At 74.1% G+C, this 112,145-nt stretch carries 100 protein-coding genes, 2 tRNA genes and 4 pseudogenes (2 of these 106 cut by a window edge); 57 read left to right on the top strand and 49 right to left on the bottom strand.

Translation table 11 applies throughout. The features are described from left to right. The 8 genes from V1L54_RS03640 to V1L54_RS03605 form a co-directional block, all read left to right on the top strand. A protein-coding gene (locus tag V1L54_RS03640) for an SUKH-4 family immunity protein (protein WP_330116361.1) crosses the window boundary here: on the top strand, positions 1–1,639 show its 3' portion. The gene continues 413 nt to the left of window position 1, outside the view; only the last 1,639 of its 2,052 coding nucleotides appear in the window; its start codon lies beyond the left edge, outside the window; it ends in the stop codon at positions 1,637–1,639. A 168-nt stretch (positions 1,640–1,807) separates the two neighbouring features. Next, complete coding sequence (locus V1L54_RS03635) at positions 1,808–2,773, top strand: coiled-coil domain-containing protein (RefSeq protein ID WP_330116360.1); 966 nt, start codon at positions 1,808–1,810, stop codon at positions 2,771–2,773. Between the two features lie 185 nt (positions 2,774–2,958). Further along, on the top strand, positions 2,959–4,425 hold the full coding sequence (glmU, locus tag V1L54_RS03630) for a bifunctional UDP-N-acetylglucosamine diphosphorylase/glucosamine-1-phosphate N-acetyltransferase GlmU (RefSeq protein WP_330116359.1): 1,467 nt from the start codon (positions 2,959–2,961) through the stop codon (positions 4,423–4,425). Between the two features lie 102 nt (positions 4,426–4,527). After that, entirely contained in the window at positions 4,528–5,505 is a 978-nt protein-coding gene (locus tag V1L54_RS03625) for a ribose-phosphate diphosphokinase (RefSeq protein ID WP_330116358.1), read from the top strand. 251 nt (positions 5,506–5,756) lie between these two features. Next, a complete protein-coding gene (locus V1L54_RS03620) occupies positions 5,757–6,344 on the top strand; it encodes a 50S ribosomal protein L25/general stress protein Ctc (RefSeq protein ID WP_330116357.1) in 588 nt (195 codons plus the stop codon). Positions 6,345–6,448: 104 nt separating this feature from the next. Continuing rightward, positions 6,449–7,039, top strand: coding sequence for an aminoacyl-tRNA hydrolase (gene pth, locus V1L54_RS03615; protein WP_330116356.1), 591 nt, complete (start codon positions 6,449–6,451; stop codon positions 7,037–7,039). 89 nt (positions 7,040–7,128) lie between these two features. Continuing rightward, complete coding sequence (locus tag V1L54_RS03610) at positions 7,129–7,671, top strand: hypothetical protein (RefSeq protein WP_330116355.1); 543 nt, start codon at positions 7,129–7,131, stop codon at positions 7,669–7,671. 236 nt (positions 7,672–7,907) lie between these two features. Further along, a complete protein-coding gene (locus tag V1L54_RS03605; protein ID WP_330116354.1) occupies positions 7,908–8,702 on the top strand; it encodes an LAVTG motif-containing sortase-dependent surface protein in 795 nt (264 codons plus the stop codon). Positions 8,703–8,815: 113 nt separating this feature from the next. Here the strand turns inward: V1L54_RS03605 and ppc are convergent, their stop codons facing one another. Beyond that, complete coding sequence (gene ppc / locus V1L54_RS03600; protein WP_443076461.1) at positions 8,816–11,671, bottom strand: phosphoenolpyruvate carboxylase; 2,856 nt, start codon at positions 11,669–11,671, stop codon at positions 8,816–8,818. Positions 11,672–11,884: 213 nt separating this feature from the next. Here ppc and V1L54_RS03595 point away from each other — a divergent pair, with 213 nt between their 5' ends. Further along, positions 11,885–12,886: an acyl-CoA desaturase gene (locus V1L54_RS03595; RefSeq protein WP_330116353.1), complete on the top strand. Its 1,002-nt coding sequence runs from the start codon at positions 11,885–11,887 to the stop codon at positions 12,884–12,886. A gap of 79 nt (positions 12,887–12,965) precedes the next feature. Beyond that, the gene (locus tag V1L54_RS03590) at positions 12,966–13,568 is read left to right on the top strand and encodes a TetR family transcriptional regulator (RefSeq protein ID WP_443076470.1); all 603 of its coding nucleotides are present in this window, start codon (positions 12,966–12,968) and stop codon (positions 13,566–13,568) included. Between the two features lie 378 nt (positions 13,569–13,946). On the opposite strand, the gene V1L54_RS03585 is transcribed toward V1L54_RS03590, so the two are convergent. Continuing rightward, positions 13,947–14,873, bottom strand: a complete 927-nt coding sequence (locus V1L54_RS03585; protein WP_330116351.1) for a methyltransferase domain-containing protein — start codon at positions 14,871–14,873, stop codon at positions 13,947–13,949. Positions 14,874–14,945: 72 nt separating this feature from the next. Here V1L54_RS03585 and V1L54_RS03580 point away from each other — a divergent pair, with 72 nt between their 5' ends. Further along, complete coding sequence (locus V1L54_RS03580) at positions 14,946–15,443, top strand: MarR family winged helix-turn-helix transcriptional regulator (RefSeq protein ID WP_330116350.1); 498 nt, start codon at positions 14,946–14,948, stop codon at positions 15,441–15,443. 49 nt (positions 15,444–15,492) lie between these two features. On the opposite strand, the gene V1L54_RS03575 is transcribed toward V1L54_RS03580, so the two are convergent. The 4 genes from V1L54_RS03575 to galT all read right to left on the bottom strand — a co-directional run bounded on the left by V1L54_RS03575 (position 15,493) and on the right by galT (position 19,908). Continuing rightward, entirely contained in the window at positions 15,493–16,233 is a 741-nt protein-coding gene (locus V1L54_RS03575) for a LuxR C-terminal-related transcriptional regulator (protein WP_330116349.1), read from the bottom strand. 314 nt (positions 16,234–16,547) lie between these two features. After that, positions 16,548–17,774: a galactokinase gene (galK, locus tag V1L54_RS03570; RefSeq protein ID WP_330116348.1), complete on the bottom strand. Its 1,227-nt coding sequence runs from the start codon at positions 17,772–17,774 to the stop codon at positions 16,548–16,550. Then, positions 17,771–18,796 carry a UDP-glucose 4-epimerase GalE gene (gene galE, locus V1L54_RS03565; protein WP_330116347.1) on the bottom strand — a complete coding sequence of 342 codons (1,026 nt, stop codon included), beginning with the start codon at positions 18,794–18,796 and terminating at the stop codon, positions 17,771–17,773. Before galE ends, galK begins: the two co-directional genes overlap by 4 nt. Further along, a complete protein-coding gene (gene galT, locus V1L54_RS03560) occupies positions 18,793–19,908 on the bottom strand; it encodes a galactose-1-phosphate uridylyltransferase (RefSeq protein WP_330116346.1) in 1,116 nt (371 codons plus the stop codon). Before galT ends, galE begins: the two co-directional genes overlap by 4 nt. A gap of 115 nt (positions 19,909–20,023) precedes the next feature. Between galT and V1L54_RS03555 the strand changes: the two genes are divergently transcribed. Next, a complete protein-coding gene (locus V1L54_RS03555) occupies positions 20,024–21,691 on the top strand; it encodes a sodium:solute symporter family protein (RefSeq protein WP_330116345.1) in 1,668 nt (555 codons plus the stop codon). Positions 21,692–21,808: 117 nt separating this feature from the next. Further along, positions 21,809–22,144, top strand: a complete 336-nt coding sequence (locus V1L54_RS03550) for a hypothetical protein (RefSeq protein WP_330116453.1) — start codon at positions 21,809–21,811, stop codon at positions 22,142–22,144. A gap of 49 nt (positions 22,145–22,193) precedes the next feature. Here V1L54_RS03550 and V1L54_RS03545 read toward each other — a convergent pair whose 3' ends face one another. The 5 genes from V1L54_RS03545 to V1L54_RS03525 form a co-directional block, all read right to left on the bottom strand. Continuing rightward, positions 22,194–22,934 (bottom strand): response regulator transcription factor, encoded by a 741-nt coding sequence (locus V1L54_RS03545; protein WP_330116344.1) that lies wholly within the window; start codon positions 22,932–22,934, stop codon positions 22,194–22,196. 188 nt (positions 22,935–23,122) lie between these two features. Next, positions 23,123–24,421: an outer membrane protein assembly factor BamB family protein gene (locus V1L54_RS03540; protein WP_330116343.1), complete on the bottom strand. Its 1,299-nt coding sequence runs from the start codon at positions 24,419–24,421 to the stop codon at positions 23,123–23,125. A 432-nt stretch (positions 24,422–24,853) separates the two neighbouring features. Next, positions 24,854–26,809 (bottom strand): outer membrane protein assembly factor BamB family protein, encoded by a 1,956-nt coding sequence (locus V1L54_RS03535; protein WP_330116342.1) that lies wholly within the window; start codon positions 26,807–26,809, stop codon positions 24,854–24,856. Between the two features lie 267 nt (positions 26,810–27,076). Then, positions 27,077–28,933 carry an ABC-F family ATP-binding cassette domain-containing protein gene (locus V1L54_RS03530; RefSeq protein WP_330116341.1) on the bottom strand — a complete coding sequence of 619 codons (1,857 nt, stop codon included), beginning with the start codon at positions 28,931–28,933 and terminating at the stop codon, positions 27,077–27,079. A gap of 174 nt (positions 28,934–29,107) precedes the next feature. After that, entirely contained in the window at positions 29,108–29,752 is a 645-nt protein-coding gene (locus V1L54_RS03525; RefSeq protein WP_330116340.1) for a hypothetical protein, read from the bottom strand. A gap of 295 nt (positions 29,753–30,047) precedes the next feature. On the opposite strand from V1L54_RS03525, the gene V1L54_RS03520 reads away from it, so the two are divergent. Then, positions 30,048–30,440 carry a thiol-disulfide oxidoreductase DCC family protein gene (locus tag V1L54_RS03520; protein ID WP_330116339.1) on the top strand — a complete coding sequence of 131 codons (393 nt, stop codon included), beginning with the start codon at positions 30,048–30,050 and terminating at the stop codon, positions 30,438–30,440. A 34-nt stretch (positions 30,441–30,474) separates the two neighbouring features. Here V1L54_RS03520 and V1L54_RS03515 read toward each other — a convergent pair. From V1L54_RS03515 to V1L54_RS03500, 4 genes and pseudogenes are all read right to left on the bottom strand, one after another. After that, positions 30,475–30,774 (bottom strand): annotated as a pseudogene (locus V1L54_RS03515) (thioredoxin family protein); the annotation flags it as partial. Positions 30,775–30,918: 144 nt separating this feature from the next. Next, positions 30,919–31,278 (bottom strand): annotated as a pseudogene (locus V1L54_RS03510) (MerR family transcriptional regulator); the annotation flags it as partial. Between the two features lie 53 nt (positions 31,279–31,331). Continuing rightward, a complete protein-coding gene (locus V1L54_RS03505; protein ID WP_330116338.1) occupies positions 31,332–31,859 on the bottom strand; it encodes a YbaK/EbsC family protein in 528 nt (175 codons plus the stop codon). Between the two features lie 116 nt (positions 31,860–31,975). Beyond that, positions 31,976–33,601, bottom strand: a complete 1,626-nt coding sequence (locus V1L54_RS03500; RefSeq protein ID WP_330116337.1) for a penicillin-binding transpeptidase domain-containing protein — start codon at positions 33,599–33,601, stop codon at positions 31,976–31,978. Positions 33,602–34,180: 579 nt separating this feature from the next. On the opposite strand from V1L54_RS03500, the gene V1L54_RS03495 reads away from it, so the two are divergent. Together V1L54_RS03495 and V1L54_RS03490 are read left to right on the top strand one after the other, a co-directional pair. Next, the gene (locus tag V1L54_RS03495; protein ID WP_330116336.1) at positions 34,181–34,417 is read left to right on the top strand and encodes a hypothetical protein; all 237 of its coding nucleotides are present in this window, start codon (positions 34,181–34,183) and stop codon (positions 34,415–34,417) included. A 375-nt stretch (positions 34,418–34,792) separates the two neighbouring features. Beyond that, positions 34,793–35,158 carry a hypothetical protein gene (locus V1L54_RS03490; RefSeq protein WP_330116335.1) on the top strand — a complete coding sequence of 122 codons (366 nt, stop codon included), beginning with the start codon at positions 34,793–34,795 and terminating at the stop codon, positions 35,156–35,158. A 186-nt stretch (positions 35,159–35,344) separates the two neighbouring features. Here the strand turns inward: V1L54_RS03490 and V1L54_RS03485 are convergent, their stop codons facing one another. Further along, positions 35,345–37,090, bottom strand: coding sequence for a dolichyl-phosphate-mannose--protein mannosyltransferase (locus V1L54_RS03485; RefSeq protein ID WP_330116334.1), 1,746 nt, complete (start codon positions 37,088–37,090; stop codon positions 35,345–35,347). Positions 37,091–37,186: 96 nt separating this feature from the next. Here V1L54_RS03485 and rsmI point away from each other — a divergent pair, with 96 nt between their 5' ends. The 7 genes from rsmI (at position 37,187) to V1L54_RS03450 (ending at position 44,390) form a co-directional block, all read left to right on the top strand. Then, complete coding sequence (gene rsmI / locus V1L54_RS03480; RefSeq protein ID WP_330116333.1) at positions 37,187–38,056, top strand: 16S rRNA (cytidine(1402)-2'-O)-methyltransferase; 870 nt, start codon at positions 37,187–37,189, stop codon at positions 38,054–38,056. A gap of 118 nt (positions 38,057–38,174) precedes the next feature. Next, on the top strand, positions 38,175–38,459 hold the full coding sequence (locus tag V1L54_RS03475; RefSeq protein WP_330116332.1) for a hypothetical protein: 285 nt from the start codon (positions 38,175–38,177) through the stop codon (positions 38,457–38,459). A gap of 72 nt (positions 38,460–38,531) precedes the next feature. Then, a complete protein-coding gene (locus V1L54_RS03470) occupies positions 38,532–39,407 on the top strand; it encodes a TatD family hydrolase (protein ID WP_330116331.1) in 876 nt (291 codons plus the stop codon). A gap of 96 nt (positions 39,408–39,503) precedes the next feature. Further along, complete coding sequence (locus V1L54_RS03465) at positions 39,504–40,931, top strand: resuscitation-promoting factor (protein WP_330116330.1); 1,428 nt, start codon at positions 39,504–39,506, stop codon at positions 40,929–40,931. Between the two features lie 83 nt (positions 40,932–41,014). Continuing rightward, positions 41,015–41,854 carry a 16S rRNA (adenine(1518)-N(6)/adenine(1519)-N(6))-dimethyltransferase RsmA gene (rsmA, locus tag V1L54_RS03460; protein ID WP_330116451.1) on the top strand — a complete coding sequence of 280 codons (840 nt, stop codon included), beginning with the start codon at positions 41,015–41,017 and terminating at the stop codon, positions 41,852–41,854. Then, positions 41,851–42,819, top strand: a complete 969-nt coding sequence (locus tag V1L54_RS03455; RefSeq protein ID WP_330116329.1) for a 4-(cytidine 5'-diphospho)-2-C-methyl-D-erythritol kinase — start codon at positions 41,851–41,853, stop codon at positions 42,817–42,819. Before rsmA ends, V1L54_RS03455 begins: the two co-directional genes overlap by 4 nt. A 119-nt stretch (positions 42,820–42,938) precedes the next feature. Continuing rightward, on the top strand, positions 42,939–44,390 hold the full coding sequence (locus V1L54_RS03450) for an acyltransferase family protein (protein WP_330116328.1): 1,452 nt from the start codon (positions 42,939–42,941) through the stop codon (positions 44,388–44,390). A gap of 143 nt (positions 44,391–44,533) precedes the next feature. Here the strand turns inward: V1L54_RS03450 and V1L54_RS03445 are convergent, their stop codons facing one another. From V1L54_RS03445 to V1L54_RS03430, 4 genes are all read right to left on the bottom strand, one after another. Continuing rightward, a complete protein-coding gene (locus tag V1L54_RS03445) occupies positions 44,534–45,208 on the bottom strand; it encodes a lytic polysaccharide monooxygenase auxiliary activity family 9 protein (protein ID WP_330116327.1) in 675 nt (224 codons plus the stop codon). Between the two features lie 161 nt (positions 45,209–45,369). Next, positions 45,370–46,557 carry a serine hydrolase domain-containing protein gene (locus V1L54_RS03440; protein WP_330116326.1) on the bottom strand — a complete coding sequence of 396 codons (1,188 nt, stop codon included), beginning with the start codon at positions 46,555–46,557 and terminating at the stop codon, positions 45,370–45,372. Between the two features lie 60 nt (positions 46,558–46,617). Next, positions 46,618–47,421 carry an energy-coupling factor ABC transporter ATP-binding protein gene (locus tag V1L54_RS03435; protein ID WP_330116325.1) on the bottom strand — a complete coding sequence of 268 codons (804 nt, stop codon included), beginning with the start codon at positions 47,419–47,421 and terminating at the stop codon, positions 46,618–46,620. Positions 47,422–47,532: 111 nt separating this feature from the next. After that, on the bottom strand, positions 47,533–47,691 hold the full coding sequence (locus tag V1L54_RS03430; RefSeq protein WP_330116324.1) for an Arc family DNA-binding protein: 159 nt from the start codon (positions 47,689–47,691) through the stop codon (positions 47,533–47,535). Between the two features lie 71 nt (positions 47,692–47,762). Here V1L54_RS03430 and V1L54_RS03425 point away from each other — a divergent pair. Next, positions 47,763–48,933 (top strand): annotated as a pseudogene (locus V1L54_RS03425) (RNA-guided endonuclease InsQ/TnpB family protein). Between the two features lie 35 nt (positions 48,934–48,968). Here the strand turns inward: V1L54_RS03425 and cbiQ are convergent. Further along, complete coding sequence (gene cbiQ, locus V1L54_RS03420) at positions 48,969–49,730, bottom strand: cobalt ECF transporter T component CbiQ (RefSeq protein ID WP_330116323.1); 762 nt, start codon at positions 49,728–49,730, stop codon at positions 48,969–48,971. A gap of 1 nt (position 49,731) precedes the next feature. Beyond that, positions 49,732–50,853, bottom strand: coding sequence for an energy-coupling factor ABC transporter permease (locus V1L54_RS03415; protein ID WP_330116322.1), 1,122 nt, complete (start codon positions 50,851–50,853; stop codon positions 49,732–49,734). 317 nt (positions 50,854–51,170) lie between these two features. Here V1L54_RS03415 and V1L54_RS03410 point away from each other — a divergent pair, with 317 nt between their 5' ends. The 3 genes from V1L54_RS03410 (at position 51,171) to V1L54_RS03400 (ending at position 56,083) form a co-directional block, all read left to right on the top strand. After that, positions 51,171–51,584, top strand: a complete 414-nt coding sequence (locus V1L54_RS03410) for an SsgA family sporulation/cell division regulator (protein ID WP_330116321.1) — start codon at positions 51,171–51,173, stop codon at positions 51,582–51,584. A 625-nt stretch (positions 51,585–52,209) separates the two neighbouring features. Continuing rightward, positions 52,210–55,755 carry a S41 family peptidase gene (locus V1L54_RS03405; protein ID WP_330116450.1) on the top strand — a complete coding sequence of 1,182 codons (3,546 nt, stop codon included), beginning with the start codon at positions 52,210–52,212 and terminating at the stop codon, positions 55,753–55,755. 97 nt (positions 55,756–55,852) lie between these two features. Next, positions 55,853–56,083: a hypothetical protein gene (locus V1L54_RS03400; RefSeq protein ID WP_330116320.1), complete on the top strand. Its 231-nt coding sequence runs from the start codon at positions 55,853–55,855 to the stop codon at positions 56,081–56,083. Positions 56,084–56,302: 219 nt separating this feature from the next. Here V1L54_RS03400 and V1L54_RS03395 read toward each other — a convergent pair whose 3' ends face one another. From V1L54_RS03395 to V1L54_RS03385, 3 genes are read right to left on the bottom strand one after another with little or no spacing between them, the layout of a single operon-like run. Further along, entirely contained in the window at positions 56,303–57,202 is a 900-nt protein-coding gene (locus V1L54_RS03395) for an SDR family oxidoreductase (protein WP_330116319.1), read from the bottom strand. Next, complete coding sequence (locus V1L54_RS03390) at positions 57,203–58,201, bottom strand: alpha/beta fold hydrolase (RefSeq protein WP_330116318.1); 999 nt, start codon at positions 58,199–58,201, stop codon at positions 57,203–57,205. Further along, entirely contained in the window at positions 58,198–59,748 is a 1,551-nt protein-coding gene (locus V1L54_RS03385) for a flavin-containing monooxygenase (RefSeq protein ID WP_330116317.1), read from the bottom strand. Before V1L54_RS03385 ends, V1L54_RS03390 begins: the two co-directional genes overlap by 4 nt. A 181-nt stretch (positions 59,749–59,929) precedes the next feature. Between V1L54_RS03385 and V1L54_RS03380 the strand changes: the two genes are divergently transcribed. Next, positions 59,930–60,760 (top strand): MerR family transcriptional regulator, encoded by an 831-nt coding sequence (locus V1L54_RS03380; RefSeq protein ID WP_330116316.1) that lies wholly within the window; start codon positions 59,930–59,932, stop codon positions 60,758–60,760. Between the two features lie 56 nt (positions 60,761–60,816). Beyond that, positions 60,817–62,028: an FUSC family protein gene (locus V1L54_RS03375; RefSeq protein ID WP_330116315.1), complete on the top strand. Its 1,212-nt coding sequence runs from the start codon at positions 60,817–60,819 to the stop codon at positions 62,026–62,028. On the opposite strand, the gene V1L54_RS03370 is transcribed toward V1L54_RS03375, so the two are convergent. Continuing rightward, entirely contained in the window at positions 62,016–62,813 is a 798-nt protein-coding gene (locus V1L54_RS03370; protein ID WP_330116314.1) for an exodeoxyribonuclease III, read from the bottom strand. The genes V1L54_RS03375 and V1L54_RS03370 overlap by 13 nt on opposite strands. A 23-nt stretch (positions 62,814–62,836) precedes the next feature. On the opposite strand from V1L54_RS03370, the gene V1L54_RS03365 reads away from it, so the two are divergent. The 3 genes from V1L54_RS03365 (at position 62,837) to V1L54_RS03355 (ending at position 65,273) form a co-directional block, all read left to right on the top strand. Beyond that, positions 62,837–63,316 carry a GNAT family N-acetyltransferase gene (locus V1L54_RS03365; protein ID WP_330116313.1) on the top strand — a complete coding sequence of 160 codons (480 nt, stop codon included), beginning with the start codon at positions 62,837–62,839 and terminating at the stop codon, positions 63,314–63,316. Positions 63,317–63,429: 113 nt separating this feature from the next. Further along, the gene (locus V1L54_RS03360) at positions 63,430–64,407 is read left to right on the top strand and encodes an arylamine N-acetyltransferase family protein (protein WP_330116312.1); all 978 of its coding nucleotides are present in this window, start codon (positions 63,430–63,432) and stop codon (positions 64,405–64,407) included. Between the two features lie 92 nt (positions 64,408–64,499). Further along, the gene (locus V1L54_RS03355; RefSeq protein ID WP_330116311.1) at positions 64,500–65,273 is read left to right on the top strand and encodes an SAM-dependent methyltransferase; all 774 of its coding nucleotides are present in this window, start codon (positions 64,500–64,502) and stop codon (positions 65,271–65,273) included. A 393-nt stretch (positions 65,274–65,666) separates the two neighbouring features. Here V1L54_RS03355 and V1L54_RS03350 read toward each other — a convergent pair whose 3' ends face one another. The 3 genes from V1L54_RS03350 to V1L54_RS03340 form a co-directional block, all read right to left on the bottom strand. Further along, positions 65,667–66,326 (bottom strand): class F sortase, encoded by a 660-nt coding sequence (locus tag V1L54_RS03350; RefSeq protein WP_330116310.1) that lies wholly within the window; start codon positions 66,324–66,326, stop codon positions 65,667–65,669. A 5-nt stretch (positions 66,327–66,331) separates the two neighbouring features. After that, entirely contained in the window at positions 66,332–67,174 is an 843-nt protein-coding gene (locus V1L54_RS03345; RefSeq protein ID WP_330116309.1) for a DUF4397 domain-containing protein, read from the bottom strand. A 311-nt stretch (positions 67,175–67,485) separates the two neighbouring features. Then, entirely contained in the window at positions 67,486–68,103 is a 618-nt protein-coding gene (locus tag V1L54_RS03340) for a sigma-70 family RNA polymerase sigma factor (protein WP_330116308.1), read from the bottom strand. A 111-nt stretch (positions 68,104–68,214) separates the two neighbouring features. Here V1L54_RS03340 and V1L54_RS03335 point away from each other — a divergent pair, with 111 nt between their 5' ends. Beyond that, a complete protein-coding gene (locus tag V1L54_RS03335; protein ID WP_330116307.1) occupies positions 68,215–69,249 on the top strand; it encodes a MerR family transcriptional regulator in 1,035 nt (344 codons plus the stop codon). A 3-nt stretch (positions 69,250–69,252) separates the two neighbouring features. On the opposite strand, the gene V1L54_RS03330 is transcribed toward V1L54_RS03335, so the two are convergent. Next, the gene (locus V1L54_RS03330) at positions 69,253–70,890 is read right to left on the bottom strand and encodes an FAD-binding oxidoreductase (RefSeq protein WP_330116306.1); all 1,638 of its coding nucleotides are present in this window, start codon (positions 70,888–70,890) and stop codon (positions 69,253–69,255) included. 162 nt (positions 70,891–71,052) lie between these two features. On the opposite strand from V1L54_RS03330, the pseudogene V1L54_RS29405 reads away from it, so the two are divergent. Next, positions 71,053–71,456: pseudogene (locus V1L54_RS29405) on the top strand (YxiG-like protein); the annotation flags it as partial. Here V1L54_RS29405 and V1L54_RS03325 read toward each other — a convergent pair. Next, positions 71,449–71,724 (bottom strand): AAA family ATPase, encoded by a 276-nt coding sequence (locus V1L54_RS03325; RefSeq protein ID WP_330116305.1) that lies wholly within the window; start codon positions 71,722–71,724, stop codon positions 71,449–71,451. The pseudogene V1L54_RS29405 and the gene V1L54_RS03325 sit on opposite strands and share 8 nt — an antisense overlap. Before the next feature lie 703 nt (positions 71,725–72,427). Here V1L54_RS03325 and V1L54_RS03320 point away from each other — a divergent pair. Next, positions 72,428–72,895, top strand: coding sequence for an NUDIX domain-containing protein (locus V1L54_RS03320; RefSeq protein WP_330116304.1), 468 nt, complete (start codon positions 72,428–72,430; stop codon positions 72,893–72,895). Positions 72,896–73,132: 237 nt separating this feature from the next. Further along, a complete protein-coding gene (locus V1L54_RS03315; protein WP_330116303.1) occupies positions 73,133–73,591 on the top strand; it encodes a hypothetical protein in 459 nt (152 codons plus the stop codon). Between the two features lie 596 nt (positions 73,592–74,187). Here V1L54_RS03315 and V1L54_RS03310 read toward each other — a convergent pair. Next, positions 74,188–77,232, bottom strand: coding sequence for an AfsR/SARP family transcriptional regulator (locus V1L54_RS03310; RefSeq protein ID WP_330116302.1), 3,045 nt, complete (start codon positions 77,230–77,232; stop codon positions 74,188–74,190). 1,034 nt (positions 77,233–78,266) lie between these two features. On the opposite strand from V1L54_RS03310, the gene V1L54_RS03305 reads away from it, so the two are divergent. From V1L54_RS03305 to V1L54_RS03295, 3 genes are all read left to right on the top strand, one after another. Next, positions 78,267–78,845, top strand: coding sequence for a GNAT family N-acetyltransferase (locus V1L54_RS03305; protein WP_330116301.1), 579 nt, complete (start codon positions 78,267–78,269; stop codon positions 78,843–78,845). A 304-nt stretch (positions 78,846–79,149) separates the two neighbouring features. Beyond that, positions 79,150–80,454, top strand: a complete 1,305-nt coding sequence (locus tag V1L54_RS03300) for an MFS transporter (RefSeq protein ID WP_330116300.1) — start codon at positions 79,150–79,152, stop codon at positions 80,452–80,454. A 313-nt stretch (positions 80,455–80,767) separates the two neighbouring features. Further along, positions 80,768–81,004: a hypothetical protein gene (locus V1L54_RS03295; protein WP_330116299.1), complete on the top strand. Its 237-nt coding sequence runs from the start codon at positions 80,768–80,770 to the stop codon at positions 81,002–81,004. Positions 81,005–81,238: 234 nt separating this feature from the next. On the opposite strand, the gene V1L54_RS03290 is transcribed toward V1L54_RS03295, so the two are convergent. From V1L54_RS03290 to galU, 7 genes are all read right to left on the bottom strand, one after another. Next, positions 81,239–81,312 (bottom strand) — tRNA-Ala (locus V1L54_RS03290). 115 nt (positions 81,313–81,427) lie between these two features. Then, positions 81,428–82,588: a divisome protein SepX/GlpR gene (gene sepX, locus V1L54_RS03285; protein WP_330116298.1), complete on the bottom strand. Its 1,161-nt coding sequence runs from the start codon at positions 82,586–82,588 to the stop codon at positions 81,428–81,430. A gap of 171 nt (positions 82,589–82,759) precedes the next feature. Continuing rightward, positions 82,760–83,386, bottom strand: coding sequence for a GNAT family N-acetyltransferase (locus V1L54_RS03280; RefSeq protein WP_330116449.1), 627 nt, complete (start codon positions 83,384–83,386; stop codon positions 82,760–82,762). Next, the gene (locus V1L54_RS03275; RefSeq protein WP_330116297.1) at positions 83,383–83,895 is read right to left on the bottom strand and encodes a MogA/MoaB family molybdenum cofactor biosynthesis protein; all 513 of its coding nucleotides are present in this window, start codon (positions 83,893–83,895) and stop codon (positions 83,383–83,385) included. The genes V1L54_RS03280 and V1L54_RS03275 overlap by 4 nt, the downstream gene beginning before the upstream one ends. Further along, entirely contained in the window at positions 83,892–84,431 is a 540-nt protein-coding gene (gene moaC / locus V1L54_RS03270; protein ID WP_330116296.1) for a cyclic pyranopterin monophosphate synthase MoaC, read from the bottom strand. The genes V1L54_RS03275 and moaC overlap by 4 nt, the downstream gene beginning before the upstream one ends. Positions 84,432–84,536: 105 nt before the next feature. Next, positions 84,537–85,973, bottom strand: a complete 1,437-nt coding sequence (locus tag V1L54_RS03265) for a molybdopterin molybdotransferase MoeA (RefSeq protein WP_330116295.1) — start codon at positions 85,971–85,973, stop codon at positions 84,537–84,539. A gap of 3 nt (positions 85,974–85,976) precedes the next feature. Beyond that, the gene (galU, locus tag V1L54_RS03260) at positions 85,977–86,879 is read right to left on the bottom strand and encodes a UTP--glucose-1-phosphate uridylyltransferase GalU (protein WP_330116294.1); all 903 of its coding nucleotides are present in this window, start codon (positions 86,877–86,879) and stop codon (positions 85,977–85,979) included. A gap of 115 nt (positions 86,880–86,994) precedes the next feature. Between galU and V1L54_RS03255 the strand changes: the two genes are divergently transcribed. Beyond that, positions 86,995–87,597 (top strand): 5-formyltetrahydrofolate cyclo-ligase, encoded by a 603-nt coding sequence (locus V1L54_RS03255; RefSeq protein WP_330116293.1) that lies wholly within the window; start codon positions 86,995–86,997, stop codon positions 87,595–87,597. Positions 87,598–87,626: 29 nt separating this feature from the next. On the opposite strand, the gene V1L54_RS03250 is transcribed toward V1L54_RS03255, so the two are convergent. Next, positions 87,627–90,422: a penicillin acylase family protein gene (locus V1L54_RS03250; protein WP_330116292.1), complete on the bottom strand. Its 2,796-nt coding sequence runs from the start codon at positions 90,420–90,422 to the stop codon at positions 87,627–87,629. Positions 90,423–90,706: 284 nt separating this feature from the next. On the opposite strand from V1L54_RS03250, the gene V1L54_RS03245 reads away from it, so the two are divergent. From V1L54_RS03245 to mscL, 6 genes are all read left to right on the top strand, one after another. Continuing rightward, a complete protein-coding gene (locus V1L54_RS03245) occupies positions 90,707–92,194 on the top strand; it encodes a potassium/proton antiporter (protein ID WP_330116291.1) in 1,488 nt (495 codons plus the stop codon). A 394-nt stretch (positions 92,195–92,588) separates the two neighbouring features. After that, the gene (locus V1L54_RS03240; RefSeq protein ID WP_330116448.1) at positions 92,589–93,908 is read left to right on the top strand and encodes an MFS transporter; all 1,320 of its coding nucleotides are present in this window, start codon (positions 92,589–92,591) and stop codon (positions 93,906–93,908) included. 110 nt (positions 93,909–94,018) lie between these two features. Further along, entirely contained in the window at positions 94,019–94,339 is a 321-nt protein-coding gene (locus tag V1L54_RS03235; protein ID WP_330116290.1) for an FmdB family zinc ribbon protein, read from the top strand. Between the two features lie 128 nt (positions 94,340–94,467). Continuing rightward, entirely contained in the window at positions 94,468–95,316 is an 849-nt protein-coding gene (locus V1L54_RS03230) for an S-methyl-5'-thioadenosine phosphorylase (protein ID WP_330116289.1), read from the top strand. Between the two features lie 262 nt (positions 95,317–95,578). Next, a complete protein-coding gene (locus V1L54_RS03225; RefSeq protein ID WP_330116288.1) occupies positions 95,579–96,184 on the top strand; it encodes an RcpC/CpaB family pilus assembly protein in 606 nt (201 codons plus the stop codon). Positions 96,185–96,316: 132 nt separating this feature from the next. Continuing rightward, positions 96,317–96,883 (top strand): large conductance mechanosensitive channel protein MscL, encoded by a 567-nt coding sequence (gene mscL / locus V1L54_RS03220; RefSeq protein WP_330116287.1) that lies wholly within the window; start codon positions 96,317–96,319, stop codon positions 96,881–96,883. A gap of 66 nt (positions 96,884–96,949) precedes the next feature. On the opposite strand, the gene V1L54_RS03215 is transcribed toward mscL, so the two are convergent. Next, positions 96,950–97,147: a hypothetical protein gene (locus tag V1L54_RS03215; protein ID WP_330116286.1), complete on the bottom strand. Its 198-nt coding sequence runs from the start codon at positions 97,145–97,147 to the stop codon at positions 96,950–96,952. Between the two features lie 83 nt (positions 97,148–97,230). Here V1L54_RS03215 and V1L54_RS03210 point away from each other — a divergent pair, with 83 nt between their 5' ends. Beyond that, positions 97,231–98,391, top strand: a complete 1,161-nt coding sequence (locus V1L54_RS03210) for a P1 family peptidase (RefSeq protein WP_443076459.1) — start codon at positions 97,231–97,233, stop codon at positions 98,389–98,391. A 185-nt stretch (positions 98,392–98,576) separates the two neighbouring features. Here V1L54_RS03210 and V1L54_RS03205 read toward each other — a convergent pair whose 3' ends face one another. Next, on the bottom strand, positions 98,577–99,593 hold the full coding sequence (locus V1L54_RS03205) for a sigma-70 family RNA polymerase sigma factor (protein WP_330116284.1): 1,017 nt from the start codon (positions 99,591–99,593) through the stop codon (positions 98,577–98,579). Between the two features lie 180 nt (positions 99,594–99,773). Between V1L54_RS03205 and V1L54_RS03200 the strand changes: the two genes are divergently transcribed. After that, positions 99,774–100,295, top strand: coding sequence for a GNAT family N-acetyltransferase (locus V1L54_RS03200; RefSeq protein ID WP_330116283.1), 522 nt, complete (start codon positions 99,774–99,776; stop codon positions 100,293–100,295). A gap of 173 nt (positions 100,296–100,468) precedes the next feature. Here V1L54_RS03200 and V1L54_RS03195 read toward each other — a convergent pair whose 3' ends face one another. Beyond that, a complete protein-coding gene (locus tag V1L54_RS03195) occupies positions 100,469–101,140 on the bottom strand; it encodes a TetR/AcrR family transcriptional regulator (RefSeq protein ID WP_330116282.1) in 672 nt (223 codons plus the stop codon). A 262-nt stretch (positions 101,141–101,402) separates the two neighbouring features. Between V1L54_RS03195 and V1L54_RS03190 the strand changes: the two genes are divergently transcribed. The 6 genes from V1L54_RS03190 (at position 101,403) to V1L54_RS03165 (ending at position 106,458) form a co-directional block, all read left to right on the top strand. After that, on the top strand, positions 101,403–103,226 hold the full coding sequence (locus tag V1L54_RS03190) for a glycoside hydrolase family 3 protein (RefSeq protein ID WP_330116281.1): 1,824 nt from the start codon (positions 101,403–101,405) through the stop codon (positions 103,224–103,226). A gap of 76 nt (positions 103,227–103,302) precedes the next feature. Next, positions 103,303–103,375 (top strand) — tRNA-Arg (locus V1L54_RS03185). A gap of 158 nt (positions 103,376–103,533) precedes the next feature. After that, complete coding sequence (locus tag V1L54_RS03180) at positions 103,534–103,800, top strand: hypothetical protein (RefSeq protein WP_330116280.1); 267 nt, start codon at positions 103,534–103,536, stop codon at positions 103,798–103,800. Next, positions 103,797–104,243 carry a hypothetical protein gene (locus tag V1L54_RS03175; RefSeq protein WP_330116279.1) on the top strand — a complete coding sequence of 149 codons (447 nt, stop codon included), beginning with the start codon at positions 103,797–103,799 and terminating at the stop codon, positions 104,241–104,243. Before V1L54_RS03180 ends, V1L54_RS03175 begins: the two co-directional genes overlap by 4 nt. A 358-nt stretch (positions 104,244–104,601) precedes the next feature. Beyond that, positions 104,602–105,792, top strand: coding sequence for a cytochrome P450 (locus V1L54_RS03170; RefSeq protein WP_330116278.1), 1,191 nt, complete (start codon positions 104,602–104,604; stop codon positions 105,790–105,792). A gap of 150 nt (positions 105,793–105,942) precedes the next feature. Next, the gene (locus V1L54_RS03165; RefSeq protein ID WP_330116277.1) at positions 105,943–106,458 is read left to right on the top strand and encodes a DUF4259 domain-containing protein; all 516 of its coding nucleotides are present in this window, start codon (positions 105,943–105,945) and stop codon (positions 106,456–106,458) included. 62 nt (positions 106,459–106,520) lie between these two features. Here the strand turns inward: V1L54_RS03165 and V1L54_RS03160 are convergent, their stop codons facing one another. Beyond that, complete coding sequence (locus V1L54_RS03160; RefSeq protein WP_330116276.1) at positions 106,521–106,991, bottom strand: pyridoxamine 5'-phosphate oxidase family protein; 471 nt, start codon at positions 106,989–106,991, stop codon at positions 106,521–106,523. 138 nt (positions 106,992–107,129) lie between these two features. Next, a complete protein-coding gene (locus V1L54_RS03155; RefSeq protein WP_330116275.1) occupies positions 107,130–107,588 on the bottom strand; it encodes a PaaI family thioesterase in 459 nt (152 codons plus the stop codon). A gap of 377 nt (positions 107,589–107,965) precedes the next feature. Between V1L54_RS03155 and V1L54_RS03150 the strand changes: the two genes are divergently transcribed. Together V1L54_RS03150 and V1L54_RS03145 are read left to right on the top strand one after the other, a co-directional pair. Beyond that, the gene (locus tag V1L54_RS03150; RefSeq protein ID WP_330116274.1) at positions 107,966–108,535 is read left to right on the top strand and encodes a nuclear transport factor 2 family protein; all 570 of its coding nucleotides are present in this window, start codon (positions 107,966–107,968) and stop codon (positions 108,533–108,535) included. Between the two features lie 350 nt (positions 108,536–108,885). Then, positions 108,886–109,380 carry an SRPBCC family protein gene (locus V1L54_RS03145; RefSeq protein WP_330116273.1) on the top strand — a complete coding sequence of 165 codons (495 nt, stop codon included), beginning with the start codon at positions 108,886–108,888 and terminating at the stop codon, positions 109,378–109,380. 16 nt (positions 109,381–109,396) lie between these two features. On the opposite strand, the gene V1L54_RS03140 is transcribed toward V1L54_RS03145, so the two are convergent. The 4 genes from V1L54_RS03140 to V1L54_RS03125 form a co-directional block, all read right to left on the bottom strand. Beyond that, a complete protein-coding gene (locus V1L54_RS03140; protein ID WP_330116272.1) occupies positions 109,397–110,281 on the bottom strand; it encodes a helix-turn-helix domain-containing protein in 885 nt (294 codons plus the stop codon). 86 nt (positions 110,282–110,367) lie between these two features. Further along, positions 110,368–111,015 carry a hypothetical protein gene (locus V1L54_RS03135; RefSeq protein WP_330116271.1) on the bottom strand — a complete coding sequence of 216 codons (648 nt, stop codon included), beginning with the start codon at positions 111,013–111,015 and terminating at the stop codon, positions 110,368–110,370. Then, positions 111,012–111,452, bottom strand: coding sequence for a hypothetical protein (locus tag V1L54_RS03130; RefSeq protein ID WP_330116270.1), 441 nt, complete (start codon positions 111,450–111,452; stop codon positions 111,012–111,014). The genes V1L54_RS03135 and V1L54_RS03130 overlap by 4 nt, the downstream gene beginning before the upstream one ends. Next, positions 111,449–111,832 carry a DUF6415 family natural product biosynthesis protein gene (locus V1L54_RS03125; protein ID WP_330116269.1) on the bottom strand — a complete coding sequence of 128 codons (384 nt, stop codon included), beginning with the start codon at positions 111,830–111,832 and terminating at the stop codon, positions 111,449–111,451. Before V1L54_RS03125 ends, V1L54_RS03130 begins: the two co-directional genes overlap by 4 nt. A 92-nt stretch (positions 111,833–111,924) precedes the next feature. On the opposite strand from V1L54_RS03125, the gene V1L54_RS03120 reads away from it, so the two are divergent. After that, positions 111,925–112,145 carry the beginning of an NsdA family TPR-like regulatory protein gene (locus tag V1L54_RS03120; protein WP_330116268.1) on the top strand. 1,048 nt of this gene lie beyond the right edge of the window, so 221 of the gene's 1,269 nt are visible here — the first part of the coding sequence; it begins with the start codon at positions 111,925–111,927; its stop codon lies beyond the right edge, outside the window.

Raw genomic sequence — 112,145 nt, 5'->3', positions numbered from 1 at the left:
CCGTGGTGCGGGCGGGTCGTCCGGGGCCGGGGTTCCGGTGGCGTCCGCGACGCCGCCGGCCGCCTCCTCTTCTCCGGCGTCTTCTTCTCCGGCGTCCTCTTCTCCGACGCCCTCCTCTCCGACTCCGGCTCCGGCTTCCCCGTCCGCGACGCCGCCTCCGGCGTCGGCTCCGGCGGGCGGTTCTCCGTGGGACGCGGCGGACACCAGTGGCAGCGGGAGCGGCGCGGGTTCGGTGCCGCCGCCCATGACGGTGTTCGCGCCGCCGATCAGTGGGAGCGACGACGAGGACGAGGAGGCGCCCGCGGCGCGGTCCGACGCGGGGGCGCGGACGGAGCTGATGCCGGAGGGCAGTGCGCTGCCGAGGACGCGGCTGGCGCCGGCACTCGACGATCCGCAGGGCCCGCCGGAGCAGCAGCAGCAGCAACAGCAGCAGTCGCCGCCGTCCCCGCCCTCCGGTCCGCCGGAGGCGCCGGGCACGCCGCCGGGCGGGGTGCACCACGCCGCGACGATGCTGGCCGATCCCTCGGCGGGCGGCCCGGGCACTCCGCCGTCCGCGGCGCCCCGGCCTCCCGGGCCGCCCGGCCCGCCGCCCGGTGCCCCGGTGGGCGCCCCCGGTGCTCCCGGCGTGCCGTCGTACGGCTATCCGCAGCCGTCCCCCGGTGTGCCGACGGTGGGTCCCGGTTACATGGCGGTGCTGCGCTACCGCGCGCCGGACGGTTCGGAGCAGCAGCTGATCCGCCGGTCGGCGCCGGGCACTCCGCATCCGGAGTGGCAGATCCTGTACGAGCTGCGGGCGATGGGCATCGCGCCGCAGCAGGTGCTGGAGCTGCACACGGAGCTGGAGTGCTGTGACGCGCCCGGCGGTTACTGCGCCCGGATGGTGCGGGAGAGCTGGCCGCAGGTGCGGATCAGTCACACCGCCCCGTATGGTCGTGATGTGGCGTCGCGGCAGCAGGGGGTGCGGCAACTGGTGGAGCACCAGGGCGAGTTGCACCAGGTGGCGGACGGCCCGGCGCGGCCGGCTCCGGTGCGGGTGCCGCTGCCGCAGGTGCAGCCCGCGCCGCCGGTTCCGCCGCAGGGGGTGGCGCAGGAGCTGGCGGAGGCGTTCGGCCCGCAGGCGGTGTTCCGTTTCGACCAGCGGGCGGTCTCCCGGCAGGGGGTGCCGGAGGTGGTGGCGCAGACGCTGATGTGGGCGGGGCTGCCGGTGGACTTCGGTCCGTTCTTCTGGGCGCAGGCGCAGCCGGGTCGTCCGGTGCCGACGCTGGCGGAGCTGGCGCAGGAGCGCGGGGTGGTGCCGGCGGCGGACGCGGGTTCGTACCTGGTGATGGGCAACGACTTCGGGCGGCAGTTGTGTGTGCAGTACGGGACGGCGCACATCGTGGCGGTTCCGCTGGAGGGCGGTCCGGGCGGGCAGTCGGCGGTGCCGCAGTTCGTGAACAGCGGGCTGCCGGAGTTCGTGCGCTGTCTGGCGCTGCTGGGCCGGATGTGGCGGCTGCGGTACGGGCTGACGCCGGAGCAGGCGGGGCGCTGGACGGTGGACTTCCAGGCGATGCTGGCGTGTCTGGATCCGGCGGCGCTGGCGGGTCCGGAGAACTGGTGGTCGGTGCTGCTCGAGCAGATGTGGGACGGGCTGCTGTAGCCGGTCCCGGTGCCGTCGGGCGCCGGGACCGGGGTGCCCGGGGGGCGCGTTGCGGTGCGGCGCACTCCCGAGGTTTTTCGTACGGTTTGTGTCGATTAAGGCGTGACGGGTTTCATGGCGCATCCTGGATGGGTCGTTCGCCGGATCGCGTGGAGGTAGGGGTTCGCCATGTCTGCGTCCAGGTCACCTCATGGCTTCGTCGTCGTACGCCGCGGCTATCGGCCCGACCAGGTCGACCGCTATGCCTCCGGGCTGCATCTGGACCTGGAGGAGGCCCGGGAGCGGCTGGCCCGGCTGGGCGGGCAGGTCGGGGAGCTGGAGGAGGAGGCGGCGCGGCTGCGGTCGGAGGCCGAGTCGCTGCCCGTCCAGACGTACGAGGCGCTGGGTGAGCGGGCGCGGCTGATACTGGCCGAGGTGGAGGCCGAGGCCGGGGAGCTGCGCTCGCGCGCGGAGACCGAGGCGCGCGAGGTGCTGACCCGGGCGGAGGAGGAGAGCCGGGCGCTGCGGGAGTCGGCGCGGGAGGCGTCGGCCCGGGTGCGGGCCGGCGGTGACGCGACGGCGGAGGCGCTGCTGGGCGAGGCCCGCCGGCAGGCGGAGGACCTCCTGCGGGCGGCGCGGACGGAGGCCACCGAGCTGCGGGTGGCGGCCGAGCGGGTGCTGCGGGAGGCGGTCGAGCGGTGCGAGGCGCTGCGGCTGGCCCAGGAGCGCAGGCAGGCGGAGGAGTCGGAGGAGCTGGACCGGGCGCTGGCCGCGCGGGAGGCGGAGGTGACGGCGCGGGTCACGGGTCTGGTGGAGCACGGCGAGGAGCTGCTGTCGCGGGCCAGGCGGGAGCGCGGTGAGGCCGAGGACGCGGCGCGGTCGCTGACCGAGGAGGCCCGGGAGCGGGCCGAGGAGCTGCTGGCGCAGGCGCGGCTGCGCCGGGAGCGCATCGAGCGGGAGACGGAGCGGGTGGTGCGCGCGCACGACCAGCGCCGGGAGGCGGTGCGGCAGCACATGGCGCATGTGCGGGCCAGCCTGGCGACGCTGACCGGGCGCGGTCTGGAGGGTCTGGACGGGGGCGGCGCGGGCGCCGGTTCCGGCCCGGAGGAGCCGGGCGGCCCGGCGGTACCGGGTCAGGGGGCACCGGCGGAATAGGTGGGTCTCCCCGGTATCCTGCGGAGGGACACCGCCCCTTTCCACGCGGTTCCGCCGTCGTCCACCTCGGGTGCCGGTGCCGTCCGCCGGGGGCGCGGGGGTCGTCCCGGAGGTGGTCCCGGGATCCGTCCGGGGCCTGTCCCGCCTCCTGTTCCGCATCCGTCCCACAGCCGAAGGGCACACCCGTGAGCGCCATCCGCCCGGCAGCCGTCGTCGTTCTCGCAGCGGGTGAGGGCACCCGTATGAAGTCCGCGAGGCCCAAGGTCCTGCACGAGATCTGCGGGCGGTCGCTCGTGGGCCATGTGGTCGCGGCCGCCCGGGAGCTGGCGCCGCGGGAGCTGGTGGTGGTGGTCGGCCACGCGCGTGAGCAGGTCGTGGGGCATCTGGCGGAGCTGGACGCCGGGGTGCGCACGGCGGTGCAGGCCGAGCAGCTCGGTACCGGGCACGCGGTGCGGATGGCGCTTGAGGCGCTGGCGGCCGACGGGGTGGAGCCGGCCGGGACGGTGGTGGTGACCTGTGGTGACACGCCGCTGCTGACCGGGGAGACGCTGGGCCGGCTGGCCGCCGCGCACGAGGACGAGGGCAACGCGGTGACGGTGCTGTCGGCCGAGGTGCCGGACGCCACCGGTTACGGGCGGATCGTGCGGGACGAGGCCGGCGCGGTGACGGCGATCGTGGAGCACAAGGACGCGACCGAGGAGCAGCGGGCGGTCCGGGAGATCAACTCGGGGGTGTTCGCGTTCGACGGGCGGCTGCTGGCCGAGGCGCTGGGCCGGGTGCGCACCGACAACAGCCAGGGCGAGGAGTACCTGACCGACGTGCTGGGGATCCTGCGCGCGGACGGGCACCGGGTGGGGGCGCACGCGGCGGCCGACCACCGGGAGATCGTGGGCATCAACAACCGGGTGCAGCTGGCCGAGGCTCGGCGGCTGCTGAACGAGCGGCTGCTGCACCGGGCGATGCTGGCCGGGGTGACGGTGGTGGATCCGGCGTCGGTGTGGGTGGACGTGACGGTGACGTACGAGCCGGACGCGGTGGTGCATCCGGGTACGCAGCTGCTGGGCACCACGCATCTCGGCGCGGGCTGCGAGGTGGGCCCGAACTGCCGGCTGGCGGACACCCGGGTGGGCGAGGGCGCGGTGGTGGTCAACGCGGTGGCCGAGGCCGCGGAGGTCGGTGCGGGCGCGTCGGTGGGGCCGTACGCGTATCTGCGGCCCGGTACGAGACTGGGGCCGAAGGCGAAGGCCGGCACGTATGTGGAGATGAAGAACGCCGAGGTCGGCGAGGGCACGAAGGTGCCGCATCTGTCGTACGTGGGGGACGCCACGATCGGCGAGTACACGAACATCGGCGCGGCCAGCGTCTTCGTGAACTACGACGGGGAGACCAAGCACCACACCACGATCGGCTCGTACTGCAAGACGGGTTCGGACAACATGTTCGTGGCTCCGGTCACGGTCGGGGACGGCGCCTACACCGCGGCGGGCTCCGTGATCACCAAGGATGTGCCGCCCGGTTCGCTGGCCGTGGCCCGCGGCCAGCAGCGGAACATCGAGGGCTGGGTGGCCCGGAAGCGTCCCGGCAGTGCCGCCGCGCGGGCGGCCGAGCAGGCGCGCGAGCAGGGCGGCGAGGGGCGGCCCGCCGGAGAGTGACCGGTGGGTGAGCCGACGGACGCGCCGCGGGCAGGGCGTACCGTGAAAGGCGCACGCCGTGGTGCGCTGCGACGAATCGATGCTGGGCAAGGAGACTGTGCTGTGACCGGGATCAAGACGACCGGCCTGAGGAAACTGATGTTCTTCTCGGGCCGCGCGCACCCCACGCTGGCGGAGGAGGTCGCGGGGCATCTCGGTGTCGGCGTGGTGCCGACCAAGGCGTTCGACTTCGCCAACGGCGAGATCTACGTCCGCTTCCAGGAGTCGGCGCGCGGCGCGGACTGCTTCCTGATGCAGAGCCACACCGCGCCGATCAACAAGTGGATCATGGAACAGCTGATCATGGTGGACGCGCTGAAGCGGGCCTCGGCCCGGAGCATCACCGTGATCGTGCCGTTCTACGGCTACGCGCGGCAGGACAAGAAGCACCGGGGCCGGGAGCCGATCTCGGCGCGGCTGGTGGCGGACCTGCTGGCCACGGCGGGCGCGGACCGGATCCTGACGGTGGACCTGCACACCGACCAGATCCAGGGCTTCTTCGACGGGCCGGTGGACCACCTGTTCGCGCTGCCGGTGCTGGCGGACTACGTGGGCGGCAAGGTGGACCGCTCGAAGCTGACGGTGGTCTCGCCGGACGCGGGCCGGGTGCGGGTCGCGGACCGCTGGTGCGACCGGCTGGGCGCGCCGCTGGCGATCGTGCACAAGCGCCGCGACCCGGACGTGGCCAACCAGGTGACCGTCCACGAGGTCGTCGGTGACGTCCGGGGCCGGGTGTGCGTGCTGGTGGACGACATGGTGGACACCGGCGGCACGATCTGCGCGGCGGCGGACGCGCTGTTCGCCAACGGCGCCGAGGACGTCATCGTGGCGGCCACCCATGGTGTGCTGTCGGGTCCGGCGGCGGACCGGCTGAAGAACTCGCAGGTGAGCGAGTTCATCTTCACCGACACCCTGCCGACGCCGAGCGAGGTGGACGTGGACAAGATCACGGTGCTGTCGATGGCGCCGACGATCGCCCGCGCGGCGCGCGAGGTGTTCGAGGACGGCTCGGTGACGAGCCTCTTCGACGAGCAGGCGTGAGCCGCGGGGGCCGTGCCGCGCACCCGTTCGCGGTTCCGCCCCCCGCACCCCGTCTCCCGCTCCCCCCGCCTCCCGCGCCCCGGTCGGGTCCGGGGCGCGGGAGGCGGTAGACTCGTGGAGTTGCTCGGCGAGGGAGCCGTGCCGTAGCCCGGCACGGTCGTCCGTTATCGACGCGCTCTTCGCAGCAGGTCTGTCGTGGCCGAGTAGCTCAGGCATCCGCCACAACCGACGTGAGAGACGAGGAGTGCGTCATGGCTGACGTGAAGATTTCCGCCGAGGTCCGCAAGGAGTTCGGCAAGGGGGCCGCCCGCCGGCTCCGCCGCGAGGACAAGGTGCCCGCGGTGATCTACGGACACGGCGGCGACCCGGTGCACGTGGCCCTTCCCGGCTACGACCTGATGATGGCCATGAAGAACTCGAACGTGCTGATCACGCTCGACATCGAGGGCCGTCAGGAGCTGGTGATCCCCAAGGCCGTCCAGCGCGAGGCCATCCGCGGCTTCCTGGTCCATGTGGACCTGCTGGTGGTGGAGAAGGGCGAGAAGGTCACCGTCGAGATCCCGGTCCACACCGAGGGCGAGCTGGCCCCGGGCTCGCACCTGCTGGAGCACGTGCTGAGCACCCTGCCGGTCGAGGCCGAGGCCACCCACATCCCGGAGGAGGTCACCGTCTCCATCGAGGGGCTGGCCGCGGGCGACTCGGTCCTGGCCAAGGACATCCCGCTGCCGAAGGGCTCCTCCCTGGCGGTGGACGGGGAGACCGTGGTCCTCAACATCCTGTCCGCGCAGGCCGAGGAGCCCACCGCGGGCGAGGCCGAGGGCGAGCTCGGCGCGGAGTGACCCGCGGCCCGCGTTTCCTCCGCCGCCTCGCGCCCTGGGCGCGGGGCGGCGGCCGCCGTGACGATCCGCCGCGGGACCCGCGGGCTCCGCAGAGAGGGACGACGATGAGTGACGCCGACGCCCCCTGGCTCGTGGTGGGCCTGGGCAATCCCGGCCCGGAGTACGCGGCGAACCGGCACAACGCGGGGTTCATGGTCGCCGACCTGCTCGCCGGGCGGATGGGCGGCAGGTTCAGGGCGCACCGGTCGCGGGCGCAGGTGCTGGAGGGCCGGCTGGGCGTGCCGGGCGCCGGTAGCCGCCGGGTGGTGCTGGCGAAGCCGATGTCGTTCATGAACCTCTCCGGCGGCCCGGTGACCGCGCTGCGCGACTTCTACAAGGTGCCGCCGGACCGGCTGGTCGTCGTCCACGACGAGCTGGACCTCGACTACGGGACGCTGCGGCTGAAGCGGGGCGGCGGGGACAACGGCCACAACGGGCTGAAGTCCCTCTCGAAGGCGCTCGGCCCCGACTACCACCGGGTCCGGTTCGGCATCGGCCGGCCGCCGGGGCGGATGCCGGTGGCCGACTTCGTGCTGAAGGACTTCTCCGCCGCGGAGCGCAAGGAGCTGGACTACCTCGTGGACCGGGCCGCCGACGCCGTGGAGTGCCTGGTGCTGGACGGTCTGGAACGGGCGCAGAACACCTACAACTCGTGAGGACCGGCCGAGAGGCCGCGGAAGCCGCGGAAGGGGCATAGACCGTACGGAGGTTGACCTTCCGTATCGGCATGGCCAAAGATCCGGCCATGCCATCTGGGTCACCTGCCTCCTCCCGCTCCTCCCGCCGCACGACCCGGCGCGGCTCGGCGCGCCGGGTCGGCGAGAGCGTGTACGGCCTGCTGCTGCTGGTGCAGGCGTGGCTGATGGGAGCGGTGGCGGCCGCGCTGCTGATGGCCGGGGCCTGGACGTCCCTGGACGCCATGCGCCGCGTGGTGGCCGACCGGGGCGGGGTGCGCGGCATGATGACGGTCGAGGAGTGCGACGGCTGGACGTGCACGGGCCTGTTCACCCCCGCGGACGGCGGCGGCGAGGGCGAGCGTCCCGAGGTGGTCCTCGACGCGCTGGTCTCCCACGACCGCGGGGAGGCGCTCCCGGTCGTCCTGTGGCCGGGCACGGGCGAGGTGCTGCGCACCGGCCTCCCCGGCATCCTGCACGCGTGGCTGCCGTTCGCGGGCGCGCTGCTGCTGGCCTCGCTGGTCATCGCGGGCGGTCTGCACCTGCGGCGTACGGCATGGGCGTCGGGGCTGCTGGGGCTGGCGCTGATCGGAGCCGCGTTCGCGGTGCTGTGAGCGGGCCCGGCCGGCGGCCTCCCGGTCCGGCGGTTCCTGCCGGCCCGGGGCGTGCCCGCGACCACGACCTGCACGTTGATCTGATTGTTACACTCCGCTTTCTGGTGCAGGTGTGGCGCAACCGTACGGATGGGACGGATCGCGCTTGACCGGCATGGCGGGACGGAAGCAGGCTACGGCCACCTCACCCCCCACGCGTCCCTGACGTCTCCGCCACCGAAGGTGGTAGCTCATCTATGCGTAATCTCACCTGGACGCGTACCGCCGCGGTGTCCGCGGCGGCCGCTCTGCTGCTGGCCCCGGCCGCTCCCGCGTTCGCGACGGACACCTACTCGCCCAAGCTGCGCCAGTCGCTGCCCCGTACCGCCGCCGAGGACGACGGCGCGGCGCCGCAGAAGGACAAGTGCCGCACGATCCCGGCCGACAAGGACGGCTGGCACTTCGTCCTGCCCGGCGGTGAGGCCCGGTTCGTCGAGCTGACGGTCACCTTCGAGCCCGGCGGCACGAAGACGCTCACCACGTTCGGTCCGCCGTCCGACAAGCACGCCTACGTGGCCTCGGAGCCCGGAGCGAAGCTGGTCGACATCGAGGCCGTGGTGAAGGGCGGGAATCTGAAGAAGTTCAACCTGTCCCACACCTGTCCCGCCACCGAACCGGGCAAGCCGACCGAGCCCGGCGAGCCCACCGAGCCCGGCGAGCCCACCGAACCGGGCGAGCCGACCGAGCCCGGCAAGCCCACCGAACCGGGCGAGCCCACCGAACCGGGCGGAAGTGGCGAGCCCACCGAGCCCGGCGGCTCCGGCGAGCCCACCGAGCCCGGCGCGAGCGGCGAGCCCACCGGCTCCGCCGCCCCGTCCCAGGCCCCCTCCGCCCCGGCGGACGGCTCGGGCGAGACGCCCAACGGCGGCGGCAACCTGGCCGAGACCGGCTCCTCCACCCCCGTCGCCGCGCTCGCCGCGGCCGCCGCCGCACTGCTGGGCGCGGGCTCCTACCTGGCGGTGCGCCGCCGCAAGGGCGTCCACGAGTCCTGATCCCCGGCACGCCGGTCCACCACGGCACCGCACAGCGCGAGGGCCCCTCTCCCGGCCGGGAGAGGGGCCCTCGTCCGTGTCCGCCCCGTCACCAGGACGGCGCCGGGGCGGCGTCAGCCGGTGTTGCGCAGGCCCGCCGCGACACCGTTGACCGTCAGCAGCAGCGCGCGGCTCAGCATCGGGTCCGGCTCCTCACCGCGCTCGGCGGCCTCGCGCTGCCGGGCCAGGAGCGTCACCTGGAGGTAGGAGATCGGGTCCAGGTAGGCGTCGCGGATGGCGAAGGTCTGCTTCAGGACCGGCTGGGCGTCCAGCAGCTCCCGCTCGCCGGTGATCCGCAGCACCTCCCGCACCGTCAGCTCGTGCTCGGCCTCGATGGTGGCGAAGACGTGCCGCAGCTCGGCCGGCACCAGGGTCTCCACGTAGTGCCGGGCGATCCGCAGATCGGTCTTGGCCAGCGTCATCTCGACGTTGGACAGGAAGTTGCGGAAGAAGTGCCAGCGCCCGTACGCCTCGTCCAGCACGCCGTCGAGCCCGGCCTCGCGGGCCGCCTTCAGGCCCGAGCCGACCCCGAACCAGCCGGGCACGATCTGCCGCGACTGCGTCCAGCCGAACACCCAGGGGATGGCCCGCAGCCCGTCCAGGCCGGCACCGGAGTCCGGGCGGCGCGACGGGCGGGAACCCAGGTGGAGGTCGGCGAGCTGGTCCACCGGGGTGGAGGCGAAGAAGTACGCGGGCAGGTCCGGGTCGTCCACCAGCCTCCGGTAGGCGCCGTGGGCGGCCTCGGAGACCACGTCCATCGCCGCGTCCCAGCGGGCCAGCGCCTCGTCGGACTGGCGGGGCGCGGTGTGCAGGGCGGACGCCTGGAGGGTGGCGGCCACCGTCTGCTCCAGGTTCTCCCGGGCCAGGGAGGGGACGAGGTACTTGTCGGAGATGACCTCGCCCTGCTCGGTGACCTTGATCTCGCCCTCCAGGGTGCCCCAGGGCTGGGCGAGGATCGCGTCGTGGGTGGGGCCGCCGCCGCGGCCGACGGTGCCGCCGCGGCCGTGGAACAGCCGCAGCCGCACCCCGTGCCGGTGGGCGACGTCGCGCAGCCGCCGCTGGGCCCGGTGGATCTCCCACTGGGAGGTGGTGATGCCGCCGAACTTGGAGGAGTCGGAGTAGCCGAGCATGACCTCCTGGACGTCGCCGCGCAGGGCGACCAGCTTCCGGTAGGAGGGGTCGGAGAGCATCTGGTCGAGCAGCTCGTCGGCGATGCGCAGCTCGTCGGTGGTCTCCAGCAGCGGCACGACGCCGATGCGCGCCCAGCCCGCGTGCAGGTCGACCAGTCCGGCCTCGCGGGCCAGCACGGCGACGGCGAGGACGTCGTCGGCGCCCTGGCACATGGAGATGATGTAGGACTCGATGACCTCGGGCCCGAAGGTGTCCAGCGCCTTGCGGACGGTGGTGAAGACGCCGAAGGTCTTCGCCCCGGCCGCGTCCAGCGGGGCCGGCTGGGGCGCCAGCGGGCGGCGCGAGCGCAGTTCCTTGGCCAGCAGCCGCAGCCGGTAGTCGCGCGGCATGTCGGCGTACCGCCAGGACTCCTCGCCGAGCCGGTCGAAGAGCTGGCCGAGGGCGTGGTGGTGGGCGTCGGCGTGCTCGCGCACGTCCATGGTGGCGAGCTGGAGGCCGAAGACGGCCAGGGTCCGCAGCACCCGCTCCAGCTGGCCGTCGGCGACCAGCCCGGCGCGGTGTTCGCGCAGGGAGGTCTGGACGAGGGTGAGGTCCTCGATCAGCTCGCCGGTGCCCAGGTAGTCGCGGCCGGGGACGTGCGGGGCGTCCTCGGCCAGCCGCTTGCGGGTGTTGAGCAGCTTCTGCCGGATGCAGGTGATCTTGAGCCGGTAGGGCTCCTCGGCGTTGAGCCGCTTGTAGCGGGGGCTGATCTCGGGGAGGAGGTCGAGGTCGTTGCGGAGGGAGGCCAGCAGTTCCCCGGTGGCGCCGCTGTTGCGGATGGAGTTGGACAGCGCGGCGCGCAGCTCGTCGATGTGCGCCAGGGCGTCGTTGATGCCGTGCTCGTGCTGGAGCAGCAGCACCTCCCAGGTGACGGCGGGGGTGACGTTGGGGTTGCCGTCGCGGTCGCCGCCGATCCAGGTGCCGAAGGTCAGCGGGCGGGTGCCGGGCGGGAGCGGGGCCCCGACCCTCTCCAGCTCGGCCTGCAGGTCCTCCAGGACGTCGCCGACGGCCCCGGTGTGCAGTTCGTCGAGGTAGTAGACGGCGTTGCGGGCCTCGTCGGCGGGCTCGGGACGGGCCACGCGCAGCTCGTCGGTCTGCCAGATGAGGTCGATGTTCTCGGCGAGCCGCAGATCGGTGCGGCGCCGCTCGTCGGGGTCGGTGTTCTCCAGCAGCCCGGCGATCGTGCGGAGCTTGGTGAGCATCGACCGGCGGGCGGCCTCGGTGGGGTGGGCGGTGAAGACCGGCCGCACGCCCAGGTTGCGGACGGTCTCCCGCAGATGGGCCGGGTCGGCCTCCTTGAGCATGTCGGCGGTACGGGCGAAGTTCCCGCCCTCGGCCGTGCGCCGGGCGCGCAGCTCGCGGCCGCGGTGGACCTGCTCGGTGGTGTTGGCCAGGTGGAAGTAGGTGGAGAAGGCCCGTACCAGCTTGGTGGCCGTCTCCAGATCGGTCCGGCTGAGCAGGGCCGCGGCGGCCTCGCCGTCGGTCCGGGTCAGGGCGCGTACGCGTTCGACGAGTTCCAGCAGCTCGGCGCCCTCCTGGCGGACCAGGGTCTCGCCGAGCAGGTCGCCCAGCCGGCGGATGTCGGCCCGTAGGGCACTACTGGTGTCGGCACCGGCGCCGGTGCCGTTCTTGGGACTGTTATCGGGATTGCCGGATTCCACCGGATGCTCCGGGGTACCCGGAAGATCCGGCGTGGGTGCCTCCCCGCCGGCTACAGGGTTCGTACCACCGGGGGTCGAGGAGGTGTCGGCACTGCTCACAGGTGCGGCTCCTTGCGGCGATGCTTCTGGCAGGTCACGGACCGCGTTGTCCGACGACCACCAGGATAGGCCGCGCCGCTTTCCGCGGATCAGCCACGTCCACCATGCGGCCCTCTTGTCCGCGTGCTCAGGACTGCCATACTTACGATGCCGTAGGTTACGGCACCGTAAGTACGTCACCCCCGTCCCCGGGATTCAATCGAGAGTTTCTTCATGAGTATTAGTCCGGACGTGCACCACGACACCACCGAAGTCCCCCCGTGGAACCGGCCCCAGAAGGAGCCCCCACTCCCCTCCGCCACTCTCGGCGGCGAGAAGCGCCGCTCCGTCGAGCAGATCACCCTGCTGATCTTCATCATCGTCCCCTTCCTCGCCCTGCTGGCCGCGATCCCCCTGGCCTGGGGCTGGGGAGTGAGCTGGCTGGACCTCGGGCTCCTGGTGGGCATGTATTTCCTGGGCTGCCACGGCATCACCGTCGGCTTCCACCGCTACTTCACGCACGGCGCCTTCAAGGCGAAGAAGCCGCTGCGCGTCGCCCTGGCCGTCGCCGGTTCGCTGGCGGTGGAGGGCCCGCTGGTGCGGTGGGTCGCCGACCACCGCAAGCACCACAAGTACTCCGACGCCGAGGGCGACCCGCACTCCCCCTGGCGGTACGGCGAGAGCGTCCCCGCCCTGCTCAAGGGCCTGTGGTGGGCCCACATGGGGTGGATGTTCGACGAGGAGCAGACACCGCAGCACAAGTACGCCCCGGATCTGATCAAGGACCCGGTGATCCGCCGCGTCTCCCGCCAGTTCGTGCTGTGGACGATCGTCTCGCTGGCCTTCCCCGCGGTGGTCGGCGGACTGGTCACGATGTCCTGGCAGGGCGCGCTGACCGCGTTCTTCTGGGGCTCCCTGGTGCGGGTGGCACTGCTGCACCACGTCACCTGGTCGATCAACTCCATCTGCCACGCGGTCGGCAAGCGCCCGTTCCGCTCGCGCGACCGCTCCGGCAACGTGTGGTGGCTGGCCGTGCTGTCCTGCGGCGAGTCCTGGCACAACCTGCACCACGCCGACCCGACCTGCGCCCGGCACGGGGTGCTCAAGGGGCAGATCGACTCCAGCGCGCGGCTGATCCGCTGGTTCGAGAAGGCGGGCTGGGCGTACGACGTGCGCTGGCCGTCGAGGAAGCGGATCGACGCCCGCCGGAGGCCGGAGGCCGCCGAGGCGGCATGATGGGGGTGTGGCGACCGACGACGGCAGTACCAAGGACAGGGCCAGGGCCCCGGACCCGCCCCGGCGCAGGCGCCGACGGATGACGGGGAAGGAGCGCCGCGAGCAGCTGCTGGACATCGGTCGCGCACTCTTCGCCGAACGCGGCTTCGAGGGCACCTCGGTGGAGGAGATCGCGGCCAAGGCCGGGGTCTCCAAGCCGGTGGTGTACGAGCACTTCGGCGGCAAGGAGGGGCTGTACGCGGTGGTGGTCGACCGGGAGATGAGCCGGCTGCTGGACATGGTGACCGGCGCGCTGACCGGCGGCCACCCGCGTGAGCTCCTGGAGCAGGCGGCGTTCGCGCTGCTGGACTACATCGAGCAGTACACCGACGGTTTCCGCATCCTGGTGCGGGACTCGCCCGTCGCCCAGTCGACGGGCACCTTCGCCTCCCTGATCAGCGACATCGCCACCCAGGTGGAGGACATCCTGGGCCTGGAGTTCAAGGCGCGCGGCTTCGACCCCAAGCTGGCGCCGCTGTACGCCCAGGCCCTGGTGGGCATGGTGGCGCTGACGGGCCAGTGGTGGCTGAACGCCCGCAAGCCGAACAAGTCCGAGGTGGCCGCCCACCTGGTGAACCTCGCCTGGCACGGCCTGGACGGGCTGGAGCAGAAACCCCGGCTGATAGGGCACCGGCGCAGCTGAGCGGACGGTCCGGCGGCCGGTGCCATGCCGCTGCCCTGGGCGTACGCATGACGTGACGGAGCCCAGCGGAGGCCCGGACGCGGGCGGAGGGCCGTGTCGTCGAGATCATCGGCGGCAAGGTGATCACGACACCGCGGAGTCCGGCGCGGTCGGACACCATCCGCAGCGTCACACGGCAGGCCGAGCGGGCTCTCGGCGAGGAGGGCCGCTCGTCTTCGACGTGGCCGTCGACTTCCCCGGGGAGACGTCCCCGGCACCGACATCGCCGTCCTCGATGTGGACACCCAGCCGCACTGTCGAGCCCGCCCTCTCCGGCGGCCGTCGTTTCACCCTCGACACCAGCGCCTTCCCCGTGGAGAGCCGACCTCCCGCCGGAGGTCAGCCGGGACGGCGGGCGACGGCGAAGATCCGGCGGAACGGGAAGAGGGTGCCGTGCGGGCCCGGCGGGTACGCCGCGCGCAGCAGGTCGCGGTACTCGGCCAGGAAGGCGTCCCGGGCGGCCGGGTCGTCGTCCAGGGCGGTGAGCACCGGGCGCAGGGCGGTGCCCCTGGTCCACTCCAGCACCGGGTCCTCGCCGGTGAGGACGTGCACGTAGGTCGTCTCCCACACGTCCGTCTCGCAGCCGAGGCCGGCGAGCAGGGCGGCGTACTCGGCCGGTTCGGCCACGGGGACGCGGGTGGCGCCCTCCCCCAGCCGGTCGCGCCAGCGCGGGGAGGTGCGCAGTTCGGCGAGGAGGGTGTGGCTGGGGGCGGTGAAGTTGCCGGGGATCTGGAAGGCGAGGAAGCCGCCGGGGTTGAGCGCGGCGACCCAGCGGTGGAGGAGTTCGGCGTGCCGCTCGGCTGCTCTCCCGTCTCCGGCAGGGATGACCCGTCCCTTACCTCCGGCAGGGATGACCCGTCCCTTACCTCCGGCAGGGATGACCCAGTGCAGGGCGGCGTTGGAGATGATCAGGTCGTGCGGGTGCCCGGGGCGCCAGTCGGCGAGGTCGGCGTGGACGAAGTCCAGGTGCCCGCCGCCGGGGAGGGGGCCCGCGTAGGCCCGGGCCTCGGAGAGCATGGCCTCGGAGAGGTCGTAGCCGGTGATCGACGCGGTCGGCCAGCGCTCGGCGAGCAGGACGGTCGGACCACCGGGCCCGCAGCCCAGGTCGGCGATGCGGGGCCGCGGCGAGGGCAGCTCGGGGACGCGGGCCAGCAGGTCGTACAGGGGACGGAGCCGGGGGCCGGCGTGGTAGCGGTACTGTTCCGGGTCCCAGTCGTGAGCGCCGGCTCCGGGGGCGTGGTCGGTGGAGGCGTCCTTGCGGTCCATGGGGAGCAGTCTCCCCGAGGCTTATCTTGACGTCAAGAGACTTCATGTCGACAGAACTACTACACTGGGCACATGCAGGACGAGGTCGACCGACTGGTGGCAGCATGGCGCCGCGAGCGCCCCGATCTCGACGTGGAACCCCTGGAGGTGCTCAGCCGGGTCAGCAGGCTGGCCCGTCATCTCGACCGGGCGCGCCGCGTCGCGTTCGCCGAGCACGGGCTGGAGCCCTGGGAGTTCGACGTGCTGACCGCGCTGCGCCGCGCCGGCGCCCCGTACCAGCTCTCCCCCGGCCAGTTGCTGACCCAGACCCTGGTCACCTCCGGGACCATGACCAACCGCATCGACCGGCTGGCGAAGAAGGGCCTGGTGGAGCGGCTGCCCGACCCCAGCGACCGGCGCGGCGTGCTGGTCCGGCTGACGGACACCGGACGCGACCGGGCGGACCGGGCGCTGGCCGGGCTGCTGGAGCACGAGCGGGCCATCCTGGCCGAGCTGACGGCGGCCCAGCGCGGGGAGCTCGCCGGGCTGCTGCGCTGTCTGACCGCCCCGTTCGACAACGTTCCCGACTGACGGCGCCTCCGGCCGGATCACCCGCGGGCCGGGCCCGCGGACGCCCGGCTCAGGTCGGGGCGTGCTCCAGGTCCACCGGGCCGACCCCCGCCCGCCGGGCCAGCGCGACCGCGGCCAGGGTGGAGTGCACCCCCAGCTTGCCCAGGACGTTCTGCATGTGGGTGCGGACCGTGTGCGGGGACAGGTAGAGCCGTTCGGCGACGGCCTTGCGGCCCAGCCCCGCCACCATGCAGCGCAGCACCTCGTGCTCGCGCGGGGTCAGCGACTCGACCAGCCGCTCGCTCTCGGTGCGGTTGCGGCGGGTCGCGGTCAGCTCGCGCAGCACTCCGGTCAGCAGCGCGGGCGGCAGGTGCGTCTCGCCGCGCAGCACGCCCCGGACCACCTGGAGCAGCCGGGAGAGCGAGCTGTCCTTGGCGACCCAGCCCGACGCCCCCGCCTGGAGGGCGGCCGCCGCGCGGCGCGGGTCGTCGCGCTCGGCGAGCACGACCGCGCGGGTCCCGGGGTGTGCGGTGTGGAGCCGGGCGACCAGGGAGATCCCGCCGACCGCGGCCGGCACGTCCGGCTCCGCGGGGTGAGCCGCCGCGGGCGGGGAGGCGTCCCCCAGATCGGCGTCTATCAGCAGGACGTCGAAGCGGCGGCCGTCGGCCGCCGCCCGTTCCACGGCGCGCAGCGCCGCCGGGCTGCTGCCCGCCGCCGCCACCTCCACGTCCTGCTCCACCGCGAGCGCGGCGGCGAGCGACTCGGCGAATATGCGGTGGTCGTCCACCACGAGCACCCGGATACGTTGCACGCACACACCCCCTGTCACCCGTACGCCCTCAAGGACTCGCCCGTGTCCGGGCAGGGCACCCGGTGCGGAACCAGCACCTCCGCACGGCCGCCGCCATGCTGTGCTGGTACCCCGCGCCGGACGCCGCATCCGGTTTCCCTCGCCCCCTGGAGAGGCGCCGGCCCCCACCGACGCCGTCCCTCAGCGTACGGCCGGGGCGCGACGGGAGAAGGGGGTTGTGGAAAACCGGCCGCCACCGCGGCCCCCGACCGGTCCCGCGGGCGCCACTGGTGTTCGTCCGGGTGTCCGGTGCGATCGTTTCCGCCCCGCCGCGGTCACCACCGGTCCAGTCGGCGGGCCCCCGCCGAGGGCACCGCCTCGAACAGCCGCGGGGCCCGGTGACCGGCCGCGGTGAGGGCGTCGGTGACGGCCCGTCCGATCTCCTCCGCCCCGGCCGCCTCCACCAGGACGACCGCCGAGCCGCCGAAGCCGCCGCCGGTCATCCGGGCGCCCAGCGCGCCCGCCGCGTTCGCCGTCTCCACCACCAGGTCCAGTTCCGGGCAGGAGACGGCGTAGTCGTCGCGCAGCGAGACGTGCCCGGCGGTCAGCACCGGGCCGACGGCCCGGATCGCACCCGTGTCCAGCAGTGCCGCGACCTGTCGCACCCGTTCGTCCTCGGTGACCACATGGCGCACCAGGGGCCGCAGGGCCGGATCGGGCAGGGCGGCCAGCGCCGGCTCCAGCTCGCCGGGGGACACATCGCGCAGCGCCCGCACCCCCAGGGCCCGCGCAGCCGTCTCGCAGCCCGCCCGGCGGCGGGCGTACTCGCCGTCGGCCAGCGCGTGCTTGACCCGGGTGTCCACCACCAGCAGCCGCAGCCCCGCCGCCGGGAGGTCGAACGGGACCTGCCGGAGCGACAGGTCCCGGGTGTCCAGGTGGAGGACGTGTCCGGCGGTGCAGCAGGCCGACGCCATCTGGTCCATGATCCCGCAGGGGACGCCGACGTAGTCGTTCTCGGCCCGCCGGCACAGCGGGGCGATCCGCTCGGCGGACAGGCCCAGGCCGTACAGGTCGTTCAGGGCCAGGGCCGTGGCGACCTCCAGGGCGGCCGAGGAGGACAGGCCCGCGCCGGTGGGCACGTCGCTGGTGACGTACAGGTCCGCACCGGCACCGCCGCCCCCGCCGGATCCGCCGTCCTCCCCGCTGCCGGGCAGCAGGCCCGCCTCGCGCAGCGCCCACACCACACCGGCCGGGTACGCGGCCCAGCCGCCGGTGCCCGGAGCGAGCTCCCCCGGCGCCAGCCGCACCGTCCCGCCGGAGGTGTCGGCCGAGTGCAGGCGCAGCGCGCCGTCGTCGCGGCGGGCCGCCGCGACGACGGTGGTGTGCGGCAGGGCGAACGGCATCACGGAGCCGTCGTTGTAGTCGGTGTGCTCGCCGATCAGGTTGACCCGGCCCGGTGCGGCCCACACCCCCTCCGGGTCGCCGCCGTGGACCGCGCGGAAGCCGTCGGCCGCCCGCCGCACGGCCGCCGGATCCCGGTCCTTCTCCGTCCCGCCGCTCATCCGGCACTCCCCTCGCCCGTGGTGTCACCCGCCGTGTCCCCGGCCGTGTCCAGGGCCCTGCCCCGGGCGAAGGCCCAGGCGTCGGCGACGATGTCCCGCAGCTCGGTGCGGGACGGCCGCCAGCCCAGCAGTTCCCGGGCCCGGTCCGCCGCGGCCACCAGGACCGCCGGGTCGCCGGCGCGGCGCGGCGCCACCGTCTCGGGGACGGGATGGCCGGTGACCTCGCGGACGGTGCGGATCACCTCGCGGACGGAGAAGCCGCTGCCGTTGCCGAGGTTGCACACCAGGTGCTCGCCGGGCCGGGCCGCATCCAGGGCCAGCAGATGGGCCTCGGCCAGATCGGCGACGTGGATGTAGTCCCGCACACAGGTGCCGTCGGGCGTGGGGTAGTCGTCGCCGTAGACCGAGACGCTCTCCCGCTCGCCCAGGGCCACCTGGAGCACCAGGGGGATGAGGTGCGACTCGGGGTCGTGCCGCTCGCCCAGCGCGCCGTGCCCGCCGCGGTACGCGCCCGCCACGTTGAAGTAGCGCAGTGAGACGGCGGCCAGGCCGTGGGCCGCGCACTCGCCCGCGATCATGTGGTCGACGGCCAGTTTGGCGGCGCCGTAGGGGTTCGTCGGGGCGGTGGGGGCGTCCTCGCGGATCGGCACCTGTGCGGGCTCGCCGTAGACGGCGGCCGTGGAGGAGAACACCAGGGTGCGCACGTCCGCGGCGCGCATCGCGTCCAGCAGTGCCAGGGTGCCGCCGACGTTGTTGTGCCAGTACTTCTCGGGGTGGACGACGGACTCGCCGACCTGGGAGCTGGCCGCGAAGTGCAGCACCGCGTCGTAGGAGCGGTCGAGCCACTTCCCCGCGTCCTGGATCCGGCCCCGGACGAACTCGGCGCCCTCGGGCACCCCCTCCCGGAAGCCGGTGGACAGGTCGTCCAGGACGGTCACCCGGTGCCCCGCCTCCAGCAGGTGCGCCGCCACGACGCTCCCGACGTAACCCGCGCCGCCCGTCACCAGATACGTACCGCTCACCGGCTCGCCACCTCTCGCAGTCGTTCGGCCGCCCGCTCCGGCGGCACGTCGTTGACGAAGACCCCCATGCCGGACTCCGAGCCCGCCAGGTACTTCAGCTTTCCGGACGTGCGGCGGACGGTGAACAGCTCCAGGTGCAGCGCGAAGTCCGCCCGACCGGACCAGTCCGGACGCCCCTGCGGGGCGGTGGGCGCCTGGTGCCAGCCGGAGATGTACGGGGTGGGCGGCTCGTCCGGCCCGAAGATCCGGTCGAAGCGCCGCAGCAGCTCCAGGTAGACGCCGGGGAACTCGGCGCGGGCGGCGTCGTCCAGTTCCGTCAGGTCCGGCACCCGCCGCCCCGGGTACAGGTGCACCTCGTACGGCCAGCGCGCGGCGTGCGGCACGAAGGCCGTCCAGTGCGCGGTCTCCAGCACCGTGCGACGCCCGTCGGAGCGCTCGGCGGCGAGCGTGTCGTCGAAGAGGTTGCCGCCGGTGCGCTCCCGGTGGGCGGCGGCCGAGCGCAGCATCCGCTCGGTGCGCGGGGTGGTGAAGGGATAGGCGTAGATCTGGCCGTGCGGATGGCCGAGGGTGACGCCGATCTCCCGGCCGCGGTTCTCGAAGCAGTACACCTGGCGGACGCCGGGCAGCGCGGACAGTTCGGCGGTGCGGTCCGTCCAGGCGGCCAGGACCAGGGCGGCGCGCTCCTCGTCGAGATCGGCGAAGGACGCCTCGTGGTCGGCGGTGAAGCACACCACCTCGCACCGCCCCGCGCCCGGGGCGCGCACCAGGAGACCGCCGGGGTCGGCCGCCTGCCCGGGGCCCGGCGGGCCGGTCAGGGAGGGGAAGCGGTTCTCGAAGACGGCCACCTCGTAGTCGTCCGCCGGAATCTCCGTCAGACGGCCGTTCCGGGACGGGCAGAGTGGGCACTCATCCTGTGGCGGGTGGTACGTACGTGACTGGCGGTGCGCGGTGACGGCTACCCACTCGTCGAGCAGCGGGTCGTGGCGGATCTCCGAGGAGGTGGCGACGGCCTCGATGGGACGCCGGTCCACCGCCTCGCGCCCGGTGGCCTCGTGGGAGTCGTAATAGACGAGCTCACGGCCGTCGGCGAGGCGGATCGAGGTCTTCTTCACACCGGGACTCCTATACTGCGACCCGAACACAACCAAACACAAAGAACCATGACTGAACATCAACGTCAAGGGGCCGTCCCTCACCGGCCCCGTCACGCCATGGAGGCGAGCGCCCATGCCACAGTTGGCTCAGGATCTCCGGCTCCCGACGAACGCCCTGGACTACGCGATCCTCGGCGTTTACTTCCTCGTCGTCCTGGGAGTCGGGTTCGCGGCCCGGCGCAGCATCAAGACCAGTCTTGACTTCTTCCTCTCCGGCCGCTCGCTGCCCGCCTGGGTCACCGGTCTGGCCTTCATCGCAGCCAACCTCGGTGCCCTGGAGATCCTGGGCATGGCCGCCAACGGCGCCCAGTACGGCATGTACACCGTGCACTGGTACTGGGTGGGCGCCATCCCGGCGATGGTCTTCCTCGGCCTGGTGATGATGCCCTTCTACTACGGGTCACGGGTGCGTTCGGTCCCGGAGTTCCTGCTGCACCGCTTCGGGCCGTCCTCGCACCTGCTGAGCGGCATCCTCTTCTCGGCCGCCTCCGTGCTGATCGCGGGCGTCAACCTCTACGCGCTGGCCATCGTGCTGGAGGCGCTGCTGGGCTGGCCGCAGTGGGTGTCGATCGTCGTCGCGGGCGTGTTCGTGCTGCTCTACATCACCCTGGGCGGCCTGTCCTCGGCCATCTACAACGAGGTCGTGCAGTTCTTCGTGATCCTGGCCGGCCTGATCCCGCTGACCGTCCTCGCCCTGACCCGGGTGGGCGGCTGGAGCGGACTGCGCGACTCGCTCACCGCCTCCCAGGGCGACAACTTCGTCTCCGCCTGGGGCGGCACCGGCATCGGCTCGGACAACCCGCTCGGCGCCAACTGGCTCACCATCGTCCTCGGTCTCGGCTTCGCCCTCAGCTTCGGCTACTGGACGACGAACTTCGCCGAGGTGCAGCGCGCCCTGTCGGCCAAGAACCTCTCCGCCGCCCAGCGGACCCCGCTGATCGCCGCCTTCCCCAAGATCTTCATCCCCGCGCTCGTCGTCATCCCCGGCCTGGTCGCGCTGGTGGTGGCCCCCGACATCGGCCAGGGCAACGGCCTGGAGTACAACGACGCGATCCCGATGCTGATGCGGGACCTGCTGCCCAACGGTGTGCTGGGCGTCGCGGTGACCGGTCTGCTCGCCGCCTTCATGGCCGGTATGGCCGCCAACGTCTCGGCCTTCAACACGGTGTTCACCAACGACATCTGGCGGGCCTACCTGGTGAAGGGCCGCCCCGACGAGCACTACGTACTCGTCGCCCGGATCGTCACCGCGATCGGGGTGGTCCTCGGCATGGGGACGGCGTTCATCGCGGCGACGTTCAGCAACATCATGAACTACCTCCAGACGCTGTTCTCCTTCTTCAACGTGCCGCTGTTCACCGTCTTCATCATCGGCATGTTCTGGAAGCGCATGACGGCCGCCGCCGGTTTCTGGGGCCTGCTGTCGGGCACGGTGGCGGCGATGATCAACTACTTCTGGTTCTACCGGGGCGGGCTCGTCGACATCCCCACCGACCAGGGCGCCAACTTCGTCTCCGCCATCATCGCCTTCGTGGTGGGCGCCGTGGTCTCCGTCGGGGTCAGCCTGTTCACCGCGCCCAAGCCCGTGGAACGGCTGGCCGGGCTGGTGTACGGCACCCAGGCCCCCGGCCTGGCCGAGCCCCCGGCCGCCGGCGACGAGGCCTGGTACCGCAGGCCCGCGCTGCTGGGCTGGGGCGCGATCATCCTGGCCGCCCTGTGCTACGTCCCCTTCTCCTTCTGAGCACCCCCGAGTGCTCCGCGCACCGCACAGCGAAGGATGTGATCTTCCGTGACGAACGGCAGGAACGACACGAACCCGGAGGGCCCCGGCGGCACCGCCGACTGGCAGCGTGAGGAGATGCAGCTGGAGGAACGCTCGATCAGCGCGGCCCGGCTCTTCGACATCCGCCGGGTCATCGGCGTCCTCTTCGTGATCTACGGGGTCATGGTCACCCTTGCCGGGGTCTTCGTCTCCGACGCGGACCTGGCGAAGGCCGAGAACATCAACATCAACCTGTGGACCGGACTGGCCATGCTCGCGCTGGGACTGTTCTTCCTGCTGTGGCTGCGGCTGAGCCCCACCGTTCCGCCGCCCACCGCGCGGGAGGACGACGGGACCGGCGGGGACGGCGGGACCGGCGGGGACACCGCCGGACCGGCCGCTGAGGGGAACCGGCCGCCCGCCGGACAGTGACCGGGCAGGACGAGGACGGTGCGGACGGGGGCGGGCCGGGCGGCGACGCTCAGCCCGCCCCCGCTCCCGTGCCCGTGTCCGGCGTCCCCGGCGCCCGCCCGGCGCCCGGGGCGGTGCCGGTGCCGGGTACGGCCACCCGGTCCAGCAGTCCGGTGCGGGCCGCGAGCGCCGCCGCCTCCAGCCGTGAGCCGACCCCGAGCTTCATCAGCACCCGCTGCACATGGGTACGGGCCGTGCTGGACGCGATGCCCATGCCCTGGGCGATCAGCCGGGTGTCCTCCCCCTCGGCCACCCGCACCAGCACCTCGACCTCCCGCGGGGTGAGCATCTGGAGCAGCCGGACCCCCTCGTCGTCCGGCTCGGCCCTGGGATTGAGCAGTTCCGCGAAGGCGTCCTGCAGCAGTTGCGGCGCCGCGGCCGTCTCCCCGGCACGGGCCCGGACCATGCCGCGCTCGACGCCCTCGATCCGCTCGTCGTGCCGTATGTAGCCGGACGCCCCCGCCGCGAACGCCGCCGCTATGCCCCGCGGGCTGGGCACCGGGCCCAGCACCACGACCGCGGTCTGCGGGCGTTCGCGCCTGATCCGCGCCACCGGGTCGAAAGCCCCCGGCTCCGCGGGGGACGCCGTCCCCCACAGACACACCTCCGGCGCCCTGCTGATCACCAGCTCGGCGGCCCCCGCGGCCGGAGCGGCGGCGGCGAGCACCCGGTGCCCGCGCAACTTCAGCGCCGAGGCGAGCGCCTCGGCGTGCAGACGGTGGTCGTCGACCACCATGAGCCGCACGGTCATCCACACCCCTGTCGTCCTGTGCCTGTGCCCCGGTCCAGCCCGTTCCGCCCGGCTGCGCCATGCCCACGGAAGCTACACGCTCACCCCGCGCCGCGCGCCCCTTCCGTCGAGAACCGCGTGAGCGGGCCCGCACACCCGTACGGGGCGTGCGGGCCCGCTCACGCCACGGGTACCGGCCGCGGGCCGGGTCAGCCGTAGGCCAGCAGACCGCCCCGGCCGGGGTGCTCGCCGGTGAAGAAGTCGCTCGCCACCAGGAAGAGCCTGCCGTCGTGCCAGTGGGGGCGGCTCTGGCTCGACTGCATCGCGAACTCCGCCTTCCAGTCGCCGTCCGGCAGTTCCGCGTACCGGGTGGCCCTGCCGGTCCCGGGGTCGACGGAGGTGAGGCGTCCCGCCTCGTCGGGGGTCGGCGGCTCGTAGCCCAGGAGCCTGCCGTCCCACAGGGCCAGCGGGCTGGTCTGGCCCGTGCGGGTGGGCTCGGAGAGCCACTTCGTCCGGCCGGTGGCGAGGTCGAACGCGACGATCTCGCTGACGAGGACCTCCTCATCGTTCATGCGCCGGTTGGACTGCAGGTAGAGCGCGTCGTTCGCCTTGTCCACGACGACGTTGTGAAGCCCGTCGAGCTCGTGGCCGATCCCGGCGAACCGGTACCGGTCGGTGCCCAGGGTGATCTTCGACCGGGCCTTCCCCTCGGCGTCGAGGACCACCAGGTCGGTCATCTCGGTCTCGTCGCCCGCCGTCACCCCGACCACCACGGGATCGGTCGAGAAGACGTGGTTGATCCCGACCCCCTCGGGAGCCCGCCACCGCCAGTTCCGCCTGCCGTCGGGCTTGAGGGACTGGAGCTCCTGCCGCTCGCCGTAACCGCAGTCGACGTGCGCGATCAGCAGGCCGCCCCCGACGTGGCCGCGGTCGAGGCACTCGGCGTCCTCGGCCGTGCTCCACAGGGGTCTGCCGGTCGCCAGTTCGTAGGCGACCGCCCTGCCGCCCCAGGCGGCGGTGGCGGTGCCGCCGCTCACCGCGAGCTGGGAGAAGTCGAACTCCAGGGAGTCCCCGCCGTCGGAGGGCAGGTCGTCGCGCCACAGCTCCTCGCCCCCGACGAGGTCGATCGCCATGATCTTCTCGCATCTGGCGCCCCACTGGAGCACGGTCCTGCCGTCCGACACCTCGTCGGCCGCGGCGCAGTCGCCACCGCCGCGCGGCACCTTCAGGGACCAGACCTCCGCGCCGGTGTCCAGGTCGTACGCGACCACCGAGTCGAACAGCGCCCGGACGAGACGCCCGCCGGCGAACCAGGTGCCGTAGGCGTGACCGCCCTGGTCGGCGAGATCCGAGGTGTCCGGCGCGTCCTTCTTCCAGAGCGTCTCGAACCGGCCGTCGTGCTCCTTCGCCGGGTTCTTCGCGCTCCGGTCGCCGCGCCCGGTCCGCCCGTCGCCGTCCCCGCCCAGGAACCACGCCCCGGCGCCGACGGCGAGCAGGAGCGCGACCACCGAGGCGACGACGGCCGGCGCCCTCCTCCGTCCGCCCCCGCCCCTGCTGCCGCTCCCGTCCGGTGGCGGCGCGCCACCGGGCACGGGGTACTGGCCGGCGTTCCCGTACGCGGGCGGCGGCCCGTACGGGCCGGGCCACGGCGGGGGGCCGTACGCCGGCGGCCGCGGCGGTTCCTGCGGCGGCCCGAATCCTCCCGCCGGGGGCCGGCCGGGCGGTGGAGGCGGCTGTGACATGGGGTTCCCTCTTCGGCCGCGGACCGGGATGGCCGACCCGGCCCACGGTGTCTCGGTGTCTGCAACAACGGTGTCGGGGCGTCGCTCTTTCTACCACCGCGCTCCCCCGGCGCCGCCGCCGGTTCCGCCCGGCCCCCGGACAGCCGGGCGGGCCCCGCGTTCCCGGGGGAACGCGGGGCCCGCCCGCCGTACGAGGCGTCAGTTGTACGCCAGGATGCTCCCCTTGTTGAGGCTCGCGTCCTTGTAGAAGCGGTGCACGACCAGGAAGAAGCGGCCGTCGTGCCAGTACGGGCGGCCGTTGCCGATGCTGTTCATGCCGCGCTCCAGGTCCCGGGAGGCCGCCGGCATCCGCACGTACGGAGCCGCCTCCCCCGTCCTGGGATCGATGGAGGTGATCAGTCCCGCCCTCTCGTACGACGGCTGCTCGTAGCCGAGCAGCTTGCCGTCCTCCATCGCCAGCGGGGCGACCTGGGTCTCCTCGGTGGGCTTGGAGAGCCACTTCGACTTGCCGGTGGTCAGGTCGAACGCGGCGATCTCGCTGACGCTGCCGGTCTCGCCCTGGTGCCGGTAGGTCTGCAGGTAGACCGAGTTGTTCGCCTTGTCCACGACGACGTTGTGGCAGTCGGCCAGCGCGATGCCGCCGCAGGCGAACCAGTAGCGTTCCTTGGGGAGGCTGATCTTCGCCTGGAGTTTCCCGGAGCCGCTGAGGATCATGAGGTCGGTGAGGTCGTACTCACCACCGGCCTGGACGCCGATCACCACGGGGTCGACGGAGAAGATCCGCTTGATGTCGACCCCCGCGGGGGCCTTCCACTCCCAGCCCTTGGCCCCGTCGGGCTTGACGGACTGAAGTGCCTGGGTCTCGCCGAACCCGCACTCGATCTGCGCGACGAGCTGGCTGCCGCCGACGTAGCCGCGGTCCTGGCACCTCTCGCCCTGCTTCATCGACCACAGGTTCTTGCCGCTGGTCAGGTCGTAGCCGACCGCGTTGCCGATCCACGCCACGGCGACCGTGTTGCCGCTGATCGCCATCTCGGTGTAGTTGTACTCGCCCGCGCCGCGGTCCTTGGTGGGGAAGTCCTCGCGCCACAGCTCCTTGCCCGCGGCGAGGTCGATCGCCATGATCTTCTCGCACTTGCGGCCCCACTGCACCGCGGTCTTGTTGTCCGACACCTGCTGGGCGGCCGTGCACCTGGACCCGCGGGCCATGTCGATGGACCAGGCCTCCTCACCGCTGTCCATGTTGTAGGCGGTGACGGAGTCGGTCGACGCCTTGACGATGTTGTCGCCGACGAACCAGGTGCCGGGGACGTCGTGGATGGTGTCCTCGGCCTTCGACATGTCCGGCGCGTCGATCTGCCAGGCCATCCCGACCTGGTCCTTGTGCTCGCGCTTCGTCCCGTCCTTCTTCCCGGGCTCGCCCGTGCCGCCCTCGCTGGTGCCCTCGCTGGCGCCCTTGGTGTCGCCCCCCTTGGCCTGGGGGTCGTCGTCGCCTCCGGCGGCGAGGAACCAGATCCCGGCACCGGCTATCAGCAGGACCGCGACCACCGAGGCGACGACGGCCAGGATCTTGCCGCTGCCGCCGCCCGCGCCGGGCGGCGTTCCGCCCGCGGGCATGGGGTACGTCGGCTGCTGGGAGGGGTGCTGCGGCGGGTACTGCCCGTACGGCGCCCCGTACGCGGGCGGCTGCCCGTAGGGCGGGACGGGCTGCTGGGGGTAGCCGTACGACGGCGGCTGGCCGTACGAGGGCGGCTGGCCGTACGGCGGGACGGGCTGCTGGGGGTAGCCGTACGACGGCGGGGGCTGCGGCGTCTGCGGGGCCTGCGGTTCCTGCGGCGCGCCGAAGCCGCCCGACGGCGGCTGGAACTGCGGCGGGCCGGGCGGTGCGGGCGGAGTCTGCGAGGGCGGGGCGGGCTGGTCGGGCTGGGCCGGGGACTTGGACAGCCGGTCCCCGGGCGCGTCCGGGGCCGGCGCGTCCTGCGACTGCTGCCCGGACGGCCCGGGCTGCTCCGGCGGCTGTGTCCGCTGCTGCGGCTGCTGCTCCGGCGGGTTCTGGGACTGGCTCCGGGACTCCCGCGGCGACTCGTCCGGCTGCCGTGGCGTGTCGGAGCCGCCGGACGGCGGCTGGCTGGGTGGCGGAGGCGGCTGCGACATGGGTCTTCCTCTTCACGCGCGGACCGGTTGCCCAGCCCCTCAACCCCCCGTCGGGCAGAGCGAATCGGACACTGGTCCGCCACTTCTCGACGTTCTTCCGACGTCTCTTGACGTTCGGACACCGACAGTGGAGCGGAACTCTTTCTACCACCGGACACATCCGGAAAGGTCGCTGGTTCCCTTCCGGTCCACCAGGTGAGACCCGCCCGCGATCCCGCCGTTACCCGGAACTCCGGCGGCGCTGCCCGGAGGGAGTCCGCGCCGCCGTCAGCCCTCCTCGGCCAGTTCCAGCCAGCGCGTCTCCAACTCGTCCCGCTCCCCGGTCAGTTCCCGCAGCTCGGCGTCCAGGGCGGCGACCTTCTCGAAGTCGGTGGCGTGCGCGGCCATCTCGGCGTGGAGCGCGGTCTGCCGCTCCTCGATCCGCTCCAGCCTGCGCTCGATGCGCTGCAACTCCTTCTGGGCGGCCCGGGAGAGCGCCGCGGGCTTGGCGGCGGCGGAGGCGGCGGTGGACGTGGCGCCGGAGGCGGCGGAAGCGGTCCGGTCCGGTGCCGGGGCGGCCGGGGAGGTGCGTCCGGAAGGGACCGCCTGCCGCTGCCGCTCGCGGCGCTCCAGGTACTCGTCGATGCCGCGCGGCAGCATCCGCAGCGTGCCGTCGCCGAGCAGCGCGTACACCCGGTCCGTGGTCCGCTCGACGAAGTAGCGGTCGTGGGAGATGACGACCAGCGAGCCGGGCCAGCCGTCGAGCAGGTCCTCCAGCTGGGTCAGGGTCTCGATGTCCAGGTCGTTGGTCGGCTCGTCCAGGAACAGCACGTTCGGCTCGTCCATCAGCAGCCGCAGGATCTGCAGCCGCCGCCGCTCGCCGCCGGAGAGGTCACCGACCGGCGTCCACTGCTTCTCCTTGCCGAAGCCGAAGCGCTCGCACAGCTGCGAGGCGGTCATCTCCCGGCCCCCGCCCAGGTCGACCCGGGAGCGGACCTGCTCCACGGCCTCCAACACCCGCCAGGCGGGATCGAGTTCGGCGACCTCCTGGGACAGGTACGCCAGCTTCACCGTCCGGCCCACCGTGATCCGGCCGCCGGCGGGCTGCCGCTCGCCACCGCTGTACGCCGCGTCCGCCAGGGCGCGCAGCAGGGAGGTCTTGCCCGCGCCGTTGACACCGACCAGGGCGAACCGGTCGCCCGGGCCGAGCTGCCAGGTGAGGTGCTTGAGCAGCACCTTGGGCCCGGCCTGGACGGTGACGTCTTCCAGATCGAGGACGGTCTTCCCCAGCCTTGAGTTCGCGAACCTCATCAGCTCCGCGGTGTCGCGCGGCGGCGGTACGTCGGCGATCAGCGCGTTGGCCGCCTCGACGCGGAAGCGGGGCTTGCTGGTGCGGGCCGGGGCGCCGCGCCGCAGCCAGGCCAGCTCCTTGCGGACCAGGTTCTGCCGCTTGGCCTCCTCGGTGGCGGCGATGCGCTCGCGCTCGGCGCGGGCGAAGACGTAGTCGCTGTAGCCGCCCTCGTACTCGTGCACGGCGGCGCGCTGCACGTCCCACATCCGGGTGCAGACCTGGTCCAGGAACCAGCGGTCGTGGGTGACGCACACCAGCGCCGAGCGGCGGGCGCGCAGATGTCCGGCCAGCCAGGAGATGCCCTCGACGTCGAGGTGGTTGGTGGGCTCGTCCAGGACGATCAGGTCCTGCTCGGCGATGAGCAGCTTCGCCAGCGCGATGCGCCGCCGCTCGCCGCCGGAGAGCGGGCCGATGACGGTGTCCAGGCCCTGCGGGAAGCCGGGCAGGTCCAGCCCGCCGAACAGCCCGGTGAGGATGTCGCGGACGCGGGCGTCCCCGGCCCACTCGTGGTCGGCCAGGTCGCCGATGACCTCGTGCCGGACGGTGGCGGCCGGGTCGAGCGAGTCGTGCTGGGTGAGCACGCCCAGCCGCAGCCCGCCGACGTGGGTGACCCGTCCGGTGTCGGCCGGTTCCAGCCGGGACAGGATGCGGACGAGGGTGGTCTTGCCGTCGCCGTTGCGCCCGACGACGCCGATCCGGTCTCCCTCGCCGACTCCCAGGGAGATGCCGTCGAGCAGCGTACGGGTGCCGTACACCTTGCCGACGGCTTCCAGATTGACGAGGTTCGTGGCCATGGGGCTCCCGCTGCCCGGCCCGTGCCGGGCCGGCCTGGTCTTGGTGGGCTGGTTCTCCTCCTCAGCCTAGTGCCGCGACCGGCGGGGTCCGCCGGCCGGGCGGGCCCGGCCGTGCCCACCGTTCCGCGACCGGCCCGGCGGACGGCGGCGGGAGAGCCGTCCCGGTCCCGCGGCTCAGTACGCCTGCTGCTGGGCGGGCGCCGAACGCGGGGTGGGCCGGTTGAGACCGAACAGCGAGCCGGTGGCGCCGACGAGTTCGGCGGAGGATTCCGTCGCGGTGGCGTCCGGAATGCCCATCCGGCGCAGCGCCCCGGAGAACAGGTCCTCCAGCAGCGCCAGGCGCCAGCTCAGCTCCGCGGGACCCACCTGCTGACCGCCGCGCGGGCGGCCGGCCAGGACCGTCAGCACGTCCTGGGCGTTGCTCTGCAGGTCGGCGAGCGACTGCCAGCCGTTCGGGATGCGGGCGGGCGGCCCGGACGAGTCGGCACCCGGTACGCCGAGCGTCTGCGGCAGCTGGGTCGGGATCGCCGAGTACCAGTCGACCAGCGCGCCGCTCAGGTCGGCACGCAGCCCGTCGAGGAAGCTCAGCAGCACGGCCGCGCCCACGGGCGCCCCGACGGGTTCGACGGGCGGCGCCTCCTCCCGGGGAGCGGGAGGGCGGCCGGACTGCTGCGGCCCCATGAAGGACCGGATGACGACCGACACCTCCTCCTGCTGCTGCGGGCTGGGGCGCTGGGCGGGCACCAGTAGCGCCCTTACGGGCGCGATGCCGTGTGCGGCCTGCTCGGCCGCTGCCTGGCACGCGTAATCAGTGGGCACGGGACGGTCCCCCCTCCTTCCGAACGCCGCCTTCTCTTGCGGCTTCGGTCTTACGTTTCGGGGCCGTACCGTATCGCTCTGCAACGACTTCTGGGAGGTCCTGGTCACCGACAGTTCACGGACTGTGTCCTCAAGCGGTCGGCCCCTTTCCCGAATCGTCCCCGTGACAGCGCTTTCTGGGAAGGGCCTGGAAGGATAAGGATCGTTTCCGGCCGTTCCGGGGTTCGCGGCCGTCGTAGCCTGGTTTGCCGGGGCCGCGGACGCGGCCCCGCCGTCCCGGTACCGGAGGTTTCCCATGGGGAAGCGTGAACTCCCGTCCGCCGTGCTGGCGTTCGACGGGGACTGCGGCTTCTGCCAGAAGTCCGTCGCCCTCCTCGTCGCCCGGGCCGCGCCCGCCGTTCCCGCCGCGCCCTGGCAGTCGCTGCCCGACCGGATCACCCGGCCCCATCTGGCGCGGCTGGGCCGCGAGGTGCTGCTCCTCGACGGCGGACGGGCGGCGGCCGGCGGGGCCGAGGCGGTCTCCGCGTATCTGCGGTCCTCGCCGAAGCGGCGGTACCGCGCGGCGGGGGCGTTCCTCGCCCTCCCCGGCATCCGCCGCTGCGCCCGGCTCGGCTACCGGTGGGTGGCCGCCAACCGGTACCGCATGCCCGGCTCGACCCCCGCCTGCGCGGTGCCGCCCCGCCCCTGACGGCCGCGGCGGCACCGCGTGCCGGGCGGTGCCGTCACAGCACCTCGGCGAGTTCCGCGCGCAGCCGCCGCTTCGTACGCGTCCCGACCAGGGACCGCACCGGCTCACCGGCGCGGAAGACCAGCAGGGTGGGCACGGACAGCACTCCGTACGCCACCGTGGTCTCCGGGTTCGCGTCCACGTCCAGCCGGACCACCTTCAGCCGCCCGGCCTCCTCGCGGGCCACCTCGGCCAGCACCGGCGCGGTCATCCGGCAGGAACCGCACCACCGGGCGGTGAACTGCACCAGCACAGGCCCCTCGGCCGCCGGCACCTCCCCGGCGAACGTCGCGTCGGTGACCTCCGTCAGCTCCTGTGTCAGCGCCACGCCCCTGTCCCCCTCTCCCCGGTCTCCCGGATCTCCCTGGTCTTCCGGGCCGCGGTGTCCGGCGGCCCGTCCGTCGCGGATCCGCGCGGTCCGGGGGGCTAGCAAGGCGACAGCAGACACCGCGGCTCCGGCGCGGGACAGCTGGGCGGCGATCTCCCGCCGTACGGTCCGCAGCCGGTCGATGCAGTCGTCCAGCTCGGCCAGCTTGCGGCGGTACGCCTCCGGGGACGCGGGACACGCGTCTCCCGTCGCATGTCCGGCCCGCAGGCACTCCACGAACGGGCGGGTCTCCTCCAGTTCGAAGCCGAAGTCCTGGAGTGTGCGGATCTGCCGCAGCAGCCGCAGATCCTCCTCGCCGTAGTCGCGGTATCCGTTGGCCGTACGGCGTGCCCGCAGCAGCCCCGGCGACTCGTAGTACCGCAGGGCGCGGGTGGTGGTACCCGCACGTCTCGCCAGCTCCCCGATCCGCATGCCCCGACGCCAGACCCTGACGCCGACGTCAACGCCGGCCCCGGGACGCGGCGTCACGCCGGGGTCCCGGTGGCGCCCTCCTCACGGACGTCCACAACGGTGGCGCCCGCGCGGTCGACCAGGTGCCGCGGCGCCATGGGGAAGACCGTGTGCGGGGTGCCGGCCGCCGCCCAGACCACATCGCGGGCCAGCAGCCCGCGGTCGGCCAGCACGCGCAGTTCGGTGGCGTGCCCGAAGGGCGGCACGCCACCGATCGCGTAACCGGTGGCGGCGCGTACGGTCGCGGCATCGGCGCGCCTGACCGTGTCCGCGCCCACCTCGCGCCGTACCCGCTCCACATCGACCCGGGAGGCGCCGTCCATCAGCACCATCACCGGCTCGCCGTCCGCGGTGAAGACCAGCGACTTGACGATCGCGGCCGGCTCGCAGCCGATCGCCTCGGCCGCCTGGGCGGCCGTACGGGTGCCCTCGGGGAAGGCCCGCACCTCGATGTCCGCCAGGCCCAGCGACACGAGGGCGGAGGCGAAGCGCGGGTGGGCGGCGGGCGGTGCGCCGGGGGCGGAGACGGCGGGCTGTTCCATGCGGACGACGTTAACCGGACGGGAACGGCCCGCGCGAGGCGGTTTCGCGCGGGCCGTACGGACGGGGCGGGAATGGCCGGGGCGGGCGGCCGGAACGGCACCGGCGCCGGGCCGGGTCAGTTCAGGGAGTTGAGTACCTGGCGCACGACCGGGCCGGCGTTCGTGCCGCCGTGGCCGGCGGCCGGGATGACCGCCGCCGCGGCCATGTCGTCGCGGTAGGCGGTGAACCAGGCGTTGGGCTTCTCCTGGCCGTCCACCTCCGCCGAGCCCGTCTTGGCGCCGATGTCGCCGCTGGTGCCGGCCATCGCCTCGGCGGCCGTGCCGCTGGTGGCCGTCAGCCGCATCAGGGAGCGCAGCTCCTGGGCGACCGCCGGGGAGAGGGTGCGCGGTGCCTTGGTCAGGGTGCGGCCGTCCACCTCGGGGGAGACGATGTAGGGCTGCTTGAACACGCCGTTCTTCACCGTCGCCGACACCGAGGCCATGATCAGCGGGTTCGCCCGGACGCCGCCCTGGCCGATCAGGGAGGCGGCCATCTGGGCGTCGGACTGGACGGGCACCGCACCGTCGAAGGTGGTCGTGCCGACCTCCCAGGTCAGCCCGATGCCGAAGACCTCGCGGGCCTGCTTGGTGAGGTCGTCGTCGGCCAGCTTCCCGGCCTGGCTGATGAAGGCGGTGTTGCAGGAGGCGGAGAAGGACTGGGCGAAGGTGCCGCCCTTGATCTCGAACTTGTCGAGGTTGTGGAACGGCCAGCCGCCGTGGTTGAACTCCTTCGGGCAGGGGTGCTGCCTGCCGCTGGCGGCCAGGCCCTTCTCCAGGAGCATCGACGCGGTCACCACCTTCATCGTGGAGCCGGGGGCGAGGGAGCCCTGGAAGGCGGTGTTGAAGCCGTCGGCCGGGGTGTTGGCGACCGCCAGGATCTCGCCGGTGCTGGCCTTCAGCGCGACGACCGACGCCTTGGGCCTGTCCGCGATGGCCTGGACGGCGGCCTTCTGCACCCGCGCGTCCAGGGTGGTGCGCAGCTCGCCCGGGGTGCCCTCGCTCAACTTCTTGAGGGTCTTGACGTCCTTGCCGTCGGCGCCGACGATCCGGGTCGCGACACCGGGCTTCCCGTCGGTCTTGTCGCCGAACCGCTTGCGCAGGTCGGCCAGGGTCGCGGCCAGTTCGGGGTGGGCCTCGGCGGTCAGCTCGGTGCCGTTGCGGTCCACGGTCCTGACGGGCGGGGCATCGGCCTCGCCGGTCTCGATGGTCTGGCCCGCCTGGAGCTCGGGGTGCAGTACGTACGGCTCCCAGTCGACGACCGCCTCACCGGTTCCGGTGTCCCGCATGACGGCCAGATCCGACTTGTAGACCCACTCGGCGCGCTCCTTCCCGTGCTCCACCTCGGCGGTCACGGTGAAGGGGACGGTGGTGCCCGAGGCGGGCTCGGGGGCGAGGGTCACCCCGGTCACCCCGGCGTCCTCGCGGAAGCCGGTGAGCGCCTCGGCGGCGGCGGTCTCGTCGTCCGTGAGCGCCGCGGCCTCCTCGGTCTTCCCGGCCTGCCAGGCGTCGAGGAACTTCTCCGCCGTCTCCCGGATCTCCTCCTCGGACGGCGGACCGGTCTCCTTCCCCCCGTCGGCCGGACCGTTGGCGATCACCGCGTCCAGGCCGCTGTCGCCGACCAGGGTGTACGCCCCGACTCCGGCGGCTCCGACCAGCACGGTGAAGACCGCGCCGATCACCACTGCTTTCCGACCGTCACGCATGAGTGTCCGAACCTCCGCCCCTGCCCCGGCCGGTCCCGCCGGGAGCCTGTGACGAAACCCTAGAGCACTTGTGTGACACAAGTCAGATCGAGGGGTGACCCCCGGCCGCCGCGGCACGGTGGGATTCGTTCGGGTGAAAAACAGCCGGTTCCGCGTGCCCCCGCACCCCGCCGGGCATCCCGGGCGGGGCCCGGGAACCGGCCGGTCCGGTGGCGTCCCGGCGGTGTTCCGGCGCCGGGAAAGCCGGCGGGTTCCTCCCGCGGCAGGCCGCGCGGGAATAACCGTGGGCAATGCATTCCGCCGACCGGCGGACATGTTCTTCACTCTTTCGAAGACGAAACCCGGAATCCCGCCCCGTCGTTGTCACGGTCGAAGCAGAGACCGATTCACCGTTCCGGCTCATTGCGGCGCGGGGCCGCGCGGCTCCCGGCTGCCCGGAGCCGCGACACGTACAGCGCAGAAGAACGGGATATCGGCACACGGCAGGATCTACCGTGTACCGGGCGAACGAGTTCCGGCATTACGCGGAACAAGCCCGCGAAGCGAATTCGAACATTCGTACATCGGAGGTATGCACCCATGAACCTGAAGCGGACCGCGGCCGTCTCGCTCTCCACCGCCGCACTGGTGGCCGCCGGCGCCGGCGTCTCCCACGCCGACGGACCCAAGTTCCAGAACAACTCCCAGGTCCTGTCCTGCCTGACCCTGGAAGTCCTGGACGTCCGGATCCTGTCCGGCGCCAACAACAACATCGACTGCTCGCAGAACTACGAGAAGGAGGTCAGGGTCGAGAGCGTCAAGTCGTACAAGCACTGACGCCACCGTCGGCGCAAACCGGCCCTGGCCCGCAGAGGCCGCTTCCGGGTTCACCGGAGGCGGCCTCCCGCCGTTTTCCATGCACCCGTTGAATACCGAATCCACAGCACCACCTAATTGGAGTAGTAACAACCCGGGACCCCGTCTCGTTCACTGGTTGGCGAAGTCGGCGACGAACTTTCCGCAAGACACGCAAGCGGCGAAAAACACGCTTCTGTGGATTCGGTCGGTTAATGTCGCCGATGTGGGGGTCACTCCCGCCTTCCGGTGGACCGGCCGCATGGTGACAGTACTCCGGAAACCGACTCCTCGGCCGCTCGGCGGTGGCCGGGGATCATCGGAAACTTCCTTCTCTCGTCAAGGAGACAAGACCGCATGAAGCTGCAGAAGTCGCTCGTCGTTTCGCTCACCGCCGCCATGGCCCTCGCGGGCGGGGCTGCCGTCGCCCAGGCCCAGGACGGCGCGAAGTTCGAGAACGACAGCCGGATCCTGAGCTGCGACATCATCGAGGTCATCGACCTCCGGATCCTGTCCGGCGCCAACAACAACATCGACTGCTCCGAGAACTACGAGGAGGAGACGCACATCAAGAAGGTGCACAAGGTCGAGAAGGAGGCGAAGATCGTCCTCGCCCCCGAGCAGCACCAGGCCCAGGGCCAGGGTCAGGGCCAGGAGACCGGAGCCGCGGCGGGTGCCGAGGCCGAGGCCGAGAACAAGAACAAGAACAAGAACGTCGACTGACGCTTCCACGTCGGTTTCCGTTCTGACCCTCTCATGACGCCGCCCGCCGGTTCCTCCGGCGGGCGGCGCCTGTGTGTGCCCCCCGTGTGCCCCGCACGGCGCGCGGCGCGGCAGCGGGCGGGGCGGACTCACGGACGCACGCCCCGCGTCCGGGGGAACGGGGAGGACCGGGGGACGGGAGGCCCGTCAGACCCAGGTGTCCAGCCACATCCGGCCCTGCCAGGCGTCCTTGGGGAGCTGCTGGGCGGTGTAGACCGGATAGAAGTAGACGAAGTTCCACACGATCGCCAGCACCAGCACCCCCGCACCCGCCGCGCCGACCGCCCGCCGCCGTTCCGTGCTGCCGGGCGGGCCCAGGATCGCGCCGATCATCATGGCCAGCGCCAGGCACAGGAACGGCACGAAGACGACCGCGTAGAAGTAGAAGATCGTCCGCTCCTGGTACAGGAACCACGGCAGATAGCCGGCCGCCACCCCGCACAGGATCGCGCCCGCGCGCCAGTCGCGGCGCAGCGCCCAGCGGTACAGGCAGTACAGCAGCGCGAAGCAGGCCGCCCACCACAGCAGCGGGGTGCCCAGGGCGAGCACCTCGCGGGCGCAGCCGCCCTCCGCCGTGCAGCCGTTCTCCCCCCGTTCGGCGGACTCGTAGAAGTACGAGACCGGGCGCGCGTCCACCAACCAGCTCCAGGGATGGGACTGGTAGGGGTGCTCGGAGGTCAGGTTGACGTGGAAGCGGTAGACCTCGGCCTCGTAGTGCCACAGGCTGCGCAGCCACTCCGGGACCCAGGTCAGGTCGAACCGGGGCAGCGGCCCCAGCTCCGGCGACAGCCCCTTGCGGCCCTCCGCCCAGGTCCGGAAGTAGCCGTCCCGGCCGGCCAGCCAGCCGGCCCAGGAGGCCAGGTAGACGGCGACGGCCACCGGCACCAGGGCGAGGAAGGCCGGCCCGGCGTCCCGCCGCAGCACCGACCGGTACGGGCGGCGCGCCCCGGCGGTGCGCCGGGAGCCGACGTCCCACAGGACGACGAGGAGTCCGAAGGCGACCAGCACGTACGCGCCGCTCCACTTGGTGGCGCAGGCCAGCCCCAGGAAGACCCCGGCCGCGAGCCGCCAGGGCCGCCATCCCAGGTTCAGCAGCCCGCCCACCCCCGCGTCGGGCCGTCCGTCCGGCGGCAGGGCCGCGGCGAGCCGGGCGCGGGCCGCGTCCCGGTCGGCCAGCAGGCAGCCGAAGGCCGCCAGCACGAAGAACATCAGCACCAGGTCGAGCAGCGCGGCGCGGCTCATCACCAGGTGCAGCCCGTCCACCGCCAGCAGGACGCCGGCCAGGCAGCCCAGGGCGGTGGAGCGGAAGAGGCGGCGGCCGATGCGGCAGACCATCAGCACCGACAGGGTGCCGAGCACCGCGACCATGAACCGCCAGCCGAACGGGTTCAGGCCGAACATCATCTCGCCCAGGGCGATGACCCACTTCCCCGCCGGGGGGTGCACCACGTACGCGGCGGTCTCGCCGAGCGGGGCGGCGGCGGGGTTGTCCAGGATCGTGTCGTTGGCGCTGTCCGCCCAGGTGCCCTCGTAGCCGAGCTTGTACAGGGCCCAGGCGTCCTTGGCGTAGTAGGTCTCGTCGAACATCACCTCGTGCGGGGAGCCGAGGTTCCAGAACCTCAGCAGCCCGGCGAACAGCGCGACCAGCAGCGGCCCGCCCCAGCCCGTCAGGCGCCCCAGCCGCCGCGCGTCCCGGCCGTCCAGTCCGAACAGGCCCCACACCGGGCTCCGGCCGGGCTCCGGGTACGGCGGTACGAGGCGCTCCCGGACGCCGGCCCGCGCGGGCGGCGCGTACCCGTAGCGCCGCAGCCGCTCGCGCCACGCGGGGGGCCGCTCCCGCGCGGGTTCCCCGTGCCGGGCCTGAGTAGCGGTGTCACTGGTCACGCGGGCCATCGTAGGGAACGGTCCGCGGCCGCCCCGCCCCGTCCCGGTGCCACCGGGCGGGCGGGACCGGGACAGGGCCGGGCGGACGCCTGGGAGGATGGCCGGGTGAGCGGAACACTCGTACTGGCAGGAACCCCCATCGGCGACGTCGCCGACGCGCCGCCGCGGCTGGCCGCCGAGCTGGCCGGGGCGGACATCGTCGCCGCCGAGGACACCCGGCGGCTGCGGCGGCTGACCCGGGCACTGGAGGTCGAGGTCACCGGGCGGGTGGTGTCGTACTTCGAGGGCAACGAGGCGGCGCGGACGCCCGAACTGGCCGAGGCGCTCGCCGGCGGCGCCCGGGTGCTGCTGGTGACGGACGCGGGCATGCCCTCGGTGTCCGACCCCGGCTACCGGCTGGTGGCCGCCGCCGTCGAGCGCGGCGTACGGGTCACGGCCGTGCCCGGGCCGTCCGCCGTGCCGACCGCGCTGGCGCTGTCGGGACTGCCGGTGGACCGCTTCTGCTTCGAGGGCTTCCTGCCGCGCAAGGCCGGCGAGCGGCAGGCGCGGCTGCGCGAGACGGCCGGGGAGCGCCGCACCCTGGTGTACTTCGAGGCCCCGCACCGGCTGGCCGCCGCGCTGGAGGCCATGGCGGAGGTCTACGGCGCCGGGCGCCGGGCCGCGGTGTGCCGGGAGCTGACCAAGACGTACGAGGAGGTGCGGCGCGGCCCGCTGGGCGAGCTGGCCGAGTGGGCGCGCCAGGGTGTGCGGGGGGAGATCACCGTCGTCGTCGAGGGCGCGCCCGCCGCGGTCCCGGGCGGGCTGGACGCCGCGGAGCTGGTGCGCCGGGTCGCGGTGCGCGAGAGCGCCGGAGAGCGCCGCAAGGAGGCCATCGCGGCGGTGGCGCGCGAGGCGGGGGTGCCCAAACGGGAGGTGTTCGACGCGGTGGTCGCCGCGAAGAGCGCCGGGCCCGGGGCCGGGCCGGGGGCCGGCTGAGGCGCTCCGGAGGGAGCGGCCCCGGCGGGTGTGGCCGGGAATCGCATAAAGGATCGGTCACATCCGTGCATTTCGGGCATCCGAGGAGTCCACTGGGAGAAAGCGGGAGGAGGTTCCCATGGACCCCAGGCACACGCCCCCCGGGCACCCGGCCGCCCACGAGGAGTACTCGTTCGCCTGCATGCACTGCGGACACGGCTGGGAGCAGGCGTACGACATCCGGCACCACACCGACCTCGACGGACGCCCCTTCGTCACCTACCACGACCCGGCGAGCGGCGCGCGGGTGCCGTCGCCGCTGACCCGTCCCGCCTGCCCGGCGTGTGAGACGCACGTGGTGCGGATCATGGGGGCGGGGCGGGTGACCGCGGTGGAGCACGCGCTGCCGCGCGAGCGGCCCTGACGGCCGCGCCCGCCGGCCCGGGCCGGCGGGCGCGCGGCGGGTGGTGCGGCCGGGCCGCCTAGGATCGGCCGTATGGAGCAGTCCCCCAAGACGGCCGGGGCGGCCGGGGCGCGGAAGAGCGCGAAGCCCGTCCGGCCCGCGCCGCCGCCCGCGCCCCTGGCCGTACCGGTCGCCGACTCGCACACCCACCTCGACATGCAGGACACCACCGTCGGGGAGGCGGTCGAGGCGGCCGCCGCGGTCGGCGTGACCACCCTGATCCAGGTCGGCTGCGACCTGGAGCGCTCCCGCTGGTCCGCGCGTACCGCCGCCGAGCACGAGAACGTGTGGGCCGCGGTCGCCCTGCACCCGAACGAGGCGCCGCGCATCGAGGCCGCCGGGGGGCGCGCGGCCCTGGACGAGGCGCTGGCCCGGATCGCCGAGCTGGCCGCCCGGCCGGAGGTGCTGGCCGTCGGCGAGACGGGCCTGGACCACTACCGCACCGGCGAGGAGGGGCGCGCGGCCCAGCGGTACTCCTTCCGCCGCCACATCGAACTGGCCAAGCGGCTGGACAGGGCGCTGGTGATCCACGACCGCGACGCCCACGAGGACGTGCTGCGCGTCCTGGCCGAGGAGGGCGCCCCCGAGCGGACCGTCTTCCACTGCTTCTCCGGCGACGCGGCGCTGGCGCGGGTGTGCGCCGAGCGGGGGTGGTTCATGTCGTTCGCCGGGAACGTCACCTTCAAGAACGCCCAGCCGCTGCGCGACGCACTGGCCGTCGCGCCGCCCGAGCTGCTGCTGGTGGAGACCGACGCACCCTTCCTGACCCCGGCCCCGTACCGGGGACGCCCCAACGCCCCGTACCTGATCCCGTACACGCTGCGCGCCATGGCCGAGGTGAAGGGGCTGGACGAGGAGAAGCTGGCCGGGCACGTCGCGGCCAACACCGCACGCGCCTTCGGGTACTGAGGGCCCGGAAGGGCGTCACTCCGGGTATTCATACAACTTGGGAGAGTGACGGAGGCTCCGCTAGGGTCCGGCCACCTGGACCCTTGGAGTCGCGTCGTGAGCCATCCGCAGGAGACCCTGCCGTACGAGCACGGGTACGGGTACGAGCCCGCATACCCCGCCACCTCTCCGTACCAGCCGTGGGACCAGTCATGGGACCAGCAGTGGGACCAGCCGTGGGAGACGCGGGCATGGGAGGCGGCCGATCCCCGTCCCCCCTCGTACGGGGAGTACGGACCCGGGTACGAGTACGTCCCGCCACCCGCGGACCCGTACGTCCCCCCGCCGTACGTCCCCCCGCCCGCCGGGGGCCGGGCCGGAGGACGCAGGGGGCGGCGGGCCGCGCACGCCCGGCGGCGGGCCGGCCGGCGCCCCGCGGCGCTGCGCGCCCTGCTGCCCCGGGCACTGGTCCTCGCCTTCCTGACCGGCGGCACCACCGCCTTCCTCGCCCACGACAAGGCCGTGGAGCTGACCGTGGAGGGCGAGCGGCGCACCCTGCACACCTTCGCCGGTGACGTCGCCGGGCTGCTGGCGGACGAGGGCGTGGAGCTCGGCGAGCACGACGCCGTCTCCCCCGCCCCCGGCACGGCGCTCGCCCACGGCGACCGGGTCACCGTCCGCCGGGCCCGCCCCCTCGCGCTGACCGTGGACGGTCGCGAGCGGCGGGTGTGGACCACCGCCCCCACCGTGGCCTGGGCGCTGCGGCGGCTCGGGGTGCGGCCCGAGGGCGCGTACCTGTCGGTGCCCGGCGACCGGCCCATCGGCCGTGGCGGCCTGGCGCTGCGGGTGCGGACCGAGCGGACCGTGACCTTCCTGGCCGACGGGCGCGAGCACACCGTCCGCACCAACGCCGCGACCGTGCGCGAGGCGATGGCCGAGGCGGGCATCGGCCTGCGCCGGGCCTGCGGGGACGGCGTGCGCTGCGCGGACCGGGTGTCCGCGCCGCTGGACTCCTTCCCGCGCGAGGGCCAGACGGTCACCGTCCGGCGCGTCACCGACACCACGGAGGTCCACGAGGAGCCGGTCCCGTACCGCACCGTGCGGCGCCCGGACCCCGCCCTGCCGCGGGGCACCGAGGTGGTGGAGCGGCCCGGCCGCGCAGGGCTGCGGCGGATCACCCGCGAGGTGCGCGCGGTGGACGGCGTACGGCAGCGGCCCCGGCGGACGGCCGCGGCGGTGGTGCGCGAACCGGAGCCGCGGGTGATCCGGGTGGGCACCGCCGAGCCGCGCGCGGAGCGCGGTGCCGACGGCCTGGACTGGGCTGCCCTGGCCCGCTGCGAGTCCGGCGGGCGGCCGGACGCGGTGGACCCCACCGGCACGTACGGCGGGCTGTACCAGTTCGACACCCGCACCTGGCGGCGGCTGGGCGGTACCGGCCGGCCGCAGGACGCCCCGCCCGCCGAGCAGACCCGGCTGGCGAAGAAGCTGTACGTGCGCCAGGGCGCGGCGCCCTGGCCGGTGTGCGGCCGTAAACTGCACCGGTGAGCTCAGCGGCCCCCTCCCCCTCCGGCCCGCCCGGTCCCCCCGGCCCGGCGGATCCGTCAGGTCCTCCCGGCACCGACGCCCTCCTGGGTCCCGCCGACGTCCGCGAGCTGGCCGCCGCGCTGGGGGTGCGCCCCGCCAAGCAGCGCGGCCAGAACTTCGTCATCGACGCCAACACCGTCCGCCGGATCGTGCGGACCGCGCGGGTGCGTCCCACGGACGTGGTGGTGGAGGTCGGGCCCGGGCTGGGGTCGCTGACGCTGGCGCTGCTGGCGGAGGCGGCCTGGGTGACGGCGGTGGAGATCGACGACGTGCTGGCGGGCGCGCTGCCCGCGACCGTCGCCGCCCGGCTGCCGGCGCGCGCCGACCGCTTCGCGCTGGTCCACCGCGACGCGCTGCGCGTCACCGAACTGCCCGGCCCGGCGCCCACCGCGCTGGTCGCCAACCTGCCCTACAACGTGGCGGTGCCCGTCCTGCTGCACATGCTGGCGACGTTCCCGAGCCTCGAGCACGGGCTGGTGATGGTGCAGTCGGAGGTCGCCGACCGGCTCGCGGCCGAGCCCGGCTCCCGGGTGTACGGGGTGCCGTCGGTGAAGGCCGCCTGGTACGCGGAGGTGCGGCGGGCCGGGGCGATCGGGCGGAACGTGTTCTGGCCGGCGCCCAACGTGGACTCCGGGCTGGTCTCGCTGGTCCGGCGCGAGCCGCCGCGCACCTCCGCCACCCGGCAGGAGGTCTTCGCCGTGGTGGACGCCGCCTTCGCGCAGCGCCGCAAGACGCTGCGCGCCGCGCTGGCCGGCTGGGCCGGTTCGGCCGCGGCGGCCGAGGCGGCGCTGCGGGCCGCGGGGATCGACCCCCGGGCCCGGGGGGAGGCACTGACGATCGAGGACTTCGCGGCCGTCGCGGAGCGGAAGGGCAGCACCGCATGAGCACCCCGGACATGAGCGCCGCCGCCCCCGGAACCCCGGGCGCGCCGGTCACCGTACGCGTCCCCGCCAAGGTGAACGCGCAGCTCACGGTGGGCGGGCTGCGGCCGGACGGCTTCCACGACCTGGCGAACGTCTTCCTCGCCGTCGACCTGTACGACGAGATCACCGCCGCCCCGGCCCCGGAGGGCGAGGGCCCGCTCCTGACCTGCTCCGGACCCGACGTCGACCAGGTCCCGCTGGACCACACCAACCTGGCCGTCCGCGCCGCCTACGCGCTCGCCCTGCACCACGGCCGCTCCCCCGACGTCCGCCTGCACATCGCCAAGGACATCCCCGTCGCGGGCGGCATGGCCGGCGGCAGTGCCGACGCGGCGGGCGCGCTGCTGGCCTGCGACACGCTGTGGGGCACCCGCACCCCGCGCGAGGAGCTGCTGGCGATCTGCGCCGGACTGGGCTCGGACGTGCCGTTCTCGATGACCGGCGGCGCGGCCCTGGGCCGGGGCCGGGGGGAGGTGCTGACCCCGCTGGAGGTGGGCGGCACCTTCCACTGGGCGTTCGCCGTCGCCGAGGGCGGGCTGTCCACCCCGGCCGTCTACCGCGAGTGCGACCGGCTGCGCGAGCGGCACGGCGCGGGCGCGGGCGTCGCCGACGTCCCCGCGCCGGAGCCCTCGGCCGCGCTGCTGGACGCCCTGCGCGCCGGGGACGCGGACGCGCTGGCCGCCGCGCTGACCAACGACCTGCAGCCCGCGGCGCTGTCCCTGCTGCCCTCGCTGGCCGACACCCTCAAGGTGGGCACGGCGGCGGGCGCCCTGGCCGCCCTGGTCTCCGGTTCCGGCCCGACCTGCGCCTTCCTGGCGGCGGACGCCGCCTCGGCGACGGCGGTCGCCCGGGAGCTGCGGCTGTCGGGCACCTGCCGCACCGCCCGTACCGCCACCGGTCCGGCGCCGGGGGCGATGGTGCGCTGAGCACCCCACCGCCGTACCCGGGGATCCCCGGGTACGGCGGGCCCGGTCGACGTACTCAGCCGGATTCTGAGTACGGGCGCCGTGTCGAACGGGTGGCCGGAGCCGTCAGGCTGCCGGGCATGGACAACAGGGGGACGGCACACCGCACAGGAGACGGCACCGACGCCGGCACCGAAGGACACGGGGTGTCCGGCGTCCGCGCGCTCGCCGCGGCGACGCCCGCCGACCGCGACCGCTACATCGACCTGCTGCGCGTCGCCTCGCTCGGCACGGTGGTGCTGGGCCACTGGCTGATGGCGGCGGTCACGGCCGGGTCCGGCGGACCGGACGGCGCACGCGTGACGGTGGACAACCTGCTGGCCGTGGTGCCCGAACTGCAGCCCGCCACCTGGCTGTTGCAGATCATGCCGGTGTTCTTCCTCGTCGGCGGCTTCTCACACGCGCTGTCCCACCGCTCACTGGACCGCCGGCTGCCGCCCGGCACGCCGCGCTATCCGGCCTTCCTGCGCGCCCGCCTCCAGCGGCTGCTCCGTCCGACCATGGTCTTCACCGCGGTGTGGTGCGCGGCCGCGCTGGCCGTCCGTTTCACGGGCCGCGACGGCCCGCTGTGGGACACCGCCGCCCGGCTGGTGACCCAGCCGCTGTGGTTCATCGGCGTCTACCTGGCGCTGGTGGCCCTCACCCCGCCGATGCTGCGGCTGAACGCGCGGTACGGCTGGGGGGTGTTCGCCGCGCTCGTCTGGGGGGCGGCGATGGTGGACCTGCTGCGCTTCGCCGCCGGGATGCCGTATGTGGAGTTCCTCAACCTCGCCCTGGTCTGGCTCGCGGTCCACCAGCTGGGCATCCTGCGCGCCGACGGACGGCTGGGGCCGGACCGGCGCGTCCCGGCTGCCCTGGCTCTGGGCGGGCTGGCCTCGGCCGCCGCGCTGGTGGCGTGGGGACCGTATCCGCTGTCGATGGTGGGCATGTCGGGCGAGCCGGTCGGCAACATGTCCCCGCCCACCCTGGCCCTGCTCTGCCACGCCGCCTGGCTGGTGGGCGCTGTGGAGCTGCTGCGCGCCCCCGCGGCACGGCTGCTGGCGCGGCCCCGGGTGTGGCGCGCGGTGGTCGCCGCCAACGGGGTGGCCATGACGGCCTTCCTGTGGCACCTCACCGCGCTGTTCGGCGTGTACGGGCTGCTGCTCGCCCTCGGCCTCCCCCTGCCCGCCCCGGCGAGCGCCGCCTGGTGGGCCTGGGCCCCGGTCCGGATCGGTGCCGCGGCGCTCCTCACCGCACTGCTGGTGGCCGTCTTCCGGCGCTTCGAGCGCCCCGCCGCCACTGCCGTCCCCGGCCCGTCCCCCGTTTCCCCGCCTCGTTCCGGCCGTCTCCCGCGCGCCGCCGTCCCGGCCGCCGCGCTGGGCGCGGCCCTGTGCGCGCTGGGGGTGCTGGGCCTGTCCGTGACCGGTCTCGACGGCCTGCCGGCGGGCCACGGCGCGCTGCTGGTGGCGGTACGGATCACCGCCCCGGCCGCGGTCGCGATGACGGTGGCCGGCTGGCTGCTGGTGGAGCGGGCCGGCCGCGCGGCGGGGTGACCGCCGCCGGACCGGCGTACGGCTCCGTCCGGCCGCACACGCCCCCGGGGTCTCCGGGACGCGCACACAGCGCGGCCCCGCCGGACGCCCGGGCGCCCGGCGGGGCCTACCACTACCGATGTCACCGCCGAGGGTTCAGCGGATCACCGGAAGTTCACGTCGCTGCACAGGAAGTAGACCTGGTCCATGTGCGAGGCCTGCCAGATCGTGTACACGATGTGGCGGCCGCTGCGGCCGGGGGCGCTCACGTCGAAGGAGATGTTCTGGGCGGGCGCGTAGCGGCCGGTGGTCTTCACCAGCTCCAGGTTGCCCCAGGTCAGCGGCTGGCGGGTGGCGTCGAAGCCCTGCTTGGTGACGTAGACCTGGAAGAAGTCGGCACCGTGGCTGGCCTGGTCGTACAGGCGCATCGTGAAGTTGGTGCCGACGTCGGTCGTCTTCCAGGCGCCCACGGCGTCCAGCGACCGGTAGCGGCCGCTCTCGGCGTTGCCGCCGCTGCACAGCTGCCCGTCGGGGGCGGCGGCACGGAAGTTGCCGCCCACGTTGTTCTTGTACAGGCCGTTCCAGTTCCACATGGTGTTGGGGTTGGCCTGCCAGGCCTGGGCGCACATCGGGTCTTCCTGCGCCATGTTGGGGTTCAGGTGGTCGCTGCCCCAGCGCTCGTGGCACAGGTACGCGCGGTAGCCGGGGCTGACGATGGCGCCGTGCGCCGAGGCGGTGTTGTTGCTCCAGGGGAGCAGCGCGAGCAGCCCGGCGAAGAGCAGGACTAACGCCGCGCGGAAGGGCACACGGGAGGACTCAGCCCGGTCATGACAATGCATTATGTGGTCTCCGTTTTCCGGCTGTGGGGTTCCGGACCATGGGAGCGCTCCCATGTCATCGTGGCTTTACCCGGCGACACGGAACCGAAACCTCCACCCTTCGGTGTGACCGATCCCCTCACGACTCCGCCGCACCACCGCCGTACGCCGCCGGACGGGCGTCAGCGGGCGTTTCCGCCGGCCGGCACCCGGCGCACGGCACGCACCAGGGCCTGGGCCCGCGGGTCGGAGGTGACCGATTTCTGCAGGGAGTTGGTGACGTAGGCGAAGGCCGTCCCCGTCTCCGGATCGGCGAACGCCAGGGAGCCGCCGCGGCCGGAGTGCCCGAAGGAGCCGGGCCCGAGCATCGGACAGGACGGCCCGTGGAGCATGTACCCCGCCCCGAAGCGGGTGGGGACCACCAGGACGCGGTCGGGCCCGGACGACTCCTCGGCGCGGGCCCGGGCGAGGGTGTCGGGTTCGAACAGCCGGCGGGTGCCGTCGCCGAGGTCGCCGATGAGCGCCGCGTAACAGCGGGCCAGGGCACGGGCGGTGGCCACGCCCCCGGAGGAGGGCAGTCCGGCGGCCAGATAGGCGGGGTCGTTCTCGTCCGGCGGCGGGTCGACCGCGGCGAAGGCCCGGCGGGTGAGGGAGTCCGGGTCGCGCCAGGCCTCGGCGACCTCGCGCCGGGGGCGGACCCGCAGCCCCCGGGAGGGCGGCGCGGGCGGCGCCTCCACCTCGGCGATCCGGCCCACCCGGTGCGCCTGCCCGGCCGGCAGTCCGAGCCAGACGTCCAGGCCGTACGGCCCGGCCACCTCGTCCGCGAACCAGCGGCCCAGGGCGCGCCCGGTGACCCGGCGCACCAGTTCATCCAGCAGCCAGCCGTACGTCTGGGCGTGGTAGCCGTGCGCGGTGCCCGGCTCCCAGGCGGGTGCCTGGGCGGCGACGGCACGCGGCCCGGAGACGCCGTCGAGCGCCTGCTCCGGGGTGAGCGGGGTGTCCAGAGCGGGCAGTCCGGCGCGGTGGCCGAGCAGGTGGCGCACCAGGACGCGCTCCTTGCCCGCCGCCGCGAACTCCGGCCAGTACGCGCTCACCGGGGCGTCCAGGTCCAGCAGGCCGCGCTGGTGCAGCAGGTGCGGGACGGCCGCGGCCATCCCCTTGGTCACCGAGCGCACGAGCTGGGCGGTCTCCCCGGTCCAGGGCGCCCGGCCGTACGGGTCGGCCAGGCCGCCCCACAGGTCGGCGACCCGGTGCCCGTCCCGGTACACGGCCACGGCCGCGCCGCGGTCACCGCGTGCGGTGAGGTTGGCGCGGAAGGCGGCGCGGACCGGCTCCCAGCCGTCCGCCACCGTCCCCTGGACGTCGGCCACTGCTCCCCCCGGCTGCCGGGCCTCCCCGGTCGGTGGTCGATGGTTGCACCGTCCATGCTCCTATGCCCGGGGAAGCGTCACCGAACCGGGGTCGAAACCGAACGGCAGCTCCAGCCGGTGGGCGCGCATCAGCCCGGTGTCGGCCAGCAGGTCCCGGGTGGGGCCGTCGGCGGCGATGACGCCGTCGCTGAGGATCACCGAGCGGGGGCACAGCTCCAGGGCGTACGGCAGGTCGTGGGTGACCATCAGCACGGTGACGTCCAGGGAGCGCAGGATGTCGGCGAGTTCGCGGCGGGAGGCGGGGTCGAGGTTGGAGGACGGCTCGTCCAGGACGACGATCTCCGGCCGCATGGCCAGCACGGTCGCCACCGCCACCCGGCGCCGCTGCCCGAAGGACAGGTGGTGCGGCGGGCGGTCGGCGTGGTCCGCCATCCCCACCCGGTCGAGGGCCTCGCGCACCCGGGCGTCCAGTTCGGCGCCGCGCAGCCCGGCGTTGGCGGGGCCGAAGGCGACGTCCTCGCGGACGGTGGGCATGAACAACTGGTCGTCCGGGTCCTGGAAGACGATGCCGACCCGGCGGCGGATCTCGGCGACGTTGGCCCGGTCCACCGGCAGCCCGGCCACCGTGACGCTGCCCGCGCCACCGGAGAGGATGCCGTTCAGATGGAGGACGAGGGTGGTCTTGCCCGCGCCGTTGGGCCCGAGCAGCGCGACCCGCTCACCGCGCCGCACCGTGAGGTCGACGCCGAACAGGGCCTGGTGGCCGTCGGGGTAGGCGTAGGCGAGGCCGCGCACCTCCAGGGAGGGGGGCGCGGCGGTCCCGTGGGCGGGGCCGGGGCCGGGGTCGGCGTCGGCGGGGGTCACCGGGTCTCCTTTGAGGGTGCCCCGTCCTTGAGGGCGGGGTGGGGGTACCTCCCGCTTGCGGGGGAGAATCGAAGCTCCCGCGTAGCGGGGCATGGGATGGAGCAATCGCCGTCAGGGCGATGGGTCGTCTCCACCCGCCGGGCCAAGGGCGCCCTCAAGCAGGTGGACGATCTCGGAGTTGAGGGACCGCCGGTCGGTGCGGGCCGCTTCCACGAGGCGTGCGTGCAGTTCTGCCGGCAGGCGGAGAGAGATCCGCTTCTCGTCGTCCATGCTAAAGTCATGCCATGACGACACCATAAAAGCAGCGGAAGGATGCCGGGCGCGCCCGGTACACCTACCGGCTGCGGGTGTCGTCCACCGCCCGCACCGCCCTGCTCGCCGAGTGGGACCGCTGCCGGTGGATGTGGAACGAATGCGTCGCCAAGTCCCGGCAGATACACGCCCGCAACCGCGCGCGCCCAAACGACAAGCTGACGTGCGGCCCGGCGCAGCTCGACAAGATGCTGACCGGGGCCCGCGCGAAGCTGCCGTGGCTGCGCGAGGGTGCCTCGGTGCCGCAGCAGCAGACGATCCGGGACTTCGCCACGTCCCGCTCGAAGGCGATGAAGGACATCGACAAGCGGCTGCCGATCCGGCAGCGCGCCGGGATGCCCCGCCCGAAGAAGAAGCACCAGGCGCTGCCGACACTGAACTACACCACCCGGGGATTCCGGCTGAAGGACGGCCGCCTGCACCTCGCGGGCGGGATCGTGCTGACGGTGGTGTGGTCACGGGATCTGCCCTCCGTGCCGTCCTCCGTGCGCGTGTACCGGGACAGCCTCGGCCACTGGTATGCCTCCTTCATCGTTGTCGCCGAGACCCAGCCGCTCCCGGCCACCGGCCGCGTCCTCGGCGTGGACTGGGGCGTACGTGAGACCGCCACCACCACCAGCGACGCCCACGACCTGCCGCACCCGCAGTACGGCAGGACCGCCGCGCGGAAACTCGCCCGCTACCAGCGGATGATGGCCCGCCGTAAGCCCGCGAAGGGGCAGCCGGCGTCCAGGGGCTACCGGCAGGCCCAGGTGCAGGCCGCGAAGCTGTACAAGAAGATCGCCCGGCAGCGCCAGGACACCGCCCGCAAGTGGGCCAAGCGCGTCGTGACCGACCACGACGCCATCGCGGTGGAGGACTTCCGCCCCAAGTTCCTCGCGAGGACCACCATGGCCCGCACGGCGGCGGACGCCGCGATCGGCGCCACCAAGACGGCCCTGATCGAAATGGGCCGCAAGCACGGGCGGGACGTCCGCCTGGTGCGCCCCGCGCACACCACCATGGACTGCGCGCAGTGCGGAGCGAGAGCCAAGCACGCACTACCTTCTCTCGGAACGTACCTACACCTGCACCGCGTGCGGAGCCGTGTCCCCCAGGGACAAGAACTCCGCGCGCGTGATGCTGGTCCGGGCTGGTCTCATCCCGGCTGGTGCCGAGGGCGTAAGACCCCCGGGAGCGCTGCTCCCGCAGGCAGCCTGAGCCAGGAATCCCCCGCCCTCAGGCAGGGGAGGACGTCAAAGGGTCCATCCCAGCAGACAGACCGCGAGCGCGGCGAGCGGGAGGGCCGCGGCGTACGACCACTGCGCGCGGGTGGCGGCCGTCTCGTCGAGCACCGGCATCGTGCCGGTGTAGCCGCGGCTGACCATGGCCAGGTGCACGCGCTCGCCGCGCTCGTAGGAGCGGATGAACAACGCGCCGGCGGACTTGGCCAGCACCCCCCACTGCCGCGGTCCCCGCGCGGTGAAGCCGCGCGAGGCGCGGGCGACGCTCATCCGGCGCATCTCGTCCGTGATCACGTCGCCGTAGCGGAGCATGAAGGAGGCGATCTGCACCAGCAGCGGCGGCATGCGCAGCCGCTGGAGGCCGAGCAGCAGCTCGCGCAGCTCGGTGGTGGCGGCCAGCAGCACGGAGGCGGCGACGCCGAGGGTGCCCTTGGCCAGGATGTTCCAGGCGCCCCACAGCCCCGGCTCGCTGAGCGCCAGGCCCAGCACGTGGACGCGCGGCCCCTCCGCCACGAAGGGCAGCAGGACCGCGAACGCCACGAACGGCACCTCGACCAGCATCCGCTTCAGCAGGTGGCCGGGCGGCACGCGGGCCGCGGCGGCGACCGCGGCCAGCAGCAGCACGTAGAGGCCGAAGGCCCACACCGCCTCGCGGGGCGTGGCGACCACGGTGAGGACGAAGGCGAGGACCGCGACGGTCTTGCAGTGCGCGGGGAGCCGGTGCACGGGCGAGTGCCCGTGGCGGTAGAGCCGGTGGGTGTGTCCGGCGCCCATCTCAGGCGGTTCCGGCCGGGGTGCCGGCCCCGGCCGTACGGCCGTCGGCCCCGGCGCCGGTGTCCTCCCCGGCCCGGCGGCGGCGTACGACCAGCAGGGTGATCCCGGAGCCGACGGCCAGGGTCGCGCCCACCCCGACGACCCCGGCGACCCCGCCGGAGAGCCGCTCGTTCGCGATGTCGGCCACGCCGTAGTCGGCGAGCGGCGAGCCGGCCAGGCCGTGCTCCTCCTCCTGCTCGGCGATGCCGTGCTCACCGGCGACCTTCTCCAGGCCGTCGGGCGAGGCGGAGGCGTAGAAGCTCACGACACCGGCGCACAGCAGGGTGGCGGCCAGCCCGCCCGCCCAGACCTTCCGGGCGGAGGCGGCGGGCCGCGCGGCGGGCGCGGGCGGCTCCGAGCCGGCGGGCGCGGGCAGCTCCGTGCCGTCGGCGGCGCGCAGGACGAGGGGGCGGGCCAGGCCGCGGGCACCGTGCACCAGGTCCGGGCGGACGGCGAGGACCGCGCTCACGGTGGCGGCGGTGATGGCCGCCTCGCCGACGCCGATCAGCGTGTGGACACCGAGCATCGCCGCGAGGACCTTCCCCAGGGAGACCTCGGCGGTGCCGCCGACCGCGTACAGACCGGTGAAGACGGCGGCGGCGGCCGGTACGGAGACCAGGGCGGCCGTGAAGGCGGCCGCGGTGACCGAGCTCCGCCGCCGGGGCAGGACCAGCACCAGGGCGCGGAAGACGGCGTAGGCGGTCACCACGGTGACCACGCCGATCAGGGTGATGTTGGTGCCCAGCGCGGTGAGACCGCCGTCGGCGAAGAGCAGGGCCTGCAGCAGCAGGACCACGGCCAGGCAGAGCACGGCCGTGTACGGGCCGACGAGCACGGCCGCGAGCGCCCCGCCCATCAGATGCCCGCTGGTGCCGGCCCCGACGGGGAAGTTGAGCATCTGGACGGCGAAGACGAAGGCCGCCACCAGCCCGGCCAGCGGCGCCGTGCGCTCCGCGCCGAGGCTGTCGGCGGCGCCCGCCAGCTCGCGGCGGGCGCCGCGCAGGCTCACCGCGACGGCGGCAGCTGCGACGGCGCCGGTGGCCACCGACACGGGGGCGTTGAGGAATCCGTCGGGGACATGCATGTCGGCTCCGCTCTCTGCTTGCAGGGACACCACGCGAGGGAGTCGGCTCCCCTTCTCGATAGTAGGGACTTGTTGCAAAGACTTTGCAAGAGCGCCTGTGTCGCCAGTGACCGCGTGTGGTCAGTCGGGTGGAGAAGCGTCGCCGAGCCGACCGCTTGGCGGGTGATTGACATGAGACGGCAGGTAAGACCGAACCGCCGCAAATGCCGGATCCTCACAAAACTGTTGCAGAGCTCACAGAAATTACTCGCGGTATGTCGTCATGAAAACGCCCTGGCTGGGTCGTAGGAAAGCAGGCCCCCGGAAGGAGCAGCGCCATGCCCATCATCATCGACCACAACGTCCAGGCCCGTCTGGTCACCGTCCCCTCCCTCACCCGGGACGTCCCCGTCGGGTTGCGCTACGACCGGCAGGACCCCTTCGCCGTGCGGATCGTCTTCCCCTCCGAGGTCTCCCTCGACGGCCACGAGGTCGTCTGGGTGTTCTCCCGCGAACTGCTGGAGGAGGGCCTGCGGTCCCCGGCCGGGCCGGGGGACGTGCACGTCCGGCCGGGCGAGACGGGACGGACCGTCGTCGAGCTGCGGGCGCCGGAGGGGGTGGCCGTGATCGAGTTCACCACCGCCGACCTGCGGCGCTTCCTGCGCGGCACCTACGAACTGGTGCCCGGCGGCGGCGAGCGCCACGAACTGGACATCGACAGGGTGCTGACCGCGCTGCTGCGGGGCGTGTGACACCCCGGCGGCGGCAGCGCACGACACACGGCGGACAGCACCGCCGGGGAGCCGCGGAAGACCGGCGGGACCGGACGGACCCGAAGGTCCGGGCACCCCACCCACCCCCGGGAGCCCGCCGGACACAGGACCGGCGGAGGCAGTCCGCACCGGGCGCGGCGGACGCGCCCCCGACACCCCCGGCGAGTGGCCCGCGCGGCCTCTCGCCCGCCATCGCGGCAGCCACCCCGCCCGCTCGCCGGGCAGCGCCGGAACGGCCGGGCCGACCGCGACACACATCACGAAGGCGCCGACGAGGAGCGCGACGGCCGGGCCGGAGCCCGGCAGCCCGACCACCGCACCGGGTCGGGCGCTCCGGCGGAGCCCGCGAGAACACCGACCACGACGGCCGCGGCGGCGGCCACCCGCGCCCCGGCCCGGAACCGGGAACGCCCTGTCCCGTCCTGTGGCCCTGCCCTGCCCGGGCCGTTCGCCGCGGGGCCCGGCCTCACCCGTCCGGGTGACCGGAAGTCCTCGCGGTCCACCGGGCCGGGGGCCGGAACCGGCGGCCGCGGCCGGACAGGACGCCGGCACCTCGCCCGTCACCCGGAAGCAGGAGTTGCCGTCACCCGTCCGGCGGCCGATCATGGGAGGGGTGAGCGCTTCCTCCGCCCCTCCGGCTCCGCCCGTCCCCCCGGCCCCGGCGGACGGGGAGCCGCCCGGTGTCTACCTCCGTTTTCCGCACCTCCACGGTGAGCTGCTGTGCTTCACCGCCGAGGACGACCTGTGGGTCGCCCCGCTCGTCCCCGAGGGCACCCCGGCGGCCCAGCACCCGCCGCGCGCCTGGCGCCTGACGGTGGACCGGACCCGGATCGGGCATCCCCGCTTCTCCCCCGACGGCCGCCACCTCGCGTACACGACCTGGCGGAGCCTGGACCCCGAGGTCCACCTCACCCCCGTCGAGGGCGGCCCGTCGCGGCAGCTGACGTACTGGGGGGCCGTCGACACCCAGGTCCGCGGCTGGACCCCGGACGGCGACATCCTGGCCGTGGCCTCGCACGGCCAGCCGTTCTCGCACTTCGCCTGGGCCCACCGGCTGTCCACCGACGGCGGCCCCGGCGAGAAGCTGCCCTGGGGGCCGGTGTCGGACCTGGCCGTCGCCGGCCTCGACGGCGAGGTCCGCACCCTGCTGCTGACCGGCACCCCGCCGCACGAGCCCGCCGCCTGGAAGCGGTACCGCGGCGGAGCCATGGGACGGCTGTGGCTGGAGGGCGAGCGCCTGGTGCCCGAGCTGTACGGGCATCTGGACTGCCCGATGATCGTCGGCGGCCGGATCGCCTTCCTCTCCGACCACGAGGGCGTGGGCAACCTCTACTCCTGCCGCCCCGACGGCACGGACCTGCGCCGCCACACCGACCACGCCGACTTCTACGCCCGCCACGCCGCCACCGACGGCGAGCGGGTGGTGTACCAGTGCGCGGGCGAACTGTGGCTGGTGGACGACCTCTCCCCGCACGCGCGGCCGCGCCGGCTGGCCGTACGGCTGGGCGGACCGCGCGCCGGACGGCGCGGCTACCAGGTGCCGGCCGCGGGCCATGTGAACTCCCTGGCCGTGGACACCACCGGGCGGGCCAGCGCGGTCGGGGTGCGCGGCAGCCTGTACTGGCTCACCCACCGCGACGGCCCCGCCCGGGTGATCGCCGACACCCCGGGGGTGCGGGTGAGGCTGCCGGAGATGCTCGGCTCCACCGGGCAGCTCGCCTACGTCACCGACGCCGAGGGCGAGGACGCCGTGGAGATCGCCCATCTGCCGCGGGCCAGCGGCACCGGCGAACCGCGGCGGACGGCGGCCGGCCGGCTGGGGCGGGTGCACGAGCTGGTCGCCGCGCCGGACGGCGGGACGCTCGCCGTCGCCTCGCACGACGGCCGACTGCTGCTGGTCCGCACCGGCGCCGGCCCCGGGGAGGCGGAGGGCGCCGGCGAGGACGCCGGGAGCGGCGGCACCGGCGAGGAGCCGGCCGTGGAGACCGGCGGGGAGACGGTCGAGGACACCCCGCCGCCGGACGCACCGTCCGGCACCGCGTCCGGCTCCTCCGCACCGGACACGGAGGACGCCGGGACCGCCGGAACCGCCGGGGACACCGCCGGGGACACCGCCGTCACCGAGCTGGTCCGCTCCGAGGCCGGCCCGGTGCGTCACCTCGCCTTCTCCCCGGACTCCCAGTGGCTGGCCTGGGCCCAGCCCGGGGCCGGCGGCGCCCTCAGCCGCATCCGGATCGCCCGGCTGAGCGACCGGACGACACTGGACGTCACCGAGGGCCGCTTCGAGGACGAGCAGCCCGTCTTCACCAGGGACGGCCGCTATCTGGCCTTCCTCTCCTGGCGCGGCTTCGACCCGGTCTACGACGTGCACACCGGAGACCTGTCCTTCCCGCTGGGCTGCCGCCCGTACCTGGTGCCGCTGTCCTCGGCGACGCCCTCGCCCTTCGCGCTCTCCCCCGAGGGCCGCCCGGCGGCCGGCGGGCTGGACCCGGACACGCTCGGCGAGGCGGCCGGCGAGGAGGGCACGGTGCTGGTGGAGGCCGAGGGGCTGGCCAGCCGGGTCACCCCGTTCCCGGTGCCGGCCTCGAAGTACTCCTCCCTCCACCCCGTCAGCGGCGGCGGGCTGGTCTGGCTGCGCTGGCCGATCTCCGGGGCGCTGGGCGAGACGTTCGCCAACCCCGCCGACACCTCCGGCCGTCCCACCCTGGAGCACTTCGACCTGGTCAAGGCCAAGCGGACCGAGCTGACCGGCGACATCGACTGGTTCGCGGTCAGCGGTGACGGCACCCGGCTGGTGGTCAACGACGAGGGCGAACTGCGGGCGGTCCCGGCCACCGAGTCCGCCGACTCCGACTCCACGACCTACCTCGACCTGCGCCGCATCCTGCACGACGTGGACCCCTGCGCGGAGTGGCGGCAGGCCTTCGAGGAGGCCGGCCGGATCATGCGGTCCTACTTCTGGGACCCGGGCATGTCCGGCGTCGACTGGGACGCGGTCCTGGCCCAGTACCGGCCGCTGGTGGAACGGGTGGCCTCCCCGGACGAGTTCGCCGACCTGCTCCGCGAGACGGTGGGTGAGCTGGGCACCTCCCACGCGTACGTCTCGCCCGCCCGGCGCGACGAGGGGCCCGCCCACTACCAGCGGCCGATCGGGCTGCTGGGCGCCGACCTCGCCCCCACCGGGGACGGCCGGTGGCGGGTGGCGCGCGTCCTGCCCGGCGAGTCCTCCGACTCCCGGGCCCGCTCCCCGCTGGCCGGCTCGGGCATCCGGGACGGCGCGCTGCTCACCCATGTGGACGGCCGCCCGGTGGACCCGGTCACCGGCCCCTACCCGCTGCTGGCCGCGGCCGGCGGCACCACCGTCGAACTGGCCTTCCTCACCCATGACGCGGGCGATCCGCCCGACGCGGAGCCGAGCCGCCCCCGCCGGGTCGCGGTCGTCCCCCTCGTCGACGAGCGCCCGCTGCGCTACCAGGACTGGGTGAGCCGGCGCCGGGCGGTCGTCCGGCGGCTGAGCGAGGGCAGGTGCGGCTATCTGCACATCCCGGACATGGGCGGTTCGGGCTGGGCCCAGTTCAACCGCGACCTGCGGGTGGAGGTCTCCCGGCCCGCGCTGATCGTGGACGTGCGCGGCAACGCGGGCGGCCACATCAGCGAGCTGGTGGTCGAGGCGCTGACCCGCAAGGTGCTGGGCTGGGACCTGGTGCGCGACGCCCGGCCGGTCAGCTACGCCTCCAACGCCCCGCGCGGCCCGATCGTGGCGCTGGCCGACGAGGCCACCGCCTCCGACGGCGACATGATCACCGCGGCGTTCCGGCTGCTGGGCATCGGCCCTGTGGTCGGCACCCGCACCTGGGGCGGGGTCGTCGGGATGACCGGGCGCCACCGGCTCGGCGACGGCACGGTGATCACGGTGCCGATGAACGCGGCGTGGTTCGACGGGTACGGCTGGTCCGTGGAGAACCACGGCGTGGAGCCCGACATCGAGATACTGCGCACGCCCCGGGACTGGACCCGGGACCGTCATCCGATGCTGGAGACGGCCGTGCGCACCGCCCTGGACCTGCTGGAGAGGCACCCGGCGGCGGCCCCGCCCGGTTACGAGGACGTCCCCGACCGCTCACGGCCGCCGCTGCCGCCCCGGCCGTGAGGGGAGCCGTCCGGCGTGCGCGTCCGGTATACGGGTACCGGCGAAGTATGCCGGGTTTGAGAAGGCCCGACCGTCTCGACGCACTTCGGGAGTAAGCATGGGCAGGCCGGACAGGCACAGCGAGCGCACGCCGCACACCGGCGACCCCGGGAACGAGAGCGAGATCACCCGCGACCACGGCGAACGGGCCGGGAAGATGTCGGGCACATCCCGCTCCCAGCGGTCCGGACACGGCCGTGAGCGCGACCGCGAGCAGGACGACTGGAAGATCCACCCCCACCAGGACAGCCCCCCGGAGTGGGACGAGGAGGACCGGCCCGACGCCTGAGCGCGTCCTGTCCGGAACCTTTCCCGCCACTTCCGCCGGGCTCGCCCGGAGCCGCCCCTCCGGGGACTCCGGCCACACACCGGAGCACCCGCCGCATCCGTCACGGCGGCGGGCGTCCCGTCCGGCGGTCCACTCCCCGCCGGCGCGCCCCGCACGGCACCGCCCGCCGTGCGGGGCGCGGCGCCGCACCCCGGGCCTCAGTGCTCCCTCAGTGCTCCCTCAGTGCTCCGTGCGGCTCTCCGCACGGGCCTTCTCGTCCGCCGCGCCGCCCGCGCCCACCAGGCCGGTGCGGGTGCCGCCCGCGGCGGCCAGGCGGGGCGCGAAGCGCCGCATCTCGCGCTGCCCGACCCGGCCGACGATCCCGGGCAGGTACCCGCGCACCGCCTGCATGCCGCGCAGCCACCACTGCCCGTAGACGTGGAAGGAGCGGCGCTCGACGCCCGCCGCGATCCGCTCCACGGCCGGTTCCAGCGGGTACGTCCGGTTGGCCGGCCAGGGCAGCCGCCCGCGCAGTTCGCGCATCACCTCGTCCTCGTCGGCGCCGCGCACCATGTCGGTGTCGGTCCAGCTCAGATAGGCCACCCCGACCCGCACGCCCTGATGGCCGACCTCCGCGCGCAGCGCGTGCGCGTACGCCTCCACCCCCGACTTGGAGGCGCAGTACGCGCTCATCATCGGGGCCGGGGTCAGCGCGGCGAGCGAGGCGATCTGGAGCAGGTAGCCGCGCGACTCGAGCAGCGCGGGCAGGAAGGCGCGGGCGGTGGTGGCGCTGCCGAGCAGGTTGACCTCGATCACCCGGCGCCAGGCGGTCTCGTCGGAGTCGGCGAACGGGCCGCCGGCGGCCACTCCGGCGTTGGCCACGACGACGTCCACCGCGCCGAAGCGCTCCCGCACCTCCCGGGCGACCCGGGCCATCGCGGTGTGGTCGGTGACGTCGGCGGGCCAGTGGGCGCTGTCGGTCGGCAGCGACGCGGAGACCCTCGCCAGTTCCTCCGGTTCCAGGCCGACCAGCGCGATCCGCGCGCCGCGCGCCGCGAGGCGGCGGGCGAGCAGCTCGCCCACACCCCGGGCGGCGCCGGTGACCACCACGACCCGCCCCGTGAGGCTGTTGCGTGCCATCTACGACAACTCCTTCTCGTTCTCGGCGGGGCGTGCGGGACGGGCGGAAAGCTCGGAAGGCGCGGAAGACGCGGAAGGCGCACCCCCGGTCAGATGGTCGCGCACCAGGGCGGTCACGGCGTCGGCGACGGCCCGCGGCGCCTCGATCGGGGTCATGTGCCCGAGGCCGGGCAGTACGGTCAGGCCGGTGCAGCCCGGCAGGGCCGCGGCCAGCCGCCGGGCGTGCACCGGCGGGGTGAGGCGGTCCTTCTCCCCGGCCAGGACGGCGGTGGGCAGGTCCAGGGCGGCGAGGTTCGCGTCCAGGTCCAGCACCGCCAGGACCTCCCGGGCCCAGGAGGCGCGCACCTTGCGCGGGCAGGCGTGCACGATACGGGCGCACGCCGCCAGCTGCTCCTTCGTCGTGCCGGGCCCCATCGTCGCGTACCGCAGGACACGCATCCCCAGCGGCGTCACCGGCCCCAGCGGCAGGCTGGAGCCGAGGACCGCCTTCTGGATCCGGTGACGCAGCCGGCCCGCCTTCAGGGGCACCACGGTGGACTCGGCCAGCAGGCCGGAGCTGCCGGTGTTGAGCAGCAGCGCGGCGGCGGCGCGCTCGCGCAGCTCCGGGCGGCCGGCGGCGGCCATGATCGTCATGCCGCCCATGGAGTGCCCGGCCACCACCGCCCGGGCCCCGGCGGCGGCCAGGACGGCGCACAGGTCGTCGGCGAGGGCCTCGGTGGTGTGGCCGCCGGGCCCGGCGGCCGGGGAGCGGCCGTGGCCGCGCTGGTCGTAGACGATCACCCGGTGCTCGTCCGCCAGCAGCCGGATCACCGGCGCCCAGAAGAGCGTCGAGCAGGTCCAGCCGTGGGCCAGGACGACGGTGGGGCCGTCCTCGCGGCCGTGCTCCTCGGCGTGCAGCCGGGAGCCGTCGGCGGATACGACGGTCAGCTCGCGGCGCGGGGCGGGCGGTGCGTACGGTCCGGCGGCGGCCGGGCCGCCGCCCGTCGGCTCGTCGTTCATCGGATCCCCTCCGTGGTGTGCGCCGGCCGGCTGTCCTGGTCCGCGGTACGGGCGGGCGCGCGCAGCACCTCGTACTCGGCCGGATCGACCGCTCTGGTGACCCTTCTGAACTCGGCCGTGGTGCCCGGCCAGACGGTCGTGTTGCGGCCGTTCGCGTCCAGGTACCAGCTGTCGCAGCCGCCGGTGCTCCACACCGTGCGCCGCATGCGTTCCTGGATCCGGTCGTTCCAGGCGCGCACCGCCGCGGGGCGGGCGTCGAGCGCGACCCGGCCGGACCGGCCGGGAGGAGCCGCGGCGGCCAGGGCGTCGAGCCGCCGCAGGTAGTCCACCAGATAGTTGAGCTGGGCCTCGATGATGAGGATCATCGAACTGTTGCCGAGCCCGGTGTTGGGCCCGATGACCGTCATGAAGTTGGGGAAGCCCGCGACCGTGGCGCCGCGCAGCGCCGCCATGCCGTCCTTCCACGCCTCGGCGAGCGTGACGCCGTCCGCGCCGGTGATCCGGTGGGCGATCGGCATGTCGGTGACATGGAAGCCGGTGCCGAAGACCACCGCGTCCGCCTCGGCCTCGGTGCCGTCGGCGGCCACCAGGGTGCTGCCGCGCACCTCCTTCAGACCGGAGGCGACGACGTCCACGTTGGGCCGCGCCAGGGCCGGGTAGTAGTCGTTGGACAGCAGGATGCGCTTGCAGCCGATGCGGTAGCCGGGGGTGAGCCTGGCGCGCAGCGCCGGGTCCCGGACGGCCTTGTGCATATGGCGCCTGGCCAGCTTCTCCACCAGACCGAGCTGGGCCGGGTACCGGGTGAAGGCGCCGACCTGGATCTCGCGGACCAGCCACAGCGCCTGGCGGCGCAGCGCGCCGGTGACGGGCACCCTCGCGTGCAGCCGGCGCTCGAAGCGGCTGGTCTCGCGGTCCAGGCGCGGCAGGACCCAGGCGGGGGTGCGCTGGAAGACGGTGAGCCTGTCCACCACCGGCTGGATCGCCGGGACGATCTGGATGGCGGAGGCACCGGTGCCGATCATGGCGACGCGCTTGCCGCGCAGGTCGTAGTCGTGGTCCCACTGCGCGGAGTGGAAGACCTCGCCGGGGAAGCCGGCCAGGCCGGGGATGTCGGGGATCCTCGGGTCCGACAGCGGGCCGGTGGCCGAGACGAGCATGTCCGCGGTGAGGCTCCCGGACCGGGTCTCGATCTCCCAGCGCAGCGCCTCGGTGTCCCAGCGGGCCGCCAGCAGTTCGGCGCCGAAGCGGAGGTGGGGGCGGAGCCCGAAGGTGTCGGCGACCCGCTCCAGGTAGGCGCGGATGTCCTCCTGCCCGGAGAAGCTCCGCGGCCAGTCGGGGTTGGGGGCGAAGGAGAAGGAGTACAGGTGGGAGGGCACGTCGCAGGCGCAGCCCGGATAGGTGTTGTCCCGCCAGGCGCCGCCGAGGGCGTCGCGGCGCTCCAGGACGACGAAGTCGGTGACTCCGGCACGGCGCAGCCTTACGGCGGCGCCCAGTCCGCCGAAGCCCGAGCCGATCACCGCCACCCGTACGTGTTCCCGTTCGGCCACGCCACCCTCCCGACGCCGGTGCCCCTGCGGGCAGATCATGCCAGCGATCACTGGCACTGTTGGAGAGTAGGGCAGGACCGTACCCATGGGTAGGGGTGCGGAGCGGGAAGTTACCGCCGGTTGCACCCCGCCCCGCCGACCGCGCCGTCCGGCCGGGCCCGTGCCGCATAGGCTTCCGGATGTGGCGGACACGACGGAACGGACGGGGAACGGCGCGGCCGGCGGGGCCGGACGGGCGGAGTACCGCACGGCCGAGCTCGCCGAGGCGGCGGGCATCACCGTGCGCACCCTGCGGTTCTACCGCGAGCGCGGGCTCCTTCCGCCGCCGCGCCGTGAGGGCCGGATCGCCTGGTACGACGAGCACCACCTCGCCCGGTTGCGGACGATCTCCGAACTGCTGGCGCGCGGCCACACCCTCGGCGGCATCGCCGATCTGATCGACGCCTTCGAGAAGGGCCGGGACTCCGGGCGGGCCGCCGAACTGCTCGGCCTGGACGGCGCCCTCGTCCCGCCCTGGTCGGAGGAGACCCCCGTCCGGCTCACCCCCGAGGAGCTGGCCGCCCACTTCCCCGGCGAGGTGACCCCCGAGAACCTCGCCACCGCCCTGCGGCTGGGCTATCTGGCCGTCGACGGCGACGAGGTGGTCCACGTCAGCCGCCGGCTGCTCGACGCCTCCACCGCGCTGGTGCGCGAGGGCATACCACTGGCGGCGGTGCTGGAGGCGGGGCGCGTGGTCCGCGAGCACGCCGACGCCGTCGCCGGCCTGTTCACCGAACTGGTCAGGGACCATCTGCTCGCGGACCTCCACCGGCCGTCCGGCGCCGGTCCGGAGCGGCTCACCGAGGTCATGGACCGGCTGCGCCCGCTGTCCAAGCAGGTCGTCGACGCCGAGGTGGCCCTGGCCGTGGACCGCCGGATCCGCGCCGAACTGGAGAGCTGGTCGCGGCCGGGGGACGGGGCCGGCACCGCGCCGGACGCCGGGACCGGCGCCGCACCGGACGACGGAGCCTGACCGGCGCCCGGGAACCGCCCCGCATGACCCGCCGCCCTCGTGGCACCGGTGTCTGCATGGTGCACACACACTCCCCGGCGCCGCGCGCCCGGGCCGCCGCCGCGCTCCGCGCCGTACGGGCGGAGGTCTCCTGGGCCGCCCGCGCCGCGCGCCGCGCCCGGCAGGGGCCGGGCCGGGAGCGCGACATGGTCGTCCAGTCCCTCAAGGCCGCGCTCGCCGCCCTGCTCGCCTGGTTCGCGGCGGCCTGGCTGCTGCCCGACGCCTTCGCCCTGATGGCACCCTGGGTGGCCGTGGTGCTGGTGCAGGCCACCGTCTACCGCTCGGTGCGGCAGGGCCTCCACCAGACGCTGGCGATCACCGTGGGCACCGTGCTGGCCGCCGCCCTGGTCATCCCCCTGGGCCATCCCATGGCGGCGCTGGTCGTCGTCCTGCCCGTCACCACCCTGCTGGCCAACTGGCCGCGCTTCGGCGACCAGGGCATCTACACCTCCACCGCCGCCCTGTTCACCCTGATCCCGGGCCAGGCGGACTTCGACTCCGCCGTCTCCCGCATCCTGGCGACGCTGCTGGGAACGGCCGTCGGCATCGGCGTCAACGCGCTGGTCATGCCGCCCGTCTACCTGCGCAGCACCCGCGAGGCGGTGGACGACGTGCTCCGCGAGGCGCGGGAGATCGTCACGGACCTCGCCGACGGCCTGGACGAGCCCTGGGAGCGGGCCCGCGTCCGCGGCTGGCACGAACGGGCCCGCCGCCTTCCCCGGCTGATCCGCGGCGTGCACTCCGCGATCGGCTGGAGCCAGGAGAGCCTGCGGCTCAATCCCGAGCGCCGCCGCCGCACCGAGGCGGCGGCGCTGGCGGCGGCGTACGAGGAGACCCTGGACACCCTGGAGGAGATCGCCGACCGGCTCGTCAGTCTGACCCGCACCCTCCTGGAGTCCGCCGAGGAGACCGACGACGGCCTCCGCCCCGGCCACGGCGTCACCCGCCCGTACGCCGACTTCCTGCGGCAGGTCGACACCGCGCTGGGCGCCTACGGGCGCACCGTCACCGGCGACGACCCCGGCGGGGCCCGCGAGGAGCTGCGCGAGGCCGTCGCCGAGGTCCGCGCCGTCCAGGAACGGCTCCACGCCGAGCTGCCCCGGCATGTCGCCGACGTCCCCGAGGGGCTGGCGGTGTTCGGTCCGCTGCTGGCCGAGGCCCGCCGGCTGACCACCTGCCTGCTGCCCCGCGACAGGGACCGGGACCGGGACTCCGGTCAGGGACCGTAGACGACCGTCACCGGCGCGTGGTCGCTCCACCGGCCCGCGTGGTCGGCCGCCCGCTCCACGACCGCCTTCACCGCCCGCTCCGCCAGGCCCTCCGTCGCGAGCTGGTGGTCGATGCGCCAGCCCGCGTCGTTGTCGAAGGCCCGGCCCCGGTAGGACCACCAGGTGTACGGCCCGTCCTGGTCCGGGTGGAGGCGGCGCACGACGTCCGCGTAACCCCCCTCGTCGAGGACCCGGCCGAGCCAGGTGCGCTCCTCGGGCAGGAAGCCGGAGTTCTTCCGGTTGGCCCGCCAGTTCTTCAGGTCCGCCTCCCGGTGGGCGATGTTCCAGTCGCCGCAGACGACGACCTCCCGGCCCGCGGCGGCCGCGCGTTCGCGCAGGGTGACCAGGTACGGCAGGAAGGCCGCCATGAAGCGCTCCTTCTCCGCCTGCCGCTCGGTGCCGACCTCGCCCGAGGGCAGGTAGAGGCTTGCGACGGTCACCCCGGGCAGGTCCACCTCCAGATAGCGGCCGGAGTCGGTGAACTCCGTCACCCCGAAGCCCACCTGCACCCGCTCCGGCGCACGCCGGGTGAGCACCGCCACACCGGCGCGCCCCTTGGCGGCGGCGGGGGCGTACAGCGCGTGCCAGCCGGCCGGCTCGCGCACCTCGTCCGGGAGTTGGCCGGGCTCGGCGCGCACCTCCTGCAGGCACACCACGTCCGCGTCGGTGGCGGCCAGCCAGGGGACGTAGCCCTTCTTCGCCGCGGCCCGCAGCCCGTTCACGTTGACCGTCGAAATCGTCAGCACACCGGGCACCTTACGATGCGGTCATGCGCATCGTGCCCGCCGCCTACGACCACCCCGACGCCGTGAAGCTGAACGACATGGTGCAGCAGGAGTACGCCGAGCGGTACGGCGACGGGGGCGACATCACCCCGCTGGCCCCGGAGATGTTCCGGCCGCCGAACGGGCTGTACCTGATCGCGTACGACGCGGCGGACCGTCCCGTGGCCACCGGCGCCTGGCGGGCCCGGGACTCCGGCGGCGAGGGCTACCGGGACGGCGACGCCGAGATCAAGCGCATGTTCGTGGTCCGCGAGGCCCGCGGGCAGGGCCTGGCCCGCCGCGTCCTGGCCCTGCTGGAGGAGGACGCGCGGCAGGCGGACCGGATCCGGATGGTGCTGGAGACCGGCATCATGCAGCCGGAGGCGATCGCCCTGTACGAGTCGAGCGGCTACACCCTCACCGAGAAGTTCGGGCTCTACCGCTGCCACGACAGCAGCCGCTGCTACGCCAAGCCGCTGCGCTGAGCGTCCCGCCCCGCTCCTCCCGTCACCCGTGCGCCCCGTCCGCCTTGACCTCAAGTCCACTTGAGGTCATAGCGTCGGTACCGCCACCGGCTCGCACAGGGAGGGCAGCCACGATGAAGCGCACCCGTACCCGCACCCGCATCCGTCCCCGTACCGGATTCCGTCCCGGGGCCCGTGCCGGAGTCCGTGCCGGGGCCGGCGCCGGAGAGGTCCGCCACTGGGACGACGGCTCACTGGACCTGGACGCCTACCTGGCCCGGATCGGCCACACCGGGGACCTCTCCCCCACCCCGGCGACCCTGCGGGCCCTGCACCGCGCGCACGTCACCGCCGTCCCCTTCGAGAACCTGGAGATCGTGCTCGGCCGGCCGGTCCTCCTCGGCGTGCCCGCCCTCCAGGACAAGCTGGTGCGCCGGGCGCGCGGCGGGTACTGCTACGAGCACTCCCGGCTCTTCGCGGCGGTCCTGGAGCGGCTGGGCTTCGGGGTGACCGCGCTGTCCTCCCGGGTGGACATGGGGAAGGGCCGGCCCGAGGCCGCGACCCACGCCGTCCTGCGGGTGGCGACCGCCGAGACGGCCCGGACCGGGCAGGTGTGGCTCTGCGACGCCGGCTTCGGCAGCGGCCCGCTGGAGCCGGTCGAGCTGGCCGACGGCGCCGGGGTCGCCACCGGCGGCCGGGCCTTCCGCCTGGAGCGGCGCGCCTCGGGGCTCGGCACCGGGGAGTGGGTGCTGCGCGAGCGGCGCCCGGCGGGCGGGCCGGGCGAGGAGTGGCGCGAGCTGCACTCCTTCGCCCCCGTCCCGCAGTACCCCGTCGACTGGGAGGTGGGCAACCACTACGTCTCCACCCATCCCGACTCCCCCTTCACCGGCCGCCCGGTCGCCCTGCGCAACGGCCCGGACGTCCGCCACCGGCTGTACGGCACCACCCTGGTGTCCACCCGCGCGGACGGCTCGCGCCGGGTGCGGGAACTGGAGCCGCACGAGGCACCCGGGGCCCTGGCCGAAACCTTCGGCATCGTGCTGGACGCGGACGACGCCGGGACGCTCGTCACGGTGCTGGAGCGGCTCTCCGCCGACGGGCCGCGGGACTGACACGGGGGTACGGCGCCGGCCGGGCGGTACCGGGGCGGGCCGCCCGGATAACCGGTGTACCGCCCGCCGTCTCCCGGGTTACCGTCCGGGCGATGACCGAGAACGACCTGCCGCCCCGCCTCACCCGGCTCACCTTCCACGGCCCGCTCTCCGAGGAGCGCGCCGCCCGCATCGTCCGGCGGCTCGTCCGCGCCGGCGCCGCCCGTACCGCCCCCCTGACCGTCCTCGACATCGGCTGCGGCTGGGGCGAGCTGACGCTCCGGCTGCTGGCCGCCGTGCCCCGGGCCACGGCCACCGGCCTCGACACCGACGCGGCGGCCCTGGCCCGCGCCCGCCGCGCGGCGGCCGACCGCGGGCTGGCGGACCGGGTGGAGTTCGCCGAGGAGTCCGCCCGGGGCACCGCCCGCGGTCCGGCCGACGTGGTGCTGTGCGTGGGCTCCGGCCACGCCCTGACCGGTGCCGAACCGCCCGGTCACGTCCCCGCCGCGCTGCGGGAGCTGCGCCGGCTGGTCGCCCCCGGCGGCCGGGTGCTGTTCGGGGAGGGTTTCTGGCAGCGCGTCCCCACCCCCGCCGAACTGGCCGGGATGTGGCCGGGGGCGTCCGCCGCCGACCACCCGGAGCTGGCCGGGCTGGTGGACGCCGCCGTCGCCGCCGGTTTCCGGCCGGAGTGGACCGAGACGGCGAACGAGGACGAGTGGGAGGAGTTCGAGTCGGGTTACCAGGCCGACGCCGAGGAGTGGCTCGCCGCCCACGGCGACCATCCCGGGGCGGCGGCGGTGCGTGAGCGGCTGGACGGCCACCGCGCCGCCTGGATGCGCTACCGGGGTGTGCTCGGGATGGCCTACCTCACCCTGATCCCGGCCTGAATCCTGCCCGTTCCCGCCCGGTCACCGCTCGCGGCCGGTCCCCGCACCGTCCGCGGGGCCGTCCCGCGTACCGTCCGGCACGCCGCCCTCATCCCCGCCCCCGCCCTCCGCGGCGACGGCGTCGGCGACGGCCTGCCAGACCCGCCCGGGGGGGGCCGGACCGGGTCGCCGCCCGGCGACGCGGCCCGGGCGGTGGCCACCAGTTCCCGAAGCTCCGCCAGTCCGGCGCGGCAGGCGGCGCAGTGCCCCAGATGGCATCCGGCGGTGTGCGCCTCCGCGGGGGAGGCGTCGCCGAGGGCGAGGGCGGCCAGGAGCGTACGGTCGCAGCCGTCCATGCCGCCCTCCTCCCTCGTACGCCGCCTCGTGCGCTGTCCCGTGTGCTCCGCCGTGCGGTCAGTCCCGGGCCGGAACGGCGTACACCACCAGATTGCGCTGGTAGCCGCCGCGTTCGCGGTCGTAGGGGGGCGCGCAGGTGACCAGGGTCAGGACCGGCTGCCCGGTGCGCCGGAACACCTCGGCGGGGAGCCGGTCCTTGGCCACGGTCTCCCGGGCGGTCACCTCGTACCGTACGGCGGGGGCGCCGCGGCGGGCTACGGTCACGGCGTCGCCCGAGCGGACCCCGTACAGCTTGGCGAAGGCGCCCAGTTCGCCGGTGCGGTCGTCCACGTGCCCGACGAGGACGGCCGAGCCGGCGTCGGCGCCGGGCGGCGGACCGTAGCGGTACCAGCCGGCCGAGCCGGCGTCGGCGGGGACCTCCACCGTGCCGTCCTCCTCGACCCCCACCGGGCCGACGCGTGCCGTCAGCCCCACCCGGGGGACCCGTATCCGCACCGGCTCGGCCGCGGCCCCGGAGTCCTTCTGGTCGGCCGTCCCGGGCCGGGTGCGGGCGGCGGGACCGGCGGACGGACCGGCCGCGGGCGCCTGGGCCCGCGGCCGGTCGCCGAATCCCTCTGGTGCGGCGGTCCCGGGGGGCCACAGCGCCCAACCGAGCATCCCCAGGACCGCCGCCGCGACGGCCGCGAGCGCGGCCCTCGCCGTACCGGAGGTGCGCACGGCCGTCAGTTGTCCCGTGCGTACCGGCGGCGCGCCACCAGCAGGCCGGCGACCGCGACGGCGCCCGCGGCGCCCCAGCCGAGCCAGGTGGTGGCGGCCTCGTTGGACTGCGCCAGCGCGCCGCTCTCACCGGCGTCCACGCCGGAGGGCGCGGTGTGCATGCCGCTGATCGTCTGGGTCTTCAGCGCCAGGGTGTCCTCCTCGGCGCTGCCCCAGGCGTAGACGACGGTGTTCACGCCCTCGGCGAGCTCCAGGTCGGCGGGGCCGAGGACGACGTCGTCGGTCCCGGCCAGCGCGACGTCGGCGTTCACCGTCCCGGCGGGCACCTCGACCGACTCCTCGTTGGGGTTCTCCAGCCCCTGGATGACCGGGTCGCCGCCCGCCCGGACGTCCACGGCGGGTGCCGCGGCCACATGACGGACGGTCAGACGTGCCTGGCCGGCCGGGATGCCGGAGGTCTCGTTGACGAAGGTGGTGAGCATGGGGTCGCCCTGCGCGCTCAGATGGGCGGCGAGCGTGGCGTTCGCCCCGGCCGGGACCTCGACGCTCTCCTGGAGGGCGGGCTCGCCGTCGGGTCCCTCGCCGTCGGCGAAGACCTCGATGTCGTAGGTGCCCGGGTCCAGGGACTGCGGCTCGGTGAGGGTGCCGGGCTCGAAGTCGGGAAGCAGTTCGTTCCCGTTGGCGTAGACGTCGACGGTCAGGCCGGGGATGGCGTGGAAGACCGACACCATGGCCTTCTCCTGCTGCGTCGGGGCGGCTGCCGCCGAGGCGGGGAAGGCTGCGGTGAGGGCCAGCGCGCACACACCGGCGGCGGTGGCGGCGACGTTCCTGCTGCGCGGGTTCATCATCGAACTCCCTTCGTACGAGCCCCGCTCAACCGCGGGACTCTCACCCCCATTTCCGTGCGAGCGCCCTTCCTGGATGCGCCACACGACGGGTTTCTCGGCACCACTGGTTCTCAACTGCTGTCCACCGGGGCGCCCACCGGCTCCACCGGCCGGCCGCCGTCGCGCCGCCCGCCGCCGTACGGCGGCGACGCCCCTCCCCCGGGACGGCCCGTTCGCGGGCACCTGAGTCAGTATGTGGCGATACTCGACGACCCGCCACATTTCGTCATGAAGTACCCAAAGAGCCAGCTCACAGGCCGTTCCGTCACCGCTCAGCACCGGTGACGGAGAGCGTCCAGCTCCCGGCGCAGCCGCAGCAGTCCCCGCCGGGCGTGGGCCTTGACCGTGCCCAGCGGCATCCCGGTCCGGTCGGCTATCCGCTGGTGCGTCAGGTCCTCGTAGAAGGCCAGGTAGAGCACCTGGCGCTGGGCCGGCGGCAGCCCGGCCAGGGCATGGGCGAGCAGGACGCGCTCCACGATCTGGTCGGGGTGCGGCCCGGACGCGGCGGGCCCGCCGCCGGCGACCGCCTCCGTCCGCTCGGCCAGCGCACGGCGGCGGGCCCGCGCGGCCAGCGCGTCGGCCACCGTCCGGCGGGTGATGCCGACCAGCCAGCCCGGCAGTGTGCCGCGGCCGGGCCGGTAGCCGGCCCGGCCGCGCCAGGCGGCCAGGAAGACCTGCTGCGTCACGTCCTCCGCCTCCCGGGCGTCGCCCAGGGTGCGGGCGGCCAGCGTGTGCACGAGCGTCCCCCAGCGGTGGAACATCTCCGCCAGCGCCCGCTCCTCACCCCGCACCAGGGACCGCGCCAGCTCCTCCTCGGACCCGGCCGCGCCGCAAGGGGCGGCGGGGCCCGTCCGGTGGGGGGCCCTCTCCTGTACCGCTGTGGGCGTCATGATCTCTCGCTCCTCCCACCGGGCGCATGGCGCACCCCGGTACCGACACCGTCGGCGGGCATGACAGCGGAGAACAACTCGCATCGTTTGTGCATCGTTTACTCTGGCACCATGGCAGAGCACCCGGGCCCCTCCCCCGCGGGCCTGAGCACCGGCGCCGTCGCCCGGCGGCTGGGCGTCTCGTCCACCACCCTGCGCTCCTGGGACCGGCGGTACGGGCTGGGCCCCACCGGCCGCACGGACGGCCGTCACCGCCGCTGGTCACCGCGGGACGTCGCCGTGCTGGAACTCATGTGCCGGCTGACCGCCTCCGGAGTGCCCCCGGCGGAGGCCGCCCGCCAGGCCCGCGCCCCCGGCTCCCCGCCCACTCCCGCTCCCGCGCCCGAACCACCTCCCGAGCCGCTTCCCGCCGCCCCGCCGCCCCGCACGGGCGGGGGCAACACCCTCCCCGTGGGCAGCGGCGCCGGCCCGGAGTGCCGTGGCCTGGCCCGCGCCGCCGTACGCCTCGACGCGCCCGCCCTGGACCGGCTGCTGGACCGGGCGATCGCCGAGCACGGGGTGGTCGGCGCCTGGGAGGAGGTGATCACGCCCGCGCTGCGGGCGGCGGGCCGCAAGTGGGCCGCCTCCAACGACACCACCGCCGACACCTCCGACGGCGCCGCCGGCGAGCGCTACGCCGAGGTGGAGCACCTGCTGTCCTGGCACGTCTCCTCGGCGCTGCGCCGCGTCACCGCCCGCCCCCGCCCCGGGCCGGAGCCGTCCCCCGCACCCGGCCCCCCGCTGCTGCTGGCCTGCGCCCCCGGCGAGACGCACACCCTCCCCCTGGAGGTGCTGACCGCCGCGCTGAACGAGCGCGGCCTGCCGGTGCGGATGTTCGGCGCGGCGGTGCCGCCCGGGGCACTGGAGGAGGCCGTACGCCGCACCGGCCCCGCCGCCGTCGTCCTGTGGTCGCAGACCCGGCGGACGGCGGACGCCGTCCTGGTCCGCCGGATCCGCACCCTCGCCTGGGGTGTGCGCGGCGCCCGGCTGCGTCCCGCCGTACTGGCAGCCGGCCCCGGCTGGCGCGGCACCCGCCTCACCGGTGCCGTCCGCCCCCGCGGCCTGCGCGACGCCCTGGACGTGCTCACCGCCGCGGGCGGCCCCTGAGGCTCACCCCGGCAGCCGCACCGACTGGGCGTGCCGGAAGACGTCGGCCGGGTCCCAGCGCGCCTTGGTCCGCTGGAGGCGGGCGTACCCGCCCTTGTAGTACAGCTCGTGCCAGGGGACGCCCGAGGTGTTCCACTCCGGGTCGCCCAGATCGGCGTCCGGGTAGTTGACGTAGCAGCCGTCCAGCACCTCGCCGGGGACGGGCACGCCGCCGCTGTCGCCGTACACGTCGGCGTAGAACTCGCGGATCCACCCCACCCGGCGGGCCTCCTCGGCCGGGTCCTGCCAGTAGCACTGGTACTGGAGCTTCATCACCGAGTCGCGCTGCGCGGCGGCCGTGGCGTCCGGACCGACCGCGTTGACCCGGCCGCCGTACGCGGCGACCTGGAGCAGATCGCCGGGGCCGGCCGCGTCCGAGGTCAGGTGCCGCCAGGCGGCGGCGATGTGCCCGTCGGGGAACTCCCGCCGCAGGTACGCCGACTTGTAGTCGCCGTACGTCGTCCAGCCGTAGTCGCCGGTGTTGCGGGTGGCGAACAGCCACGGCAGTTCCAGCGGGGCGAACGCCCGCGGCATCGCGGCCAGTTCCCCGGCCGGTGCGCTCATCGGCCGGGCCGGGGCGCCGACCCCCTCGGTGACGGCGTCCAGGAAGCGCCGGAGCAGCCGCTCGGCGTCGGGCAGGGTGGCGTCCAGCTGGGTGAACAGGGACAGTTCGCCGCTGGCCCGCGTCATCAGGTTGAGGCTGGCGCCCAGGCCGGCGTACGGGGAGTCGGGGTCGCTGTTGCGCGCCAGCCACCTGCCGTAGTTGCGCACCAGGGCGGCGAAGGACTTCTCCGTCATGTCGCGCCACGGCCAGGCCAGGCCGTGCAGGAGGACGTGCGCGGGCGGGGCGGGCAACTGCCGCTCCGGCGGGGCGCCTTCCGTACCCGGGGAGCGCAGCAGGTAGCGGGTGACGATCCCGAAGTTGCCGCCTCCGCCGCCGGTGTGGGCCCACCACAGGTCGCGCAGGTCCGGGTCGGCGGCGTCCCGGGTGGCGACCACGGCCCGGGCCCCGCCGCGCCGGTCGGCGACGACGACCTCCACGCCGTACAGGTGGTCCACGGTCAGCCCGTCCCGCCGGGACAGCATGCCGTACCCGCCGCCGCAGAAGTGCCCTCCCGCGCCGACCGAGTGGCACACCCCACCGGGAACGGTGACGCCCCACACCTGGTACAGCTTCCGGTACGCCTCGAAGAGCGTGGCCCCGGCCTCGACGGCGAACGCGCCGTGCGCCTCGTCGTAGTACACGGCGTTCATGGCGCTCATGTCGACGACGAGCTCGACGTCGGAGTGGTGGACGAAGTCCTCGTAGCAGTGCCCGCCGCTGCGCACGGCTAGCCGCCGCCCGCTCCGTACCGCCTCGCGCACGGCGTCGACCACCTGCGCGGTGCCGCCCACCACCCGCACGGCCTCGGGCGTGCCGACCCAGCGCAGGTTGCTGCCCCGCACCAGATCGGGGTAGCGGGGATCGTCGGGCGTGACGGTCACCGTGGGGACCGCCCCCCGCCCTCCCGCGCCGTCCGCCGCCGCCCCCGGTGACGCGGCGGCCCCCGCGCCCACGCCCGCCGCCCCGGCGAGCAGTGCCCTGCGTGATACCCGGCTCATCCGCGAGCCCCTTCCGGATTCCGGCCGCGGGACCACGCACCGCGCACACCCGCGGGAACGAGAGCTTCCCGTGCCGTCCTCACCCCGCCCGGCACGCCTCCTGCCGGGCGCCCGTGCGGCGGGGCCACGCTAACGGGCGTCCGCGCCGTGCGGTAGAACGCCATCACGGACACGGCGGTACTCCAGCAGCGCCTGGACGAGATCTTCGACCACGCCCCCTCCACCGGCGTCGAACCGTCCTGCCTGCGGTACCTCTTCCGCCACTGCGTCGAGGCGCGGTGCGGGACGACGGTGCCGCCCGGGACCTGGCGGACCTCCCTGGACGACCGCCTCACCGACCACCGGACCGCCGACGGCCTGGACGGGTACGTCTGGGGCGTGAGACGGCACGCCCTGCACCCCGGAGCGAAGCTCCTCCCCCGCCCCGGACGGTCCGGCACTGGGAGGAGGCCGTCGGCATCGACTTCCACCAGGTGCTCATCGAGACGAACGCCCACCGCCTGCCCCTGCTCTTCGACCTGGAGGTGAGCGAGGTCCCGGTCGGCCACGCCCCCTTCGTCACGGACTGGCGGCCAGCCGTCCGAGCCAGGCACCCCGCAGGGCACCGGGGCCATCCACCACCTTGCTGTAGGCGGGGCAAGCCGCCGGCGCATCCGGCTCCGGCTCGTCGAGCACCAGCAACGCCGGAGGGTCCGGCTGGGGGAGGAGCGTGGCCATGCAGACGAAGCGCAGTGTGCCGTCGGACAGGGCTCCGGTGGGGAAGACGGTGTCCGAGCCGGTCTGCTTCCACCGCAGCCGCACCCGCCCGCCAAGCGGTGCGGTGCTCCACCGCATCCCAACCAGCCACCGGGGTCAGCACGGGCCGGGGTGCGAGGTGGGTCGGTGCCAGTCCGGGGCGGGTACTCCGGACGGCATGATTCACGGCCGTTGCCGCATCACGCTTTGCCGCCCGCCCATTGGCCGCAGATCACTCCCCTTGCCTCCGGCATGGGGGACCCCAGGTGTCCGGAATACCCGCCCCTCCCCGCCGCTGCCGAGTACACCACCCCTGCGCCTGCTCCCCCGTGCACGTGGACGACCTGCCCACCCGCAACAGATTCACGGGCACAGCCCCACGCGAGCGAGCGCGTTCAGCCTGAGCCGACCGCCCCCGGAGGCGAGTGGCCGTGCTGCCCCGCCCGGTGCGGATCGGTACCCAGTGGGGTCCCTGGTACGAGCGGCCAGGGAGACGTGTGCGGTTCGGCCCGGAGCAGCCACCGGACACGGGCCGCAGACGGGCGACGGCGGGAGGGGACGGGGAGGGGCGGGTACTCCGGACACTCAAGCGTTATTTTCGGACCGGCATATACGTGAATCGCTCAGGACGCGTTGCCGGGTGCCGGTCCGTAAATAATGCCGTCCGGAGTGCCCGCCCCGGACCGGCCCCGACCCCAGCCGACACCGCACCCGCAGCCGCACCCGCACCCAGGACACCTGGCCCACCGACGAAAGGACCCTCGTGCCCCAGTCGCAGAACGGTGCCCGGTCCGGTGCGCTCATGCCCGCGCTCGAATCGATGACTCTGCTGGTAGCGGCTGTCATCGTCCATGACAGAACCACCGACCGGATCCTCCTGCTCCAGCGCGGCCCCCGGTCCGCGTTCGCCCCGGGCCGGTGGGACCTTCCCACCGGCAAGAGCGAACCGGGCGAGCCCGTCACCGAGACCGCCGTACGCGAACTGCGCGAGGAGACCGGTCTGACCGTCGGACCCGATTCCCTGCGCGCCGTCCATCTGGTCCACGGCTCCCAGCGGCCCACCGCACCCAACGGCTTCCTCACTGTCGTCTTCGCCGCCCACGAGTGGGCCGGCGAGCCGGAGAACCGGGAGCCGGAGAAGCACGCCCAGGTCCGCTGGTTCGATGCAGCCGCCCTTCCCGGCAACCTCGTGCCGTCCAACGCCCGCGCCCTGCGCGCCTATCTCGACGGCAACGGCCCCGGACTTTCCCTGCACGGCTGGGACGGCTGACCCGGCGACACCAGCCGCGCCGGACAGCCCGTCAGCCGTCCCCGGGCAACGAAGCACGCCGAGGCCCCTCCCGCTGATCTCCAGTTCCACTGGCGAAAGGAACGGACCCGATCGTCGACGGTCGGCCGTAGACGGGGTGTGCGCGACAGGCCCACCACTCCACGCCCCTCTTTCGGGTGATGACACCAGGGCGAGTTTCGAAGTGATTTCAAAGTCACGAGTACCGAGAACGCAGCCGTGAACTTCTCCGAGCCGGTGAACAGGAACAAGCAGACGCCCGCCCGGCTCCGGGAATCGCCGAGGCTGCTCCTGCACCGCAGAGACGGCGAGAATCTGGTCCTCACCACCGCGGCGCGGGCCGAGCAGGACCAGACCGTGGTGTCGGCAGCCACCCGGATGCTGACCGCGATGGCCCGCCGGGAGCCCGGCAGCATGGAACTGCTCCTCGACATACCGCCGGACGCCTTCCCCTGGGTTCGTTTCCTGCCCGAGCCCGGTCTGCACGCCTTCGCCGTCGAGCTGGTCGACACCATGCGTGCCGCCGACTCACTCGGCAACAGCGCGTCCGTCGCCCAGCTGCTCACCGCCTGGCGGCACACCGCCGAGGTCTGCTCCGACCCCGATTTGCTGGCCGCGCTGACCAGGGCTCACGCCGAAGGCTACGGCCCGGCAACGGATCCGCGGGATGTCGCATGACCGCGAGCCGCGGCGACCCCGCCGCGCCACCGGCACCGGACGGCCCCTGGGAAGTCCGCTTCGCGGACGCGGCCTCGGCCAAGGGCTGGGAGGGCCTCGCCCAACAGGCACGCCAGAACACCTACCGCGCCTGGACCACCATGCGCACCGCCCCCAGGCCGGTCACCGGGACACCCCGGCACCACCGGCTCAAGGGTGGCCTGGCGCATGGCACCCACCGCGGACGGACCTGCGAGCAGTGGCAGATCGATGTGACCGGCGGCGGCCGCGTCTGGTACCTCCTCGACACCGCCCGGGAGACTTGCTGGATCACCTTCGCAGGCACAGGGCACCCGCGGGCCACGGGCCGACGCTGGACCAGCACATCGGGGTGGGGGATGGGACGGGCGGCAGGAATCAACCGTCCTGTTCCCTCGGGCAGTGACTCGTCCGGGAAACGCGCCGGTGGTGGCCGTGAGAACTCGTGGGCGTCTGCGCGGCCGACCACATCTGCCCCTGCGTGCCTGGCACACCGCCCGGAGCAGCACGGTCTCATCCTCACAGTTCGGGTAGTCGTCGCGCACCTCGGTGTACCGATTCGCTGCCGTTGGCGAGTCTCAGCTGAGGCTGGTTGCGGGCGGCGGGCGGTAGCTGGTCTCCTGCGCGACTCGCTCGGCCTCAGCGGCGTGCCGGGCCGCCCCGGCGGGATCCCCAGTGGCCCGCGAGACGGCGGCGAGCGCCGTCAGCGCCAGACAGGCGATCGGGCGGAGTTCCAGAGCACGGGCGGTGGTGAGGGCATGCTCTGCGTGGGCTGCGGCGCGGGTGGTGTCGCCCATCGCGAGGCGGGCGTGGGCCAGCCAGGTCTGTATCTCGGCGTGCTGCTGGCGGAAGTCGTGGCGCTCGGCGAGCGTCAGGGCCTCGTCCAGCAGGGCGGCGGCGCGGGCCGGGTTGCCGCGCAGGTGGTCCACGCTGCCCGACGCGATCAGGGCGTCGATCTCGCTGACCGGCTCGCCGGACGTGCGGGCCGCCTGTAGCGCCTGCCCGGCGTGGGCGGCGGCGAGGTCGGCGCGCCCGGTATCACGGTGTGTAATCGCCACGATGACGTGGGCGTTCGCCTCGTCGTGGCGGTCATGGTGGTCCCGGCAGCGGCGCAGCGCCTCGGTCCCGTCGGCGAGGGCTTCCTCGTACCGGCCCAGTCCGTGGTGTGCGAGGGCCCGGTTGATCAGCGGACTGATCAGGGCCTGCGGCGCCTCTTCCCTGAGGCAGATCCCGATTGCCTCGGTGGTGCGCTCCACGGCCGGGGCGAACTCGCCGAGGAACGTGTGGATGACTGCGAGGGTGTTGAGCGCGCCGCTGAGCTGCAGGCCGCGGTCGAGACAGCGGAGTATCCCGACGCCCTGCTCCTGCCACTGGCGTGCCAGGCGCATCTGGCCCCGCTGACCGTGCACGAGTGCGAAGTTGCTCAAGACGGCTGCCTCGCCGGGGGCGAATCCGGTGCTGCGGTATCCGTCCAAGGCACCGTGCAGGATGTCCAGCGCGGTCTGCACCGCGCCGGTGGACAGCCGTAGCAGGCCGAGGCTGTGCTGCATCGACGCCCGGGCCAGCGCCTCGCCGTCCCGCTCCGCCGCCCGCAGCGCCGCGGTGGCTGCCGCTTCCCATTCGGGCTGGTGCCGCCGGTGGTAGAGGTACATGCGGAGCTGGTCGGCCAGTTGCCAGGCAAACAGGCGCGGACCCGTCTCGGCGGCGCGGCGGATGACGGCGATGAGGTTGGCCCGCTCTTCATCCAGCCAGGCTGAAGCCTGGTCCCGGTCGGCGAACCGGTGGGACTCGGCGCGCGGCCGGGGCAGTTGGGCCCGGCCCCTGTAGTCGAAGGCGGTGGCGGCGTCGGTTGTCGCGAGGTACCACGCGCACAGCCGCTCCCAGGCTGCTGCCTGCCCCGGATCGGCCGCGGCGTGCTCGGCGGCGTACAGTCGCAGCAGGTCGTGGAACTGGAACCGGTCTGAGGCGGTGCGCTGCACCAGCCCCGCGGTAACGAGCTGGTCCAGAAGGCGCTCAGCGGCGGTCGGCTCGACGCCCGGCAGGGCCGCGGCTGCCTCGGCGGTGAAGTCCGGTCCGGGATGCAGCCCGAGCAGGGCGAACAACCGGGCCGCGGCCGGCTCCAGCGCGGCGTGGGAGTGGTCGAAGGCGGTGCGGACCGCGGCCTGGCGGTCTCCGACGATGGAGAGCTTGGCCAGCCGGTTCCCGTCGGCCAGCTCCTCGGCGTAGCGGGTGAGGGAGCGGCCCGGCCGGGCGGCCAGGTTGGCGGCGGCGATCCGCAGCGCCAGCGGCAGGCGAGCGCACAACTCGGCCAGCCGCTCGGCGGCCTCCGGCTCCGCTCCGACCCGCCGCTCGCCGAGGATTTCCGTCAGGAGTGTGATCGCCTCGGGGAGTTCGAGTACCTCCAGGGCCACGGTGTGGGCAGCGTGGCTGACGGTCAGGCCCCGCAGGTCGCGTCTGCTGGTCACCAGTACCGAAACCCCGGCACCGCCCGGCAGCAGCGGTCGTATCTGCTCAGCATCGGCGGCATCGTCGAGGATCAGAAGGACACGCCGGTCGGCCACTCGGCTGCGGAAGGCGGCCGCGCGGTCCTCCAGCGTCTGCGGGATCGTGTCGGCGTCCTGCCCGCAGGCGCGCAGCAGCCCGGACAGCACCTCGGAGGGATCGCGTGGCCGGTCGGCGGTCCCCAGCAGCTGTACGTACCACTGGCCGTCGGGGAAGGCCGGCCGCAGCCGATGACCGAGGTGCACTGCCAGCGCCGTCTTGCCCACCCCGGGCAAGCCGGACACGACGACGGGCGCCCCCGCCGGCGGAGCCAGTAACTCCTCAAGGCGACGGACGAGCTCGGCCCGCCCGGTGAAACCCGGCGCAGCCAGGGGAAGCTGGCACTGCACGGCCCAGGCCGCCCCGGTCGGCCGCCGGACGGAGACCTGGGCCGTCGGCGTGCTCAGCTCCGCGTCCCCGCTGAGGATGGCCTGATGCAGGCGCTGCAGCTCCTGTTCCGGGTCGATGCCGAGTTCCTCGGCAAGCGTGCCGCGGAGATGCCGGTAGTGCGCGAGGGCGTCGGCCTGCCGGCCACAGCGGTACAAGGCGAGCATGTACTGGGCGGCCAACCGCTCGTCCAGCGGATGTGCGGCGCTGCGCTCGGCGAGCACGGCGAGCAGCCCGGCGTGTTCACCGAGCCGCAGTCGCAGGTCGGTGCATTCCAGCTCGGCGGCCCGCTGCTCCTTCTGGAGAGTGTCGCGGGCGGCGTTGAACCAGGGGGTGTCCGCAGTGGCGAACGGCGTTCCGTGCCACGTCGCCAACGCCCGCTGGAATGTGGCCGCCGCATCCGAGTCGTCGGCCGCCCGGCGGGCCTCGGCGAGCAGATGGCGGAAGCGATGCACGTCCACCGCCAGTGCGTCAGTGCCAACCGTGTAGCCACCTGATCTGCGACTGATGTCCACGCCTGGGCCCGGCAGCGCGCGGCGCAGCCGGGAGAGGTAGCCGTACAGAGTGTCCTTGGCCCGCCGCGGCGGGTCCTCACCCCACACCCGGTACACCAGCTGATCCGTCGCCACAGTGCGGTTGACGTCCATCAGCAGAGCCGCCAACACGGTCTGCTGGCGGGCAGTCCCGAGATCCACCGGACCCGTACTCGCATGCGCCTCGATGGCTCCAAGCAGTCGGAACTCCATGCCATGCCCCCCGTGCTCCCGCGTTCGGCAACCGGCCTGGTCCGGCTGCCCGGCGTTCAAGTACCCATGCTCACCAGCGGATTCTAGGTTTCTGCAAGGTTCGACGCTGGATCCTTCTCGCACGGTGGACAGCCGCTGCCTCTGTTCGCAGCAGTGCCACAACCCCCGCTTCGACATCGAAAGGACCGCACGCATGATCGCGCTCATGGACCCCGAGGCGGGCACCGAGACCCCCGCCTGTGCCCCGGGCACATCCGCTCCCCGCCCCGCCACGGCGAAGGGCACCCCGGGCGTCGGTTCCCGCCGGTCTGTCTGCTGCCTCGCCACCGCGAAGGGCGGCCCGGGTATCGGTAGCCGCAGGGCTTTCTGCCGCCCCGCCACGGCGAAGAGCGGCTCCGGCATCGGTGGCCGCAGAGCTGTCCCCCGCTCCGCCACGGCGAAGGGCACCCCGGGCGTCGGTTCCCGCCGGTCTGTCTGCTGCCTCGCCACCGCGAAGGGCGGCTCTGGCATCGGTGGCCGCAGGCCTGTCCTCCGTTCCGCCACGGCGAAGGGCGGCCCGAGCGTCGGCGGCCGTTACAAAGGCACCCCGGGCGCCGGGACCCGCGTGCCTGTCCGCTACCCCGCCACCGCGAAGGGCGGCCATGGCATCGGTGGCCGCAGGTCTGTCCGCCACACCGCCACGATGAAGGGTGGAAACCCGGGTCTTGGTACCCGCAGGCCCGTACACCGCCTTGCGACTGCGAAGGGCGGGCCGGGCATAGGCAGCCGCACCCGCGGGTCTGTTCGCTGCCTCGCCAGGCTGGAGACCACCCCGGGCATCGGAAGCCGTAGGCCCGTCCGCCGACCGGCCATTTCGATTGCCGGCGTCGGCATCAGGGGTGGCGTCAGCATTGGCGAACGGTCTCGCAGGTCCCTTCCCGTGGGCCAGGACAGCTTGTAGGCGACGTCGGCTTTGGCTGGTGGCAGCAGACGGGAGGGAACGGATGGGACGTCCGCCGATCACGGTGGAGCGGTGGGAGGGACTGGAGTGCGCCGTGCACCTCGACCTCGTGCTGCCGATGTACAAGGAGATCTGGGCCGACCCGCCGTACTGCGAGGGCCCGAAGGAGATCGCCGAGTTCCTGGACCGCTTCGCGCAGGAGGTCTTTCTTCCCCGCGCCCGCCTCGTCGTCGCACGCTGTGGTGACCTGCCGGTCGGCTACGCCTTCGGCTACCCCCTGCCGCCCGACACCGGTTGGTGGAAGGCGATGGACGAGGAGACGACGCCCGAGTTCACCGCTGAGACGGGTGAGCGCACCCTGGGCATCGTCGAACTCGCGGTCCGCGCCAAGTGGCGGCGGCAGGGGATAGCGGCCGAGCTGCATGCCCATCTGCTGGAGGGCCTGGGCGTGGAGCGTGTCACGCTGGCGATGCGGCCCGAGGCGGAAGCGGCACCGGCGCACGCCGCCTACGCCGCGTGGGGCTACCGCCAGGTCGGCCACTGGCGGCCGGCCGAGGAGGAGCCCGTCTCCCACATCATGCTGTTGACCCTGCCGGTCGCCGCGCACGGGTCCGGTCGGTGACCCGGAACGCGATCGGGATCCGGGAGCTGACCCGGCACTGTCCGCGCACGGGCCGGCCGGGCCTGTGCGCGCTGGACGAGGTGAGCGTGGCCGTCCCGCAGAGTGAGGGGCATGGGCTGCTCGGCCCGAACGACGCGGGCGGGACGGCGTTGTGCCGCGTTCCGTCCACGGTGTTGTTGCCGTCTGACGGCCGCGGCGGGGGCGTGCCGCGTGAGCGGAGGATGGAGCGCGGTACGGGCTCGGGCTCCAGCGCCTGCGGCGCGTCTGGCATCACCGTCCGGGCCGCCCGATGAGCAAGCCGGGGATGAGAGCGGCCGGTCGTCGGGGGAACGCCGGTGACGCGCCGCGCCGGGCGGGACTGCTGCGGGAGCGGGGCTTCCGGCTGTACTGGAGCGCGCAGAGCGTGTCGCTGGTCGGCGACGAGATCAATATCCTGGCGATCCCGCTGGCTGCTGTGCTGTTGCTGGACGCGGGGGCAGCCGAGATGGGGTGGCTCACGGCAGTGGCGCTGCTGCCGTCGTTGCTGCTGTCGATACCCGGCGGGGCGTGGGCGGACCGGCAGACCAACCGGCGCAGGGCGATGATCGTCGCGGATGTCGGGCGGTTCGCCGCGGTCGCCTCCGTACCGCTGGCTTATGCCTGCGGGGCGCTGACGCTGGCTCACCTGTTCGTGACGGAGTTCGTCGTCGGGGCGCTCACTGTCTTGTTCCGGGTCTGCAATCACCACGTGTACGCGTCCGTGGTCGCCGCGGAGCGGTACGTGGACGGCAACGCGCTGCTCTCCGGGAGCAGGTCGGCGGCCGCGGTCGCCGGGCCGAGCACCGGTGGGGCGTTGGTTCAGGCGCTGTCGGCGCCGTTCGCACTGCTGGTGGACGCCATGACCTATCTGGTGTCGGCGGTGTGCCTGGGAAGCATCAGGGCGCGGGAGGCGCCGCCCGCGCCCCGTGAGACGGGCGGGCTGACGGCCGGGCTGCGGTGGGTGACGGCGAACCGCACCCCGGGCCTGCTGCTGGCGGGGGTGTCCATGCTGAGTCTGTGCCACACCTTCCTGATGACGCTGTTCGTGCTGTACGGGGCCACCGAGCTGGGGCTGACGGCCGGGGTGTTGGGCGTGGTGGTCGCCGCGTTCGGGCTCGGTGGGCTGGCCGGTGCGTACGCCGCGCCGCGTGTGGTGCGGCGGATCGGCGTCGGCCCGGCCGTCGTGACGGGCTTCCTGTGGTTCAGCCTGCCTATGCTGCTGGTGCCGCTGGCCGAGGGCCCGGTGCCGTTGGTGATCGCGGCGCTGGTCGCTTCGCAGCTCGGCGCCGGCTGCGGGGTCGCGGTCCTGGACATCTCGGCCAACAGCTATCTGATCGCCGTCATCCCGCCCACGCTGCGCTCCCGCGTGATGGGCGTGGTCCAGACAGCCAACTTCGGAGTTCGGCCGATCGGTGCGGTGCTGGCCGGCACGCTGGGCGCCGCGCTCGGCCTGCGGCCGACCCTGTGGATCGGCACGGCGGGTGCCGTGCTCAGCGTGCTGTGGGTCCTCGCGTCCGGGTTGCTCCGCGTCCGGGAACTTCCCGAGACCACCACGCCAGGTATGGAAGAGCATGAAAAGGCGGGGGTTTGACTACCGCACGGTGCCGGTCGGAAAAGGTCCAGAGAGCGGCTGCCGCGGGCCGGTACGGGCTGCTGACGAGCTGGGTGTGGGAAGGCGACGGCGGGCCAAGGTCGGCGGTTGCCGGCTGCGGGGTGCAGATCTTCGGTGGGTCTTGACCCCGGATCCCGGACACGGGTTATGCGGCTGGTGTCAGCGTACCGGAGACCTGAAGATCACCAAGTTCCGACAGGACAGCCACTACCTCAGCCCCACCTGGGAACGGGTCCACAAACCGATCCGCCCCCACGACGAGGGCCTCAGCGGTCGCCTCAAGAGCGCCGACATGGACATCGGCGACCCCATACACCGCCGAACACCCGGCCAGGTTGCCCAGACGATCCTCATCGCACTCATGGTGACCACCGGAAACCCGGGCATCCTGGAAACCTGGCTTCACGAGCGCGCCGGCAGCCGACTCTCCGGCACCGACTTCGAGTCCATTCCGGCTGCCCCAGGTCGCGACCTGTCTTCCGCCCCCACACCACTCGACACGGGGCGGCATCCGCCGGCCAACCTCTGATCGGGCAGCGTCACAGCCTCGCAGCACCATCACCAGCCCCGGGCGACCGGGGCCGGTTCGCATGCCTCGGCAGCGACCAGGCATCTGCCGAGCGACCCGCCGGACCCGATGCGCCACCATCCACCACCCCGAACAGGCGTCGAACGATCCCCGAAACGACGAAGATCCCGCCCGATCTTGCGATCGGACGGGATCTCGTCACCATTCCTGAGCTGACTCGAGAACAGTCGGTTGTGGACCTGAGGGGATTTGAACCCCTGACCCCCTCGATGCGAACGAGGTGCGCTACCGGACTGCGCTACAGGCCCCTGCAACGGGTGAAACCCTAGCATCCCCACCGCCGTGCGCGGAAATCCGTTCCCCGCTGGTCATGCCCCGGACCGGCCGCCGGGGAAGGAGCCGGGGAGGGGCGGGGCGGACGGGTCACTCGTTGGCGGCGCGCGGGCGGTCCTCGTCGGCGTACTGGTCGAACAGCGGGGTCTGGCTGCGCCGGGCGGAGGACCGGTCGGACCGGCTCCGGTCGGACCGGCCGGACGGCGCGGCGGGCGCCTGGGCCGAGGTCGGGGCCGGCGTCGGGGCCGTGGCGGAGCGGGCCGAGCTCCAGGTGTCCGGGGCGTCCAGGTTCACGCCGTCGGCGGTGCGCGGGGCGACCGGGGCGTTGACGTAGGTGGGCAGCGGTACGGGCGTGGGCTCCCAGCCGCCGTCCGCCGAGCCGGGGGTACGCTCGCGCCGCTGGGAGTCCACCCACTCGGCGTGGTCCGTCTGCTCCACCAGGGCCCGCCGCTCGGCGGCGGCTCTCGGGTCGGTGTCGGGGACGGGCGCGGGCGCGGAGGCGGGTGCGGCCTCGGCCCCGGGCTTCGACTGCTGCTCCGGGGCGGTCGGCGGCGCGGCGGCCCGGTCGGCACGGGCGGCCCGGTTCTCGCGCAGCCGGCGGGCGGCGGCCTCGGCGCGGCGGCGGTCCATGACGACGACGAAGCGGCGGCGCTCCTGGGCCCGCATATGGGCGATGTACGCGCTCAGCAGCCCGGCCGGGATGGCCGGGGCCCACAGGAAGGCGACCCCGCCGACCGCGGCGACGATCGCGCCGAGCGTGAAGGCGAGGAAGAGCCCCATGGTGGTACGGCGGCGGCGGGCCAGCAGTCTGGCCCGCTTGCGGCGGCCCGGGTCGCCGGCGCGGTCACCGCGGCCGGTGCGTCCGGCGCGCTCCGGGTGCGGGCGCACCTGGGTGAGGGCCTCGGCGCGGCTGATCGCCGTGCGGGAGAGGATCTCGTGGTGTTCGGTCACGGGGTCGGCGAGGGCGCGGACGTCCACACCCGCCACACCGTCGGCGGGCAGGCTCGTGGCGTCGTCGTCGGTGCCCGCCCCGCTGACCGCGAGGTCGCCCTCCTCGCGCCCGGCCGCCTCCAGCTCCCTGGCGCAGCGGCGCTCCATGGCCGCTCGGCCGGAGAGCAGCCGGATGGCGGTGCTGAAGCGCTCCGTCGGACGGGCTTCGTTGAGCTCGTCCTGCCGACGGAGCCACATCGGCACGAGGTAGGCGGCCCAGGCCCCGACGATGACTGCGTAGATGAGGCCGCTGCTGCTCACCCCCCACACGGTAGAGGGATTTCCCGGGAGCCATAGGCCAATTGGCGCGGTGTGTCGCACGATCTGGCTGATATCTCTACCGTTTTTTGTGTTTGTCGGATCACTTTTCCGCAATTATGTACGACGAGTAATCAGGAGGTCGCCGCCGGACAGGGAAATCGAACATTTATTTTATTTTCGCGGCGCACCTGGCCTGGACCTCCGGTGCCAGCGGTGCAGCAGCCCCTCGGGGACGTCCTCCGTCGTCAGCGCGTACACCAGATGGTCCCGCCAGGCGCCGTCGATGTGCAGATAACGCGGCCGGAGCCCCTCCTCGCGGAATCCGAGTTTCTCCACCACCCGGCGGCTCGGCCCGTTCTCGGGACGGATGCAGACCTCGATCCGGTGCAGTCCGACCGTGCGGAAACAGTGGTCCACGGCGAGCGCGACCGCCGTCGGCATCACCCCGCGCCCGGCCACCTCGTGGTCGACCCAGTAGCCGATGTGGCCCGAGCACATCGACCCCCAGGTGATCCCGGCGACCGTCAGCTGACCGGCCAGCCGCCCCTGGTATTCGACGACGAACGGCAGCATCCGGCCCGCCTGCGCCTCCGCCCGCAGGTGACGCACCATCTGCCGGTACGTCGGGCGGCGCGGCGGCAGCCGGCCGGGCAGGGCGGGCGGGACGGTGGCCTCCCAGGGGCGCAGCCACTCACGGTTCCGGTGGTTGACCTCGCGCCAGGCGCGGTGGTCGCGCAGCCTTATGGGACGGAGGGCGACGTCCCCGTCCGCCAGTTCGACCGGCCAGAACGCGTTCAGCTCTGGTCCTTCCTGGGATGGTCCCCGCCGTGGAGCTGGTCCACGGCGTGCACCAGCAGCTTCTCCAGGACGGCCAGCCCGTCGCGCACACCGCCGGCGGAGCCGGGGAGGTTGACGATCAGTGTGGTGCCCGCGACCCCCGCGGTGCCGCGCGACAGCGCGGCGGTGGGGACCTTGGCGAGGCCGGCCGCGCGGATCGCCTCGGGGATGCCGGGGATCTCGTGGTCCAGTACGGAGCGGGTCATCTCCGGGGTGCGGTCGGTCGGGGAGATGCCGGTGCCGCCGGTGGTGAGCACCACGTCGTAGCCGTCGGCGACCGCCTCGCGCAGCACCCCGGCCACCGGCTCGCCGTCCGGGACGACGCGCGGCCCGTCGGTGGCGAAGCCCAGCCCCGCCAGGGCCCCGGCCAGCAGCGGCCCGGTGGTGTCGGCGTAGACGCCCGCGGCGGCGCGGTTGGAGACGGTGACGGCCAGGGCGCGGCGTACGGGGGACGGGGAACCCGGGTTCACGACCGGCTCCAGTCCCCGGAGGCGCCCCCGGTCTTCTCCTCCACCCGCACTTCCGTGATGACGGCGCCCTTGTCCACCGCCTTGACCATGTCCACGACGGTGAGGGCCGCCACCGACACGGCCGTCAGCGCCTCCATCTCCACCCCCGTGCGATCGGTGGTGCGCACCGTCGCTGTGATCTCCACCGCGTCGTCCGCCACCACCAGGTCCACCTTGACCCCGGACAGTGCCAGCGGGTGGCACAGGGGGACGAGGTCGGGGGTGCGCTTGGCGCCCATGATCCCGGCGATCCGGGCGGTGGCCAGCGCGTCACCCTTCGGCACGCCCGCGCCGCGCAGCAGCTCCACCACGCGCGGCGCGACGAGCACCCGGCCGGTGGCGCGGGCGGTACGGGTGGTGACGTCCTTGGCCGAGACGTCGACCATCCGGGCGGCCCCCGTCTCGTCGACGTGGGTGAGGCGCCCGGCCGGGCCGGCCGGCTCGCCGGGACCGCCGGGCGGACTGCCGGTGGTGCTCCCCTGCTGCGCGCTGCTCATCACTCTCCTGTGCGGCGATCCGTGCCGGTCGACTGCCGATCAGCTGCCGTACAACTGCCGAACGACAACCGACAACGGTACCCGCAGGCGCCGAGGGCGGTCGGCTCAGTCCAGGAGCACGACCTCCAGTTCGTCGCCCCGGGCTACCCCGGTGGTCTGCTCGGGTACCACGATCAGCGCGTCGGCACGCGCCAGGGAGGCCGTCAGGTGGGAACCCGCGCCACCGGCCGGGCGTACCGTGCCGGTCTCCTCACCGGGGGCCGGCGGGGTGTACCGGCCGCGCAGGAACTGCCGTTTGCCGCCGGGGGAGGTGAGCGGCCCGTCGCACTCGACGCGGGCGCGGACCGTCGGGCGGGAGACGGGCTCCAGACCCATCAGGGCGCGCAGGGCGGGCCGGACGAACAGTTCGAAGGAGACGTAGGAGCTGACCGGGTTGCCGGGGAGGGCGAACAGAGGGGTGCCGTCGGGGCCGACCAGGCCGAAGCCCTGCGGCTTGCCCGGCTGCATCGCCAGCCGGCGGAACTCCACACCGCGGGCGGGGGCGGGGGCGGGGGCGGGGGCGGACTCAGGCTCGGGTTCGGGCTCGGGTCCGGGTCCGGGTCCGTCGGCGTCGGCGGGCCCGGCGGAGTCCCCGTCCCCGGGGCGGGCCGGTTCGGCACCGCCCAGCGCCGTACCCGCCAGGTCGGACAGCGCCTCCTTCACCACGTCGTACGCCCCCACGCTCACCCCGCCGCTGGTCACCACGGCGTCGGCGCGCACCAGCTGGTCCTCGATCACCTCGCGCAGCGCGGGCGCGTCGTCGGCCACCGCGCCGACGCGGTAGGCGATGGCGCCCGCGGCCCGGGCGGCGGCGGTCAGGGCGAAGCTGTTGGAGTCGTGGATCTGCCCGTGGCCCAGCGGCGAGCCGGGCGGGACCAGCTCGCTGCCGGTGGAGAGCACCACCACGCGCGGGCGCGGCCGTACGGTGACGGTGCCGTGGCCGATGGCGGCCAGCAGACCGATCTGCGCCGGGCCCAGCACGGTGCCGGCGGTCAGCGCGACCGAGCCGGCGCGTACGTCGCTGCCCTTGTCCCGCACGTACTGCCGGGGTTCGGCGGGCCGGTGGACACGGACCTCGCCGCCCGCCCCGGACGGGTCGGCGCGGTGGGCGGCCATGGCGTCGGCGGGGCCGCCGCCGGTGCCGCCGTCGGTCCACTCCACGGGAACGACGGCCTCGGCGCCGGGCGGCAGCGGGGCGCCGGTCATGACCCGGGCCGCCTGGCCCGGGCCGACCTCCGGCGCCCGCCCGGTGCCCGCCGCCGCGTCCCCGACGACCTGGAGCACCGCCGGGTCGTCCTCGCTCGCCCCGGCCACGTCGGCGACCCGCACGGCGTAGCCGTCCATGGAGCTGTTGTCGAAGGGCGGCAGGGAGACGGGCACCAGGACGTCCTCGACGAGGACGCAGCCCTGGGCGTCGAGCAGTTGCAGCTCGATCGGCTCCAGGGGCCGCACCGACCGCAGGATGTCGGCCAGGTGCTCGTCGACGGACCAGGTCTCGCTCAAGTCCTACAGCTCCTTGTTCACGAAGTCGCTCAGCCAGGCCCGGAACTCCGGGCCGAGGTCCTCGCGCTCGCACGCCAGCCGGACGATGGCCCGCAGGTAGTCGGCGCGGTCGCCGGTGTCGTAGCGGCGGCCCTTGAAGACCACGCCGTGCACCGGCCCGCCGATGGCGGGGTCGGCGGCCAGCGTCTGGAGGGCGTCGGTGAGCTGGATCTCGCCGCCGCGGCCCGGCTCGGTCCGGCGCAGCACGTCGAAGACGGCCGGGTCCAGGACGTAGCGGCCGATGACGGCGAGATTGCTGGGGGCGTCCTGCCGGGACGGCTTCTCCACCAGGTCGGAGACCTTCACCACGTCGTCGTCGCCGGTGGGCTTGGCGACCGCGCAGCCGTAGAGGTGGATGTTCTCCGGCTCGACCTCCAGCAGCGCGACGACACTGCCGCCGTAGGAGGCCTGCACCTCGATCATCCGGGACAGCAGCGGATCGCGCGGGTCGATCAGGTCGTCGCCGAGGAGGACGGCGAAGGGCTGGTCGCCGACGTGCGGGGCGGCGCACAGCACGGCGTGGCCCAGGCCCCTGGGATCGCCCTGGCGCACGTAGTGGATGGTGGCCAGGTCGGTGGACTCCTGGACCCGGGTGAGCCGGTCCTCGTCGCCCTTGCTCCGCAGGACCTCCTCCAGCTCGTAGTTGCGGTCGAAGTGGTCCTCCAGGGGGCGCTTGTTGCGGCCGGTGACCATGAGGACGTCGGGGAGCCCGGCGGTCACGGCCTCCTCCACCACATACTGGATCGCGGGCTTGTCGACGACCGGCAGCATCTCCTTGGGAGTCGCCTTCGTGGCCGGCAGGAACCTGGTACCGAGCCCGGCGGCCGGGACGACGGCCTTGGTGATCCGTGCACGTGAGGTAGTCATGTCAGCACCATATCCGTTGACCGGACGCACAACCCGCAGGTCCGGCGGGTCCGCCGCGATCCACGGCCGGCCGTCCACGGACGGTTCCGCGGAAGGGCGAGAGGAAGCGATCACCATGGGCGAGGGCGGCACCGCCGCGGACAAGCGCGCGCTGCGGCGCGCCCTGCTGGCGGCGCGGGCGGCGCTGCCGGAGGAGGAGCTGCGGCGGGCCGCCGGGGCGGTCGTCCGGCACGCCCTGGGGCTGGCCGAGCTGACCGGCGCGCGCGCCGTGGCGGCGTACGTCCCGGTCGGCCGCGAGCCGGGGAGCCCGGAGCTGCTGGACGCGCTGCGCGGGCGCGGCGTACGGGTGCTGCTGCCGGTGCTGCTGCCCGACGACGACCTGGACTGGGCGGTGTACGAGGGCCCCGGCTCCCTGGCACGGGCCGGCCGGGGGCTGCTGGAGCCCACCGGTCCCCGGCTGGGACCGTACGCGGTGACGGCGGCCGGCGCCGTACTGCTGCCGGGGCTGGCCGTGGACCGGCGCGGGACGCGGCTGGGGCGGGGCGGCGGCAGCTACGACCGGGTGCTGGCCCGCCTGGAGGCCGCCGGTGCCGCCCCGGCCCGGGTGGTGCTGCTCCACACCGGCGAGCTGCTGGCGGAGGAGGTGCCCGCCGAGCCCCACGACCGGCCGGTGCACGCCGCGGTGACCCCCGAGGGGGTGCACCGCTTCACGGCGTGACCCGGGCGTCCGCGTCCGGTCAAGTCAGGTCAGGGCTCGGGGGTGAGGGCCATCTTGTCCTCGGTGGCCTTCTCCACGGCCTCCTCGCCGAACGGCCAGTCCAGCATCTCCCCGTCGGCCCACAGGTCCGTCTGGTCGATGTAGTTCGAGTGGTAGGCGTGGCCGGAGGCGCCGGTGAGGTTGATCCAGCGGGACTCGTCGAGCCTGGCCATGTTGACCACCATGCGCATCGACGGCACCCAGACCACCTCGTAGCCGCCGGCCGCGTTCCAGCCGGTGGCGTTGACGGCCGCCTCGCCGCCGCCCAGGTTCCACGGGCCGCGGTTGAGCAGGTGCTGGACGAAGCCCGGGCCCTCGGTGCCCAGCGTCTGGTTCTTCAGCATCAGCCGGTGCAGGCGGCCCCAGCTCCAGGTGTCGATGTCCTTGCCGAGCTTGGTGGTCAGCTCCCAGCGGGCGTCCTTCATGGCGCGGGCCAGCAGCTCGTCGCGGTCGCCCGCGTCGGCCTCGTACCGGCTGCCGGGGGTCCACCAGCCGCTGGTGGGCTCGTCCAGCAGGTTCTCCACGACCTCGTACCAGCGGTCGCCGCCGTCCGGCTGCGCGGTCTCCGGGCTCCGCATGCCGCACTCGCGGACGGTGCGGACGGTGCCGTCGAGGTCCTCCAGGGGGCCGGACTCGTCGGCCGGGCGGACGCGCAGGCACTCGCCCTCGACCCGGACCTCCTTGGGGAGCTTGTTGCCGAAGGAGAGCTTGAGGAGGTTGCGCCACACGCCGTTGAAGTAGGCGGCGGGGGCCGAGTCGGCGTCCTGGGTGTAGTCCCAGCCCTCCAGCAGCTCCTGCGCCTCGCGGACGTAGGGGTCCTTGACGTCGATCTTCAGCAGGTGGGGCACCAGGACGGCGGCTATCTCGCTGCTGTTGTCGAGCTGCATGGTCGCCATGTCCTCGGTGGAGACCCTGCCGCCGTCCTTGATCTTCAGCAGGATGAGTTCCTCGATCCGCTGGCTGCGCGCGCCGTAGCCCCAGTCCTCGGTGAGCAGGTAGGGGTATTTCTCCGCGTCGATGACGGCCTGGTTGGCGGTGACGATGTAGCCGCGCTCGGGGTTGTACTCCCAGGGCAGTTCGGCCTGCGGGATGTGGCCGGTCCACTCGTAGTCCGGGTCCCAGCCGGGCGCCGGGTAGCGGCCGTCGCCCTTGCCGCGGATCGGGATGCGGCCGGGGGCCTGGTAGCCGATGTTGCCCTCGGTGTCGGCGTAGAGCAGGTTCTGGGAGGGGACGGCGAAGTCGGCGGCGGCGGCGCGGAACTCCTCGAAGTCCCCCGCCCCGTTGAGCTTGAAGACGGCGTCCATGGTGTTGGACGGCTCCAGCGCGGTCCAGCGCAGCGCGACGGCGTAGCCCTTGCCGCGGTCGGGCGCCCGGTCGCCGACGGGGGCGTGGTCGCCGACGGTGCCCAGTTCCGCGCTGCGGTCGGAGACGATCGGGCCGTGGCGGGTGGAGCGGACGGTGATGGTGCGGTCCTTGCCGCCGGCGACCTTGATGGTCTCCTGGCGGGTCTCGTACGGGATCCGCTTCCCGTCGTAGAGGTACTTGCCGTCCTCGATCTTCTCCAGGTACAGGTCGGTGACGTCGGCGCCGAGGTTGGTGAAGCCCCAGGAGATGTCCTGGTTGTGGCCGATTATCACGCCGGGCATGCCGGAGAAGGTGAAGCCCGCGACGTCGAAGGGGCAGTCCTCGCCGACCTCGTTGCAGTGCAGGCCCATCTGGTACCAGATGGAGGGCAGCTGCGGGGCCAGGTGCGGGTCGTTGGCCAGCAGGGGCTTGTCGGTGGTCGTGTGCTTGCCGTGGACGACCCAGGAGTTGGAGCCGATGCCGCTGCCGTTGGGGCCGAGCAGGGCGGGGAGCCGGTCGAGGACGTCGGAGAGGCCGGTGAGCTGCGTCCGTACGCCGTCGGGGGTGCCGGTGCCGTCGGCGGACCCGTCCGCAGTGCCGGTGCCCTGGGTTCCGGTGCCGTCGGCGGACCCGTCCGCAGTGCCGGTGCCCTCACCGGTGCCCCCGTCCGCCTCCCCGCCGGGAGGAGCCTCGCTCTCGGGGTCGAAGGCCTCCTGGGCGGGGTCCACCGCGCCCTCCCGGACGATCGGCTTGTTCTCCTCGTACGGGTAGTCCGGGTACAGCTCCTCGATCTGCCGCTCCTCCAGCCGGCCGGCGAGGAGGGCGCGGTCGATCTCGTCCTGCATGTTGCCGCGCAGGTCCCAGGCCATGGCCTTGAGCCAGGCGACGGAGTCCACCGGCGTCCACTCCTGCGGCGCGTAGTCGTTGACGAGGCCGAGGGCGGCGTACTCCAGGGAGAGCTCCGCGCCGCCGCGGTCCGCGAGGTAGGAGTTGACCCCCTCCGAGTACGCCAGCAGGTACTTCCTCGTCGTCTCCGACAGCTTGCTCTCGTACTCCTCCTCCGCCACCTTCCGCCAGCCCAGGGTGCGCAGGAAGGCGTCGGTCTCGACCTGGTCCTCGCCGAACATCTCCGACAGCCGGCCGGCCGTCAGATGCCGCCGTACGTCCATCTCCCAGAAGCGGTCCTGGGCGTGGACGTAGCCCTGGGCCCGGAAGAGGTCCTCGGCGCTGTCGGCGTAGAGCTGGGGTATGCCGTGGCCGTCGCGCTTGACGGTCACCGGGGCGGACAGGCCGTCCAGCTGGAGCGAACCGGTGGTCTGCGGGAAGGACGCGCGGACGGTGTCCACGCCCCAGTACGTCCCGTAGCCGAGACCCGCCACGAGCAGCAGCACGACTGCGATCACGGAGAAACGGGCGCGTCGTGAGGTCTTCTTGGCGGGCATCGCTGTCCTTCGCGGGCAGGGTGGGACCAGGAGTGCTGGAGCAACCATAGGACGAGACAGGCCCCGGGTCGGCAGGGAGCCCGGGCAACAGGGCGGCGACCTTCAAGCAATGGTAAATTGTTAGGCAGACAAATGACTTTCGGCGGTCGGAGTCCGGCCGTTTCACCCCTTATGAACGTTCCGCACGCCCGTTCCGCGGGCCCGTCCCGGACGCCCGCCCCGGTACGCCCGCCCGTACGCACGGAAGGACCCGCCCTCTGACTGTCGACCGCCTCAACGAACTCATGCTGATCGGCTCGCTCGTCCTGCTCGTCGCCGTCGCGGCGGTCCGGCTCTCCTCGCGCACCGGCCTGCCCAGCCTGCTGATCTATCTGGGGCTCGGCATCGCCCTCGGGGAGAACGGGCTGGGCATCAGCTTCGACGACGCCGAACTGACCCAGGTGCTCGGCTACGCCGCTCTCGTGGTGATCCTCTCCGAGGGCGGGCTGAGCACCAAGTGGCGCGACATCCGCCCGGTCGCCTCCTCCGCCGCCGTGCTGGCCACCGTGGGAGTCTGCATCAGCGTCGTGATCACCGCGGCGGGCGCCCACTACCTGGTGGGGCTGGACTGGCGGCTGGCGCTGATCATGGGTTCGGTCGTCTCCTCGACCGACGCGGCGGCGGTCTTCTCGGTCCTGCGCCGGCTGCCGCTGCCCCGGCGGCTGGCCGGGACGCTGGAGGCGGAGTCCGGGTTCAACGATCCCCCGGTGGTCATCCTGGTCGTCGCCTTCTCGATGGCCGGGCCGGTGGACTCCTGGTACGTCCTGCTCGGGAACATCGCGCTGCAGCTGGCCATCGGTCTGGTGGCCGGGATCCTCGTCGGAAAGCTCGGCGAGTACGCACTGCGGCACGTGGCCCTGCCGGCCTCGGGCCTGTACCCGATCGCGGTGCTGGCGCTGTGCGTCCTGGCGTACGCCGGGGGCACCCTGGCGCAGGGCAGCGGCTTCCTGGCGACCTACATCTGCGGGATCGTCCTGGGCAACGCCAGGCTGCCGCACCGGCCGGCCACCCGCGGTTTCGCGGACGGCATGGCGTGGATCGCGCAGATCGGGCTGTTCGTCCTGCTCGGGCTGCTGGCCACCCCGTCGGAACTGCTGGACGACTTCGGGGCCGCCCTGGTCATCGGCCTGGTGCTGACCCTGGTGGCCCGGCCGGTGTCGGTCGTGCTGTGCACGCTGCCCTTCCGGCTGCCCTGGCGGGCACAGGCGCTGATGTCGTGGGCGGGGCTGCGCGGCGCCGTACCGATCATCCTGGCGACGATCCCCATGTCCTCCCCCGGGCGGGACAGCGACCGGATCTTCAACATCGTCTTCGTCCTGGTCATCGTCTTCACCCTGATCCAGGGGCCGACCCTGCCCTGGGTCGCACGGAAGCTGGGCCTGGGCGGGAACGAGGAGGCGATGGACCTGGAGATCGAGTCGGCCCCGCTGGAGCGGCTGCGCGGCCATCTGATCTCGGTCGGCATCCCGCGGGGGTCGCGGATGCACAACGTGGAGGTCGGCGAGCTCCGGTTGCCGAAAGGAGCCGCGGTCACCCTGATCGTGCGGGGGGACAGCAGCTTCGTACCGGGACCGACGACCGTTCTGCGGCACGGCGACGAGCTGCTGGTGATCGCCACCGACGAGGTGCGCGAGGCCGCCGAGCGGCGGCTGATGGCCGTGGGGCGCGGCGGCAAGCTGGCGGGCTGGCTGGGGGCGGCGGGCAGCACGGCGCTGGGCGGCTCCCGGCGCTGAGGCACCCGCCCGTCCCGGCCGGCTGCCCGTCAGCCCGGCCGGGACGTCCGCGGCCCGCCCGCCTCCCCTGCCCGCCGGTGGGCGGTGGGTTAACCTGAAACCCGACTTCGTCCGACTTCCGGAGCTCCGACTCCGCCTGATGCAGGGCTGACGCGACCGCCCGGCCGCCCGGCAGTGTGCCGCGCCCGCGGTTCCCGCGTGAGAGGACAGCCCTCGGCCGCCCCCGCGCGGCCGCCGTACGCCCGCCGTACGGCGCCCGGGGCGCGCTACCAGGCGGCAGAAAGGTCAGGTCGTGACCACCACGGTCACTTCCTCGGTCAACCCTGAACCGGATCCCCCCGGCGCGTCCGGCGGCCCCTCCCGGGGCCCCTCCCGGAAGGCCGGCTACCGGGAACTGCTGCGCACACCCGGCGCCTGGACGTTCCTGGTGCCCGGCTTCCTGGCCCGCCAGCCGTTCGCGATGCTGACCCTGGGCATCGTGCTGCTGGTCGAGGACACCACCGGCTCGTTCGGCGCGGCGGGCACGGTGTCCGCGACCGCCGGGGTCGCGATGGCCCTGTGCGCGCCGCGCGCCGGACGGCTCGCCGACCGCTTCGGCCAGCGCGCCGTCCTGCTGCCCGGCATCGCGCTGCACGCCGCCTCCGTCGCCCTGCTGGTCTCGCTGGCCCTGTCCGGGGCCCCGCTGTGGGCGCTGCTGGTGACGGCCGTGCCCACCGGCGCCTCGGTGCCGCAGGTCGGCCCGATGGTGCGGGCCCGCTGGGCGCACCTGCTGCGGGACCGCCCCGGGATGCTGCCGACGGCGGCGGCGCTGGAGTCGGTCACCGACGAGCTGACCTTCGTCCTCGGCCCGGTGCTGGCCACCGCGCTGTGCACCGGGGTGCATCCGGCCGCCGGGCTGGCCGCGGAGGGCGTCCTCACCGTCGTCGGCGGGCTGCTCTTCGCGGCGCGGCGCCGTACCCAGCCACCGGCTCACCGCCGCACCCGGGGCGCCGCGGGCGCCGGGACGGACGGCGGTCCGCACGCGTCGGCGCTGTCGGTGCCGGGCGTACGGGTGCTGATCGTCGCCTTCCTGGGCGTCGGCGCGGTGTTCGGCGGCATGCAGGTGTCACTGGCCGCCTACACCGAGCACATCGGGCAGCCGGGTCTCAACGGCGTGCTGTACGGGATCTTCGCGGCGGGCAACATGCTGGCCGGCCTCGGCTACGGGGCGCTGACCTGGCGGTCGTCCCCGCGGCGGCGGCTGCTGGTCTCGTACGGGCTGCTGGTGCTGGCCACCGCGCCGCTGTGGGCGGTGGACGCGGTGGTGCCGCTGGCCGTTCTCGGGCTGCTGGCCGGCGCGGGCATCGGCCCGAGTCTGATCACCGGTTTCACGCTGGTGGAGCGGCTGACCCCGCCGACCGTCCGCACCGAGGCGTTCACCTGGCTGACCGGGGCGGTCGCGCTGGGGCAGGCCGGGGCGGCGACGGCGGCCGGGCAGCTGGTGGACGGCTTCGGGACGAACGCCGGGTTCGCGGTGCCGCCGCTGGCCACCGCGCTCGCGCTGGTGACCGTCGCGGTACTGCGCGGGCGGCTGGTCCCCGCGGCACCGGACGCCCCGGCGGCGAAGGGGCCGGTCTCCTTCCGTCCGTCCCGCCCGGGGCCCGTCCGGGACCCCGGGCAGGACTCCGGAGGGGACTCCGGAGGGGACTCCGGACGGAGGACGCGGAGCGGGTGACGACACGTGGCGAGGGTCACCGTCGGCCGTCCGCAGTGGACTAAGCCGCCGGAATGCTGCACCATGGTGCGTCGTTAGCACTCCACAGGTAAGAGTGCCAGGAGGAGCAAGTGCCGACCTATCAGTACCAGTGCACCGAGTGCGGCGAGGGCCTGGAAGCGGTTCAGAAGTTCACCGACGACGCGCTCACCGAGTGCCCGAGCTGCGCGGGACGCCTGAAGAAGGTGTTCTCGGCGGTCGGCATCGTCTTCAAGGGCTCCGGCTTCTACCGGAACGACAGCCGCGGCTCCTCGTCCGGCGGCTCGTCGTCTTCGGCCTCGTCGTTGTCCTCGGCCGAGAAGAAGAGCGACAGCTCGTCGTCCTCCTCTTCGTCGGGTTCGTCGTCCTCGTCGAGCGGCTCGTCCTCCAAGGCGGGCTCGACGGCGGCCTGAGGCAGCACGGCGGCTCCACGCCCCGTCCGGCTCCCCAGCGCCGCCGGACCCCGCCGGGCCGCGGCGGGATCCGGTGGGATCCGGTGGGATCCGGTGGCGTACCCGCCGCGCGGGCTAGGGTGACGGCCATGACTTCTCAGGCAGGAAGCGCTCCGCAGGCGGAGATAGGCGTCATCGGCGGGTCCGGGTTCTACTCCTTCCTGGACGACGTGACGGAGCTCACGGTGGAGACGCCCTACGGCCCACCGAGCGACTCCCTCTTCCTCGGCGAGGTCGCCGGGCGGCGGGTCGCCTTCCTGCCCCGGCACGGGCGCAAGCACCACCTCCCGCCGCACCACGTCAACTACCGCGCCAACCTCTGGGCCCTGCGCTCGGTCGGCGTGCGCCAGGTGCTGGGGCCGTGCGCGGTGGGCGGTCTGCGCCCCGAGTACGGGCCGGGCACCCTGGTCGTCCCGGACCAACTGGTGGACCGTACGAAGTCACGCGTCCAGACGTACTACGACGGCGAGGCGCTGGCCGACGGCTCGGTGCCGAACGTGGTGCACCTGACCTTCGCCGACCCCTACTGCGGAGCGGGCCGTACGGTCGCGCTCGCGGCGGCCCGCGGCCGGGGCTGGGAGCCGGTGGACGGCGGCACGATGGTGGTGGTCGAGGGACCGCGCTTCTCGACCCGTGCGGAGTCGCGCTGGCACGCGGCACAGGGCTGGTCCGTGGTCGGGATGACCGGTCACCCCGAGGCCGTCCTCGCCCGGGAACTCGCCCTGTGCTACACCTCGATCGCGCTGGTCACCGACCTGGACGCCGGCGCGGAGACGGGCGAGGGCGTCTCGCACGAGGAGGTGCTCAGGGTTTTCGCGCAGAACGTCGGACGGCTGCGCGAGGTGCTCTTCGACGTGGTGGCCGGGCTGCCGGTGGAGCGGGAGTGCGGATGCGCGGGCGCGCTGGACGGCATGGATCCGGGGATCGCGCTGCCGTAGGGCCGACCCGACTGCCCCACGGACCGCCGTGGGACGGCTGATGGGGCGTGCGGGACGTGTGCGACCCGTGTGGGTGACGGAGTTTTCCACAGCCCGTGGACCGTCCACAGGGTCCGACGGACTCGCGCGGAACCGGCCATCGTGAGGGGGTTCCCTCTCCAAGGCGGTGACCGCGGTGTCCTCCTCCCCCTGCCCCTCCTCTCCGCTCCTCCCCCGGCCCTCTTTCCCTCCGCCGTCCTCCTGTCCGCCTCCTTCCTGTCCCGTGCCGGAGTTCGAACCGGTGCGCACCGGGCGCGGTCTCCTCGGACCGCTGCGGACGGCGGGACGGGGCAGACGTGCGGTGGCCGTCTCCCTCGCCGCGGCCGCCACGGTGGCCGTGGCCTGGGCGCCGCGCGGCGGGCCCGGCGGGGAGTCGGCCCCCTCGGCGCTCCGGCCCGCGGCGGAACGGGCACCGGCACCACCCGCGCCACCCGTACCGCCGGCATCGGCATCGGCCCGGTCCTCGCCCGGGCACGGCGGTGACACGGCGGCCGAGGTCGAGGCCCCGGTGCGGATTCCGGACGCCGCCGTGGTGCGGCTGCTGCGGCCCGGCGACCGGGTGGACGTACTGGCCACCGCCGTCGACGGCACCGCCGCGGGCGTACCGGCCGACCGTCCTGCCCGGACCGTCGCCCGGAACGTGCGGGTGGCCGCCGTTCCCGGTCCCGGTCCGGACGAGCCCGGCTCCGGCGACTCCGGTGCGTCCGGTCTCTCCGGTGCCTCCGGCGAAGAGGCCGGGGCGCTGGTGGTGCTCTCGGTGCCACGGCCCGTGGCGGCCCGGCTCGCCGGGGCCGCCGCACACTCCCGGCTGGCGGTGGTCCTGTGCTGACCTCCACCGATCGGCCGCTCCCGGGGCCCGTCCCGGGCGGACCCGTGAACTGGACAGCCGGCGCGGCGATCATGCAGCGTGTGCTGTGTTCCGCCGGCGAGGGTCGGCGCGCATGTGCAGAGAGGCAGTCCGTTGAGCGAGAAGCAGGGCGTCCTGAACGGGTTCAAGGCCTTCCTGATGCGGGGCAACGTGGTCGGCCTGGCCGTTGCCGTCGTCATCGGAGCGGCCTTCACCAAGATCGTGAACTCGGTCGTGGAGGGCGTCATCAACCCGGTGGTGGGCTCCATCGGGCCCAAGGACCTCGACCGCTACCACTCCTGCCTCCAGGGCCCGTGCGTCGTCGACGAGGCGACGGGTGCGGCCGCCAGCGGCATCACGATCAAGTGGGGCACGGTGCTGAGCGCCTCCCTGACCTTCCTGATCACCGCGGCGGTCGTGTACTTCCTCATGATCGTGCCCATGAACAAGCTCAAGGAGCGGCTGGACGCCCTGGACGCCGAGGAGGCGGCGAAGGCGGCCGCGACGCCCGCCCAGAAGACCGAGGTGGAGCTGCTCGCCGAGATCCGCGACACCCTGGTCGCCCTCCGCGCCGAGCAGGGCGCGACGGCGGGCGCGGCCGGGCCGGGCCCGCAGCGCGGTGCCCCCGGCGGTCCGGGAGCCACTGGCGGCGGCCCGGCGGGAGGCACCGGCCGGTCGTAGTCCGGACATCCCCCGCCGTACACCCGCACCCGTGCCGGTGTCCGCGTCCGCCCCCGCGTTCCTGCCTCACAGATGGTGCGGGGGCTTCTCCTCCAGGAAGCGGGCCAGGTCGGCCGCGTCGCCGCCCGCCGTGTCCGTCCGCTCGCCCCAGCCCCGGTCGGTGTCGTCGCCCGACGGCCGGCTCAGCGGGTCGGTGAAGTCCAGTGCGGAAGCCGGGTCCGCCGGGGCGCGGTGCCCGGGACCGGGAGTGGCGGGGGTGTCCATGCCCCCAGGGTACGGCGGCCCCGGTCCCGGCCCGCCGCCCCGGGAGCGTCGCGGCGGCCACCCCCGGGGCCGTACCGGGGACCATGGCCGGTATGAACACCACGGACAGCACGGGCAGCACGGGAGCAGCGGAGGCCACCGGCCCCCTGGACGCACTGACGGACGTGACGGGACTGCGGGTCGGCCATGCCCGGTACCGGGGCGACGGCCGGCTGACGGGCACGACGGTGGTCCTCGCGCCGGAGGGCGGGGCGGTGGCCGCGGTGGACGTACGGGGCGGCGGCCCCGGCACCCGGGAGACCGACGCCCTCGACCCCCGCAACCTGGTGCAGCGCGTCGACGCCGTGGTGCTGACCGGCGGCAGCGCGTTCGGGCTGGACGCGGCCTGCGGGGTCGTGGACTGGCTGGCGGAGCGGGGCCGCGGCTTCCGGGTCGGCCCCGGACCGGAGCAGGTGGTGCCGGTGGTTCCGGCCGCGTGCCTCTTCGACCTCGGCCGCGGCGGCTCCTGGCGGTCCCGCCCGGACGCCGCGCTCGGCCGCGAGGCGGCCGGGGCCGCCGGCCGTACGGCCCCCGGGAGCCCGGTGCCCCAGGGCTGTGTCGGCGCCGGGACAGGAGCGGTGGCGGGCGGCCTCAAGGGCGGGGTGGGCACCGCGAGCGCGGTCCTGCCCTCGGGCACGACCGTGGGCGCGCTGGTCGTGGTCAACGCCGCGGGCTCGGTGCTCGACCCGGCGACGGGCGCGCTCTACGGCGAGCTGTACGGCGGCGGGCGTCCGGCCCTGCCCCCCGCGGCCGAGCACACCGAGGCGCTGCGCCGGCTGGTCGCCGCCCGGCGGGAGTCCGAGCGCCGTACGGCCGCCTCCGTACGCGCGCCGCTCAACACCACCCTGGCCGTGGTGGCCACCGACGCCGCGCTCTCCCGCGCCCAGGCGCACAAGCTGGCGGGCACCTCGCACGACGGGCTGGCCCGCGCGGTCCGCCCGGTACATCTGCTCACCGACGGGGACACCGTGTTCGCCCTGGCCACCGGGGCCCGGCCGGCGTCCGCGCGGGAGGCGGCCGACGGTTCCGCCACCGGGGAGCCCACCGGGTTCGAGGCCGTCGAGGAGTTCAACGCCGTACTGGCCGCCGGTGCCGACACCCTGACACGGGCCGTGGTGAAGGCGGTGCTGGCCGCGGAGGGCGTGGACGGTCCGGGCGGGGTGTTCCCCGCCTACCGCGACCTCTACGGCCGCCCCCGTTCCTGAGCCGACCACCGGGAGGGCCTCCGGGACCGGAGGCGGCATCCCCTGGGCACGGCAGAGCCCCGGTCACTCGGGGAGTGCCGGGGCTCTGGTCGTGCGGATCGCGCCGGTTCGGCGCGGGTCTTCTGCGGGGGCGTTCCGGGGGCCGGGGTCGCGCGGCACGATGCGTTCCGCCGTGCCCCGTCCGGTCACGCCGCCGCGTCGAAGCCCGTGTCACGAGCCATCTTCTTCAGTTCCAGCAGGGCGTGCTTCTCGATCTGGCGGATGCGTTCCCGCGTCAGGCCGTGCTGCTTGCCGACCTCCGTCAGCGTGCGCTCGCGCCCGTCCTCGATGCCGTAGCGCGCGCGGATGATGGAGGCGGTGCGGTCGTCCAGGCGCCCGATCATGTCCTCCAGCTCCTCACGCCGCAGCATCACGAGCACGGAGTCCTCCGGAGAGGTCGCGGAGGTGTCCTCCAGCAGGTCACCGAACTGCGTCTCGCCCTCGTCGTCCACGGACATGTTGAGGCTGACCGGGTCGCGCGCCCAGTCGAGCACGTCCGTGACGCGCTCGGCCGTCGAGCCAAGCTCCTCGGCGATCTCGGCGGGCTCGGGGTCGCGCCCGTGCTCGCGGTTGAACTCCCGCTGCACACGGCGGATCCGGCCCAGCTCCTCCACCAGGTGGACGGGCAGCCGGATCGTGCGCGACTGGTCGGCGATCGACCGCGTGATGGCCTGCCGGATCCACCATGTCGCGTAGGTGGAGAACTTGAAGCCCTTGCGGTAGTCGAACTTCTCGACGGCCCGCACCAGGCCCGCGTTCCCCTCCTGGATCAGGTCCAGCAGCGGCAGCCCGCTGCGGGGGTAGCGCCGTGCGACGGCGACGACCAGACGCAGGTTGGAGCGGATGAAGACGTCCTTGGCACGCTCGCCCTCGGCGACTATCGCGGCCAGCTCCTCGCGGCTGGCGGTCGCGCTCGGCGAGTCCTCCGAGACGGGCTCGACCTCGCCGTCGAGGATCTGCTGGGCGTACACGCCCGCCTCGATCGCGAGCGAGAGCTCGACCTCCTTGGCCGCGTCCAGCAGCGGAGTGCGGGCGATCTCGTCGAGGTACATGCCGACCAGGTCCCGGTCCGCGACATCCCCCGAGGACGAGGTACGAGCAGTGCGTGCCTCGCCAGTGCCCTTGCTATCGGCCTGACGACGGGCGACGGCACGGGTTGCCATACGTACTCCCTTACGAGTGGTCTACAACTGGTCGGTGGCGGTTCCGGCCACCCGGCGTCTTCTCACTCGGGTGCCCGCTTCGCTGGAAACAACGACTTCAATCCGGACAGAATTCCCAAGCCGCCCATCGACTTTGTCGATCTTGCGGTATCCTGCGCCGCCGCGCGAAGGGGGATTTCCATGGCGGGGAGCGGAGAAGTGCAGGTCAGGGCGGGCGGGGAGGAAGACCTCCCGGAGCTGACCGAGATCTACAACCACTACGTCCGTGAGACACCCATCACATTCGACACCGTTCCCCTCACCGCGGCGGACAGACGTCCCTGGCTGCTCTCCCACCCGGTAGACGGCCCCCACCGCCTCCTGGTTGCCCTGGACACGGGGACGGGCCGGGTACTCGGCTACGCCACCAGCAGCCCGCTCCGCCCCAAGCCCGCCTACTCCACCTCGGTGGAGACCAGCGTCTACCTCTCCCCCACCGCCCGCGGCCGGGGCGTCGGCACCCTGCTCTACAAGCACCTCTTCGAGGCGCTGTCCGGCGAGGACGTCCACCGCGCCTACGCGGGCATCGCCCAGCCCAACCCGGCCTCCGTACGTCTCCACGCCCGTTTCGGCTTCCGCCACATCGGCACCTACGGGGAGGTGGGCCGGAAGTTCGGCCGGTTCTGGGACGTCGCCTGGTACGAGAAGCCGCTGGACTCCTGACCGCCCGCCGCCGACCGCCCGCCGCCGCGCCGGCCCGGCCCGGCCCGGCACCCGGCACACACCGGCCCCCACCGCGAACACCCCCGTCGTCCGCGGTGGGGGCCGGTCACCGGGGCGCGGCGTGCGCACGCGCTCCCGGCCGTCTCCCGCGGGGCCGTCTCCGGACGGCCCGGTCAGTCCGCCTGCCGCAGCGCCTCCAGAGTCGCCGCCCGCCCGGGGAGCCGGGACTCCGCCGGGGCGCGCAGCCCGTCGAGATAGATCTGCAGATGCCGGCCGGAGAACCGCTCCAGCCGCGCGCAGTCCGCGCCGGGCAGCGGCCGGGTGAGCTGTCCCACGGCCATCAGTAGATCGCCGGTGTCGGCGTCCGCGCGGAGCCGCCCGGCCCGCCGCGCCCGCTCGAAGAGCTCCTCGACCGCCCCCTCCAGCCGGCGCCGGGCGGCCAGCAGCCGGGGCTCCTCGCTGTCGAAGTCCGCGTCCAGCAGCGGGCACAGGGCGCCGACACGCTCCTGTGCGGCACCGGTGACGAAGCGGCGCAGCGCCTCGAAGGGATCGACTCCCCCGCCGTCCGGGCCGCACTCCTCCAGGGCCGCCAGCGCCCGGTCCGCGATCCGCTCCACCACGGCGAGCACGACCTCGTACGCGAGGGCCTCCCGGTCCGGGAAGTGCCGGTAGAGGGTGGCGTTGCCGACACCCGCGCGCCGGGCGATGTCGTCGAGCGACGCGTCGGACCCGTACAGGACGAACGCCTGGCCGGCCGCGGCGACGATACGCTCCCGGTTGCGGACCGCGTCCGCGCGCCTGGGCGGGACGGTGCCGCGCGGGGCGGTGGTGCCGGTGGCCGCCATGCCGTCCCCTCTCGCGGGCTCCCGGGGGGCGGGCCCCCGTTCGAATAGGTAACGTCGCAAACGGGGACCGCCTCCCCGGTTGTTCCGCATTCAAATGTGACGCGCGTCACATCACGGCGCGCTCGCCGTCCGCCGCCCACCACCCGTCTCCCGGCCCGTCGTCCACACCCCTGGCCGCCCGCCCGGCACGCTGCGACGATGTGCCCGCCACAGCTCCACGACCCGTACGCCGCCCACCCTCCCCCTGTGAGGAGAGCCCCGAATGCCGCAGCCCGCACCCCCTTCCCGCAGACAGGCCCTCGCCACCGGCCTGCTCGGCGCCACCGCGGCCCTGACCGCCTCCGCCGCCCTGGCCTCCCCTGCGGGTGCCGCCCGCGTCGACCGCTCCCGGGGCGTACGGGCCAGGGCACGGGCCGTCCTGCGCCGCATGTCGCTGGAGGAGAAGGTCGGGCAGCTGTTCGTCGTCGAGGTGTACGGCCGGTCCGCCGACGAGCCCGCCGCCGGCAACCGCGCCCTGTACGGCGTGGACACCCCCGCCGAGGTGATCGCCAAGTACCTGCCCGGCGGCGTCATCTACTTCGACGCCCGGCGCGGCCCCGACAACGTCTCCGACCCGCGCCTGACCGCCCGCCTCTCCAACGGGCTCCAGCGCGCCGCCCGCACCCGCGGCGCCCGCGTACCGCTGCTGATCTCCGTCGACCAGGAGGGCGGCAGCGTCGTCTACCGGCTCACCGAGCCCGCCACCCTGCTGCCCGGGAACATGGCGCTGGCGGCCGGCCGGTCGGCGGCCGACACCCGGCGCTCGGCCGAGATCCTCGCCCGGGAGCTGGCCGCGCTGGGCATCACCCAGAACTACGCGCCCGTCGCCGACGTCAACGTCAACCCCGCCAACCCGGTCATCGGCGTCCGCTCCTTCGGCTCCGACCCGGGGCTGTGCGCGGAGCTGACCGCCGCCTCCGTACGCGGCCACCACCGCGGCGGTACCGCCTCCGCCGCCAAGCACTTCCCCGGCCACGGCGACACCGACACCGACAGCCACACCGGACTGCCGCGGATCGACCACACCCGCGAGGAACTGGACCGCATCGACCTGCCGCCCTTCCGGGCCGCCGTCGCCGCCGGGGTCGACACGATCATGACCGCCCACATCGTGGTCCCGTCCCTGGACCCGTCGGGCGTCCCGGCCACCATGTCGCACCCGATCGTCACCGGCCTGCTCCGCGAGGAGCTGGGCTTCGACGGCCTGATCGTCACCGACGCCCTGGACATGCGCGGCGCCGCCGGGCAGTTCCCGCCGGACGTGGCCCCGGTCCGGGCCCTGCAGGCCGGGTGCGACCAGCTCGTCCTGGCCCCCGAGACGGACACCGCCCACGGCGCCGTCCTGGCCGCCGTCCGCGGCGGCGAGATCCCCCTCTCCCGGCTGGACGCCTCGGTGGAGCGCATCCTGGTCCACAAGATCCGCCGCGGCCTGCTGGCCCATCCGTACGTGGACGAGGAGCGCGCCGTCCGCGCCGTCGGCAGCGCCCGCCACCGCGCCGACGCCCAGGCGATCACCGACCGTACGGTCACCCTCGTCCGGAACCACGGCGGCCTCCTCCCCCTCTCCCCCGCAGCCCGCTCGGTGCTGGTCACCGGCTGGGGCACCGAGACCACCCGCACCCTGGCCGACGCCGTCGCCGACCGCCCCGGCCAGACCGCCACCGTCCTGGAGACGGCAGCCGTCCCCGCCGACTCCCTCATCGCCGCGGCCGTCTCCGCCGCCGCGGACCACGACGCGGTGCTCGTCTCCGTCAACGCCGCCGCGGCCGGCTCCGAGCAGGGCGCCGCCCAGGCCGCGCTGGTCCGGGCCCTGACGGACACCGGCCGCCCGGTCGTCGCGCTCGCCGTCCGCAACCCCTACGACATCCGCCGCTTCCCCGGCGTCCCCGCCTACCTGGCCACCTACTCCTACGGCGCCCCCTCCCTCCGCGCCGCCGTCCGCGCCCTCTACGGCGACCTCTCCCCCACGGGGAAGCTCCCGGTCACCATCCCCACCCTCGACGCCACCGGCACCCTGCACCCCTTCGGCCACGGCCTGACGTACTGACCCGCCCGCCCACTCCCCGAAGCACCGCCAACGCGTTCGGCACGCCCCGCCCCGATCCGCTAACCTGTCTGCGCATGCCTTCGTAGCTCAGGGGATAGAGCACCGCTCTCCTAAAGCGGGTGTCGCAGGTTCGAATCCTGCCGGGGGCACCGGCGCAGAGGCCACCCAGGGGCGTCCCCGGGTGGCCTCTGGCATGTCCTATCCGAGGGTGACGCGGCGGACAGCGACAGGCCGCACACCGTGCTCCGCCGCAGCCCTGGTCCTCGAAGACCGGGCCACCCCGCGCAGAACCTGGCATACTTAAAGTATGGCAACTCGGAAGATCACCATCACCGTGCCGGAAGAGCTTGTCGAATCGATCAAGGAGCGCGTCGACCCGCGGGGAGTGTCCGGCTACATCGCGGCCGCCGCCGCTCACCAGGACGCCATGGACCGGCTGCGCGAGCTGGCCGAACGCCTTGAGGAAGAGCACGGCCCCGTGTCGGACGACGAGCAGCAGGCGGCGCTGGACCGTATCGCCGCCATCGACGGCTGGCACGACGAGCAGCGCCCGCACTCGGACGAGGCCGCGTGAGCCGCACCGCCCGGGCGAAACCGCACCGGCCGCGCCGCCGCGTCTTCGTGTTCGACTCCGAGGCCCTGTCCAAGGCGGTTCAGGGCGACCGGGAGATGGCCGCGCTGATCAAGGCGGCTCCACGGCTGGACATCCCGATCGTCACCTCGGCCCTCACGACTTTGGAGGCATGGGACCCGCGCGGAGCGCCGAGGCAGGCACTGTGGAGCTGGACGCTCTCCCGGATCCGCGTCGTGCACACGGACGACCAGGTGATCTCCATGGCGCGCGGCATGCTCAAGGCAGCCGGCCTGCATGGGCACAAGTACGTCATCGACGCCGTCCTGGCGGCGGTGGCCGGGCGGGAAGCCGCGCAGGGGACCGAAGCGACCCTCTTCACCTCCGACACCGACGACATGGACCAGCTCCTCGCGGGCCGCTCCGTGCGGATCGAGAAGGTCTGACAGGGAGCCCGCGCCTCCCTCCGGCTGTTCGCCGCAGGAGCGGACGCCGAACTCCAGCCCCTCGAAGGGAGCGGAGAGCAGGAACTCCTCGAAACCGTCATTGCCCGGCGTCACCCAGCGATGGAGCATCCGAAAGCTGCCGACGGCAGCCCTGCCCCCGCCGCCGCGAGCTTCCGCATTCACCAACCGCATGAACCACATGAGAACCATGCATTTGTGTCATGTCCCCGGTCGCCTTGAATGCCAGGAACGGCGCACGGGATGCCAGGACCGTTCGCGCCGTTTCTCTCCACCCGGCTCGCGGCGGCGCGGCCCGGCCCCGCCCCCGCGATTCCCGAACCTCTTGTGAGGTGCACAGATGACCGTGACCACGCGGGAAGTCCCCGACGTCGGCCTCTTCTCCGACGAGGTCCTGCTGGACCCCTACCCGGTCTACGCCGAGCTCCGGGAACGGGCGTCCGTGGTCCGTCTGGAGTCGGCCGGGATGCCCGCCGGGATATGGGCGCTGACCCGCTACGAGCCGGTCCGCGACGCGCTGGGCGACCCGCGCGTCTTCTCCTCCCGGTCGGTCGCCTTCAACGAGCGGATGAACGCCGCCCTCGTCGGCACCTCCCTCGCCACCGATCCCCCGGACCACCAGCGGCCGCGCGGCGCGCTCACCGAGAACCTCTCCCCGCGCGCGATACGCGGCCTCAAGGCCGGCATCGACGCGAAGGCCGACGCCATGGTGGCCGGGCTCGTCGAGCGGGGGACGTTCGACGCGATCGACGACCTGGCGCGGGCGCTGCCCCTGGCGGTCGTCGTGGACCTCATCGGCGTCCAGGGGAAGGCCCGGGAGAAGGTCCTCGACTGGGGACACGCCGCCTTCAACGTGCTCGGCCCGATGAACGAGCGCACGGTCGCCGACTTCCCGGTCGCCGGTGAGCTCTTCGAGTGGGCCCACAACATCAGGGCCGGGGAGCTGACCGAGGGCAGCATGGGCCGCGCGATCTTCGCCGCCGCCGAGCGCGGGGAGATCCCGTACGAGAACTGCGGAATGATCACCCACCAGTACGTCGCGGCGGGGATGGACACCACGATCGCCTCCATCGGCAACGCCATCGACCTCTTCGCGGCCCACCCGGACCAGTACGGCCTCCTCCACGAGGACCCGTCGCTGATCCCGTCCGCCTTCAACGAGGTCCTGCGCTACGAGGCGCCGCTCCCGCTCTTCGGGCGGCTGGTCACCGAGGACGTCGAGATCGACGGAACGGTGATCCCCGCCGGCTCGCAGGCCGCGGTCCTCCTGGCGTCCGGCAACCGCGACCCGCGGCACTACCCGGACCCGGACAGCTTCCAGGTCCGGCGCAACCCCGCCGACCACCTGTCCTTCGGCTACGGCACGCACGGCTGCGCGGGCCAGGGCCTCGCCCGGCTGGAGGCGTTCGCGGTGCTCGGGGCGCTGGTGCGGCGCGTGCGCCGGTTCACCGTCGGCCCCGGGGAGCGGCGCGTCGGCAACATGACCCGCAGCCTCGACAAGCTGCCCGTCGTGGAGCTCGAAGCCGCCTGAGCGCACAGGCACACCACGGCACGACGGTGCCCGCCCCCGGAGGGCCGGGGGCGGGCACCTGCACTTTCCGTGGCGGGCGGGCTACGCGGCCGCTCCGGCTCTGCCCTCCTGCGGAAGCGCGTCCTGTTTTCCCCGTGACAGCCACTGTCAGTGACCGCTGCGACGATCGCCGCACGTCAACGCGAGGAGATCACCATGGGAGCCTGGGACGTCGGCCCTTTCGAGAACGACATGGCCGCGGATTTCGCCCACACCCTGGACGAGACGGCCCCGGACAAACGCGAGAGCCTCGTGCGCGCGACACTCAGCCGCGCCGTCCAGGCCCGCGACTACCTCGAAAGCTCAGAGGGCGAAGAGGCTGTCGCAGCTGCCGCTCTCGTCGCGGCACAGTGTCCGGGCGGTGAGCCGGTCAGCACAGGCTACGGGCCCAAGGAGGCTCTTCCTGTTTTCGCCGACGATCTTCGGCCGCTTGCCGTCGAAGCACTCGACCGAGTGGTCGCCGAGAATTCCGAGCTCGCCGAACTCTGGGACGAGGCACACAGCAGCCCGAGGTGGCGGCAGAGCATCAGCCACCTTCGCGCCGTCCTCGCACCTGAATCCGGCCCTCGGGAAGAAGCACTGTCCGGTGTTCAGCAGGTAACCCGTGTTACGGATCGCAGGACTTGAGCAGAAACCGATCTCGCGAACAAAGCCGGCCGTGCCCTGGCCCCGTGCCGAACGCCGGGGCGCTACGGCCGGACGGTCCCGTGGTCCGTGTCGAAGGTGTCGCCGGTCAGCTTCGTCTTGGCGAAGCCGATCAGCGAGGACACCGTGCCGCCGGGGGTGTCCCAGTACTCGGCGCTCTCCACGTCGACCCTGATGAGCACCGCGTCCGGGTTGTCGGGGCCGCCGGGCAGCCACGCCTCGGCGAAGGTGTTCCACAGTTCCTTGAGCTTGGCCTGGTCGTAGACGAGCTCCGCGTGCCCGCTCATCGCCACCCAGGAGTCCCGGGAGGAGAAGGTCAGGGACACCCGCGGGTCCACCCCGATGTCGCGGACGTGGCGGGTGCCCCGGGCGGTGATGAACCACAGCTCGGCGCTCGGCTCGACCTCCTGGCGGGCCATGGGGAAGCTGTGCGGTCCTTCGGACCCGTAGGTGGTCATCATGGCGATGGGCATGTCCCGCATCAGCTCGACCAGCTTCTTCCGCTCATCGGACATGAGGGTTCTCCGTACCTCGTGGGGGGCTGTACCGGGCTCTTCCCGCAGTACCCGCTCCGGCGCCCCCGACACGGCCCGGACGGCGCCCGCGGGTGGCGCCCCCGGGAGCGCACCCCGGGCAGTACGCCGGAGGGGAGGTCACCGCTCGGAGCGTTCGCCCACCCGGATCAGCGTCTGCTGGCCCGACACGACGAGTGACCGTTCGCCGTCCCGGACGGCGAACACCTCCAGGCGGCACACGGTCAGCGTCCGCCCGGCCCTCAGGACCGTCCCCACCGCCTCGACGTGGTCCCCCACGGCCGGGGCCAGAAGGTTGATCTTGTACTCCACCGACAGCACCGAGGTGCCCTCGGGGAACAGCGTGAGCGCCGCGCAGCCACCCGCGCTGTCCGCGACCGCGCTCGTCGCCCCCGCGTGGAAGTAGCCGTGCTGCTGGGTCACTTCGGGACGGCCGGGGAGCACGATGTGCGCGCTCCCCGGCCCGATGTGCGTCAGGCGGGCGCCGAGGTGGCGCATCAGCCCCTGGCGTTCGAAGTCGGCCCTGACGCGCGTCCGCACCTCGGGGCTCGCCTGCTCCTGCCGCGTCCGGTCCTCCACATGCCCTCCTTGAGCGGTCCTCCCCGGGCGGGGCGCCGACCGGGGCCGGCTCCTCCCCGTGGGACGTCGGCCGGACGTCCCGCGAGGAGGAACCCGCCGGGAGCGATCATCATGACACCGCCGTAGCGGGCGTCCGCAGGGACCACCGCAGGCGATGGCCCGGGGCCGCGCGGCACGGGCGGTGCGGGCGGTACGGGTGCCGCCCGCACCGCCGGGCGAACCACCGTCGCGGAGCGGCGGATCGTGGGTGCGCGCCTCCCAGAAAGAGCGGGGCCTGCCGGCGGTACGCGCCACCGCGCAGGGTGGACAGGGCACGGCGGCGAGAAGCCCGCCCCGGGCCCGCCGGCCCCGTCCACCGATCCGCCCCAGGAGGCACGGTGTCAGACCACGTGAACCCCCAGAACGCCGACGGCCGCGGGCGCCGCGACGCGCTGAGGCTGGTGGGAGGCGGCGCCCTCCTCGCGGCGCCGCTCCTCACCGCCGCCCCGTCCGCCGCCCGCGCGGCACAGGCCGCACCCGCCACGCCCGCCGCCTCCGCCGCCACCCGGCGGGAGCGGCGCCTCAAGCGCCTCACCCTGGACGCGTTCCACCGCCAGGCCCGCGGCGGCGACTTCTTCGACATCCTCGCCGACGACGTCGTGTGGACCGTCGCCGCCGCCGCTCCCGGCACCCACCACGGCAAGGCGGCGTTCCTCACCCGGGGCGCCGCGCCGGTGACGGCCCGCCTGTCGACCCCGATCATCCCGACCGTCCGGGACATCTGGGCGGAGAAGGACACCGTCGTCGTCCACTGGGACGGCGAGGCCGTGGCCCGGGACGGCCTGCCGTACCGCAACACCTACGCCTGGATCTGGACCTTCCGCGGCGACCGCGTGGCCAGGGCCGTCGCGTTCCTCGACCTGGTGGAGCTGAACAAGCTGTTCGACCGCGTCCCGCTGCCGGAGTGAGCGGCGGAGGCCGGAACCGAGACCGGGGAGGGCGGTGAGAGGGGGGTGGGGTCGGAGCCTTTTCGCGGCCCCGGGACCCGCAGGTCCGGGGACCACTCAGCGGCCACCCCCCTTGGCCACCGCGTTCCCCACCGGGGACGCCGAACCGGCCGGCAGTGGACGGAAGCTAGCACCCGCCACCGACAACGCCCCCGGGCCGCGCGGCGGAACGGTCGCGCACCCCGCCGCGCCCGTACGGCCCCGCCGTACGGATGGACACCGCCGCGGAACGCACCGGACAGCGTTCGCGCCGCCGCACCGGCCGGTACCGTGTCGCACGCCCCCGCACACCCCGCACGGGAGGACACGGCATGACCCCCGCCCCCACCGGACGGCTCGTCCCCACCCCGGCCGGCCACGACCTGATCCTCACCCGCACCTACCCCGCCCCCGCCGACGACGTCTGGGCGAACGTCACCGAACCGGAGCACACCGCCCGCTGGTTCGGCCCGTGGCGCGGCGAGGCCGGTCCCGGCCGCACCGTCGAGGTGCGGATGGCGTTCGAGGAGGAGGCGCCCTGGTCCCCGCTGCGGATCGACGCCTGCGAACCGCCGCACCGGCTCGCCGTCGCGATGGAGGACGAGGCCGGCTCCTGGCACCTGGAGCTGCTGCTGGCCGAGACCGGCGACGGCACCACCGAGCTGCGCCTGGTCCATCACCTGACCTCCACGGACGGGCTCGGTGAGACCGGCCCCGGCTGGGAGTGGTACCTGGACATGCTCACCGCCGCCCGCACCGGCGGCCCCAAGCCCGACTTCGACGACTACTACCCGGCGCATAAGGCGTACTTCGACTCCCTGGCCTGAGCCCCGGCCCGCCCCCTCACGCCGCCCCCGTGCCCTCCGCCGCCGCCCGCCTCCCGACGAGCGCCGACGACTCGTCCGGGCTGAGCGCCTGGGCGCGCAGGGCGGCGTAGCGCTGCTCCAGCGCGCGCACCTCCGCGCGCCGGACGGTGACCCGCTCGCCGTCCCCGGTGCGGGCGACCGGCGGCCGTCCGTCGGCGGGCTCCAGCAGCACGAAGGCGCCGCCCTCGGCCCCGGCGTGGTCGGCGGTGCCGGTCGGCATCACCTGCACCTCCACATGTCGCAGCCGCCCCAGCTCCGCCAGGTGCGCGAGCTGCGCCCGCAGCACCGCCGGGCCGCCGTAGGGGCGGTGCAGGACGGCCTCGTCCAGCACGCAGGTGACCAGCGGCGCGGGCCGCCGTCCCAGCACCCGTTCGGCGCGGTCGGCCAGCGCCGCCGTACGCCGCTCGACCTCCTCCTCGTCCAGCAGCGGGCGGGCGGCGCGCAGCACCGCCCGGTGGTAGTCGGGGGTGCGCAGCAGCTCGGGGACGGTGGCCGGGGCGTACGCGTGCCAGGCGGCCAACCACTCCGGTTCGCCGGGGACGCCGGCCAGCCCGGCGGCGCGGGCCTGCTCGACGAGGTCGGTCGCGCAGGTCAGCAGCCCGCCCGCGTCCAGGACGCTGTCGGCGGCGGCCAGGAACTCCGGCTGCGGCGGGCGCCGCCCCAGCTCGACGGCGGCGACCATGGACGGGCTGTAGCCGATCGCCGGGCCCAGCTCCGCCCGTTCCAGGCCGGTCCGGCGGCGCAGGATCTTGATCTGCCGCCCGACGCAGCGCAGCACCTCCTGCGCCCCGACCTGCCCGCGCACGGGCGGCGGCGGTACGGACTCGGACGCCTCGGGCGTCCCCGGCGGTGTGTCGTTCATGTGCGGTTCCTTGCGTGCGAGAAGTGGGCCCCGTCCGTCCGCAACGGGGGGCGCGGGCGGACGGGGCGGTCTGCGGTCGTCGCCCGTCACGGCAGGGGCAGGGCGGCCGGGGTGCAGCCGTGCAGGGTGCGGGTGAGCTGACCGGCCACCACCCACGGGGCCTCGGGCCGGCCGTGGAAGACGACCTCCTTCCCGCCCCGGTACAGCCGCCCGCCGCGCGAGTGCCACAGGCGGCCGTACACCCCCTCGACGGCGGAGTGCCGCACCCGTACCGCCACCCACCCCTCCTTCAGCAGGTGGGGGCAGCGGGCCACGGACTGCCGGGCGCAGGGCAGGCACAGCGGCGGGTGGGTGGTGACGGCCCGCTCGGGCCAGCCGTCCCACGCCCCGCGGTCGTCCTCGATCACCCACAGCACCCCGTCGGCAGTACGGCTCGCGGGGCGGGCACAGATCTGGCACAGCAGCCGGAGCATCGCGCGCCGCTGCCGCGCCGGGTGGATCCGCCCGAACTCGGGGCGTCCCCGGCCCGGGGCCTGCTCCGTCCGGGACCACAGGACGCCGTGCCGGTCGCGGTCCTGCGGCACCTCGCCGACGTAGGCCAGGCCGTACGGGGTGGCGACCACGTCCGGGGAGACGCAGCGCTCGCCCGACCAGGCCACCACGTACGGCACGGTCTCCCCCCGCGCGTTCCCGCGGGCGTCCCGGGCGTCCCCTACCGCGTTTCCCCCGCTCACCGCAGCACCTCCCCGGCCTCCGCGAGCGCCAGGGCGTACGCGGACGCCACGTCCCCGCCCCGCGCCGGCTCCCGCCCGGCGGGCCCCACCAGCCAGCCGCGCCCGCCCAGCCGGTACGGCTCCACGACGCACGCGGGCGGCAGCAGCACCGGCGTCCCCGGCGGCAGTACGGCGTCCCCCTCGGCCGTCCCCTCCGCCACGACGAAGTCCGCGCCGTCCGGTCCCACGAGCACCGGGCCCAGCGGCACCCCGGCCACCCGCAGCCACCGCACCGTCTCCGGCCCCAGCCCCACGGGCACCCGCACCACGTCGAACCCGCCCCCGGCCGGCACCTCCGCCAACCCACCGCGCGCCCACGCCCCCAGCACCTCCCAGGCCCGCCCACATCCGGCGAGCCACCGGGCGCCCTCCACCACGGAACCGACCGCCCCGCTCACCGGCCCTCCCCCTCCCGGCCGAGGTACCGCAGCAGCCACCGGCAGTCCAGCGCCAGCAGTTGCACGTGGTTCGTGGCCGACTGCAACCCCGGTCCGGGTCCGCGATCGAGCTCGGCGGCTGCGATCGCCGCCCGGGCCCGCCCCGCGTCGGGAACTGCGGGAATCAACAACCGCAGATGCCCGCGCAACTCGGCCTCGATCTCTTCCAATTCCTCGTGCCGGGGCAGGACACGGCGGATGGCAAGGGCCCGAGTGATGGTGGTGGTGATGACGTCCGCGTCAATCCGTACGCCCTGGGAATCGGCCCCTGTTCCGAGCATTACCGGCTTACCAACCAATGGTGGTGCTTCTGCCGCTTTCGATGTACTTCCGGTACTCACACAGGGATGATGTGACTTCGAGCACAGGCCCAACTAGGCCACACCGAGGCCACTTTGCGGCCATTCGACGGCCACACCTGGGAGCAGCGCCAATGACGCTTCACACTGCACATGCGGCGGGCAACAACGTACTGCGAGCGGCCCGGTTGAAGAGAGGCTGGCGCTCGGGAGAAGCTGCCGCCAAAGCGGTGTCCACAGCGGGACGTAGGGCTCTGAACGATGCGCACTTCGAGGTGTCGCCTCGCACCTGGCGGCGATGGGAGTCAGCGCGGCCGGGCTGGCCACGCGAGGACTACGCGGTCGCACTGCACGC

It is taken from the genome of Streptomyces rubellus, from assembly GCF_036323805.1.
In the GTDB taxonomy this organism is placed as follows: Bacteria; Actinomycetota; Actinomycetes; order Streptomycetales; family Streptomycetaceae; genus Streptomyces.
Note: the sequence above shows the minus strand (reverse complement) of the source record. Positions and strands in the feature narration are given on the sequence as shown.

What these genes read in the sequence shown, in the direction of transcription:
- V1L54_RS03635 (WP_330116360.1), top strand. Translation starts at nt 1,808, where the DNA reads ATGTCTGCGTCCAGGTCACCTCATGGCTTCGTCGTCGTACGCCGCGGC.
- V1L54_RS03620 (WP_330116357.1), top strand. Translation starts at nt 5,757, where the DNA reads ATGGCTGACGTGAAGATTTCCGCCGAGGTCCGCAAGGAGTTCGGCAAG.
- pth (WP_330116356.1), top strand. Translation starts at nt 6,449, where the DNA reads ATGAGTGACGCCGACGCCCCCTGGCTCGTGGTGGGCCTGGGCAATCCC.
- V1L54_RS03610 (WP_330116355.1), top strand. Translation starts at nt 7,129, where the DNA reads ATGCCATCTGGGTCACCTGCCTCCTCCCGCTCCTCCCGCCGCACGACC.
- V1L54_RS03605 (WP_330116354.1), top strand. Translation starts at nt 7,908, where the DNA reads ATGCGTAATCTCACCTGGACGCGTACCGCCGCGGTGTCCGCGGCGGCC.
- V1L54_RS03595 (WP_330116353.1), top strand. Translation starts at nt 11,885, where the DNA reads ATGAGTATTAGTCCGGACGTGCACCACGACACCACCGAAGTCCCCCCG.
- V1L54_RS03590 (WP_443076470.1), top strand. Translation starts at nt 12,966, where the DNA reads ATGACGGGGAAGGAGCGCCGCGAGCAGCTGCTGGACATCGGTCGCGCA.
- V1L54_RS03585 (WP_330116351.1), bottom strand. Translation starts at nt 14,873, where the DNA reads ATGGACCGCAAGGACGCCTCCACCGACCACGCCCCCGGAGCCGGCGCT.
- V1L54_RS03580 (WP_330116350.1), top strand. Translation starts at nt 14,946, where the DNA reads ATGCAGGACGAGGTCGACCGACTGGTGGCAGCATGGCGCCGCGAGCGC.
- galK (WP_330116348.1), bottom strand. Translation starts at nt 17,774, where the DNA reads ATGAGCGGCGGGACGGAGAAGGACCGGGATCCGGCGGCCGTGCGGCGG.
- V1L54_RS03555 (WP_330116345.1), top strand. Translation starts at nt 20,024, where the DNA reads ATGCCACAGTTGGCTCAGGATCTCCGGCTCCCGACGAACGCCCTGGAC.
- V1L54_RS03550 (WP_330116453.1), top strand. Translation starts at nt 21,809, where the DNA reads ATGCAGCTGGAGGAACGCTCGATCAGCGCGGCCCGGCTCTTCGACATC.
- V1L54_RS03545 (WP_330116344.1), bottom strand. Translation starts at nt 22,934, where the DNA reads ATGACCGTGCGGCTCATGGTGGTCGACGACCACCGTCTGCACGCCGAG.
- V1L54_RS03535 (WP_330116342.1), bottom strand. Translation starts at nt 26,809, where the DNA reads ATGTCGCAGCCGCCTCCGCCACCCAGCCAGCCGCCGTCCGGCGGCTCC.
- V1L54_RS03530 (WP_330116341.1), bottom strand. Translation starts at nt 28,933, where the DNA reads ATGGCCACGAACCTCGTCAATCTGGAAGCCGTCGGCAAGGTGTACGGC.
- V1L54_RS03520 (WP_330116339.1), top strand. Translation starts at nt 30,048, where the DNA reads ATGGGGAAGCGTGAACTCCCGTCCGCCGTGCTGGCGTTCGACGGGGAC.
- V1L54_RS03505 (WP_330116338.1), bottom strand. Translation starts at nt 31,859, where the DNA reads ATGGAACAGCCCGCCGTCTCCGCCCCCGGCGCACCGCCCGCCGCCCAC.
- V1L54_RS03500 (WP_330116337.1), bottom strand. Translation starts at nt 33,601, where the DNA reads ATGCGTGACGGTCGGAAAGCAGTGGTGATCGGCGCGGTCTTCACCGTG.
- V1L54_RS03495 (WP_330116336.1), top strand. Translation starts at nt 34,181, where the DNA reads ATGAACCTGAAGCGGACCGCGGCCGTCTCGCTCTCCACCGCCGCACTG.
- V1L54_RS03490 (WP_330116335.1), top strand. Translation starts at nt 34,793, where the DNA reads ATGAAGCTGCAGAAGTCGCTCGTCGTTTCGCTCACCGCCGCCATGGCC.
- V1L54_RS03485 (WP_330116334.1), bottom strand. Translation starts at nt 37,090, where the DNA reads ATGGCCCGCGTGACCAGTGACACCGCTACTCAGGCCCGGCACGGGGAA.
- V1L54_RS03475 (WP_330116332.1), top strand. Translation starts at nt 38,175, where the DNA reads ATGGACCCCAGGCACACGCCCCCCGGGCACCCGGCCGCCCACGAGGAG.
- V1L54_RS03470 (WP_330116331.1), top strand. Translation starts at nt 38,532, where the DNA reads ATGGAGCAGTCCCCCAAGACGGCCGGGGCGGCCGGGGCGCGGAAGAGC.
- V1L54_RS03455 (WP_330116329.1), top strand. Translation starts at nt 41,851, where the DNA reads ATGAGCACCCCGGACATGAGCGCCGCCGCCCCCGGAACCCCGGGCGCG.
- V1L54_RS03450 (WP_330116328.1), top strand. Translation starts at nt 42,939, where the DNA reads ATGGACAACAGGGGGACGGCACACCGCACAGGAGACGGCACCGACGCC.
- V1L54_RS03445 (WP_330116327.1), bottom strand. Translation starts at nt 45,208, where the DNA reads ATGCATTGTCATGACCGGGCTGAGTCCTCCCGTGTGCCCTTCCGCGCG.
- V1L54_RS03430 (WP_330116324.1), bottom strand. Translation starts at nt 47,691, where the DNA reads ATGGACGACGAGAAGCGGATCTCTCTCCGCCTGCCGGCAGAACTGCAC.
- cbiQ (WP_330116323.1), bottom strand. Translation starts at nt 49,730, where the DNA reads ATGGGCGCCGGACACACCCACCGGCTCTACCGCCACGGGCACTCGCCC.
- V1L54_RS03415 (WP_330116322.1), bottom strand. Translation starts at nt 50,853, where the DNA reads ATGCATGTCCCCGACGGATTCCTCAACGCCCCCGTGTCGGTGGCCACC.
- V1L54_RS03410 (WP_330116321.1), top strand. Translation starts at nt 51,171, where the DNA reads ATGCCCATCATCATCGACCACAACGTCCAGGCCCGTCTGGTCACCGTC.
- V1L54_RS03405 (WP_330116450.1), top strand. Translation starts at nt 52,210, where the DNA reads ATGGGAGGGGTGAGCGCTTCCTCCGCCCCTCCGGCTCCGCCCGTCCCC.
- V1L54_RS03400 (WP_330116320.1), top strand. Translation starts at nt 55,853, where the DNA reads ATGGGCAGGCCGGACAGGCACAGCGAGCGCACGCCGCACACCGGCGAC.
- V1L54_RS03395 (WP_330116319.1), bottom strand. Translation starts at nt 57,202, where the DNA reads ATGGCACGCAACAGCCTCACGGGGCGGGTCGTGGTGGTCACCGGCGCC.
- V1L54_RS03390 (WP_330116318.1), bottom strand. Translation starts at nt 58,201, where the DNA reads ATGAACGACGAGCCGACGGGCGGCGGCCCGGCCGCCGCCGGACCGTAC.
- V1L54_RS03375 (WP_330116315.1), top strand. Translation starts at nt 60,817, where the DNA reads ATGGTGCACACACACTCCCCGGCGCCGCGCGCCCGGGCCGCCGCCGCG.
- V1L54_RS03365 (WP_330116313.1), top strand. Translation starts at nt 62,837, where the DNA reads ATGCGCATCGTGCCCGCCGCCTACGACCACCCCGACGCCGTGAAGCTG.
- V1L54_RS03360 (WP_330116312.1), top strand. Translation starts at nt 63,430, where the DNA reads ATGAAGCGCACCCGTACCCGCACCCGCATCCGTCCCCGTACCGGATTC.
- V1L54_RS03355 (WP_330116311.1), top strand. Translation starts at nt 64,500, where the DNA reads ATGACCGAGAACGACCTGCCGCCCCGCCTCACCCGGCTCACCTTCCAC.
- V1L54_RS03345 (WP_330116309.1), bottom strand. Translation starts at nt 67,174, where the DNA reads ATGATGAACCCGCGCAGCAGGAACGTCGCCGCCACCGCCGCCGGTGTG.
- V1L54_RS03340 (WP_330116308.1), bottom strand. Translation starts at nt 68,103, where the DNA reads ATGACGCCCACAGCGGTACAGGAGAGGGCCCCCCACCGGACGGGCCCC.
- V1L54_RS03335 (WP_330116307.1), top strand. Translation starts at nt 68,215, where the DNA reads ATGGCAGAGCACCCGGGCCCCTCCCCCGCGGGCCTGAGCACCGGCGCC.
- V1L54_RS03330 (WP_330116306.1), bottom strand. Translation starts at nt 70,890, where the DNA reads ATGAGCCGGGTATCACGCAGGGCACTGCTCGCCGGGGCGGCGGGCGTG.
- V1L54_RS03325 (WP_330116305.1), bottom strand. Translation starts at nt 71,724, where the DNA reads ATGCGGTGGAGCACCGCACCGCTTGGCGGGCGGGTGCGGCTGCGGTGG.
- V1L54_RS03320 (WP_330116304.1), top strand. Translation starts at nt 72,428, where the DNA reads ATGCCCGCGCTCGAATCGATGACTCTGCTGGTAGCGGCTGTCATCGTC.
- V1L54_RS03305 (WP_330116301.1), top strand. Translation starts at nt 78,267, where the DNA reads ATGGGACGTCCGCCGATCACGGTGGAGCGGTGGGAGGGACTGGAGTGC.
- V1L54_RS03300 (WP_330116300.1), top strand. Translation starts at nt 79,150, where the DNA reads ATGAGAGCGGCCGGTCGTCGGGGGAACGCCGGTGACGCGCCGCGCCGG.
- V1L54_RS03295 (WP_330116299.1), top strand. Translation starts at nt 80,768, where the DNA reads ATGGACATCGGCGACCCCATACACCGCCGAACACCCGGCCAGGTTGCC.
- moaC (WP_330116296.1), bottom strand. Translation starts at nt 84,431, where the DNA reads ATGAGCAGCGCGCAGCAGGGGAGCACCACCGGCAGTCCGCCCGGCGGT.
- galU (WP_330116294.1), bottom strand. Translation starts at nt 86,879, where the DNA reads ATGACTACCTCACGTGCACGGATCACCAAGGCCGTCGTCCCGGCCGCC.
- V1L54_RS03255 (WP_330116293.1), top strand. Translation starts at nt 86,995, where the DNA reads ATGGGCGAGGGCGGCACCGCCGCGGACAAGCGCGCGCTGCGGCGCGCC.
- V1L54_RS03250 (WP_330116292.1), bottom strand. Translation starts at nt 90,422, where the DNA reads ATGCCCGCCAAGAAGACCTCACGACGCGCCCGTTTCTCCGTGATCGCA.
- V1L54_RS03245 (WP_330116291.1), top strand. Translation starts at nt 90,707, where the DNA reads ATGCTGATCGGCTCGCTCGTCCTGCTCGTCGCCGTCGCGGCGGTCCGG.
- V1L54_RS03230 (WP_330116289.1), top strand. Translation starts at nt 94,468, where the DNA reads ATGACTTCTCAGGCAGGAAGCGCTCCGCAGGCGGAGATAGGCGTCATC.
- V1L54_RS03215 (WP_330116286.1), bottom strand. Translation starts at nt 97,147, where the DNA reads ATGGACACCCCCGCCACTCCCGGTCCCGGGCACCGCGCCCCGGCGGAC.
- V1L54_RS03210 (WP_443076459.1), top strand. Translation starts at nt 97,231, where the DNA reads ATGGCCGGTATGAACACCACGGACAGCACGGGCAGCACGGGAGCAGCG.
- V1L54_RS03205 (WP_330116284.1), bottom strand. Translation starts at nt 99,593, where the DNA reads ATGGCAACCCGTGCCGTCGCCCGTCGTCAGGCCGATAGCAAGGGCACT.
- V1L54_RS03200 (WP_330116283.1), top strand. Translation starts at nt 99,774, where the DNA reads ATGGCGGGGAGCGGAGAAGTGCAGGTCAGGGCGGGCGGGGAGGAAGAC.
- V1L54_RS03195 (WP_330116282.1), bottom strand. Translation starts at nt 101,140, where the DNA reads ATGGCGGCCACCGGCACCACCGCCCCGCGCGGCACCGTCCCGCCCAGG.
- V1L54_RS03190 (WP_330116281.1), top strand. Translation starts at nt 101,403, where the DNA reads ATGCCGCAGCCCGCACCCCCTTCCCGCAGACAGGCCCTCGCCACCGGC.
- V1L54_RS03180 (WP_330116280.1), top strand. Translation starts at nt 103,534, where the DNA reads ATGGCAACTCGGAAGATCACCATCACCGTGCCGGAAGAGCTTGTCGAA.
- V1L54_RS03170 (WP_330116278.1), top strand. Translation starts at nt 104,602, where the DNA reads ATGACCGTGACCACGCGGGAAGTCCCCGACGTCGGCCTCTTCTCCGAC.
- V1L54_RS03160 (WP_330116276.1), bottom strand. Translation starts at nt 106,991, where the DNA reads ATGTCCGATGAGCGGAAGAAGCTGGTCGAGCTGATGCGGGACATGCCC.
- V1L54_RS03145 (WP_330116273.1), top strand. Translation starts at nt 108,886, where the DNA reads ATGACCCCCGCCCCCACCGGACGGCTCGTCCCCACCCCGGCCGGCCAC.
- V1L54_RS03140 (WP_330116272.1), bottom strand. Translation starts at nt 110,281, where the DNA reads ATGAACGACACACCGCCGGGGACGCCCGAGGCGTCCGAGTCCGTACCG.